General features: G+C 36.9%; 122 protein-coding genes, 3 tRNA genes and 15 pseudogenes (3 of these 140 only partly in view). 67 read left to right on the top strand and 73 right to left on the bottom strand.

Annotated features, from left to right (window positions below; all coding sequences use genetic code 11):
- The 4 genes from S3O_RS0107105 to S3O_RS0107090 all read left to right on the top strand — a co-directional run.
- On the top strand, positions 1-802 hold the final stretch of the coding sequence (locus S3O_RS0107105; RefSeq protein ID WP_328264371.1) for a cation:proton antiporter. 1,244 nt of this gene lie to the left of the window's left edge; only the last 802 of its 2,046 coding nucleotides appear in the window; its start codon lies beyond the left edge, outside the window; the stop codon is at positions 800-802.
- 75 nt (positions 803-877) lie between these two features.
- The gene (pcnB, locus tag S3O_RS0107100; protein WP_083827706.1) at positions 878-2,221 is read left to right on the top strand and encodes a polynucleotide adenylyltransferase PcnB; all 1,344 of its coding nucleotides are present in this window, start codon (positions 878-880) and stop codon (positions 2,219-2,221) included.
- The gene (gene pgi, locus S3O_RS0107095) at positions 2,205-3,797 is read left to right on the top strand and encodes a glucose-6-phosphate isomerase (protein ID WP_010598391.1); all 1,593 of its coding nucleotides are present in this window, start codon (positions 2,205-2,207) and stop codon (positions 3,795-3,797) included. The genes pcnB and pgi overlap by 17 nt, the downstream gene beginning before the upstream one ends.
- A gap of 167 nt (positions 3,798-3,964) precedes the next feature.
- Positions 3,965-4,900 (top strand): LOG family protein, encoded by a 936-nt coding sequence (locus S3O_RS0107090; protein ID WP_010598390.1) that lies wholly within the window; start codon positions 3,965-3,967, stop codon positions 4,898-4,900.
- Here S3O_RS0107090 and hemW read toward each other — a convergent pair.
- From hemW to S3O_RS0107020, 13 genes and pseudogenes are all read right to left on the bottom strand, one after another.
- A pseudogene (gene hemW / locus S3O_RS14260) lies at positions 4,883-5,996 on the bottom strand (radical SAM family heme chaperone HemW). The gene S3O_RS0107090 and the pseudogene hemW overlap by 18 nt on opposite strands.
- A 533-nt stretch (positions 5,997-6,529) precedes the next feature.
- A complete protein-coding gene (locus S3O_RS0107075; RefSeq protein WP_010598387.1) occupies positions 6,530-6,859 on the bottom strand; it encodes a hypothetical protein in 330 nt (109 codons plus the stop codon).
- Positions 6,860-7,312: 453 nt separating this feature from the next.
- Complete coding sequence (locus S3O_RS16590) at positions 7,313-7,675, bottom strand: protein kinase domain-containing protein (RefSeq protein ID WP_268869463.1); 363 nt, start codon at positions 7,673-7,675, stop codon at positions 7,313-7,315.
- 221 nt (positions 7,676-7,896) lie between these two features.
- Positions 7,897-8,151, bottom strand: a complete 255-nt coding sequence (locus S3O_RS0107060) for a hypothetical protein (RefSeq protein WP_010598385.1) — start codon at positions 8,149-8,151, stop codon at positions 7,897-7,899.
- Between the two features lie 663 nt (positions 8,152-8,814).
- Positions 8,815-9,153, bottom strand: a complete 339-nt coding sequence (locus S3O_RS0107055; RefSeq protein ID WP_010598384.1) for a hypothetical protein — start codon at positions 9,151-9,153, stop codon at positions 8,815-8,817.
- A 567-nt stretch (positions 9,154-9,720) separates the two neighbouring features.
- Entirely contained in the window at positions 9,721-9,855 is a 135-nt protein-coding gene (locus S3O_RS19740; RefSeq protein ID WP_268869446.1) for a hypothetical protein, read from the bottom strand.
- A 19-nt stretch (positions 9,856-9,874) separates the two neighbouring features.
- Complete coding sequence (locus S3O_RS14255; RefSeq protein WP_010598383.1) at positions 9,875-10,519, bottom strand: prepilin peptidase; 645 nt, start codon at positions 10,517-10,519, stop codon at positions 9,875-9,877.
- On the bottom strand, positions 10,520-10,795 hold the full coding sequence (locus S3O_RS0107045) for a type II secretion system F family protein (protein ID WP_192805911.1): 276 nt from the start codon (positions 10,793-10,795) through the stop codon (positions 10,520-10,522).
- Positions 10,796-10,806: 11 nt separating this feature from the next.
- Positions 10,807-11,514 (bottom strand): type II secretion system F family protein, encoded by a 708-nt coding sequence (locus S3O_RS0107040; RefSeq protein WP_268869462.1) that lies wholly within the window; start codon positions 11,512-11,514, stop codon positions 10,807-10,809.
- Between the two features lie 254 nt (positions 11,515-11,768).
- Complete coding sequence (locus S3O_RS19735; protein ID WP_268869461.1) at positions 11,769-12,479, bottom strand: GspE/PulE family protein; 711 nt, start codon at positions 12,477-12,479, stop codon at positions 11,769-11,771.
- A gap of 104 nt (positions 12,480-12,583) precedes the next feature.
- Positions 12,584-12,955, bottom strand: a complete 372-nt coding sequence (locus S3O_RS19730; protein WP_029463705.1) for an ATPase, T2SS/T4P/T4SS family — start codon at positions 12,953-12,955, stop codon at positions 12,584-12,586.
- Between the two features lie 14 nt (positions 12,956-12,969).
- On the bottom strand, positions 12,970-13,107 hold the full coding sequence (locus S3O_RS17390) for a hypothetical protein (RefSeq protein ID WP_010598377.1): 138 nt from the start codon (positions 13,105-13,107) through the stop codon (positions 12,970-12,972).
- A gap of 28 nt (positions 13,108-13,135) precedes the next feature.
- On the bottom strand, positions 13,136-13,420 hold the full coding sequence (locus tag S3O_RS0107020) for a hypothetical protein (protein ID WP_010598376.1): 285 nt from the start codon (positions 13,418-13,420) through the stop codon (positions 13,136-13,138).
- A 500-nt stretch (positions 13,421-13,920) separates the two neighbouring features.
- Here S3O_RS0107020 and S3O_RS15675 point away from each other — a divergent pair, with 500 nt between their 5' ends.
- Positions 13,921-14,607, top strand: coding sequence for a 4'-phosphopantetheinyl transferase family protein (locus tag S3O_RS15675; RefSeq protein ID WP_156792810.1), 687 nt, complete (start codon positions 13,921-13,923; stop codon positions 14,605-14,607).
- Positions 14,608-14,620: 13 nt separating this feature from the next.
- Here S3O_RS15675 and S3O_RS0107010 read toward each other — a convergent pair whose 3' ends face one another.
- Positions 14,621-15,286 carry a S24 family peptidase gene (locus S3O_RS0107010; protein WP_010598374.1) on the bottom strand — a complete coding sequence of 222 codons (666 nt, stop codon included), beginning with the start codon at positions 15,284-15,286 and terminating at the stop codon, positions 14,621-14,623.
- 131 nt (positions 15,287-15,417) lie between these two features.
- Positions 15,418-16,615: pseudogene (locus S3O_RS14245) on the bottom strand (6-phosphofructokinase).
- Between the two features lie 187 nt (positions 16,616-16,802).
- Between S3O_RS14245 and mpl the strand changes: the two are divergent.
- From mpl to ribH, 4 genes are read left to right on the top strand one after another with little or no spacing between them, the layout of a single operon-like run.
- A complete protein-coding gene (gene mpl / locus S3O_RS14240) occupies positions 16,803-18,167 on the top strand; it encodes a UDP-N-acetylmuramate:L-alanyl-gamma-D-glutamyl-meso-diaminopimelate ligase (protein ID WP_010598371.1) in 1,365 nt (454 codons plus the stop codon).
- Entirely contained in the window at positions 18,160-19,230 is a 1,071-nt protein-coding gene (gene ribD / locus S3O_RS15670; protein WP_010598370.1) for a bifunctional diaminohydroxyphosphoribosylaminopyrimidine deaminase/5-amino-6-(5-phosphoribosylamino)uracil reductase RibD, read from the top strand. The genes mpl and ribD overlap by 8 nt, the downstream gene beginning before the upstream one ends.
- 42 nt (positions 19,231-19,272) lie before the next feature.
- Positions 19,273-20,394: a 3,4-dihydroxy-2-butanone-4-phosphate synthase gene (gene ribB / locus S3O_RS0106990; RefSeq protein WP_010598369.1), complete on the top strand. Its 1,122-nt coding sequence runs from the start codon at positions 19,273-19,275 to the stop codon at positions 20,392-20,394.
- Between the two features lie 51 nt (positions 20,395-20,445).
- The gene (ribH, locus tag S3O_RS0106985; RefSeq protein ID WP_029463704.1) at positions 20,446-20,859 is read left to right on the top strand and encodes a 6,7-dimethyl-8-ribityllumazine synthase; all 414 of its coding nucleotides are present in this window, start codon (positions 20,446-20,448) and stop codon (positions 20,857-20,859) included.
- Positions 20,860-20,888: 29 nt separating this feature from the next.
- On the opposite strand, the gene S3O_RS18925 is transcribed toward ribH, so the two are convergent.
- The 7 genes from S3O_RS18925 to S3O_RS0106955 all read right to left on the bottom strand — a co-directional run bounded on the left by S3O_RS18925 (position 20,889) and on the right by S3O_RS0106955 (position 23,753).
- A complete protein-coding gene (locus tag S3O_RS18925; protein WP_235776213.1) occupies positions 20,889-21,188 on the bottom strand; it encodes a ferredoxin reductase domain-containing protein in 300 nt (99 codons plus the stop codon).
- Between the two features lie 14 nt (positions 21,189-21,202).
- On the bottom strand, positions 21,203-21,577 hold the full coding sequence (locus S3O_RS18920) for an FAD-binding oxidoreductase (protein WP_235776212.1): 375 nt from the start codon (positions 21,575-21,577) through the stop codon (positions 21,203-21,205).
- A gap of 206 nt (positions 21,578-21,783) precedes the next feature.
- Positions 21,784-22,107, bottom strand: a complete 324-nt coding sequence (locus S3O_RS0106975; RefSeq protein ID WP_010598367.1) for a hypothetical protein — start codon at positions 22,105-22,107, stop codon at positions 21,784-21,786.
- 99 nt (positions 22,108-22,206) lie between these two features.
- A complete protein-coding gene (locus tag S3O_RS0106970) occupies positions 22,207-22,467 on the bottom strand; it encodes a hypothetical protein (protein ID WP_156792808.1) in 261 nt (86 codons plus the stop codon).
- 41 nt (positions 22,468-22,508) lie between these two features.
- On the bottom strand, positions 22,509-22,694 hold the full coding sequence (locus S3O_RS0106965) for a hypothetical protein (RefSeq protein WP_010598365.1): 186 nt from the start codon (positions 22,692-22,694) through the stop codon (positions 22,509-22,511).
- A gap of 41 nt (positions 22,695-22,735) precedes the next feature.
- A complete protein-coding gene (locus S3O_RS0106960; RefSeq protein WP_192805909.1) occupies positions 22,736-23,593 on the bottom strand; it encodes an SGNH/GDSL hydrolase family protein in 858 nt (285 codons plus the stop codon).
- On the bottom strand, positions 23,556-23,753 hold the full coding sequence (locus S3O_RS0106955) for a hypothetical protein (RefSeq protein ID WP_029463702.1): 198 nt from the start codon (positions 23,751-23,753) through the stop codon (positions 23,556-23,558). Before S3O_RS0106955 ends, S3O_RS0106960 begins: the two co-directional genes overlap by 38 nt.
- Positions 23,754-24,680: 927 nt before the next feature.
- Between S3O_RS0106955 and S3O_RS0106950 the strand changes: the two genes are divergently transcribed.
- Positions 24,681-24,968, top strand: a complete 288-nt coding sequence (locus S3O_RS0106950) for a hypothetical protein (protein WP_029463701.1) — start codon at positions 24,681-24,683, stop codon at positions 24,966-24,968.
- Positions 24,969-25,824: 856 nt separating this feature from the next.
- On the opposite strand, the gene S3O_RS15665 is transcribed toward S3O_RS0106950, so the two are convergent.
- On the bottom strand, positions 25,825-27,258 hold the full coding sequence (locus S3O_RS15665; protein ID WP_010598362.1) for an ankyrin repeat domain-containing protein: 1,434 nt from the start codon (positions 27,256-27,258) through the stop codon (positions 25,825-25,827).
- 1,607 nt (positions 27,259-28,865) lie between these two features.
- On the opposite strand from S3O_RS15665, the pseudogene S3O_RS14230 reads away from it, so the two are divergent.
- Positions 28,866-29,725 (top strand): annotated as a pseudogene (locus S3O_RS14230) (bifunctional methionine sulfoxide reductase B/A protein).
- A 119-nt stretch (positions 29,726-29,844) separates the two neighbouring features.
- Here the strand turns inward: S3O_RS14230 and ribF are convergent.
- The 3 genes from ribF to S3O_RS0106915 all read right to left on the bottom strand — a co-directional run bounded on the left by ribF (position 29,845) and on the right by S3O_RS0106915 (position 33,334).
- The gene (gene ribF, locus S3O_RS18915) at positions 29,845-32,208 is read right to left on the bottom strand and encodes a bifunctional riboflavin kinase/FAD synthetase (protein ID WP_235776234.1); all 2,364 of its coding nucleotides are present in this window, start codon (positions 32,206-32,208) and stop codon (positions 29,845-29,847) included.
- A gap of 87 nt (positions 32,209-32,295) precedes the next feature.
- On the bottom strand, positions 32,296-32,721 hold the full coding sequence (ruvX, locus tag S3O_RS0106920; RefSeq protein WP_033227470.1) for a Holliday junction resolvase RuvX: 426 nt from the start codon (positions 32,719-32,721) through the stop codon (positions 32,296-32,298).
- Positions 32,714-33,334, bottom strand: a complete 621-nt coding sequence (locus S3O_RS0106915; protein WP_010598359.1) for a YqgE/AlgH family protein — start codon at positions 33,332-33,334, stop codon at positions 32,714-32,716. The genes ruvX and S3O_RS0106915 overlap by 8 nt, the downstream gene beginning before the upstream one ends.
- A gap of 190 nt (positions 33,335-33,524) precedes the next feature.
- Here S3O_RS0106915 and S3O_RS19725 point away from each other — a divergent pair, with 190 nt between their 5' ends.
- Both S3O_RS19725 and S3O_RS19720 read left to right on the top strand, forming a co-directional pair.
- The gene (locus S3O_RS19725; RefSeq protein WP_010598358.1) at positions 33,525-33,815 is read left to right on the top strand and encodes a 2-C-methyl-D-erythritol 2,4-cyclodiphosphate synthase; all 291 of its coding nucleotides are present in this window, start codon (positions 33,525-33,527) and stop codon (positions 33,813-33,815) included.
- The gene (locus S3O_RS19720; RefSeq protein WP_268869445.1) at positions 33,731-34,012 is read left to right on the top strand and encodes a 2-C-methyl-D-erythritol 2,4-cyclodiphosphate synthase; all 282 of its coding nucleotides are present in this window, start codon (positions 33,731-33,733) and stop codon (positions 34,010-34,012) included. The genes S3O_RS19725 and S3O_RS19720 overlap by 85 nt, the downstream gene beginning before the upstream one ends.
- A gap of 3 nt (positions 34,013-34,015) precedes the next feature.
- On the opposite strand, the gene S3O_RS0106905 is transcribed toward S3O_RS19720, so the two are convergent.
- Positions 34,016-34,102 (bottom strand) — tRNA-Leu (locus S3O_RS0106905).
- Positions 34,103-34,470: 368 nt separating this feature from the next.
- Here S3O_RS0106905 and S3O_RS19715 point away from each other — a divergent pair.
- From S3O_RS19715 to S3O_RS0106875, 8 genes and pseudogenes are all read left to right on the top strand, one after another.
- Positions 34,471-34,758, top strand: a pseudogene (locus S3O_RS19715) (MFS transporter); the annotation flags it as partial.
- 85 nt (positions 34,759-34,843) lie between these two features.
- The gene (locus tag S3O_RS15655; protein ID WP_083827699.1) at positions 34,844-35,701 is read left to right on the top strand and encodes an MFS transporter; all 858 of its coding nucleotides are present in this window, start codon (positions 34,844-34,846) and stop codon (positions 35,699-35,701) included.
- Between the two features lie 61 nt (positions 35,702-35,762).
- Positions 35,763-36,644 (top strand): MFS transporter, encoded by an 882-nt coding sequence (locus S3O_RS14210; RefSeq protein WP_010598356.1) that lies wholly within the window; start codon positions 35,763-35,765, stop codon positions 36,642-36,644.
- The gene (locus tag S3O_RS18910; RefSeq protein ID WP_235776211.1) at positions 36,598-37,032 is read left to right on the top strand and encodes an MFS transporter; all 435 of its coding nucleotides are present in this window, start codon (positions 36,598-36,600) and stop codon (positions 37,030-37,032) included. The genes S3O_RS14210 and S3O_RS18910 overlap by 47 nt, the downstream gene beginning before the upstream one ends.
- Positions 37,022-37,648 carry a 23S rRNA (uridine(2552)-2'-O)-methyltransferase RlmE gene (gene rlmE / locus S3O_RS0106890; protein ID WP_010598354.1) on the top strand — a complete coding sequence of 209 codons (627 nt, stop codon included), beginning with the start codon at positions 37,022-37,024 and terminating at the stop codon, positions 37,646-37,648. The genes S3O_RS18910 and rlmE overlap by 11 nt, the downstream gene beginning before the upstream one ends.
- Positions 37,649-37,736: 88 nt before the next feature.
- Positions 37,737-39,580: pseudogene (locus S3O_RS18905) on the top strand (ATP-dependent metallopeptidase FtsH/Yme1/Tma family protein).
- A 21-nt stretch (positions 39,581-39,601) separates the two neighbouring features.
- Positions 39,602-40,910: pseudogene (gene glmM, locus S3O_RS20120) on the top strand (phosphoglucosamine mutase).
- A 1,106-nt stretch (positions 40,911-42,016) separates the two neighbouring features.
- A complete protein-coding gene (locus S3O_RS0106875; protein WP_010598349.1) occupies positions 42,017-42,433 on the top strand; it encodes a hypothetical protein in 417 nt (138 codons plus the stop codon).
- Between the two features lie 18 nt (positions 42,434-42,451).
- Here S3O_RS0106875 and S3O_RS19710 read toward each other — a convergent pair whose 3' ends face one another.
- From S3O_RS19710 to S3O_RS0106845, 7 genes are all read right to left on the bottom strand, one after another.
- Complete coding sequence (locus S3O_RS19710) at positions 42,452-42,577, bottom strand: hypothetical protein (protein WP_268869444.1); 126 nt, start codon at positions 42,575-42,577, stop codon at positions 42,452-42,454.
- Between the two features lie 421 nt (positions 42,578-42,998).
- Entirely contained in the window at positions 42,999-43,589 is a 591-nt protein-coding gene (locus S3O_RS15650; RefSeq protein WP_235776233.1) for a ComEC/Rec2 family competence protein, read from the bottom strand.
- Positions 43,590-43,597: 8 nt separating this feature from the next.
- The gene (locus S3O_RS15645; RefSeq protein ID WP_156792807.1) at positions 43,598-43,924 is read right to left on the bottom strand and encodes a hypothetical protein; all 327 of its coding nucleotides are present in this window, start codon (positions 43,922-43,924) and stop codon (positions 43,598-43,600) included.
- 1 nt (position 43,925) lies between these two features.
- A complete protein-coding gene (locus S3O_RS15640; RefSeq protein ID WP_268869460.1) occupies positions 43,926-44,429 on the bottom strand; it encodes a ComEC/Rec2 family competence protein in 504 nt (167 codons plus the stop codon).
- Positions 44,419-44,673 (bottom strand): ComEC/Rec2 family competence protein, encoded by a 255-nt coding sequence (locus S3O_RS19705; RefSeq protein ID WP_010598345.1) that lies wholly within the window; start codon positions 44,671-44,673, stop codon positions 44,419-44,421. The genes S3O_RS15640 and S3O_RS19705 overlap by 11 nt, the downstream gene beginning before the upstream one ends.
- A gap of 20 nt (positions 44,674-44,693) precedes the next feature.
- Positions 44,694-45,302, bottom strand: a complete 609-nt coding sequence (locus tag S3O_RS15630; RefSeq protein ID WP_010598344.1) for a ComEC/Rec2 family competence protein — start codon at positions 45,300-45,302, stop codon at positions 44,694-44,696.
- A 116-nt stretch (positions 45,303-45,418) separates the two neighbouring features.
- The gene (locus S3O_RS0106845; protein WP_010598343.1) at positions 45,419-46,429 is read right to left on the bottom strand and encodes an inorganic phosphate transporter; all 1,011 of its coding nucleotides are present in this window, start codon (positions 46,427-46,429) and stop codon (positions 45,419-45,421) included.
- A 226-nt stretch (positions 46,430-46,655) separates the two neighbouring features.
- Here S3O_RS0106845 and S3O_RS14190 point away from each other — a divergent pair.
- Positions 46,656-47,458, top strand: a pseudogene (locus tag S3O_RS14190) (M20/M25/M40 family metallo-hydrolase).
- Positions 47,459-47,496: 38 nt separating this feature from the next.
- Positions 47,497-47,799 (top strand): M20/M25/M40 family metallo-hydrolase, encoded by a 303-nt coding sequence (locus S3O_RS18890; RefSeq protein WP_010598340.1) that lies wholly within the window; start codon positions 47,497-47,499, stop codon positions 47,797-47,799.
- 28 nt (positions 47,800-47,827) lie between these two features.
- Here the strand turns inward: S3O_RS18890 and S3O_RS0106835 are convergent, their stop codons facing one another.
- The 3 genes and pseudogenes from S3O_RS0106835 to gltA form a co-directional block, all read right to left on the bottom strand.
- Positions 47,828-48,505 (bottom strand): murein L,D-transpeptidase catalytic domain family protein, encoded by a 678-nt coding sequence (locus S3O_RS0106835; protein WP_010598339.1) that lies wholly within the window; start codon positions 48,503-48,505, stop codon positions 47,828-47,830.
- Between the two features lie 353 nt (positions 48,506-48,858).
- Positions 48,859-49,278 carry a hypothetical protein gene (locus S3O_RS0106830; protein WP_010598338.1) on the bottom strand — a complete coding sequence of 140 codons (420 nt, stop codon included), beginning with the start codon at positions 49,276-49,278 and terminating at the stop codon, positions 48,859-48,861.
- Between the two features lie 188 nt (positions 49,279-49,466).
- Positions 49,467-50,663: pseudogene (gene gltA / locus S3O_RS14185) on the bottom strand (citrate synthase).
- A gap of 233 nt (positions 50,664-50,896) precedes the next feature.
- Here gltA and S3O_RS14180 point away from each other — a divergent pair.
- From S3O_RS14180 to S3O_RS0106785, 9 genes are all read left to right on the top strand, one after another.
- Positions 50,897-51,457 (top strand): pseudouridine synthase, encoded by a 561-nt coding sequence (locus S3O_RS14180; RefSeq protein ID WP_010598334.1) that lies wholly within the window; start codon positions 50,897-50,899, stop codon positions 51,455-51,457.
- A gap of 34 nt (positions 51,458-51,491) precedes the next feature.
- Positions 51,492-51,740, top strand: a complete 249-nt coding sequence (locus tag S3O_RS19700; RefSeq protein WP_010598333.1) for a pseudouridine synthase — start codon at positions 51,492-51,494, stop codon at positions 51,738-51,740.
- 238 nt (positions 51,741-51,978) lie between these two features.
- Positions 51,979-53,490 (top strand): hypothetical protein, encoded by a 1,512-nt coding sequence (locus tag S3O_RS0106815; protein ID WP_010598332.1) that lies wholly within the window; start codon positions 51,979-51,981, stop codon positions 53,488-53,490.
- A gap of 131 nt (positions 53,491-53,621) precedes the next feature.
- On the top strand, positions 53,622-55,028 hold the full coding sequence (radA, locus tag S3O_RS0106810; protein ID WP_010598331.1) for a DNA repair protein RadA: 1,407 nt from the start codon (positions 53,622-53,624) through the stop codon (positions 55,026-55,028).
- Positions 55,029-55,343: 315 nt separating this feature from the next.
- On the top strand, positions 55,344-56,141 hold the full coding sequence (locus S3O_RS0106805; RefSeq protein ID WP_010598330.1) for an outer membrane protein: 798 nt from the start codon (positions 55,344-55,346) through the stop codon (positions 56,139-56,141).
- Positions 56,142-56,717: 576 nt separating this feature from the next.
- Entirely contained in the window at positions 56,718-56,906 is a 189-nt protein-coding gene (locus S3O_RS0106800) for a hypothetical protein (protein WP_156792805.1), read from the top strand.
- Positions 56,907-56,956: 50 nt separating this feature from the next.
- Positions 56,957-57,556: a hypothetical protein gene (locus S3O_RS0106795; protein WP_010598328.1), complete on the top strand. Its 600-nt coding sequence runs from the start codon at positions 56,957-56,959 to the stop codon at positions 57,554-57,556.
- A gap of 242 nt (positions 57,557-57,798) precedes the next feature.
- Positions 57,799-58,803: a beta propeller repeat protein gene (locus tag S3O_RS0106790; protein WP_010598327.1), complete on the top strand. Its 1,005-nt coding sequence runs from the start codon at positions 57,799-57,801 to the stop codon at positions 58,801-58,803.
- Between the two features lie 404 nt (positions 58,804-59,207).
- A tRNA-Ile gene (locus S3O_RS0106785) sits at positions 59,208-59,284 on the top strand.
- A gap of 2,122 nt (positions 59,285-61,406) precedes the next feature.
- On the opposite strand, the gene S3O_RS0106780 is transcribed toward S3O_RS0106785, so the two are convergent.
- Positions 61,407-62,825, bottom strand: a complete 1,419-nt coding sequence (locus S3O_RS0106780; protein ID WP_010598326.1) for a hypothetical protein — start codon at positions 62,823-62,825, stop codon at positions 61,407-61,409.
- Positions 62,826-63,286: 461 nt separating this feature from the next.
- On the opposite strand from S3O_RS0106780, the gene S3O_RS20480 reads away from it, so the two are divergent.
- The 5 genes and pseudogenes from S3O_RS20480 to lpxK all read left to right on the top strand — a co-directional run bounded on the left by S3O_RS20480 (position 63,287) and on the right by lpxK (position 66,657).
- Positions 63,287-63,427 (top strand): nicotinamide mononucleotide transporter, encoded by a 141-nt coding sequence (locus S3O_RS20480; protein ID WP_408005675.1) that lies wholly within the window; start codon positions 63,287-63,289, stop codon positions 63,425-63,427.
- A pseudogene (locus S3O_RS20475) lies at positions 63,394-63,735 on the top strand (nicotinamide mononucleotide transporter family protein). The gene S3O_RS20480 and the pseudogene S3O_RS20475 overlap by 34 nt, the downstream one beginning before the upstream one ends.
- Before the next feature lie 352 nt (positions 63,736-64,087).
- A complete protein-coding gene (locus tag S3O_RS11950) occupies positions 64,088-64,450 on the top strand; it encodes an MliC family protein (RefSeq protein ID WP_156792804.1) in 363 nt (120 codons plus the stop codon).
- Between the two features lie 256 nt (positions 64,451-64,706).
- Positions 64,707-65,543, top strand: coding sequence for a pyridoxal kinase (pdxY, locus tag S3O_RS11945; protein WP_010598323.1), 837 nt, complete (start codon positions 64,707-64,709; stop codon positions 65,541-65,543).
- A gap of 247 nt (positions 65,544-65,790) precedes the next feature.
- Positions 65,791-66,657 carry a tetraacyldisaccharide 4'-kinase gene (lpxK, locus tag S3O_RS0106760; protein WP_235776210.1) on the top strand — a complete coding sequence of 289 codons (867 nt, stop codon included), beginning with the start codon at positions 65,791-65,793 and terminating at the stop codon, positions 66,655-66,657.
- On the opposite strand, the gene S3O_RS11940 is transcribed toward lpxK, so the two are convergent.
- Both S3O_RS11940 and rpoD read right to left on the bottom strand, forming a co-directional pair.
- Entirely contained in the window at positions 66,642-67,664 is a 1,023-nt protein-coding gene (locus S3O_RS11940) for a bifunctional UDP-4-keto-pentose/UDP-xylose synthase (protein ID WP_010598321.1), read from the bottom strand. The two genes, lpxK and S3O_RS11940, sit on opposite strands and share 16 nt — an antisense overlap.
- 202 nt (positions 67,665-67,866) lie before the next feature.
- Positions 67,867-69,696 (bottom strand): annotated as a pseudogene (rpoD, locus tag S3O_RS14175) (RNA polymerase sigma factor RpoD); the annotation flags it as partial.
- Between the two features lie 186 nt (positions 69,697-69,882).
- On the opposite strand from rpoD, the gene folK reads away from it, so the two are divergent.
- Genes folK through ispH form a run of 4 tightly spaced genes read left to right on the top strand, consistent with a single transcriptional unit; the run spans position 69,883 to position 72,080 of the window.
- Positions 69,883-70,509, top strand: coding sequence for a 2-amino-4-hydroxy-6-hydroxymethyldihydropteridine diphosphokinase (folK, locus tag S3O_RS17785; protein ID WP_010598318.1), 627 nt, complete (start codon positions 69,883-69,885; stop codon positions 70,507-70,509).
- Positions 70,493-70,630 carry a hypothetical protein gene (locus tag S3O_RS17780; protein ID WP_192805907.1) on the top strand — a complete coding sequence of 46 codons (138 nt, stop codon included), beginning with the start codon at positions 70,493-70,495 and terminating at the stop codon, positions 70,628-70,630. Before folK ends, S3O_RS17780 begins: the two co-directional genes overlap by 17 nt.
- Positions 70,631-70,669: 39 nt before the next feature.
- Positions 70,670-71,062 carry a dihydropteroate synthase gene (locus S3O_RS16565; RefSeq protein WP_083827693.1) on the top strand — a complete coding sequence of 131 codons (393 nt, stop codon included), beginning with the start codon at positions 70,670-70,672 and terminating at the stop codon, positions 71,060-71,062.
- 43 nt (positions 71,063-71,105) lie between these two features.
- Positions 71,106-72,080, top strand: a complete 975-nt coding sequence (gene ispH / locus S3O_RS0106735; protein ID WP_010598316.1) for a 4-hydroxy-3-methylbut-2-enyl diphosphate reductase — start codon at positions 71,106-71,108, stop codon at positions 72,078-72,080.
- Between the two features lie 75 nt (positions 72,081-72,155).
- Here the strand turns inward: ispH and S3O_RS0106730 are convergent, their stop codons facing one another.
- A complete protein-coding gene (locus S3O_RS0106730) occupies positions 72,156-72,656 on the bottom strand; it encodes a hypothetical protein (protein WP_010598315.1) in 501 nt (166 codons plus the stop codon).
- A gap of 679 nt (positions 72,657-73,335) precedes the next feature.
- Between S3O_RS0106730 and S3O_RS0106725 the strand changes: the two genes are divergently transcribed.
- Entirely contained in the window at positions 73,336-74,082 is a 747-nt protein-coding gene (locus S3O_RS0106725; protein WP_010598314.1) for a hypothetical protein, read from the top strand.
- Positions 74,083-74,662: 580 nt separating this feature from the next.
- Positions 74,663-74,738, top strand: a tRNA-Thr gene (locus tag S3O_RS0106715).
- 35 nt (positions 74,739-74,773) lie between these two features.
- Here S3O_RS0106715 and S3O_RS0106710 read toward each other — a convergent pair.
- Together S3O_RS0106710 and S3O_RS17380 are read right to left on the bottom strand one after the other, a co-directional pair.
- Entirely contained in the window at positions 74,774-75,283 is a 510-nt protein-coding gene (locus S3O_RS0106710) for a terminase small subunit (protein WP_010598312.1), read from the bottom strand.
- 214 nt (positions 75,284-75,497) lie between these two features.
- On the bottom strand, positions 75,498-75,665 hold the full coding sequence (locus S3O_RS17380; RefSeq protein ID WP_010598311.1) for a hypothetical protein: 168 nt from the start codon (positions 75,663-75,665) through the stop codon (positions 75,498-75,500).
- A gap of 168 nt (positions 75,666-75,833) precedes the next feature.
- Here S3O_RS17380 and S3O_RS15625 point away from each other — a divergent pair, with 168 nt between their 5' ends.
- The gene (locus S3O_RS15625; RefSeq protein WP_010598310.1) at positions 75,834-76,325 is read left to right on the top strand and encodes a CC0125/CC1285 family lipoprotein; all 492 of its coding nucleotides are present in this window, start codon (positions 75,834-75,836) and stop codon (positions 76,323-76,325) included.
- Positions 76,326-76,611: 286 nt separating this feature from the next.
- Positions 76,612-77,591: pseudogene (locus S3O_RS20685) on the top strand (IS30 family transposase).
- Positions 77,592-77,701: 110 nt separating this feature from the next.
- On the opposite strand, the gene S3O_RS0106690 reads toward S3O_RS20685, so the two are convergent.
- Complete coding sequence (locus S3O_RS0106690; RefSeq protein ID WP_010598309.1) at positions 77,702-78,721, bottom strand: hypothetical protein; 1,020 nt, start codon at positions 78,719-78,721, stop codon at positions 77,702-77,704.
- Between the two features lie 296 nt (positions 78,722-79,017).
- Positions 79,018-79,186, bottom strand: a pseudogene (locus tag S3O_RS20470) (transposase); the annotation flags it as partial.
- A 185-nt stretch (positions 79,187-79,371) separates the two neighbouring features.
- Between S3O_RS20470 and S3O_RS14165 the strand changes: the two are divergent.
- Positions 79,372-79,647: an IS630 transposase-related protein gene (locus tag S3O_RS14165; protein ID WP_083827692.1), complete on the top strand. Its 276-nt coding sequence runs from the start codon at positions 79,372-79,374 to the stop codon at positions 79,645-79,647.
- A gap of 53 nt (positions 79,648-79,700) precedes the next feature.
- Positions 79,701-80,171 (top strand): IS630 family transposase, encoded by a 471-nt coding sequence (locus S3O_RS0106675; RefSeq protein WP_328264369.1) that lies wholly within the window; start codon positions 79,701-79,703, stop codon positions 80,169-80,171.
- On the opposite strand, the gene S3O_RS0106670 is transcribed toward S3O_RS0106675, so the two are convergent.
- The 6 genes and pseudogenes from S3O_RS0106670 to S3O_RS0106640 form a co-directional block, all read right to left on the bottom strand.
- Positions 80,168-80,416 (bottom strand): terminase small subunit, encoded by a 249-nt coding sequence (locus tag S3O_RS0106670; protein ID WP_235776209.1) that lies wholly within the window; start codon positions 80,414-80,416, stop codon positions 80,168-80,170. The two genes, S3O_RS0106675 and S3O_RS0106670, sit on opposite strands and share 4 nt — an antisense overlap.
- Positions 80,417-80,710: 294 nt before the next feature.
- Positions 80,711-81,163: a sensor histidine kinase gene (locus S3O_RS0106665; RefSeq protein WP_408005674.1), complete on the bottom strand. Its 453-nt coding sequence runs from the start codon at positions 81,161-81,163 to the stop codon at positions 80,711-80,713.
- 60 nt (positions 81,164-81,223) lie between these two features.
- A pseudogene (locus tag S3O_RS19685) lies at positions 81,224-81,373 on the bottom strand (histidine kinase dimerization/phospho-acceptor domain-containing protein); the annotation flags it as partial.
- A 338-nt stretch (positions 81,374-81,711) separates the two neighbouring features.
- A complete protein-coding gene (locus S3O_RS0106655) occupies positions 81,712-82,380 on the bottom strand; it encodes a hypothetical protein (RefSeq protein ID WP_156792802.1) in 669 nt (222 codons plus the stop codon).
- A 433-nt stretch (positions 82,381-82,813) separates the two neighbouring features.
- Positions 82,814-83,137 carry a response regulator gene (locus S3O_RS0106645; protein WP_010598300.1) on the bottom strand — a complete coding sequence of 108 codons (324 nt, stop codon included), beginning with the start codon at positions 83,135-83,137 and terminating at the stop codon, positions 82,814-82,816.
- Between the two features lie 153 nt (positions 83,138-83,290).
- A complete protein-coding gene (locus S3O_RS0106640) occupies positions 83,291-83,611 on the bottom strand; it encodes a helix-turn-helix transcriptional regulator (RefSeq protein WP_010598299.1) in 321 nt (106 codons plus the stop codon).
- A gap of 105 nt (positions 83,612-83,716) precedes the next feature.
- Between S3O_RS0106640 and S3O_RS0106630 the strand changes: the two genes are divergently transcribed.
- Positions 83,717-84,388 (top strand): hypothetical protein, encoded by a 672-nt coding sequence (locus S3O_RS0106630; RefSeq protein ID WP_192805905.1) that lies wholly within the window; start codon positions 83,717-83,719, stop codon positions 84,386-84,388.
- A 36-nt stretch (positions 84,389-84,424) separates the two neighbouring features.
- Here S3O_RS0106630 and S3O_RS0106625 read toward each other — a convergent pair whose 3' ends face one another.
- The 5 genes from S3O_RS0106625 to S3O_RS14160 all read right to left on the bottom strand — a co-directional run bounded on the left by S3O_RS0106625 (position 84,425) and on the right by S3O_RS14160 (position 87,971).
- Positions 84,425-85,267, bottom strand: a complete 843-nt coding sequence (locus tag S3O_RS0106625; RefSeq protein WP_010598297.1) for a hypothetical protein — start codon at positions 85,265-85,267, stop codon at positions 84,425-84,427.
- A gap of 100 nt (positions 85,268-85,367) precedes the next feature.
- Positions 85,368-86,321, bottom strand: a complete 954-nt coding sequence (locus S3O_RS0106620) for a hypothetical protein (RefSeq protein ID WP_156792801.1) — start codon at positions 86,319-86,321, stop codon at positions 85,368-85,370.
- Positions 86,308-86,592, bottom strand: coding sequence for a hypothetical protein (locus tag S3O_RS0106615; protein WP_010598295.1), 285 nt, complete (start codon positions 86,590-86,592; stop codon positions 86,308-86,310). Before S3O_RS0106615 ends, S3O_RS0106620 begins: the two co-directional genes overlap by 14 nt.
- 306 nt (positions 86,593-86,898) lie before the next feature.
- Positions 86,899-87,165 carry an ATP-binding protein gene (locus tag S3O_RS20465; protein ID WP_083827749.1) on the bottom strand — a complete coding sequence of 89 codons (267 nt, stop codon included), beginning with the start codon at positions 87,163-87,165 and terminating at the stop codon, positions 86,899-86,901.
- Positions 87,102-87,971 carry a sensor histidine kinase gene (locus tag S3O_RS14160; protein WP_010598294.1) on the bottom strand — a complete coding sequence of 290 codons (870 nt, stop codon included), beginning with the start codon at positions 87,969-87,971 and terminating at the stop codon, positions 87,102-87,104. Before S3O_RS14160 ends, S3O_RS20465 begins: the two co-directional genes overlap by 64 nt.
- Before the next feature lie 65 nt (positions 87,972-88,036).
- Between S3O_RS14160 and S3O_RS20460 the strand changes: the two genes are divergently transcribed.
- Entirely contained in the window at positions 88,037-88,168 is a 132-nt protein-coding gene (locus tag S3O_RS20460; RefSeq protein ID WP_083827690.1) for an Rpn family recombination-promoting nuclease/putative transposase, read from the top strand.
- A 1,199-nt stretch (positions 88,169-89,367) separates the two neighbouring features.
- Positions 89,368-89,544, top strand: coding sequence for a hypothetical protein (locus S3O_RS17375; protein WP_010598293.1), 177 nt, complete (start codon positions 89,368-89,370; stop codon positions 89,542-89,544).
- A 445-nt stretch (positions 89,545-89,989) separates the two neighbouring features.
- Here the strand turns inward: S3O_RS17375 and S3O_RS0106595 are convergent, their stop codons facing one another.
- Together S3O_RS0106595 and S3O_RS0106585 are read right to left on the bottom strand one after the other, a co-directional pair.
- The gene (locus S3O_RS0106595) at positions 89,990-90,796 is read right to left on the bottom strand and encodes an alpha/beta hydrolase (protein ID WP_083827689.1); all 807 of its coding nucleotides are present in this window, start codon (positions 90,794-90,796) and stop codon (positions 89,990-89,992) included.
- Positions 90,797-90,951: 155 nt separating this feature from the next.
- Positions 90,952-91,713, bottom strand: a complete 762-nt coding sequence (locus tag S3O_RS0106585) for a class I SAM-dependent methyltransferase (RefSeq protein ID WP_010598291.1) — start codon at positions 91,711-91,713, stop codon at positions 90,952-90,954.
- A gap of 94 nt (positions 91,714-91,807) precedes the next feature.
- Between S3O_RS0106585 and S3O_RS0106580 the strand changes: the two genes are divergently transcribed.
- From S3O_RS0106580 to S3O_RS0106525, 11 genes and pseudogenes are all read left to right on the top strand, one after another.
- Entirely contained in the window at positions 91,808-92,200 is a 393-nt protein-coding gene (locus S3O_RS0106580; protein WP_010598290.1) for a cytidine deaminase, read from the top strand.
- Positions 92,201-92,273: 73 nt separating this feature from the next.
- Entirely contained in the window at positions 92,274-93,539 is a 1,266-nt protein-coding gene (locus S3O_RS11910; protein ID WP_156792800.1) for a PAS domain-containing sensor histidine kinase, read from the top strand.
- A gap of 40 nt (positions 93,540-93,579) precedes the next feature.
- Positions 93,580-93,918: an Hpt domain-containing protein gene (locus S3O_RS0106570; protein WP_010598288.1), complete on the top strand. Its 339-nt coding sequence runs from the start codon at positions 93,580-93,582 to the stop codon at positions 93,916-93,918.
- A 969-nt stretch (positions 93,919-94,887) separates the two neighbouring features.
- Positions 94,888-95,157, top strand: coding sequence for a hypothetical protein (locus S3O_RS0106565; protein ID WP_033227407.1), 270 nt, complete (start codon positions 94,888-94,890; stop codon positions 95,155-95,157).
- 410 nt (positions 95,158-95,567) lie between these two features.
- Positions 95,568-96,308, top strand: a complete 741-nt coding sequence (locus S3O_RS0106560; protein ID WP_010598286.1) for a hypothetical protein — start codon at positions 95,568-95,570, stop codon at positions 96,306-96,308.
- Complete coding sequence (locus tag S3O_RS0106555) at positions 96,305-96,523, top strand: hypothetical protein (RefSeq protein WP_010598285.1); 219 nt, start codon at positions 96,305-96,307, stop codon at positions 96,521-96,523. Before S3O_RS0106560 ends, S3O_RS0106555 begins: the two co-directional genes overlap by 4 nt.
- 123 nt (positions 96,524-96,646) lie before the next feature.
- On the top strand, positions 96,647-97,483 hold the full coding sequence (locus tag S3O_RS0106550; protein WP_010598284.1) for an ankyrin repeat domain-containing protein: 837 nt from the start codon (positions 96,647-96,649) through the stop codon (positions 97,481-97,483).
- 39 nt (positions 97,484-97,522) lie between these two features.
- On the top strand, positions 97,523-97,837 hold the full coding sequence (locus tag S3O_RS0106545) for an ankyrin repeat domain-containing protein (protein ID WP_010598283.1): 315 nt from the start codon (positions 97,523-97,525) through the stop codon (positions 97,835-97,837).
- Positions 97,791-98,894, top strand: coding sequence for an ankyrin repeat domain-containing protein (locus tag S3O_RS15620; protein WP_083827687.1), 1,104 nt, complete (start codon positions 97,791-97,793; stop codon positions 98,892-98,894). The genes S3O_RS0106545 and S3O_RS15620 overlap by 47 nt, the downstream gene beginning before the upstream one ends.
- Positions 98,882-99,352 carry an ankyrin repeat domain-containing protein gene (locus tag S3O_RS15615; RefSeq protein ID WP_010598281.1) on the top strand — a complete coding sequence of 157 codons (471 nt, stop codon included), beginning with the start codon at positions 98,882-98,884 and terminating at the stop codon, positions 99,350-99,352. The genes S3O_RS15620 and S3O_RS15615 overlap by 13 nt, the downstream gene beginning before the upstream one ends.
- A 485-nt stretch (positions 99,353-99,837) precedes the next feature.
- Positions 99,838-100,053, top strand: a pseudogene (locus S3O_RS0106525) (transposase); the annotation flags it as partial.
- A 105-nt stretch (positions 100,054-100,158) separates the two neighbouring features.
- Here the strand turns inward: S3O_RS0106525 and S3O_RS0106520 are convergent.
- The 6 genes from S3O_RS0106520 to S3O_RS0106495 form a co-directional block, all read right to left on the bottom strand.
- Positions 100,159-100,359 carry a hypothetical protein gene (locus tag S3O_RS0106520; RefSeq protein ID WP_010598279.1) on the bottom strand — a complete coding sequence of 67 codons (201 nt, stop codon included), beginning with the start codon at positions 100,357-100,359 and terminating at the stop codon, positions 100,159-100,161.
- A gap of 74 nt (positions 100,360-100,433) precedes the next feature.
- Positions 100,434-100,658 (bottom strand): hypothetical protein, encoded by a 225-nt coding sequence (locus S3O_RS11900; RefSeq protein WP_010598278.1) that lies wholly within the window; start codon positions 100,656-100,658, stop codon positions 100,434-100,436.
- Positions 100,630-100,950, bottom strand: a complete 321-nt coding sequence (locus S3O_RS0106510; protein WP_010598277.1) for a BrnT family toxin — start codon at positions 100,948-100,950, stop codon at positions 100,630-100,632. The genes S3O_RS11900 and S3O_RS0106510 overlap by 29 nt, the downstream gene beginning before the upstream one ends.
- Before the next feature lie 481 nt (positions 100,951-101,431).
- Positions 101,432-103,441, bottom strand: coding sequence for an SDR family oxidoreductase (locus tag S3O_RS0106505; RefSeq protein ID WP_010598276.1), 2,010 nt, complete (start codon positions 103,439-103,441; stop codon positions 101,432-101,434).
- Positions 103,442-103,467: 26 nt separating this feature from the next.
- Positions 103,468-105,141, bottom strand: coding sequence for an AMP-binding protein (locus S3O_RS0106500; RefSeq protein ID WP_010598275.1), 1,674 nt, complete (start codon positions 105,139-105,141; stop codon positions 103,468-103,470).
- Between the two features lie 1,353 nt (positions 105,142-106,494).
- A complete protein-coding gene (locus tag S3O_RS0106495) occupies positions 106,495-106,704 on the bottom strand; it encodes a putative periplasmic lipoprotein (RefSeq protein WP_010598274.1) in 210 nt (69 codons plus the stop codon).
- Positions 106,705-107,092: 388 nt separating this feature from the next.
- On the opposite strand from S3O_RS0106495, the gene S3O_RS11895 reads away from it, so the two are divergent.
- Complete coding sequence (locus S3O_RS11895; protein WP_192805904.1) at positions 107,093-107,611, top strand: L-threonylcarbamoyladenylate synthase; 519 nt, start codon at positions 107,093-107,095, stop codon at positions 107,609-107,611.
- Entirely contained in the window at positions 107,602-107,979 is a 378-nt protein-coding gene (locus S3O_RS0106485; RefSeq protein ID WP_010598272.1) for a hypothetical protein, read from the top strand. The genes S3O_RS11895 and S3O_RS0106485 overlap by 10 nt, the downstream gene beginning before the upstream one ends.
- On the opposite strand, the gene S3O_RS15610 is transcribed toward S3O_RS0106485, so the two are convergent.
- The 8 genes from S3O_RS15610 to S3O_RS0106440 form a co-directional block, all read right to left on the bottom strand.
- A complete protein-coding gene (locus S3O_RS15610) occupies positions 107,961-108,425 on the bottom strand; it encodes a hypothetical protein (RefSeq protein ID WP_010598271.1) in 465 nt (154 codons plus the stop codon). The two genes, S3O_RS0106485 and S3O_RS15610, sit on opposite strands and share 19 nt — an antisense overlap.
- A gap of 239 nt (positions 108,426-108,664) precedes the next feature.
- Positions 108,665-109,096, bottom strand: coding sequence for a hypothetical protein (locus tag S3O_RS15605; protein ID WP_010598269.1), 432 nt, complete (start codon positions 109,094-109,096; stop codon positions 108,665-108,667).
- Between the two features lie 188 nt (positions 109,097-109,284).
- Entirely contained in the window at positions 109,285-109,656 is a 372-nt protein-coding gene (locus tag S3O_RS0106465) for a GtrA family protein (protein WP_033227406.1), read from the bottom strand.
- A 41-nt stretch (positions 109,657-109,697) separates the two neighbouring features.
- Positions 109,698-110,219 (bottom strand): MFS transporter, encoded by a 522-nt coding sequence (locus S3O_RS0106460; protein ID WP_192805903.1) that lies wholly within the window; start codon positions 110,217-110,219, stop codon positions 109,698-109,700.
- Between the two features lie 26 nt (positions 110,220-110,245).
- Complete coding sequence (locus S3O_RS0106455; RefSeq protein ID WP_033227404.1) at positions 110,246-110,896, bottom strand: MFS transporter; 651 nt, start codon at positions 110,894-110,896, stop codon at positions 110,246-110,248.
- Between the two features lie 2 nt (positions 110,897-110,898).
- Positions 110,899-111,675 carry an IucA/IucC family C-terminal-domain containing protein gene (locus S3O_RS0106450; protein ID WP_029463691.1) on the bottom strand — a complete coding sequence of 259 codons (777 nt, stop codon included), beginning with the start codon at positions 111,673-111,675 and terminating at the stop codon, positions 110,899-110,901.
- Positions 111,668-112,267, bottom strand: coding sequence for an IucA/IucC family protein (locus tag S3O_RS0106445; protein WP_235776230.1), 600 nt, complete (start codon positions 112,265-112,267; stop codon positions 111,668-111,670). Before S3O_RS0106445 ends, S3O_RS0106450 begins: the two co-directional genes overlap by 8 nt.
- The gene (locus S3O_RS0106440; protein ID WP_010598263.1) at positions 112,257-112,811 is read right to left on the bottom strand and encodes a hypothetical protein; all 555 of its coding nucleotides are present in this window, start codon (positions 112,809-112,811) and stop codon (positions 112,257-112,259) included. The genes S3O_RS0106445 and S3O_RS0106440 overlap by 11 nt, the downstream gene beginning before the upstream one ends.
- Positions 112,812-112,973: 162 nt before the next feature.
- On the opposite strand from S3O_RS0106440, the gene S3O_RS0106435 reads away from it, so the two are divergent.
- On the top strand, positions 112,974-113,429 hold the full coding sequence (locus S3O_RS0106435; RefSeq protein ID WP_010598262.1) for a YdcF family protein: 456 nt from the start codon (positions 112,974-112,976) through the stop codon (positions 113,427-113,429).
- Positions 113,430-113,543: 114 nt separating this feature from the next.
- A complete protein-coding gene (locus S3O_RS19680) occupies positions 113,544-113,678 on the top strand; it encodes a hypothetical protein (RefSeq protein ID WP_010598261.1) in 135 nt (44 codons plus the stop codon).
- Positions 113,679-113,698: 20 nt separating this feature from the next.
- On the opposite strand, the pseudogene S3O_RS14145 reads toward S3O_RS19680, so the two are convergent.
- Positions 113,699-114,471 (bottom strand): annotated as a pseudogene (locus S3O_RS14145) (type III pantothenate kinase).
- 190 nt (positions 114,472-114,661) lie between these two features.
- On the opposite strand from S3O_RS14145, the gene S3O_RS14140 reads away from it, so the two are divergent.
- Positions 114,662-115,343, top strand: partial view of a pyridoxal phosphate-dependent aminotransferase gene (locus tag S3O_RS14140; protein ID WP_192805902.1) — the 5' portion only. It continues 17 nt past the right edge of the window; the window shows 682 of its 699 coding nt (coding positions 1-682); the start codon lies at positions 114,662-114,664; its stop codon lies off the right edge, out of view.
- Positions 115,305-115,343, top strand: partial view of an aminotransferase class I/II-fold pyridoxal phosphate-dependent enzyme gene (locus tag S3O_RS19675; RefSeq protein WP_192805901.1) — the start only. It continues 288 nt past the right edge of the window; only the first 39 of its 327 coding nucleotides appear in the window; it begins with the start codon at positions 115,305-115,307; its stop codon lies off the right edge, out of view. Before S3O_RS14140 ends, S3O_RS19675 begins: the two co-directional genes overlap by 56 nt.

Genomic DNA, 115,343 nt, shown 5'->3' with positions numbered 1-115,343 from the left:
ACTGAGTTGTTTAACCGCACTCATTCTATGCTCCCCTTTTATTTGGGGGATGATTTTTGCTTACAAAATTTTCCCATCTCACTCTCTGCGCGCCGTCAAACCGATTATTGCACTCGGCTGGATTTTCACGTTTACTGTCATCACTACCCTCGCTCTCACCTATTTTCATACGTGGTCAAGCATTTTATTGCTGATGTTGATTGCCTTTGTCTTATTTACCCTCTTTAATAGACCCCTTTCCGCTTGTTATCTTTGGTTAGAAAAACAATTTTTAGCCAATATAAAACCCCCAAACTTACAGGAAAGCTCAAAAAACGAACTGATTGCCTGGGGTCTATGCCTAAAAGGGGCAGATATTCAAAACAATTATGACATTATTAATAAAACGCTCTCTGAACTTGCTTTTTACCCACGTTTCAAAATTCACGTCGTTGGTATTTATCGAGGAAATAAACTGATTCTCAATCCAAGTTCGCAAGAGAAAATTCAACTCTACGACAAACTTTTTATCTTAGGCAGCGAAGAACAAATGGACACGTTTGCTTTGTCTTTGCATATCAGTCTTTATCAAGAAGACTTAAAAATTCTCGACCATTTTATGTTAAAAACATTTTTATTAGATGCCTCTCATCCATTTGTAGGACGCCGTATTGACTATTCCCTACGAGCCAATCAAATAGAAGGGATGGTCCTCGGCCTTGAACGTAAAGGCCTACGTACCCTCCATCCTGTCGAGCAAACTCGTCTCAAAACGAATGATTTGCTCATATTGCTTTTAAAAAAGCCACTTTCGGTTTTATAGTCGTTAGGCCTCTGTTGGGGCTTACAATATGCTAGCATAGGCCCTCGTGATTAGTTAATCAACTATATTAAAAGAATGACTACCCTTATCAAGCAATTATTAAATCGTCTTTTCTCTAAAAAGAGGAAATGCGCGCCCGCGGCATTGACTCCGCGAGCTGCGCACAGTATTTCGCGTAAAAATATTAATAATAATGCGTTAAAAGTATTGTACCGTCTTCATGAGCACGGATATAGTGCTTACCTAGTCGGCGGCTGTCTGCGTGATTTATTACTACATAAAAAACCAAAAGATTTTGACATTGCCACCAATGCACGCCCAGAAACGGTAAAAAAAATTTTTCGGAATGCACTTTTGATTGGCCGGCGTTTTCGTATTGCCCATATTCGGTTTGGTCGAGAAATTATTGAAGTCACGACCTTCCGCGCCCATAGCGAAAAAAAGTCGTTTAAACATCGCATGGTCGCCGCTCATGGCATGTTACTTCGTGATAATGTCTATGGTACGATCGAAGAAGATGTTTGGCGACGTGATTTCACGATGAATGCAGTCTATTACAACATTGCCGACTTTTCTTTAGTCGACTATTGCGGCGGTCTTGCTGATATCGAAGCAAAAATAGTACGGATGATCGGTGATCCAGTCGCACGTTATCAAGAAGATCCCGTACGTTTGTTACGTGCAATCCGTTTTGCGGCAAAATTGAATTTTACAATCGATCCGGCCACAGCTGAGCCGATTCCACGTCTTGCTTCTTTATTACAGCATGTACCCGCGGCTCGTTTATTTGAAGAGGTGCTTAAACTCTTTCATCATGGTCAAGCCTTAAAAACCTATCAACTTTTACGCGATTATCAATTATTTGAGCAGTTATTTCCTCAAACCGCACACTGTCTCGATCAAGAAACGGCTGCTGATTTATTAGAAATGGCATGTCAAAATACTGACCAGCGCGTCAAAGCCGGAAAAACAGTCTCGCCTTCTTTCTTATTTGCAGTGCTCTTATGGCCCGCTGTCCAAAATAAAGTTCGACAGTCCTTAACACGACACACCCCCTTAGTGATTGCTTACCAACAAGCGATTAGCCATGTTTTAGCGGCACAACAAAAGAAAATCATGCTCCCACGACGCTATAGTAGTGGGGTACGAGAAATTTGGGAGTTGCAAAATCGTCTCATTCAGCGGCGCTCATTTATGATTCCGCAACTGATGCAACATCCTCGCTTTCGCGCGGCGTATGATTTTATTTTATTACGTGCGCAAATCCAGGAAATTCCTGCAGAAATTGGTGAGTGGTGGACACAGTTTTTGCTGTTAGACGAAACTCAACAAAAAAAATGGCTTGAATCAATCGCCGAACCACAAAGAAAAAAACATTATTTTCGGAAAAAGGCAAATCTTGATGAGCAAGCTGACTAAACAACGTGCTTGGAAGGCGTTGCAACAACACGCTATATTACTTGAAAAGCAACGTATCACTGACTTATTTGTTGATGATCCGGCTCGTTTCACACGCTATACGACAGAAGAAGCGGGCTTAACATTCGATTATTCTAAAAATCTTTTTCAAGCAGACACTTTATCCTTACTTTACAATTTAGCCGACAACGCTCAACTTCGTTCTGCGATTGATGGTTTATTTTCTGGAGAAAAATGCAATACCACGCAACAACTGCCTGCTTTGCACACCGTTTTACGTGATCCTCGCCGAAGTGGGCGGGTGGTGAATGGCCAAGATGTTTTAATGGCCGTGCACGCGGCGCTCGATCAAATGGAAGAGTTTGTAACCAACCTACAACAGCACCGTTGGCGTGGCGCAACCGGAAAACCAATTACCGATATTGTTAATTTAGGGATAGGAGGATCTGATTTAGGTCCGCAAATGGCTGTCCAAGCATTACAAGATTATCAGCAAACTTCATTTAAATTCCATTTTATTTCCAACAGCGATGCCGCAACGTTAAATAAACTTTGTCATACTTTACCGCCGGAAACTACTTTATTTATCATCGCATCAAAATCTTTTACGACCGTTGAAACCTTACTCAATGCCCAAGCGCTACTCAGTTGGATGCAAAAGACCCTTGATTATAAGCAAATTATGCAACATCATTTTGTCGCCGTCACAGCACACCCTGAAAAAGCACAGCAATTTGGAATAAAAAAAGAACATATTTTTCCGATTTGGGAATGGGTCGGTGGACGCTTTTCACTTTGCTCTTGTATTAGTCTTGCCCTGGCGCTAAGCATTGGTATGCAAAACTTTCGTGATTTTCTGGCTGGTGCACATACGATGGATCAGCATTTTTATACCCGCCCCTGGGCAACGAATATGCCGGTTTTACTCGCGCTGTTAGGCATCTGGCAACGAAACTTTCTACGCACCGAAGCGCATGTGGTCTTACCGTATGAAGGGGCCTTAAGTGATTTTCCCCGTTATCTTCAACAACTGGAAATGGAAAGTACAGGTAAATCTGTAACGTTAACCGGTCAGGCAGTTGATTACCCAACGTGTCCTTTGATTTTCGGAGACTCCGGACTCAATGGCCAACATGCCTTCTACCAACTTTTTCATCAAGGCACGGCCACGTTCTCAAGTGATTTTATTCTGGTTTTACGTCCTAAACAGACTGAATGGATTGACTTGCAAAAACACGCTGTAGCCAGTGCGCTGAGCCAAAGTAAAGCGTTTATGGAAGGTTTTGCCGCACAGGATCCCCATAAACGTTTAGTGGGCAATCATTCTAGTAGTACCTTGGTCTTAGAAGCATTAACTCCCTTTACCCTAGGCATGCTCATTACTTTGTATGAACATAAAGTTTTTACCCAAAGCGTGATTTGGCAAGTCAATCCCTTTGATCAATGGGGAATTTACTATGGGAAAGCGCTCGCTCAACAGATCACACCACAGCTGGAAGGCAAAGTAAGCGATGATGAATCCTTCGACTCTTCGACACAAGGGCTGATTAATTTATATCGATCGTACTCGTCATAACACGAACATTTTTTCTGTTCACCCCCATAAACTTTGCCAAAACCGACACTCAATTTAACGGTACTTCGATCAGCGTACTAGATAGCATTTAGTTTACACATTGGTAAATCAACGGTACCGTTCTATACTTCTAAGATCTAACTTTCTTATTTTGTAGGCCAAACTGCATGGATAAACATCCTAAACCGTTCTCTTCTGCAAAAACTGAAGTCAAACGGTATCGAAGCAAAAAAGTGGCTTGGCCGGCGTATGAACTGGCTTTTTTAGATCATGACTTTTTACTCCATAAATCACTGCGTTCGGTACGCTTACAGTTAGAACTGCTCAAGCCTGAACTTTCGCAACAAAAATTAAAAATTGAATCCACAATTGTGGTGTTTGGTAGTGCTCGCATTCTCGATCCACAGATTGCAAAACAGCAACTAAACGTAGCAAAAGAAAATCTAAAAAAGAATAAACTCAATTCCCACCATAAAAAAGCGTTAAAAACAGCGCAAACACAGCTCGAAAAATCCAAATATTACACACAGGCACAAAAATTTGCACAGATTGTTTCCAAGCGCTGTCAGAAACGAAGTAAAAGACATTTTGTCGTGGTCACAGGGGGCGGTCCAGGAATTATGGAAGCGGCGAATCGTGGTGCAGCGGAAGTTAAAGCAAAAAGTATTGGTTTAAACATTATTTTACCGCATGAACAGGCCCCTAATCCGCACATTTCACCGGAGCTTTGTTTTCAGTTTCACTATTTTGCGATTCGTAAAATGCATTTTCTCATTCGTGCGCGGGCGTTAGTTTGTTTTCCAGGCGGATACGGAACATTAGATGAACTCTTTGAAACATTAACTTTACTGCAAAACAAAAAAATCAAACCGATTCCTTTATTATTATTTGGTAAAAAATTTTGGTCGAAGTTAATTAATTTTGATTTTATGGTCAAAGAAGGCATGATATCCCAAGAAGATTTAAAACTATTTCATTACGTTGAATCGGCTGAGCAAGCTTGGAAAAGCATTGCCGACTTTTATGATTTACAGGAAGATTGTCAATCCACTCCTGATAAAAAATCATTACGCGGCACAGCGCGTTTAAGGAAGAAAAAGTAAAATCGCTTCATTACAAAAGTTTCTACCGTGAACGGTCAATTCAATAAACTGCGTGTTTTCTGTTTGAAAAAGGCCTAAACGCTTACCTTCTTCTAACGGTTTAGCGATCACCTGGCGAGCAAGGCCCGTACGTGCCTCAAATAGTGCCAAGGGAATTGGCTGGAAAAGCCGTAGCGCATTGAGCATAAACTCAAAAGCAAGTTCAGCCGTGGGAATGTATTTTTTCTTCGGCAATAAAACACGTTTCTTTCATTAAATACTGGTGCGGTTGTTTGCAATTCCAACTACGAACGATACGCTGCGTGGTTTCATCACTCAGCTTACTATGGGCCCCGGCGCCTATTCCAATATAATCACCAAACTCCCAATAATTACGATTATGCCGGCAAGCCGCATGAGGACGACTATATGCTGAAATCTCATAGTGCTCATAACCGGCCGCATTTAACCATTTTATCCCTTGTTCATGGAGCACGGCAATCTGATCGTCTGCAGGCAAAGGCGGTGGCTGACGAGCAAATTCGGTATTGGGTTCTAGCGTCAGCTGATACTGACGTAAGTCCGCCAACGCCGCTTCCACCGACTGATTAGGTAACCCATACATCAAATCAATATTAATCAATGGGAATCCTGCCGTCTGGGCTTGTTCAATTGCCTGATAGGCTTGATCACGGTCGTGAATACGCCCTAACCTTTTTAATTGTTCCTCTTCAAAGCTTTGTACACCAATGGAAAGGCGATTCACACCCGCATCGCGATACCCTTGGAAACGGAGATATTCAGTTGTTCCAGGATTGGCTTCCAGGGTAATTTCAATATTCTCGGTAAAAAAAAGCCTTTTTTTTAGTTCAGCTAGTAAATAAGCGATACTTTCTGCTGAAAATAAACTCGGCGTACCGCCGCCCATAAAAATGCTGTGTAACGGCCGATCGTGAACTTGAGGAAGCTTGTCCTCTAAATCGCGAAGTAACGCGTGGATATACTCTTTTTCTGGTAATTCACTGCGTAATGGGTGTGAATTAAAATCACAATAGGGGCACTTCCGAATACACCAAGGAAAGTGAATATAAAGCGAAAGCGGTGGCAAGGTTAACATTGAGCCCATAAAGGAAACCTAATTACAATAGTGGGCAGCTTATTCAATTTTTAAGCCAAGGTCTAGTCTTTTAACCTCCCTTCTCCCTCAGAACCACGTAATAAGGCCCATGCTGACTGAATAAGCTTTATTTATCGCTACTTTATAATATCTCTCTAGCAAAAAGACCTTGGCAACATTTAGCATCCATCAACCTTCTACCATACAAACAAAGAAGGTGATGTCTAACGGTTATCTTAACTTTAATAAACCAACACTTTACATCAAACTTAACATAAGTGAGCTAAACCGTTTAATTAAAACCGATACCTAATCGCTTTACGTTTATCTTTATTTTGTTCGCCCCTTTTTATTTGGGACGGATGATTATCAGAGTCTATTTTTTCTGGGGGCGCATAAGCAAAAAAACCATCTAATCGGGAGGGTCGCCGAGATTTCCTGTTCCTTAATAAGAAATTATCTCCCATCTTTAATGGCTAAATTTTCTCATTTAAGTGCCCAGGTTCAGTAAAATTAACCGCTTTATCACTTTTCTAAAGAATAGTCTTCTCTTCGGGAAAAGAAAACTTTTTTTCGGTTTTAGAGGGTTCTTTTAACTTGTTTAATATTCTATCTTGAAAAGAAAGAGTATCTGAATTTTCAGTTACCCTATTGAATAACTCTTTTTTTGGATCTTGTAAATGAACAGTAGGATCAGCCAAATAATTTTTTCTGATTAATAGACCCGCTTCCTTTTCCGTAAATTTTGAGGAAGAAAAAGGGTCCGTTAATTCTGATGGAAAAGATGAAGTAGCCTCATTCTGTTTTTGTAACAAAGAAGCCATCTGACTTTTTTCTTTTTCTTGTGCAATATTTTCCAGCATATTTTCAACAAAAAAATATTTTGTACAGTTTTTTCTGGGAAATAAACAGTCAATTCATTTAAAATCTCTTTCAGTTCACTTGCGCTGGGTCGTTGTGGAGCAGGTAAAAGCATCATAGAAGTAAGATGCTCAAAAATTTCGACTGAAGAAAAATCAGTAGAAAAATTATTCTCTTCCTTTGCTCATAACGCTTTAATAATGCTTTTACTGTTAAGCTTTTTCTGATAGATATCTGCCGATTCTAAATAGGTCATTGCTCGCTTTTCTCTAATTTCTCTACCCACTAAATTATCTGAAAAAAGAAGCGGGGTCAGCGAATTGATTATCTTGTATGTGTGGCTGGGTCACATAACCAGATGAATGGTATGTCCATGACGCCCCTTCTAAAAAAGAATCTACATTCGACAGAGAAGTTTCTCTTCTAACATAACCCTGTGCAGTGAGTGTATCCGTTTATAATGTACTTTCATTATTGGAAAAAGTTTGTATGGGATATTCTCCGGTTAATAAAGATTTCATCGTGACGCCTAAAGACCAAATATCATTTTTATCAGGATTAGGCAAAATTTTACCGGGATGATTTTCAGCGTCTTTTAATAATTCAGGAGAAAGGTAAGTAAGCATCCCTAACTGACTGATGAGTTGATGGGAAAAATGCGCGCATCCAAAATTAGCGAGCAAAAAATTCCCTTTTTTATCTAAAAGAATATTATCTGGCTTAATATCTCCATGAATAATTCCACAATGTGGAATACCTCTATCATCGTTAAAAATATTATTATGTAAAAAATTAAGGGTGTTGACGCTATTTTTCAGTTGATGAAAAAGATTAATTCGCTGCTTCGGGACAAAATTGTTGTAAATAATTTCGGCAGGATTCTAGATCCGTTTCTTTTTTACAAAATAGCAATTCATTTCCAAAAACTCTTTTCTCATCATAAATCGGCAAGCATAGAAAAGCCTTTATTTGATGATAATTTGGATGTTATGTTATAGCATGTTCTATCGTTTTTTCGTTTTGAAAGGAAGAATAAGAACTATCTCCAGTATATTTTTTTATAAAAAAGAGTAAACTGATTCTGACTTTTTGTTTTAACTCCCAAGAATGAACTAGACGCTTGTTGTCCAGATTGAGCAAAACCTATAATTTCTTTGCTATATTGGTTTGGATTTCTTAGCAATTCACAAATAGCTGGCGTCCCACCACCACTTCTATATTTTGAAGAATAAGATTTTTTAATATTAACTGATAATTTTGGCCTTAGCTCAACATTTACAAATGGTCGCAACATACTCCACCCCTATTGGCAAAACAAAAATGTATTTAATATATATTTTATCTTGGCAGGAGTTTATTAAGGAATGATTAAAGTAATTTAGGTTCTTTAGACTCGCTCTAAAATTAAACAAAACACTAAAATAACCCGCACCATAGAGGTGATTGGATTAGGAAAATATGAATTCGATCAGTAAATATAAAGATAACTGATTGTTTGCTTCGCTTATTACGTAAATACGTTTACTACAGTACTAGTAAGATAATAGAAAACTGATAGAGTACGATTGCTAATAATAAAAAAGAATTTAAATAAGAAAATGTTTATACAAAACGACAGGGTTCTTTATGTTTATTGTTACGTTCTCCCGCCTTTTTCTTTATACATTCTCATGATTATAAAAACTCTTTCGTATTTGAATAGTACAGAAACTAGACTTTCACGAAAAGTAAAAAGGGGTGAGAGGTCGTCGTTGCTGAATTGTATTTGCGCATCTTAAATTTTGTTTAACTAGTGAGCTACTTTGTCTACGGAAAACGCGAATCATTACGCCCAAAAATAAACTCGCTTCACGCAACACGCTTTCAGCCAAAACCACCCCTCCGTCACAGACGGATTCTTAGTGGAATATATACCACCGAACGCCATGATTTAACCACGCGATTCTCTCTATACTCGTCAACGATGCACAGGATAACCGGGTTGCTTCATCTTGTTCACGTTATCCTCTTCGCTGTTGGCGTCTTGTTCAACATTCCAATATTTAGAACCTTTATAAGGTTGATGAGGAGAACCTTTTGCCGGTGAAAACGTAGCTTCAAAAATGCTAGCTATTCGCTTTACTCGTTTACTGCTTAATGGATCTCTTTTTTTGATTACAGTCTTAGAAAACTCACTGTTATCGGATGTATTTGGACTTGTTGACGGATTATTTTCGAGCAAAACATGATAGTCAAAAGCTTGAGGGCGTGATGGGCTGCATGAAAAAAAATAGAACTTACTCAAGTCTTTTGCCAATTTTATCGTATTGGTTTCCTCCTTTGTTTTTTTCGTTTCTCCTGTATTTCGGTTAGTTCCTCATTTATTTTCCTTAGGTCATTGAATGCCGGCAATTCATCTTGGCAGATTGATAGATTATGTTTGGGCATGAAAAAACACCTTATCATTTATAAAATAGATTAAATAGAATCTTGTTTAATAACAAAACAAATGGAAGGCTATTTTAATGATTTTTTATTAAGACAATCTTATCTTTTAATACATTTATATATATAAATATAGCTCTTAATTAGAGATAACTTTAATATAAGTAAAATAAATTATTGAATCAGCACTCAATGACTCTTCCCTGACAGGAGCAAGTGAAAATCTTGGGTAGAAATAGCTACCATAAAAGAAATAGTTTATTCATTCCTAAGATGATACACATCGTTATCGTTATATATCGTATCCAAATGTTTATTATCTTCTTGACTCAATTGATACGCTTAAAATATAAAAATTAGAATTTTAACTCTGTTAAAAGACGATAAAGTTGATTTCATTCGATCCACTCAACAATCCTATCCTTTTTATCGATAACAATTAAAACGGTTTAAATAATAAAAAAATCCAACCTGCTAAAGCTAAAAAAGGCCCAAATGGAATCGCTGCCTTAAATTTTAGTTTATTTAGTAAAATTAATACGCTACTCACCAGCAAACCAGAAAAAGCCGCCATACACAAAATAGGCGCTAAGCTAGTCAATACCCAACCAGGCACCAAATACCGCAAATAATTTAAAATCGCCATAACCCATTCCTTCTTTGTGAGTTGCCCAGCGATACAACTTCGCAAGCAGCCATAAACTTAAATAAGCCACCAAGGCACCCAACACGGCAGAAGCGGTCGGCACAAATAGATTGAATGCGTTACAAGAAAGACCTAACCACAGTAAAGGAAAAATGATAATATCCGGTAACCAACCATATTCATAATCAATACCACTTAATACAATCAGCCCCCAAGTTAAAAACAAAGCCACCAGCATCGGGACGGGCCACTCAAACGTATACACGACGGCAAGGGAACTGATCAGAGTAAGCATTTCAATGAGAAAATAACGAATAGGGATTTTTTGTTGACAATACGTACAACGTGCTTTTAACAAAAAATAAGAAAATAGAGGAATTTTTTCAAAAAATCGCAGCGAATGTTGGCACAAAGGACAATGCGAATTCGGCCATAAAAGATAAAGATAACTGATTGTATTTGTCTCTTGATGGCTTAAATACGGTTGCTGAAGGGACTGCAAGATAAGCGGGAGACGATAGACCACAACCGCTAAAAAGCCACTGATCGCTAAGACTAAACAAATCGTCCCTGTCAACAAAATACTTTCCATCTATATGACATTCCCTAACTTAAAAATAGGTAAATACATCGCAATAATAATACTTGAGACAATTAACCCTAGAAAAATAATCAACAAAGGTTCAATGAGCCGAGACAAATTTTCTAAAAAAAAATCGATATTTTCTTCGTATAATTCTGCGATATTCTTAAAAATATCAGCGAGTTTACCGGATAGTTCTCCCAGCCTGATTAAATGAATGACTTCTTCAGGAATAATTCGCTGTGCTTGCAACGCGCCATAAAAATTTTCTCCATTTCTAATCAAATCACAGCTTGTCAAAATCGCTTTTTTAACAATGGACTTTGGACACATTCGGCACTGGCGGATAACGCATCGATTAAAGGCACTCCCGAAGCCAGTGCTAAGGCTAATAATCGAGAAAAACGCGCAATCAGGAGGGTTTGATAAATTTTTTTAAGACCAGAAAGATGAAGAAAAAGAAAATCGCTTTTTATCGTAAGCCAGTGTGTGCGCTTATTTAGAAAAAATAAACCTACCCCCCCTAAACTGAAACCGATACATAGTGTTAAAAAATAGCTTTGAACGAATTCAGAAATGTGAAGCACCACACGAGTTAAAATCGGTAATTGCGCGCCCACTTCGGTAAAAAGTTGCTGAAACTGTGGGACAACCCCGGTCACAAGTAATAAAAAAATAATTCCTGATACAAGTATCACTAACAGTGGATAAAGCATCGCGCCCATTAACTTTTTACGTAACTGTGCGGTTTTTTGGAGGTGTTGGGTAATCCGTAAAAAAATAACGTCAAGAACTGCTGTTTTTTCACCTAAGGCTATCAATTGTTGATGAAAGGGACTATAAAAATTAGGCAATTTATTTAATGCTTCAGTAAAGGAGTAGCCTCGTTCCAAATAAACCCTCAAATGATGAATTTGCTGTTTAAACTGGAGTGTAAAAGGCCCCTTTTCAAGTAAATGTAAACTCTCGATTAGAGGGAGTCCGGCTTTGAGTAAACGTGCCAGTTGCGTATTAAAATTGAGGATATCTTTTCTCTGCCAAGCGAGGTAAAAACAAGCTGTTGTTTTTTGCTAATTTTTTTAAGATAAATACCTTGGCAACGTAAACGATGCTGTATTTTCTGAGGATCGTTTTCAAACGTGTTTCCTTGATAAGATTGACCACCTTTGGAAAAGCCTTGCCAAGTATAAATCGTTATTTTTTAACTATCATGGTCCGATGATTGAAATAGGGTTAGTTTTTAATAATGCGCTTCATCTCAGATAAACTTATTCTTCCTTGCTTGAGTTTTTCTAAAGCAGAGAAATATAATGTTTTCATTCCTTGCGCGAGGGCATGGCGAGTAATTTCTTGAACGCTCACAAAGCTCAAAGATACCGGTACGTCCAGCGTATCCTCCAGTACATTTCTCACAGCCGTGTGCTTTAAAAATAGAGATGAGGCTTACCTCTTGCTCAGTCAGACCCAGCTCAAGTAAAATTGTTCGGGGCAAGGGGTCAATCACTTTACAATGAAGACACAAGCAGCGTGCTAAACGCTGGGCAATCACTAAATACACCGCCGACACAATATTGTAAGCTGGAATACCCATATTTGATAAACGAATTAAGCTTTCTACCGCATTATTCGTATGCAAGGTGGACAAAACTAAATGGCCGGTTTGTGCGGCTTTAATCCCTATTTCAGCGGTTTCCTGATCACGCATTTCGCCGACCATCAAAATATCGGGATCTTGTCTTAAAAAAGCGCGCAAAACCAGCGAAAAATCAAGACCGATCTGTGGATTCACATTCACTTGATTGATCCCCTCTAAATAAATTTCAACCGGATTCTCTACACAAGAAATATTGCGTGTATGATGATTTAAATAAGCCAGCGCGGTGTATAAAGTAATTGTTTTTCCACTTCCGGTGGGTCCGGTTACTAAAATCATGCCATGTGGCGAAGATAAAGCCTCTAAAAAAAAGATTTTTTTGTGTAGAATCCATTCCTAATTGGTCACACGTTAACAAATGCTGATGATTATCTAAAATTCGAATGACTACTTTTTCACCTTGCAGCATGGGACAGGTATTAAGGCGACAATCCACGCGTTGATTTTTTGAGACTCATCAATTGAAAACGACCGTCTTGTGGTAAACGTCGTTCAGCAATATCGAGTTGAGAAAGAATTTTTAAACGTGTAATCAGCCGCGGTGCAAATTGGCGTGCCAACTCCACAACTGGATAAAGAAAACCATCAATTCGAAAGCGAATGTTTACTTGTGACGCAAACGGTTCAAGATGAATATCAGACGCCTGCCGTTCAATCGCGTATTGTAACAAGCGTTGTACATATTCAATCACGACCATTTCATTTTCAATCTCCGCGACTAACGTACGATGCACTTGCATAAAAGCTTGATAAGCACCTTCAGGAGACGATGGATATTGACACAAACTCATCTGGTCTGACTCGGTCAACGCCCCGAAAGAGGACTGAGCCAGTTTAGCAAGATAATTTTTAATTTTTTCGGTTCAACTAAAATTTTTTCGATCACACATCCTGTATAAAAACGCAAACTATCGAGCGCCAGCTGATCGGTTGGATCGAACATCGCTACACCTAATTTTTGGTTTTTTTCCCTACAAGGGAAGGATTTGCCATCTTTGTAAGAAATCCAGATCAAACTTCTGAAGTAACGCCGGCACCGTTTCGATCGTGTCTAAGTCAATAAAAGATAAACACAATCTCTGTGCTAACTGTGACATTAAGTAAAGCGGATCGACACTCGTTTCTTGTAAAAGCGCACGAACCCATGAAATTTGCTGGCGCTTCGCTTCCAGTAACGATCGATGTAATTGCTCTTCCGTGATTTGCTTAGTTTGGAGTAAAGAATGACTTAACTGTTTAATAATTGTATTTTCCACTTCGCCTCTCTTTCCTTAGTGCTAGGTAAAAAATGATTCTAACGTAATTTTCCAAAAAATGCATTGACACATTAAATTTTTAATGTTTAAAATAATCTTGTTTCAGGAAATTATTACGAACACCTTACTGATGTACTCTTTATGGTAAGAAAAAAAAGCATAAGAATACATACTTATCTCATAAAGATTACCATGTATCGTATTTTCCGGAGTTTGCGTGTAAGTCGTGTTATTCTGCTTCTTGTTGGTGGTGAAAGCGGTCTGACGGTAACGACACCATAACCAAACAGTGGTTGATACGAATACATAAGTCAGTAAGGTTTTTTATTTTTTAGTCTTTTGGCTTATTTTCTCATTCCCTCTTCGCTCGCCTTGAGGCATGAATTGTTTTTCAATCCACCGCTAAATTACCACCTCCCCTTCTCTACACTTTGACTTCACTGATATTTTAAAGAATACTCTCCCTCTTGGTGAATAAACATAAAATCAATGCTGATAAGATGCTTAAACAAAATAACTTAGGTCAAACTATCCACATTCGGTATGCTGACTTAGAAACACATACTCATCATTTGACACGTTATTGGGCCTGGCTCTCGGCGTTAGAAAAAGAACGGGCTTTACGTTTAATTGAGCAACAACGCCCCTTGTTTATTGTCAGTCGTGGTTTATTACGTCAACAGCTTGCCGACTATCTGGGTCAGAAGCCTGAATCAATTGTTTTGACAAACACTGCAAGTGGCAAACCATTATTAGGCGGGACAAAAAAATCGTTATTAACCTTCAATCTTTCTCACTCTAAAAATAAAACAGCCTTTATTTTTGCATGGGAACGTCAAGTTGGTATTGATATTGAATATAAATCTCCCCGAAAATGGATTGAAAAAATAGCCGCGCGCTGTTTGTCACGTACAGATTATCAACAATTTACGATAAAAACAGGTCAGGAAAAATTAAACTTTTTTTTCGATTGCTGGGTTGCCCATGAGGCGGCAATTAAAGCGCGCGGTCAATCTTTACTCTCTCCTTCAGGATCGGAGTATTCTGTTCCCTCACTCAACGTAACTGAGTTAAATAAAAAATTCACTATTGTGCCGCTTACATTACATGCCGATTTTGCCGCCGCGGCCGCAATTGAAGCGTATGACCCCTCTGCGACCCCACTTCTCATTCGAGAAATGACTTAAATAAACACACTGTTTATTTAACAAACTCCATCATCATAAAACGAACGACAGTTCTATCGTCTGGCTGCATCTCAAGTAAAGGATAATGGAGGTTTAAGGCTTTTAAATAACGTTTATTCCCATCAAAAATAAGCTGTCTAAAAAGCAAACTGACACCCGAACCTTGCCGGACACGCGCAAAAATAAAATCGCCATTATGTGGCACACAATCGGTATCCAATACAATAATCGAGTTTTTTGAAAAACTGAGGCCCTGAGCCGCTTCCATACAATCATTTTCGACGCGAATTGCAAACGCATCGGGACTCAAACAAACATTTGTAATCACGTAATTGGCATAGGTTTTATTTATCATGGGTGTTAAGTTAATAAAACGCTCCTTAATCTCATGTGGACTCAGCAACGGGGCCTGATAGTAAAGCGGTGCCGCGCCATTAGAGCGATATAAACCCTCTTCTTCTTCACTTAAATGTTCGTGATCAAGCCACCCATGTGGTTTGTTAAACACCTGCTCAATATGGCTCGCGAGTCGATCGCCAATATTTTTAATTGGGCTATTGCCAATTAAGTGGCTAATTTGACTTTGCGAACGGTCTAACCGTTCGGATAAATCCGTAATCCCACCTACGGTACGAGCCAGGTTACGCAAATTTTTACGTCTAATATCTTTTACATTCATTCTAAAGCTTTAACCGAGTATTATTGTTATGACCGAGTAAGTAAAATTATACTCAGAATCTCCTTAAAGAAATGTCAAATAAAGTAATTATTTACTTATTATTTATTACCTTTTTAGGTAAATAATATTTTTTATCTAAATAGAGTTTTATCGAGTTTTTTACGTACCTTAACCCCTTTAAGCTGAACGTATCGTGGCAATCCACCATGATAGCTCGGATAACTTTCGCCTTGAATCAGGGGGAGAAGGTATTCTCGACAACGAGCCGTAATATGAAAGCCATCGGCACTTATAAAATGACGCGGTAATTTTTTTTCTTGATTGGCCACCGCGGATAAAGAAGCCTCACCAATTGTCCATTGATAACGCTTCGTCGGTTTACGTACAATGATCGGCATCACCCCGCTTTTACCACGAATCGCCCATTCAACGCTGTAAATAATCGGGTAATGCCCAATGGTATTTAAACCCGAGTTTCTCCTTAATTTTTTGTGCAATCACCGGGGCAGCACCGCCTAGTTGCTTATTTCCAAAGGCATCGATCCCGCCGGTTTCAGCCAAAAATTGCTGTTCGCTGTTACGAATTCCTTCTGCCAGCACAATCACACAATAGCCATAACGAGCCACTGTTTGTTCAACACGCGCCAAAAAAACGTCCTCTTGAAAAACAATTTCGGGAAATAAAATGATATGCGGAGGCTGGCCTTTCGTTTCCGTTGCTAAACCACTGGCGGCAGCAATCCACCCGGTATGCCGTCCCATCACTTCCATGATAAAAACCTTCGTTGAAGAAGCCGCCATCGAAGCGACATCTAACCCGGCTTCACGCGTTGAAATCGCAACATATTTTGCAACCGAACCAAAACCCGGTGAATTATCCGTAAAAGGCAAATCATTATCGATCGTTTTCGGTAAACCAATGCAAGTCAGCGGATATCCTTGTTTTTTACTAAATACTTCAAGTTTATGGGTGGTATCTTGCGAATCGCCGCCGCCATTATAAAAAAAATAACCGATGTTATGTGCTTTAAATACCTCAAGTAATCGTTGATACTCGGCCTGATTGTCTGCAACGCTTTTTAATTTGTAGCGACAAGAACCAAACGCACCTCCTGGACTAAAACGCAACTGAGCAATCGTTTTTGGGGTTTCTAAACTAGTATCAATTAACTCTTCATTTAATGCCCCCAAAATACCATGACAACCGGCATAGACTTTTGCGATATGCTGTTTATTCCGACGTGCCGTTTCAATGACACCACAAGCGGTTGCATTAATCACTGCGGTGACACCACCCGATTGGGCATAAAACGCGTTTTTATTTGACATGAATCTTCCTCAGATTGGCGAATAAGATAAAAATCGGTTATTTTATTGACGTAAATTTTAGAGCACAAAAAGAAACTGCCATTTATTTCGAAAAGTTTCAACCCTAAATTGCTATCAGTAAACCTTTTTATCAAATAAGATATTAATCATTTATTTTCTCGGACGAGTTTAGGATTCATTATGCAACATGTTCATATACTCGGGATTTGCGGCACCTTTATGGCGGGAATCGCGGCCCTTGCACAAGACTAAAGGGTTTCACGTTTCCGGCTCGGATCGCCAAAGTTATCCGCCGATGAGTGATTTCCTCGCAGCGCGAAACATTGCCTTTACCCAAGGCTATGACGATCTTTCTTTTCTCCATCCTCGTCCGGATCACGTCATTATTGGTAATGCATTAAAACGAGGGGATCCGTGTGTGGAAGCCGTTCTCAATGCAGGGATTCCCTATACTTCTGGGCCGGCTTGGTTAGCCTCTGAGATTTTACCGGGTCGTCGTGTCATTGCCATCGCCGGCACACACGGTAAAACAACGGTTACCAGTTTATTAAGCTGGATACTCGAAGCAGCAGGCTTAAATCCAGGTTTTCTGATTGGTGGGATTCCGGCAAATTTTGAACAATCGGCTCGTTTAGGCCAAGAATATTTTGTCGTCGAAGCGGATGAATACGACACGGCTTTTTTCGATAAACGCCCTAAATTTATGCATTACCGTCCTTATGGCCTCATTTTGACCAATCTTGAGTTCGATCATGCAGATATCTTTCCCGATTTGGTAGCGATTCAATTACAATTTTCTTATTTGCTGCGCACCGTTCCCAGCGCTGGATTTGTGATTGCCCCGCAAAACGAACCCAATTTAGACACGGTATTCGCCAAGGGCTGTTGGACACCCTGGACACGTATCGGCGCGGAGGCAGAGTGGTCTGCACAATGTGACCACGCAGATGGTCGTCAATTTCAAGTATTCTATCAAAATAAGTATCAAGGCACGGTTCACTGGCCACTATTAGGTGAACACAATGTGGCAAATGCATTATCGGCGTTGGCGGCCGCGCAGCATCTTGGACTCTCCTCTGAACAAGCAATCTCTGCGTTAAGTCGCTTTCAGGGCGTAAAACGTCGTCTTGAGCACTACATAACCATTCGAGACATTCATATTTATGATGATTTTGCGCACCATCCCACGGCGATTCGAACGACTTTAGCCGGTCTACGTCAACATATCGGTCCACAAAACAGGATCTTAGTTTTATTACAGTGTGGGACACATACCATGCGTAGTCACCAGCATCGTGCCACGCTCAGACCGGCTTTACAAATTGCTGACCACGTGTGGATTCTGAGTCCCCAATCGGATTGGGAGATTGACTTATGTTTAGAACAAACTTCTATTCCCATTCACATCGCTGACTCGATTGCCATGTTAACCAAACAGCTCGCCGAAACAGCGCAACCCGGCGATTATATTGTCATTATGAGCAATCAAAGCTTGGATGCGGTGCACAAAGCATTAGTTGATAATTTAAACGGGTGCCCATTGCGTGTCTAAACCATTCAGTCCAGATCAAGTCCTGCGCCGGGCACTCGCTTTAGCACGCGTCCACCGTGGTTTTTGCGCGCCGAATCCCTGTGTCGGGGCGGTGCTCGTTCAGAAGGGGCAACTCATTGCTGAAGGTGCGCACCAAGGGAGTGGCTCACCGCATGCTGAAGCCGTGGCGTTAGGGTCTTTAACCTTAGAACAAACTCAAGGGGCAACATTGTATATCACCTTGCAACCGTGCTGTCATACCAATAAAAAAACGCCTCCTTGCACACAGCTGATTATTGATAAAAAATTAGCTCAGGTGGTGTATGCCTTTCAAGATCCAAATCCCGCTGTCGGGACAACCGCCGATGCCATTTTACAACAAGCTGGTATTCCCTGTATTTATCACCCACTCCCTGAAATCCATGCATTCTACGCCAGCTACGCTTGGGTCACCGCTAAAATCGCTTTAAGCCTAGATGGAAAAATAACGCTCCGGCCAGGAGAGCGAACCCACTTAACCGGACCAGAAGCCGCACAATTTACCCATCAGCAACGCCAACAGGCAGACGCCTTATTCACTACCGCGCGCACGATTTTGGCCGATGATCCAAAGATGAATATTCGACTCGGCACTCTGGTGCAGAGTAAACCGCTTTATGTGTTAGATCGATTACTCACCGTTCCGTTGTCCGCACAAATTTTCCGTACTGCAAAACAGGTGACGCTTTTTCATCAAGCGGATCTCCCTGCAGCGAAAAAAACAACCTATTTACAAAAAGGGGTCCGCCTGATTCCAATTCCTGATGATGACACAGGATTAAAACTCCTCTGCGTTTTACAGCAAATTGGACGCGATGGGCACCACGATTTATGGGTTGAAAGTGGCGCACGCTGCTTTACTCAACTCGCTCAGGCGAATCTCCTCCAACGCGCATTAGTTTATGTCGCACCCCTTTGCTTAGGATCGACCGCCCAAACGGCCTTTGAACAACCACTTTTCGATCGAGCACAACTGTCGCGGCCTCCTGACGTGTTCGGCCACGATGTTTGCTTTACGTTTGATTGGCCGCTTCCATCCAAATAAGGGTATAATGAGCCGTCTCTATTCCCAGATAATGATAAAAACATGAGTCAAATTACGATACAACGTGCATTAGAGGATCTCCGTCAAGGGAAGATGATTATCTTATTCGACCATGAAAATCGTGAAAATGAAGGGGATTTAGTGCTTGCCGCAGAGAAAGTCACTCCAGAAGCGATTAATTTCATGGCTCAACATGCACGTGGCTTGATTTGCTTGGCGTTGACTGAACAAGACATTGCACGTCTACAGTTGCCAATGATGGTCGAATCCTCCACAAACCCCTTTAAAACGGCATTTACTGTCTCAATTGAAGCGGCACGTGGCGTTACCACCGGCATTTCTGCAGCCGACCGCGCCAAAACCATCCAAGTTGCCGTTGACCCAAATAGTACCGCCGAAGATCTCGTCAGACCAGGCCATATTTTCCCATTACGCGCCCGCAAAGGCGGGGTATTGCAAAGGATGGGGCAAACGGAAGGTGGCACCGATTTAGCCCGTTTAGCCGGATTAAGGCCCGCTGCGGTGATTTGTGAAATTATGAATCCAGATGGAACGATGGCGCGCTTTGCGGAACTACAACGCTTTGCAGAACAACATCAACTCTGTCTATTATCAATTCGTGATTTAATTAATTATCGTCTGAAACACGAATCACTTGTCGAGGAAGTGGCAGGCATTCCTTTGCCCACCGAAACGTACGGTGATTTAACGCTACAATTATTTCAAAGTTCGTTAGATCAACATCATCACTTAGCGATCAGCAACCCGATTCTGCGTGATCCGAATCAACCGCCTTTAGTTCGCCTGCATTCTGAATGCTTTACCGGCGATATTTTTGGTTCAGCACGCTGTGGTGGAATTGGTTTGGTCAATAAACTCAAAGCGTATGCTCTGCAAGATCAAGGACTCGATACGGTCGAAGCGAATCAACGTTTAGGTTTTGGGAGTGACGAACGAGATTATTGGATTGGCGCACAGATTCTTCGCAAATTAAATCTCCTAAACATCCGTCTGATGACGAATAACCCACAAAAAATAGCCGATTTAACGCAACAAGGCATTGTCGTTGCCGAACGAGTCCCACTTATCGCACAGCCAAATCCAACAAATTGTGCATATTTAAAAACCAAAAAAGAAAAGCTGGGACATTTACTCGATCAATAGGTCATTATGAACACTCTGTTAGAAATTAAAAGTCAAGCCATTGATTTTTCAATGCGCCAATCTCCTTGTCATTTAGCGATAGTAGTCAGTCGTTTTAACGAAGAAATTACCGAAGCCTTGTTACACTCTGCGCAAGCGCGCTTAACTGAACTGCAGTTTCCAAACGGCTGGCTCACCCTGGTACGTGTGCCGGGCGCAATTGAAATAGGAATCACGGCGCAACAACTTGCTTTAACAGGCAGGTATCATGCCCTAATTTGTTTAGGTGCTGTGATTCGTGGTGAAACCAGTCATTATGATTATGTTTGCCAACAAGTCAGCGATGCGTGTCAACAAATTGCTTTACAACAAAAAATTCCGGCCACTGAGAATGAAGAACAAGCGTTTGCTAGAATAAACAAGGGTGCCGAAGCAGTAAACGTTGCTTTAGAAATGATTTCGATTTTGTCACAAATTCGCGGCTAGAAAATAAAAATTAAGGGAAAAAACTTCCCTTAATTTGAAGAAATATATTTTTCGCGGCGAATGGCTTCTGAAGGAAAATGATGTTGGGCTATCAACAAAGTAAATACTTCATCGACCATATTTGGATTCCCGCACAAGTAAACAATATCTTGCTCAGGATTCGGTATTAACTCTGCAAACGCATTGCCCACATAACCACGATGCTCGTGTTTTGCTAAAAGATTCTCTAGCGGGACGCGGCTGTAATAGGCGCGAAATTCAAACCATGGGTGCTGAGCAGCAAACGCTAGAAACTCATCTCGATATAACAAATCATCGGCGACACGCACGCCGAGTAATAAGACTACCTTAAAATTTGGCGTTTTGACAAGCGTTCGGCCAATTCAGACAGCATACTTCGATAAGGCGTCACCCCGGTGCCGGTGGCCACAAAAATATATCGTTGTGGTTGTTCATCACGTAAAATTAAACGCCCAAAAGGCCCGGTCGCTTTAATCGACTCGCCTTTTTGCAAACCAAAAAGTAACTCACTGGCCGCACCTTGCGGAACATAAGACGCCGCAAACTCAATTTGGTCGCTGGGTTGATGTGTACTATTAGCAATACTATAGCTTCGCCGTAACACTTTTTGTGCGGTCGGAATATGCAAGGTGATAAATTGTCCAGGGATAAAAGCAAATGCCTCGCCTTCTTTCCGACGAAATCGAAAATGTTTCACTGCTGGGGCAATGTTATGACTCTCTTCGAAAGTCAATATAAATTCTTTTCTATTCATAATCGAGCTAGTCTAATCAGCTAAAAGGCTTTCGTCAAAAAATTTACGCTAGAAAATACAGGATTACACTAATTTTTGCTAAATTCTTCAACGATTACACTGATTTTATTACGCTTAAATCAATAGTTTTTCAGAGAAACCACTTTGTTTTAAAAACATCTGCCGATAGGATATTCATTGGTCCGATTATCGACAGATTTTTCCTTCTCCTGTGTGGGCTTCAGAGAATCGGGTAGTGACCAAAAAGAAGCGCTGCTAGAAGAGACGCGCGATCCGTTATCTTCCAGCTTTCGCTCTGCTAAAACCTGCACAGTAGTTATGGATGCACCTTCTTGCTGTTGCTGTTTTGATGGATTGATGTCCACTGTATCCAGTTTAGGCTCATTGGACAAATATTCGCCTGAAGAGACACTGGATGCGACAGAGGTGTTTTCTTCCAACGAACTTTGTTCGAGTTCTCGTGATTCAGGCAAGATCAAATGAAAATGCTCTATAAAAAAGTTTAGTACCAACTCAGCAATAACTTTATGAACGGATTCAGCAGGATGTAAATCATCCCAAAAATAACATGTTCAGTCGGATAATGTTTCTTTAGTAACTCTAAGGAGTCCAGTTAGAACAAGATCTTTTTTAAAATGTTTTTTATACTTTTCTATTGAATATACAATAATACTTGTCGCTAGATCATCATGCAGACCTTTTCCTGAAACCAGCGGAAATACTTTTAAATCACTTTTCGAGCTCAATTTTTTTTCAACCCATGCTTCTTGAAAAGGGGTAAGAATAAGGTTTATAACTGAATTATCCTCTGGAACAAATTGCCCTTCTTTCACTATTTGCAAATTGTAGCAATTCTTTTTCTTCGAATCAGGAATTAAAATAATTGCATTTTTTCCTGTGAGTGTTCGGCCAACTCTTCGTTTGTCAACGGTTCGGTGGCATACAAAATGGCACAACCAACCGTTAAGTTATATTTCTCAGGATAATTAAGAATATCTTTAAACTTTTCAGCAATGTTTAGGGTATGCACATTGGCGTTGAGACCCGCCTTAGCAATCACTTCTCCGAGTATATGACCCGCTTTAACTCGGCGATTCGGTTCTATATGAATCGGCTTTTTTCCTCGTTTGGAAGGAAAATTTGCTGTTCTTTTTTATTATTCAATACGTATTCTACAGATAACCGCTTCTCATCACGCTCTACATATTTCCCTTTTTCTATAAAATAAATTTGGCGTACTTTCCCTTCCCCAACAAAAACAATGGCTTCTTGATTGTTTTGATCTTGCACAACATCAAAATCTTTCTCTGATTTCAATGAGTAAATCGAACAATTTGAAAAATCAATATATTTATTTTTTTTAGCTAATTCTTTAATTTTTTCACTATAACTCTTACAAAGTGCTGCAATCTTCGCTTTATCCTCTGGTGACTTATTAGCAAATCTTGGGGTACAACTAATATCTGGCAACTCAAAAATAAGAAATTCGTGGGCATGATTATCTTTATGGAGCCATAATGATTGATATTCAGGTCGACTCACTTTATCAATGAGCAATTGATTACTTTTAATCAGTCGCTCAACACAGGCTTCATCCATGTTATTTAGTGTCACCAGATCATTTGCTCCACCCCAATTAATCACTAAGTCCTCAGGGGTGAATTTATTATTCTTTTTAAGGTAATCGACCTGATCCTGAATACTTCCAAGAAAAAAGCTCATAAAAAAAGATTTTATTCGCTTTAGAAAATCATGAAAACTTCTGTACTTGTTAAGCGTCGCACCGCCTTCCGCTTCGTTTTCAACTAAAGGTTTTTCGATAATTCGGCTAGGTCGGGGAATGTCTTCTTGGAGCTTCTTTAATTTTTCTTGGAAATAAACGGCCCAAACATTCGCATCCGTAAACTCTCCATAGTTTGATTTATGCAAAAACCAACGACAAGCAAGGAATGAAACCAAAAAATTTTTCTTTATACTTTCTTCCGGTATCACTTAAGCTATCACCGACGATTTTTATTGCCGTAATTCTCGGTGTTAGTTGTTTACTTTTCAGGTCGCTAGAATCGCTATCTAAAGGTAATTGCTCAGTTTCATGCTTTTTCTTATTATGGCTTGGCATAGCTTAAAACATTATTTCATTAAAATAATGTTTTAATTTATCCCAGAAGAATCATTAAGACAAGATAAAAATATACATTCCTAATTCTTTCGTTAACTTAAACTTAATCAGTCTATACAACAATTAGGATCGTTTTTTTCTGATTACGCAGTTAATAGAATGAGAGATAATAATTTGCTGTTCAGATGAAACCATAGCAATGGACCGTCTTTCAGACGGTTCCTATTTCATTGTGAATCGACTTTCAAATAAGTCGATTGAGCCATTTAATCGCACGGAGAAAGGGAATCGATAGTTTTTCTTATTTGGTAAAAATAGTCAAATAAAGTCTCAACCATACTTCATTTTTTATGCCATGAATGATTCGTGACTGAATATCTTTTATTCGTTTTTTTAAAAAATTAATCAATTTCAGGTAATATCTTAATTCTTATTTGCTAATAAGCGCTTGGGTCATCGACTTAATTAAGTACAAGTATGTACACAATTTTATTTATAGGCTTATTAATATAGAGAATTGAGTTTCTATATACCTCTTTCATGTAAGAGTGATATAATGATAGATTTTTTAGGAAGAAGCAGCATGTCTTTTCCTAAAAAATTGAAACTTCTATTGCTAAAAATCTATTCTTTGATTTATTAATCAGAAAATCATATTATTGACTCATCAAATGTTATATTTGATCAATACTATTTTTATTCTTTACCATTGAATGGTTATTCTTATCGAGTCACACTAACTTATGAAATAAATCTACTTTTAAATATTCACTTATCTTATAAATAAGATTTAGCTGTTTAAGTAAGTATTTAATATAAGAAATAAGTTAAAAAGTTAACATTATTTAATGTAAAAGGTTATACTTACTCAAGTTTATGTTACCATTCAACAAAATTTTACTTACTATAAAAATAAGGTGTGAGCATATGAAAAACGCAGAAAACGTATGTAAATTTGGATTCGTAAAAAGTCAAGTCAATGCACTAGAAGGAAAGGAATCAAATCAAATTGAAAACGATGCAGAAAAGGTATGCAAGCAGGGATTTGTAAAAAAACAACTCGATAAGATAGAAAGAGGGCAACAAAGTCAAAATGACTCTAATACATCAATGACAATAAATTTTTTGACTACAAGAGGAATATTTGAGAAAGAACAAACTAATCATCAATCTATTGAAGGAAGAATAACTGGTAAAACTATGTCTAAAGATTAGGAATTTTTTACATAGCAACCAATTTGCTTCAGGAGTCTCAGGGCATTCTTAATCATAAAAAAAGTAAACCAGAAAAGTTAATGGCTATACTTGATTACCGAAATCAATTTTTCAACTTATATTAATCTTAGTCACGTATTATTTTAGGAAGAAAAATACGTGGCACTTTATCTTTGAAATGTTGGAGAGTTGATTTATAAATATTTATATTCTGATGACATTATTAAGCAATACAAGAGGCTTGAATTTGATTACTTCTCTTACGATTTGAGACATTAACCACTTCAAATCGTTCTTCAATCTAGACAACTAAGATTAAAAACTTTAACTACCAAAAAAATGAGAGATTTTATGAAAATATTCATAAAATAAAATGAATACGCACTGAAATACACGTGAATAAGCCAATGATGTATACACCATTCCTCACAATTAATTCATAAAAATATATTGACAAACACACATAATTTTTAATTTTGTGTTATATTCTTCCATCTTTTTAAAATAGAAATATAATATTATATGCGTATAACTTTCGCGCTCATGCCTAGCCCAGTTAAAGTACTTTTCGAAGTAGACTACTGCTAATCAACGTATTAATTCGACTCAATAGAATGCTCAGCATAATTATTTCAGAAACATTATAATTTCCAGTATAAAAAATAACTTATTTTTTTCAAAAATTAAAAAAATATTGATTAATTTAACATATTAACTCTTTTTTATAATACGCTACTGAACAGACAATCTGCTTATTTTTTAATAAAAAATAAGCAGATTGTCTTTAATATTTGATTTTTTCGTGTTGAGAACGATGTTACTTACGATATATAACCCACTAAATTAGTGAGTTATACTAGGGGGAACTACTAACAGTTAGTATATTCTGATCAAAATTTTTGGAATTAGAAGGATTTACAGGTGGAAACAACGATGCACTTAATAAACTTTTAAGATCTCTGACCGGTAGATAATTGTAAAATAGTTCATGTTTTACATCAGAATTTAAAGCTATTCTTCCTGGATTTGATAATAAATTTAATTTATCTAATAAAGAAAAATAGTTAACTTTCTTTTCTATACTCGATTCCATTTGTTTAAAAAACTTAACAAAGAAAGAAGATATTCCATCAAAATGTTGGGCAGCAATGGCGGCTTGAGTAAGATCATTCAAAGTTTTCAATGTAAGTGATTCCATTAACTGAGCATTATTCTGATTGAAATGAAGTTCATTAAAAGAAATAGAAATACCTTTATTATAAAAATAATTATTAATTTGCTTGAAGTCGTTATCAACTTGATTCCAAAAACTCGATAATCGCTCATTAGATTGAACATTGGAGTTCTTTTCCTGACTTGGATTCCTCCATAAAGTGGCTATAATTAGTATCATCGATGTAACAATATGACCTTGTTTGACTGCTAAATCTAGAGCGGTGCTAGCACAATATTGACGCAAATTAATATCCGCTCCGTGCTTTAAAAGTAGCTCCACTATCTGAAAATCACCTTTTTTAGCTGCAAAATGTAGAGGTGTTTCACAATAATTATAAGTTATTGCATTGACATCCGCTCCGTGCTTTAAAAGTAGATCTACTATCTGAAAATCACCTTTTCTAGCTGCAAAATGTAGGGGTGTTTCACTATAATTATAAGTTATTGCATTAACATCCGCTCCGTGCTTTAAAAGTAGCTCCACTATCTCAAAATAACCTTTTTCCACTACAATATGCAGAAGTGTTTCATTAAAAACACCTATAGTTACATTAACATCAGCTCTGTATTTTAAAAGTAGCTCTACTGTATCACAGTAGCCGTTTTCCGAGGCTAAAAGCAAAGGGGTTGCCTCAGAACCTGAGAGTCCAGTTGCATTGACATCCACTCCATGCCTTAAAAGTAATTCTACAATATCGGTATAGCCTTTTTCAGAAACAAAATGTAGGAGAGATTGAAGATTCTGTATTTTAAGTAAATTGTCATCATCAGCCTCATACCTAAGAAGTAACGCGACTACGTCAGTGTAGTTTTTTTCAGAAGCAAAATATAGAGCTTTTACAAGATTATTTCTATCTACAATTGAAAAAACATTCGCTTTACTATTTAAAAGTAGTTCTATGATTTCAGCAAGAGTAAAACCTTTTTCAGTCGACTTTGGAAAAGATGTCGCTTTAAAATAATCTGTCAGATTAACTTTAAAGACATATTTCATAACAAATTTTAATAACTTATTATGATCTCCAGCAATAGCCCTATCTAAAACAATCTCTTTTAATTGACGAATAAGCTTCATAAATATTATTTCCTAATTTATTATTAGGACTAGTATACAAAATTTATAGTATTAAGTAATTTTTTGAAAAAAATATGCTACCATACTATCCGTGTTTTTTGATGGCATATATTTTTTAAACAAACTGACAGATCAAAATTAATTAACTTTTATTTATTAAGTTAGAGATGCTTAACGGAAGCGACGTATCAATTATTTTATACTAAAAACAGGCAGCATACCAAAATAAGAACTCATTCGATAGAGCCATAAGTTTCTTGGAGCCAAGTTGAATATATCCGTTTCTGGTTTATTAGTAACTAACTAAAGTGACTCAAACAGACACTGAATATTTCGCTGAGGAACATCAATCCAGTGTTATGTTTAAATTCGTTAAAATTTTAAAAACTGTTCATAATGAATCTTCTACTATTTTAAAATAATGATCTTCTGATCAATATCTAAGCGCAACAATGAGATCTTTTTTAGAAGAAAACTACACAGGTTATCGCATTCTATTTTAAACGTTCACTACCCATCCAAATAAAAGCGTATATCTAGATTTAACGCAAACTACTGTTCGCTAAATCCATATAATTTCTACCTATAATAGAAAAAAAATAGATAGCAGAGCACCCTCCCACTTTTAATAATATTCACAATCTCTATTGCTTATTCTGAACTAAGCTTGTTAATCATAAAAGTACGTCAATTGACATCTTGGTCAATTCATATCAGATAAAGTCCGGCCTGTTAATCGATCTCTAATACTTAATCAAAGGATAAGTAAATTTTTTTAAATCTTTTCTATAGTATTCAATGTTCGTTCAAAGTGTGTTTCAGCGAATAAGTTTTTTTATAAACCTTGTGCTATCAGTTTAACTTCATTGTGTAACCCCACCCTTTCATTCCTAGATAAAAAACAATACACTTCTAAAAATAAGTCATAAGGCAGCCAAATAAACATAAAAAGCACTTAATAAAAATGAATTGCTAGAAAAATAATGATAAAAAAACTCTACCATGTAAATGAAGAGTATAAAAATGAACACACTCACCCATTGATAGAACCTGAGGAGCCTTCCAATCTCTATCAAATATACAGTAATTTTACTGATAAAAAACAGGCTTATTACAAGAATAAAATCTAATACAGAAATCATGCCATACATGATAGCGTAATTTAAATACTTCTTGCAGTTGCAAAATATTTTTAGAACTTTTAACAACCTATGTTTATGGCCTAACAAACTATCAAAATTATTGATAAATAACCGTTTAGAGCTAACCAGTTTCGAAAACAAACAAAAAACCAGGAGTTAACACTTATTTTAGATAAAAATCTAACAAATAAAATTAGTGAACAAATAATCTGTTTTAATGAATTTAGATCTGAATGATAGATAAGATTTAATTAAATTAATATTCTATTAATAATGATGATTTGATTAAGATTAAGTTTTTATCTATTTTTCAATTTCTAGTTAACTACCGTCAATTTCTAGTTAACTACCGTTGTATGCGAATGGTTTTATTTTCACCTATGATCGTAATGCCGCTTGCTCCAAAAAGCCATTGTATATAAGATTGTAAGCGATTAGTTAATGAGAAAATCGGAAGTTTCACTCATGAAAAAGCTTACTCATGAAGAAAAAACAGTTATTTTATATAAAGGAACCGAGCGCCCGTTTACTGGAAAATATGTTACTCACCACGCCTCAGGCTATTATGTTTGTAAACAATGTGGTGCAACCTTGTATCCGTCTACAGCTAAATTTAATGCCGATTGTGGATGGCCGAGTTTCGATGACGCCATCCCCTGCGCAGTCAAACAACAACTCGATCCAGATGGTCAACGGATTGAAATCCTATGTGCACATTGCCATGGCCATCTCGGCCATCTTTTTAAAGGAGAAGGGTTGACCTCTAAGAATGTACGATACTGTGTCAATTCAATTGCCCTCGATTTTATTTCCAAAGATGCGGCACTTAACCCACTGGTGGTACCGACGGAAATTGCTATTTTCGCAGGTGGCTGTTTTTGGGGCGTAGAATATCTGATGCAACAGCAACCGGGAGTACTTTCTGCAACATCCGGTTATATGGGAGGCATCGTACCCAATCCTACTTACTCGATTGTGTGTCATCAAAAAACAGGGCATGCTGAAGTGGTACAAGTCATTTTTGATCCCAAAAAAACTACTTATAAAACGCTCGCAAAGTATTTTTTGAAATTCATGATCCTACCCAAAGTAATGGGCAAGGTCCTGATCTGGGCGAACAATATCGTTCAGTGATTTTTTATACTCAACCAGAACAAAAAAAAATCGCTGCACAACTGATTGAGCATTTAAAAGCAAACGGGTTCGCTGTGGTAACACAAATCAAACCAGCGACCACTTTTTGGCCGGCTGAAGAATACCATCAAGATTATTATGAAAAAAAAGGCGGCTTACCGTATTGCCATACGTATACAAAACGTTTTTAGAAGCCGGGGTACTTCCTTGCCGTTGAATGGATAGCCACCCTAGCCTTTTTATATATCAATAGTGCGCTGAATCCTCTTTCCTTCATTTTGTGCTGATAAACCAGAAAAGATACCAAACTTTATTGAACAGCAATCAACCGCTTCTTCGCGGATTCACTGTCTTGTTGAATCTGTTGGCGTAACGCTTCAAGCGAGTCGAAGCGTTTTTCATCACGAATCTTGTCAACAAATTCAACTTCAATTCTTTTTCCATAAAGATCATCATTAAAATCGAATAAATGAACCTCTAGTAACATTTTATTACCGGATACCGTCGGTCGCGATCCACAATTGGCGACACCCAAATAGGACGCACCTAACCCATGAATACGGACGGCAAACACACCAGATAACGGAACTACTTGCCGCTTAAGCGCCAAGTTTGCGGTCGGGAAACCAAGCAACCGACCGCGCTGATCACCACGAATGACCCGGCCACTGAATTGAAAAGGGCGCGTCAGTAATTGTGTCGCCAAATTGAAATTGCCTTGCCGAAGCGCCTCGCGAACCCATGAACTACCAATCCGTTTTCCAGCAAAATAAGTAGTGGGCGTCGCTTCTAAAATAAAATGATAACGCTGTGCCCAGTTTTGTAACTGCGTATAATCCCCTTGACGTCCTTTACCAAATCGAAAATCATCGCCAACAATCAAACAAGTAATCCCTAAGCGTTTAACGAGAATATCGACGACAAACTCTTCAGCACTGAGCGCAACGATTTTTCTAAAAGGTAAACACAATACCCGGTCTACCCCGAGTTGACGAAAAATAGCGATCTTTTCACACAAGCGCATTAATCGAGCCGGTGCCTTTTCTTTAAGAAAAAATTCTTGGGGATGCGGTTCAAAAAGAATAATACAAGTCGGTAATTTTTGTTGTGCACCCTGTTGTTGTAAACGATGAATCACCGCCAAATGTCCCTGGTGAACACCATCAAAATTACCAATCGTTGCGACACAGGGTTGATGGGCTAAAGTGAGATGAGCTAATCCGCGAATCAATTCTGTCATGGAATCGCCCTGAGATCGGCCCATCGTAATCCACTGATCCACAAGCAAGTTAAATATAAAACCAATCCACCACTCCCTAATAGAAAAAGATGTAAAAACCGCTCGAGTCCATTCCAAGCAAACCAAATCGGTGTGGCCGCCGTCGCCCAAAATAAAAAGACACTCAACACGCCATTTGCTAAACATAAACGCGCGGTAAAGGCACGCCATCCGGCTTGCCATTGAAAAATAACGCCGTATTCGTAAGCCTCTGAGCAGTAAAATCACATTGATCCAAGCCGATAATGAACTCGCTAAGGCAAGCCCCGCATGCTTGAGTGTGCCAATCAACAAAAGACTGAATAATAGATTCGCGCCTAATGCCAACACACCAATTTGCACAGGCGTGCGAAGATTGTGCTGCGCATAGAATGCCGCGGCCAAAACTTTAATAAACATAAACGCTTGTAATCCAAGCGCATAGGCCATCACACTTTGTTGCGTCATGAGGACATCATGAACCCCAAATTTTCCATAATGCAGTAAAGTGATAATGATTGGCTGTGCTAATAACACTAAACACAATGAGGCGGGCAGCCCCACCAATAAGTTACAACGTAATCCCCAATTCAACGTACTGGAAAAACCTTCGGTACTTTGCATCGCGTGTTGGCGAGAAAGATGCGGTAAAATTACGGTACTTAACGCCACCCCAAACACACCCAAAGGGAAATAAGCCAATCTATCGGAATAATACAGCCAGGTGACACTTCCAGCCACCAAAAAAGAAGCCAGCACTGTGTTCAGTAACAATCCAATTTGGACCACTGAAGCACCAAACAAGGCCGGTAACATCCGTTTTAATACGGCACGTACACCGGAATTACGCCAGTCAAAACGAAGCCATTGTAAAAAGCCCATCCGCTTTAAAAAAGGCAATTGAAAACCTAATTGTAAAAAACCGGCAATGAATACACCAACCGCTTGAGCGGTCACCGGAACAACAAAATAGCGTGTTAACCATAACGCACTGACGATCAAACAAATATTTAATAACGCGGGCGTAAATGCAGGCACCCAAAATTGGCCATAATTATTGAGTGTCGCGCCAACAAACGCAGTTAATGAAATCAACATCAAATACGGAAAAGTCCATTTCAGTAAGGTATTCGCTAATTCAAAACGATAGGGATCCAGACCGGGAGCAAATACTGTAATCAACCCTTGACTTCCCAAAACACCGATAAGCGTAATAAGCAATAAAATTAAACCCAACACCCCACTCATATTCGCAATAAAACATTTCACTTCGTCCGATGTTTTTGTTTGTTTATACATCGCCAGTGTCGGTACAAATGCACTTGAAAAAGAGCCTTCAGCAAATAAACTGCGCATAAAGTTAGGAATTTTAAATGCAATTAAAAACGCATCGACGGCGGCGGTGGCGCCAAAAATTTTTGCGGTGATAATATCGCGGACAAACCCTAAATTCGTGAAATCAAGGTCATTGATGCCACAGTGGATGTCGATTTAAATAAGGCGTTACTCATTTGTTGTATTCTCTAACCACGTTTCAACAATCAACTGCGCCGCCACACTATCTACCGCTTTTTTTTGTAACGCGCGAATCCCCCCGACTGAAAAAAGACGGGCGCGCGCTTCCACTGTGGTGAGACGTTCATCGACAGCAAAAACAGGTAATTTAAAGCGCTCGGTTAATGCGTCTAAAAATTGGCGTGCCAATTGTGTAATGGGTTGCTCTGTACCATCCATATTGAGTGGCATACCGACCACTAATACCGCAGGACGCCACTCTCGAATTAACTTGGCAATTTCTTCCCAAGGAATCTCCTCTTTGATGACCAACTGCGAGAGTGGGTGTGCCATCACTGGCTCGGTACTACCCACCGCAATACCAATGTATTTAACACCGAAATCAAAACCTAAAACTGTTTTACTTTTACGCACAACCACCACGATAAGCCAGTTTATGAATATCCACGCCCAAACTCTGCATCGCAGTTTGCCAGCGTTCATGTAACGGGACATCAAATAAAATAGAAGGCGTTGCCGGAACGGTCAACCAAGTATTCTCAATAATTTCTTTTTCAATTTGACCCGGAACCCAACTGGCATAACCTAACGAAAAAATAAATTTTTCAGGCCCTTCTTGTCGAGCGATTGCTTGTAAAATATCATTAGAGGCGGTAATACAAACCTCATTACTCAAGTTAAAACTCGATTGCCATTTTGTCCCGGGTCGATGAAGCACAAATCCACGCTCAGGATGAACAGGTCCACCACAAAGAACCGGATAATCGTCATACAACTCATTAATATCCGTCATGCCTTCAATAAATATTTTGAGTATTTCAGAAAGATTTGCGCGCAAAGATTGCAGGGGTTGATTGACAACAATCCCGACCGCGCCCCGATCACTATGCTCACAAATATACACAACAGAACGATTAAAATATGTATCCGTAATACCGGGCATTGCAATCAAAAAATGATTGGTTAAAAAATCATTTGTCGGTCCCATCATCCTTTCTCGTTGAAGTAATTGTTTATTATTTATCATAGCATTCCCTATTTTCTCATCCTAGCCTGACCCCCCCAGAAAAGTTAACTTTATTTTTAAATGAATTAAACTTTTCTAATCTATAAAAACAGATAAAGATAGTCATTTAGGGATAATCCTCTCTTTACACAGCCTAGATCAAGGAAGTTATGTGATAATAAACACCACAGGTTTAAAAAAGAAGATACGCATGCAAAATTCATTTCGGGTCGGCCATGGATTCGACGTCCATGCCTTTACACAAGGCGCATACATTACCGGTGTTCGTATCCCTTACCACCAAGGGGTACGTGCACATTCAGATGGCGATGTCGTCATCCACGCGTTGGTGGATGCGTTGTTGGGCGCCAGTGCCTTAGGCGATATCGGGTCACACTTCCCGGATACTGACCCGCAATGGAAAAATTGTGCCAGCCGCATTTTTCTCGGAAAAAAACAAAGATCCGCGTACAGGAGACGGGCTATGTTATACAAAATGTAGATATTACTATATTAGCGGAAGCCCCTAAGCTCACACCCCACTATCCAGCCATGCGCAATATGCTGACTGAAATACTGTGTTTATCGGAAACTCAAGTCAGTATCAAAGCGACCACCACAGAACAACTTGGGTTTATTGGCCGCCAAGAAGGTATCGCTGCCACAGCGGTTGTACTGATCACAAAAGTTATGTCTTAAAGTTGGTGCCGAGAGTGGGACTCGAACCCACACGATGTCACCATCACCGGATTTTGAGTCCGGCGCGTCTACCAATTCCACCATCCCGGCAAGAGCTGCGCGCACAGTATAACAAACTCTTGTCTAGATAACAGAGGTAACTTTTTTACAGCTTCACCCACCATTGCCCAAAAAGATAATTGCATAGATCCGCATTCAGCTGGCTTGCAATCGATCGACGATTGCCTTATTGTCTTAGTTACGCTTTGAAAAATAATCTATAACTTACAGCACACTGATCTAGTTATAGTGAATTTATGTCTTTATTAGAGAACATTCTCCTCTAAAATGACTTTCAAAACATGATAAAAAAGGTAAAAAATGTATAATAATGATGCAGTTTTAGTTGAAAAACCTTCTTATACTTTGAGCAAAAAAAACAACTGTTTCTTGCGACCTTGATTTGTGCCTTAGGCGCAATGTTTTACATGTATGAGTTCATTTTACAAGTCTCGACGGCGGTGATGACGAATGAATTAATGAGTGACTTGCATCTCAATGCCGCAGAATTAGGTGCGATGACTGCTTTTTATTATTATGCTTACACACCGATGCAGTTACCCGCAGGCTTACTCTATGATCGTTTTGGGCCGCGTCTTTTACTGACGTTAGCGGTGTCTGTTTGTGCCTTGGGTGCGTTTCTCTTTGCGGCGACCAGCAATGTTTGGATGGCCTCAACGGGCCGTTTTTTGATGGGAATTGGCTCAGCGTTTTCGTTCATTGGCGCGTTACTTTTAGTCTCTCGTTGGTTTCCACCGCATTATTTTGCGTTACTCTGGGCTCGTTCAATTAATGAGCTCTTTAGGCGCCATTGCCGGCCAAGTCTCTTTAGCCTCCGCGATTCATCATTGGGGATGGCGACCCACACTCCATGGGCTTGCCTGGATGGGCACCTTACTCGGTCTGCTCATGTGGTTGATTGTTCGAAATAGCCCTACAACGATTTCACCAAATCTAAATACACCTCCTGCATCAAATCTCAATGAACTCCAACGTCTAAAAAAAGTCTGTAAAAATAAACAAACCTGGTTGATTGCACTTTACTCCTTTACCGTATGGGGGCCGATTACTGCTTTTGCGGCGCTATGGGGCATTCCGTTCCTCATGGTTAAATATGGCATCACGTTGGAAAGTGCCTCTAAAGCCAGTGCGATGATTTGGTTGGGGATTGGCTTAGGTAGCCCGTTTTTGGGCTGGTTGTCCGATAAAGTTCGTGCTCGGAACCTCCCGTTAAGTTCATCCGCCTTTTTAGGTATTGTCAGCCTACTTCTTGTGATTTATGCTCCACATTTATCCCTTGTCTCGCTCTATATTTTATTGTTTCTGTTTGGTTTATCGGCTTCTGGTCAAGCATTATCCTTTGGTGTGGTCAAAGATCATAATTCAACAACCACCGTCGGCACCGCTATTGGCTTTAATAATATGGCTGTGGTCGCTGGGGGTGCTTTATTTCAACCTTTAATCGGTATTTTGCTTTACTACTATTGGAACGGCGCTTTGCAAGCAGGCAAACCTTTCTATAGTGCCCTTGACTATCAAAAATCGTTTATCCTTCTGCCTATCTGTTTTATTTTGGCTTTTATTGTCAGCCAGTTTTTACTTCAAGAAACACATTGCCAACCGATCTCGGCTGAAGATCGACCGTCTTAATTGATTTAACTTTTTACATTTAGCCATTCCGATCACTTTTACGACTTACAATAAATAGATTATGACACAACCCCTTGCGACACAAAAACCGACCCTTCTTGCCGTTATATGTATTCTGGCTTCTTGCTTCTACATGTATGAGTTTATTTTACAAATTTCACCTGGCGTCATTACGCGCGAATTGACTCAAGACTTAGAGCTCGATGCAATTAGCTTAGGGACGATGGTCGCTTTTTATTATTACGCCTATACCCCGATGCAACTTCCCGCTGGTTTTTTATTTGATCGCTTTGGACCACGCCGCTTATTAACGGTTGCCGTATTGGCTTGTGCAACGGGAGCCCTGTTATTTGCCACCACAAACAATGTCATTACGGCTTCGATGGGCCGTTTTTTGATGGGTGGCGGATCGGCATTTTCTTTTATCGGGACATTGGTTTTGGTCTCACGTTGGTTTCCTGCGCGTTACTTTGCTTTTTTAACCGGCCTTGTTGAGCTCATGAGTTGTGTAGGGGCCATTATCGGCGAAAGACCCTTAACGGTCGCCGTGGCTCAGTGGGGATGGCGTCATACGATTTTAGGTCTTTCCGTGATTGGACTGATTCTTGCGCTGTTGATTTGGTTAATTGTACGAGATAGTCCTGAAGTCGTTTCAACGGGAAAACGCTTTCAATCGACCTCTCAAAAAACATTTAGACAAAATTTTAAACAAGTTGCACGAAATCCACAAACCTGGTTTGTCGCTTTGTATTCCTTTATGGTTTGGTCACCCATTACCGCTTTTGCCACATTATGGGGCGTTCCATTCCTCGTAGCGGCTTACGGGTTGAGCACTAAAGCGGCTGCAACAGCCAGTATGATGATTTGGGTGGCTATTGGTTTGGGTTGTCCACTCCTTGGGGTGGTGGTCGGACAAGGTCAACCGGCGTCGAACGCCGCTTAAATTTGCGGCCATGCTCGGAATCATTGGTTTAGTTCCATTACTTTACATTCCACATCTACCTTTGATACTGGTTTATGTATGCCTATTTTTATTTGGTTTAGCGGCATCCGGCCAGTCTCTTGCATTTGGAGTCGTTAAAGATAATAATCACAGCAGTGTCGCGGGTACAGCGATTGGAATTAATAATATGGCCACCGTTGCCGGTGGAACGATGTTTTTACCTGCGATTGGTTTTTTAATTCATTTTTACTGGCAAGGCGTATACAGCGCCAGTGATTTTCGTAAAGCATTGGTGATATTACCGCTTTGTTATGTCATTGCATTTATCATCGGTTGCTTCTTTATTAAAGAAACCTACTGTCAACAAACCCACAAAGATGTCTCGTAGTAAAAGTAGTGCGCGGTGGCTAAAACAGCACTTTAATGATCCATTTGTTAAACGAGCCCAACAAGAAGGGTTACGCTCGCGATCGGCTTATAAATTGTTGGAGTTGCAAGAAAAATATAAATTAATCAAACCCGGGATGACCGTTGTTGATTTAGGTGCGGCGCCTGGGGGCTGGTCACAAGTGGTGACCCGTTTTGTAGGGAAGTTAGGAAAAGTCTATGCACTCGATATTTTAGCCATGCCGGGACTACCCGATGTTGATTTTTTACAAGGTGATTTCCGAGAAGAATCGGTTTTGCACGCCTTGCTTGCTCGCATTCCAGAACAAAAAGCCGATCTAATTCTTTCGGATATGGCACCTAATTTAAGCGGGAATCGCAGTATTGATCAACCTCGTGCAATGTATTTAGCTGAGCTTGTATTGGATTTTGGGCAGCGCGTCTTAAAACCGAAAGGCGTTCTACTGATTAAAGCCTTTCAAGGCGCAGGATTTGAAGCCTATTTACAGTTATTACGACAAAACTTTCAAAGTGTCTCGATTCGTAAGCCAACAGCTTCACGTCAAGGCTCTGCCGAGGTCTATTTAATTGCGCGCGGCTATCGTCCTCCTTTTTAAGATCAAGGCATAAAGAATCGAATCATTGCCAATTTAGTATATAATGCTATTTTTCTATAAAACCATGAGGTAGTGTAGTTTGAACGACATGTTAAAAAATCTTTTTCTCTGGTTGATCATAGCCGTCATCCTGATATCGGTGTTTAATAACCTCGAGCCTCGTCGGGCCAGTGGCGAACGCTTAACTTACTCCGAGTTTTTACATAATGTTCAACAAGGGAATGTTCAATCGGTCACGATTCAGAGTAATCAGGTGATCAAGGGTCAATTACAAAGTGAAAAATCTTTTACAAGCTACATGCCGATTCCTGACCAATATTTACTCCCTGAACTGTTGAAGAAAGGAGTCAATGTAAAAGGTGAGCCTCCGCAACAAGAAAGTTTCTTAATGCGTATTTTCATCAATTGGTTCCCGATGCTCCTCTTAATTGGTGTTTGGATCTTTTTCATGCGCCAAATGGGCGGCGCTGGTGGAAAAGGTGCCCTATCTTTTGGTCGTAGCCGTGCTCGATTATTAGGTGAAGATCAAGTCAAAGTCACTTTTGCAGACGTGGCCGGGGCAGAAGAAGCCAAAGAAGAAGTCAGTGAACTGGTCGATTTCTTAAAAGATCCCGCTAAATTCCAAAAGCTGGGTGGCAAAATTCCACGTGGCGTATTATTAATGGGACCTCCGGGAACGGGTAAAACGTTATTAGCGCGTGCCGTCGCTGGGGAAGCAAAAGTTCCCTTTTTTACTATCTCAGGTTCTGATTTTGTCGAAATGTTTGTCGGTGTTGGGGCCTCTCGTGTTCGAGATATGTTTGAGCAAGCCAAAAAACAAGCACCTTGCATTATTTTCATTGATGAAATTGACGCTGTCGGTCGACATCGTGGTGCCGGTTTAGGTGGCGGTCACGATGAACGTGAACAAACGTTAAACCAATTATTAGTTGAGATGGATGGTTTTGAAGGCAACGAAGGCGTCATTGTCATGGCGGCGACGAATCGTCCGGATGTGTTGGATCCAGCGCTATTACGGCCAGGTCGTTTTGATCGGCAAGTGATTGTGGGCTTGCCGGATATTCGAGGTCGTGAACAAATTGCCGATCTTGCCAATTTGGTTAATGAAGCCGCGTTGTTTGCTGCACGAGAAAATAAAGCGACCGTAGACATGAGTGACTTAGAAAAAGCCAAAGATAAAGTCATGATGGGTACTGAAAGACGATCGATGGTAATGAGCGAAAAAGAAAAAAATTAACGGCTTATCACGAAGCCGGTCACGCAATAGTGGGTCGTTTAGTTCCTGAACATGATCCGGTTTATAAAGTCACTATTATTCCTCGTGGTCGAGCGTTGGGCGTGACGATGTTTCTCCCAGAAGAAGATCGCTATAGCTATACAAAACAACGTTTAGAAAGCCAAATTGCCAGTTTATTTGGTGGGCGTATTGCCGAAAACTTAATTTTTGGTCCTGAGCAAGTCACCACTGGCGCTTCAAATGATATCCAACGTGCAACCGAAATCGCACGAAATATGATTACCAAGTGGGGATTATCTGAACGCTTAGGTCCTTTGTCTTACAGCCAAGAAAATGATGAAGTCTTTTTAGGTCATCAAATTGGTAAAGGAAATAAATTTTCTGACGATACCGCTCATTTAATTGATGAAGAAAGTCGCTCCATTATTGAACGTAATTATCAACTGGCGGAGACGCTTCTGCGTGAAAATATCAATAAGTTACATTTAATGGCGGATGCACTCATCAAGTATGAAACAATCGACTCCCAGCAAATTGACGATATCATGAGTGGAAAACCACCTCGTACGCCTCCAGGTTGGACACAACACCATAGTGGATCCGATTCAGACAATAAAGAAAATTCAATTTCTTCGTCAACAACGCATACAGATGAAACATCGCACGGTGACGAAGGTTCAACCACGACAAGCTAAATTTTATTAGGCGTTTTGCTCATGTCTGAAACTCGACGCTATTTTGGAACGGATGGTATCCGTGGCCGAGTGGGTACGCATCCGATTACCCCGGAATTTGTTTTAAAACTGGGATGGGCAGTCGGACGTATTTTACAAAAAAGGAAACAGCCTTTTTTGATTGGTAAAGATACCCGCATCTCCGGATATATGCTCGAGTCTGCGCTGGAAGCGGGATTATCTGCTTCGGGAAGTGACTGCTATCTTTTAGGCCCGATGCCAACGCCTGCGATCGCTTATTTAACATCGGCTTTGCAAGCCAGCGGAAGATAATGGAATTAAGTTTTTTAGTGCTCAAGGAACAAAATTAGCCGATAATCTTGAATATGCGATAGAACAACAACTTAATGAACCGCTCATTACAGTTGGGTCTGCGCAGTTAGGAAAGGCGCATCGTGTAGAAGAAGCGAAAGCACGCTACCTTGCTTTTTGTCGGTCGACGTTTCCGAAAAATAAGACGCTGGAAGGATTGCATATTGTTTTAGATTGTGCCCATGGGGCCACGTATCAAATCGCACCGCAACTCTTCTCTGAACTCGGGGCAACGCTTACCCTATTAGGGGTCCAACCGAATGGCACTAATATTAATCTCGATTGTGGTTCGACACATTTAAGCCTCCTCCAAAAAACGGTCGTAGCGAAAAAGGCCCATTTGGGCATTGCGTTTGATGGAGATGGTGACCGCGTTCTAATGGTTGACCATCTTGGAGAGATGGTCGATGGGGATGAGTTAGTATTCTTACTCGCGCAAGCGGGTGTCGAGAACGGTGACGTCCGCGGTGGTGTAGTAGGAACATTAATGAGTAATTTAGGTCTTGAGCAGGCCATAAAACAACTCGGTTTAGACTTTATTCGAACTGCCGTAGGCGATCGATATGTCAATGAGTGCCTACACAGTACAGGTTGGCAGCTGGGTGGTGAAGCTTCTGGGCACATCATCCTTCGTGACAAACTCACAACGGGTGATGGAATTGTGATTGCTTTGCAAATACTCGCGATATTGAGTACAACCCACCAAACACTCCATCAAGCAAAAAAAGACATGCGTAAGTTTCCACAAACGTTAATCAATGTGGCCATGTCTAATCCAACCGCTGTTTTTGAAACGGCGCTTGTACAAAATGCCATTCAATCGATAGAAAAAACATTGGGCAATCAAGGTCGACTCGTGGTACGTCCCTCCGGTACTGAACCAGTTGTTCGTGTCATGGTGGAAGCACGCGATGAAGAAACTACTCAAAAACTCGCAAACTCTTTAGCTTGTGTGCTGCGTAACGTCAATTCAGCCTAATTTTTTAAAAAAATTTAAAAAACAATCAATATTTAATTTAGAAATAAATATTTATTCTTAAAAAATACTGCTATTTTTATAATTAACTACTATAATTTTAATCATTAATAAAAATAATGATAAGATTTTTATACCTAGTTTAAAAAAGAGTATGATAAGTATATTTTTCTATCTTCAAGTTCTAAGAAGAAAAGTATCTCTATTTCTAGACCTATACTTTCCTCAGAACTTTCTGAAGATCAACAAAAACATATGAAGAAAAATATCACTTTATTAAAAACTTGCAATCAAGCAATAGTTAAAGAATTAAGTAAAGATACTGATAATTCAATTTTATTTGAAGACCTTACTAGATGAATAACAAGACTTATAAATAACCTATGAAGAAAACAGAACAGTCTATCATTTTAGAGAGCAGCGTACTTTAATAAAAAATCGTTATCCACTACACATGTCAGAGTGATCAAAAAGTCTCGAAAAAAACATGCTATATCATTCATCATACACTTTATAAAATATGAAGACTCGATATAAAATTAAATCAATTTTTTTAATTTATATGATAATTAAAAAAATAGCTACGAAAAATTATATATAATAATAGAAATAAGCGCGTCACTATTCTCACAAAAAATTTGGTGCATAATCTCTAAGAATAGAGTTGCATAAAGGTGGTTAGAAAGTAAACTCTGCCACGCGTACTTGCCATATCCTCGTCTTCCACTACAATTTACGGCGTGATACTTTCCTTATCAACGCATACATATCGCCTGCTCTTCGATTTCGAATTGATTTCGCTATACGCTTCTTTTGTCTCATTAAACGAATTAAGTGTTAGCTCAGCCTTCAATACATCTTAATTACAAGCATTTGAAATTGCTGTTACTTACTTCACTTTTTGCTTACGACATCTACTAAGTTATTAATCTTATATACACTGCCCTAATATAATATCTACTAAAGATAGATATTATATTCAGAAACTGATAGAATTTTAATTCTTTACTTGCAATAAAAATAGTGGTAAAAAATCAAGAAGAATATCAAAGAAACCTATAGAAAATAGCATTAAATATCTTTTCCATAGACATAGTCGAAAAAAAATTTTGATTTCTTCACCTATTCAGAAGAAAGATAATACAAACTCTATTTCTTACTCTCAAAGTCCTATAGCTAATCTGAGTAAGCGCCAAAAATTAATTCTTAGTGAAAATTTTATTACATTGCTCGAAGACATCACCTCTGTTATTGATAAAAAAGGCTTTCAAGTTCAATCTTTGGTACACAAACTAAATAGTAAAGATGGACTATTTAGAACCCTAACTACGCGGCTCCAACTAGCAGAAAAAGCAAATGATCCTGTTTTGAAGCGAATTGCTTCATATCTTTCTAATGATTTTTTAAGATTAAATCAAGAAGATACTATAAAAATTGTTAATTTAGGTGACCAAAGATTTTATCAAGATAAATTAGGCAGCTTAACAAGCAAAAACATTAAAAGAAAAATTATTCGAAGCGCTTAATGAGTTAAAAAATCTCGTTCAGAATAATTTATCCCCCTCCGAAACACCGATTAATTCCCAAACACGACAACCTAAAATGGGGGCTTCGGCAATAAAACAAGCAAACGTTATCCCTCTTGCCTTTTTAATAAACCAGCTCAACAAAAAAACCACCGCAAATGGGAATTTCGATACATGATCGATATAATAAAGAACAAGAAAGTATCAATCTTCCGTCTATTGATGCAAACTAAAAAAGTATATTGATTCACCAACAAAATAAGAGCTTAAAAATCTAGATTCATTTGTCTCTGCACAACGTTCGAAGTCTTCTATTAATGAGTCTAGACAAAAATCTGATTTATCTCTTGCTCACCAAAGTTCAAATCCGAACCTTTCTCCAACCCACCACTCTGCACAAGGGGAGTATCTCATCTCTCTTAACTTACTCAGTATGGGTTCTCCTAGGAGAAAGAAGATTGATTCCAAAGGGGTCACATAAACAATGTTATATTTAATGTGTGACCTCTATTCAGATATAATTTTTTTTGGAGGTATTTTTTCTAAGTCAACATGTAGATTTCCTTCAATTCACTTGCCAAAACGCTCGATACCGTTGCCGATAAGTTTCAATCGCTGGCTTTTTTTGAGCGCTCAGTTTTAGAGTTATCGCACCGTCAACCGCTGTGTCATAACACTTTACTGATCGTTGTCGATAACGTTCAACAACTTGTGGGTGGGGATGATGGTAACGATTATGATAACCTGTCGAAAAGAGTGCTATTTTTGGTTTTATTAAATCAAGAAAGGCTTCGCTAGAAGAAGTTTTACTCCCGTGATGGGGAACCACTAAGATATCTGCTACCAATTGTTTCGGCAATGTCCGCACTAACGTCTGCTCAGCACCGTATTCAATATCCCCGGTTAATAAAATACGATGTCCTTGACTCGTTATTTTCAACACACATGAACTTTCATTTCCCCAATAAGCGGCATGGGAGGGAGGATGTAACATTTGAAAATCAACCCCATCCCAGTGCCAATGCATTCCTTGCTGACAAAACTTTGCACCTTGAAGAAATTTATTTGGAACACTGGTCAATATCTTATTTACTTTGGCGTAGGCAAGCAGACTTTTTGCACCGCCACTGTGATCATCATCACCATGACTAACGATTAACGTATCTACTTCGTTAATTTTTTTTGTTGTAAAAAGGGAAGCAATACGGCACGTCCCGTGTCTATCCCACGACTCGGCCCGGTATCATAAATCAATTGATGATGCGCCGTTTGAATGACTGTCGCCAATCCTTGTCCAACGTCCAAAATATGGAGCCAAATTTCACCCGATTGGGGTCCTTTAGGTTGCCAATAAAAAAGTGGTAATAGCAAAAAAAAACTGAAAAAACGTCCCGGTACACCTGAAGGTGCGCACAATAAAATTAAACTAAGAAGACTGACGATTAAAATAAAAGGACTCGCTATCACCGTATGATATTGTAAGGCAGACAAACTATTTAAATAATCTAAAAACTGACCAAAGTAAAGCCAATATTTTTTCAGCACACAGTAATAATGTTTTACCTGTCGATGCATGCAATAAAGTTAAAAAGCTACCGATTAAACTTATCGGTAAAATGATAAAACCGACGACCGGAATGGCGAGCAAATTTGCAGGGAAACTGACCCAGGAAACTTGCTGAAAAAATAACAATGAAAATGGCAATAAACCAAGACCCACATTCATTTGGATACGAACAGATGCTCGCCAATCTGTTCGTAGACGTAATCGACCCAAAACACCGTAGAGAATCAATACCACCGCACCAAATGATAGCCAAAAACTGGCAGATAACACAGAAAAAGGGGCAAGGAGCAGTATAATGCCTAATGCGCTGTAAAGCGCATGTCCATAACTGAGATGGCGACGTAAGAGTTTAGCTAGAAGTCCTATCCACAACATACAAAGTGCACGTTGTACGGGTAAAGCCCAACCAGACAAAGCACTATAAAAAATAGCGAACAGACCACTGAGCGCCGCGGCAATTTGGCCATTTGGTAGCAGCCGATGGCATCCAGCGCCAACTGGTCTGGATCAGCCAATAAACCATGCCCGCCATAAACGCTAAATGTAACCCAGAGATTGCAAAAAGATGGTTAGTTCCTGTACCACGCATGACTTGCCATTGTTCAGAAGTAATTTGATAACGAATTCCGGTAGTCAGCGCAGTGATTAAACCAATAAAAGAAGAACCCTGCAAACTCGTTTGGACATTCCTAGTTAACCGGGCACGAGCGGGTCAATCAACGAATAAGGCGCTTGGGCTAAGCGTGTTCCCTTCAGAACATAACCTACCGCCTGAATGTTCTTCTGAAATAAATCTGCCTCGCGATCGAAACTACCAGGTGTCCAAAAACCACGTCCTGACTTTAAAAGAACTAAGAATTGATAATGCTCTCCTTTTTTCAAATTAGGCAAAGCTTGTTTTCGAGAATGAAAAGATTGCCAGCTTAGCCGAACACGTAACGGTAGTTTTAAATTCGTTACGTTTTGTACGTGATCAATCAAGAAAGTAAACTGAACTTTAGAATCGCGATATTCAGGAAATGTCTCTACTTGGCCGATCACGTGTAGCGTTTGATTTTCTAACGCGGCTGGTAAACGATGACTTAATTGATATTGTGCAACACACAATGCCCAACTTGCACCAAAACTGGCGGCAAGTAAAAAAGCAGGGATTATTCCAATGATGCTTGATTTATAATAAAGAGTGCACAGAATAATCAAGCTACCACTAAAAAGCAGGCAAGTTATCGACACAGGAGGCAGTACAGCACAGCGAGTGATGGCCATCACTCCAAAAAGAAAACCCAGCGTCCATCGGGCCATAGATTGATTATTATTTTATATGCGATGCAATACAGTACCCAAAATAGGTTATTCTGTAAAAAGCAAAGCGCACAAATCAGATCAATTGACTTATGCGCTTTGCTAACACTATCAATTTAGAGAGGTATATTTTGAAAATAATGAATAAGCCACATCACTGCCGCGGCGACTAACGCGGCAGCAGGAATCGTTAAAAACCAAGCCCAAACAATACGACGAACAATTTGCCACTGCGTACCCAACCATTTGTTCGTCGTGCCTGCGCCTAAAATTGCCCCGGTTACGGTATGCGTTGTCGAAACCGGAATCCCCATGTCCGTTGCTGCAAATAAAGTCAGCGCAGCGCCCGTGGCGGCGCAACTGCCGCTCACGAGTGTCAAGCGCGTTAATTTAGTCCCCATGGTGTTAATAATACGCCATCCCCCCATCAAGGTACCCAGTCCCATCACAAAGTTACACGAAATGACGACCCAAAATGGAACATAAAATTGTCCATTTAATAAACCCGTTGAAAATAAGAGTATTGCTATAATTCCCATCGTTTTTTGAGCATCATTCCCACCATGGCCTAGACTTAATAACGCTCCTGCCAAAAGCTGAACACGCTTCGCCCAACGCTCGGTTTTTTCAGAATGAACCCCTTTTAAAAAACGGTTTGATGCATTAATCAACATCCAACTCATCAGTAAACCAAGCAGTGGTGACAAAACAATCGCAATTAATACCGGTAACAAACCGTGCCAATTGAGAATGCCCCCCCCCCCAGCCACTAAAGCGGCACCGACGAGTCCACCTATCAGACCATGAGAGGAACTAGAAGGTAAACCAAAGTACCACGTCAAAAGATTCCAGGTGATAGCGCCCATCAATGCTGCAAAAATTAAATACGGGGTCACTATATGGGGCTCAATTAAGCCCGAGCCAATCGTCGTTGCAACATTCAAGTGAAAGAATAAAAAAGCAATAAAATTAAAAAAAGCCGCCCAAAGTACAGCGGTAAACGGTTTTAATACTTTCGTTGCAATTAAAATTGCGACCGAATTGGCTGCATCGTGAAACCCATTAATGAAATCAAATGTAAACGCTAAAAAAATAACAAAAAAGATGAATGCGTAGGTGCTAGTCATAGGAAGCGCTTCCATCCCCTAAGTGGTGGTTGAATACACAACGTGCACCACGTTGGCACGCCAAACCAAACAACATAAAGTGTTTCTATTTTTCTGAGTTTAGTGGCTTTTTTAAAGTCATTCATTTATTTTGTACCTGACTAGGGGAGCTGATATTGTTCATACTTTGAATCGTTCAGACTTTCTACTTTAAAACATAATTATCCCACAAAGAGAACTCAGCGCTATGTTATCCTTAACTCCACTGCTAGAGCAACTGATTGCTTGTCCTTCTGTCACGCCAGTCGATGCAGGCTGTCAAAGACTCCTTACGGATCAACTGACTCGTTTAGGTTTCGAAATTGAACACTTCCCTTTTGGTAATGTCAATAATTTTTGGGCAAAGCGAGGAAAAACCGCGCCTTTGTTTATTTTTGCAGGGCATACCGACGTCGTCCCCCCCGGCCCACTCGATCAATGGAACTCGCCGCCTTTTGTTGCTACAGAAAAAGAAGGCTTGCTTTACGGCCGTGGCAGCGCGGATATGAAAGTTCTGGATCGTTAGCCTGGTTAATTACGAGCGATGAAGAAGGTCCGGGTATCGATGGAACAGCTAAAGTGATTGAAGCACTCAAGGCCCGTGGCGAAAAAATCGACTATTGCTTGGTTGGAGAACCGACCTCCACTCGTGTCTTGGGCGATACGTTAAAAGTCGGTCGTCGTGGTTCACTGTCAGGCCACCTTCAGATTTATGGACGACAAAGTCATATTGCTTATACCCTAAAAGATGAAAATCCAATTCACGCCACCATGAAAATATTTGCTGAAGCACTCGATACGGATTGGGACAACAATCAACACGTGGCGAATTTTCAATCGACTAGCTTTCAACTTTCTAATCAGCACGCTGGAACAGGCGCCACCAATGTCGTACCCGGTCATTCAGAAACACGATTCAATTTTCGATATTCTCCTGTTACTACGGCAGAAAGCATTCAAGCTCAATTTGAACATCTGATTCGAAAACAAACCCTAAAAAACATGGCTTAGAATATGAATTAACTTGGCAGCATGGTGGTAAACCGTTTATGAGTGTTGCAGGAAAACTACGCCAGAATACGGCATTGGCTATTGAAGAAATCGTGGGTATTACACCTCAGTTTTCAACGTCAGGCGGCGTATCGGATGCGCGTTTTATCGCCGCAACTGGAGCGGAAGTGATTGAGTTAGGGCCAATTAATCAAAGTATTCATCAAATTAATGAGCACGTTTCTCTAAAAGATTTAGAGACCCTTACCCATCTTTACGCCACTCTTTTAAAAAAAGATATTGATATAACCAGCGACTACGATCCAGTAATTATCAATAAGCAAAAAAAAAAGCCGCTTTAAAAAAGCGGCTTTTTAATCATGGAGTAGCTTATGCAAGAAATTGCGAATGCGCTAACCATGACGGATCGGGATAATAAGCGACAACCAACGTGCCTCTAGAAATTGTCTGAATTAAAGGTCCTGACACCTTTGGACTGACCGCAAAACAACCCCAACTTCGACCTAAACGTCCGTGCTGAGCGGCATATTGCGCAGTCGCATAGTTTGCGCTATGGAACACGATATCACGAGCTTGTGCTTTATCATTAAAACCTTTGTCTAAGCCTTTGATACGCAAAGAATAACCATGTTTCCCACTGTACGTATTTTCAGTTAAATACACACCTAAACTTGAAGTCAAACTTCCCGATTGATCCGAAAAAACTCGGGCGTAGTTATCACCACTATTCTGACCATGTGCAACATAGGTATTTAAAATCACGGTATCCTTTTTTAGGTCCAAAACCCATAATCGTTTCGCCGTTGAAGGTTGAGTGTAATCAACGATGGTTAAAATCCCTTTTTGATCCAAACCCTTTTGGCGTGCTTTATTATAAGCTTCCAAGCCAACCTGAAGCGCTTTTGGGCTCAATCCAGGTGTTTTACCTCGGAATTGATCCAGCGTATTTTGTAGTCCTATATTATTACTTGGACTCGCATTGACGGCTGCTGTAAAAACGCTTCCTAATAAAAAACCTAAAACCGTTAGTTTATTTTTCAAAATCATTTTTCCTCCCCTTCTCTTCATTTGAATGAAGCAAAGATGAGTCGATTATAACAAAAAATGACTTGAAAAAAGGCTGATTTCTTAAGATAAGCCTACACAAAGGCTTACATGCTAAGCATAAAATCTATAAATGTAAGTTTTTTTACTACAAAATTGATATGAGCCTGACAATTAAATTATAAAAATTGAGGGGGAAAAAGATAACACAATACCTGTTTGCATAAAACAGCTAACATACACCTATCTACGCTGCACAATAAATACAATAAACTTATTTCTACACACAAACGACCTATAAGGGCTTCCAAACCGACTTTTCTTATAGGTCGTTATTGCTCATCCAATAAAAAAATTTATTTCATTGCTTTTCGAGGACGACCACGACGGTGAGCTGTAATGCTTGCTTTTTTCGCCATACTCAAATTGAACGATGAAACTGGCTTTGAGATACGAGCCTTACTCATTAACATACGCTGGGAAGCTTTAGAAAGCTTTTTAGCGACTTTTGCTTTCGCCGCAGCCAGTGCCTTGTAATGAGCATCCATTTTTTTACGCTCAATTTTGACAATTTTTTCCAGAGCTTTTTGATAACCTTCTTGGCTCGCTATTTTCAATCTGGTTCGAAAATCTGATTTCAGAAGCGCGATTTTTGAGCGTAATGATTTTTGTATCAGTCGTGCATTTTCAGACGCTTTACTGCGCTGTTGTTTTTTTGCATCACTGAGGGGCGGACGACCGCGTTTCTTTTTTGTTTGCATTGTATTTTCTATCATAATTCTAAATTTCCTTTTGTTGAAGAGAAGTGAAACCTATCTAAATTCCACCTATAATAATGGTGACGTCCTTATTTGTTTTAAAGTGAAAATAAAAAATATTTTTACTTCTTTGTTCATTATATATTAATTAAATAAAGTTCTTCAACTTTTCTCTGCTAAAATCACGTAAATAAAAGAATAAAAAATTATCTTTGCTCTAAATCTAGATAATTTCGCTTTGTTTTGCCGATATATAATTGACGAGGTCGTGAAATCCGGCGTTTTGGATCAGCAATCATTTCTTCCCAATGTGAAACCCAACCTACCGTACGCGCTAATGCAAAAATAACAGTAAACATGTTGGTTGGAATCCCGATCGCACTTAATGTAATTCCGGAATAAAAATCAACGTTCGGATACAATTTTTTCTCAATAAAATAAGGGTCTTCTAATGCAATTTTTTCAAGCGCCAACGCAATTTTAAAAATCGGAGCATCTTTTTGACCGGTTTCTTCTAACACAGCGTGACAAGTTTCTTTCATTACTTTCGCTCTGGGATCTGACCAAAGCCCATTAAACGAAATGGATCTTGAGGATTTTTCGCTTTTTCAATATATGATTTAATTTGAGAAACATCACCAATTTGATGCAACATATTCAAACACGCTTCATTGGCACCGCCATGCGCCGGCCCCCACAACGCAGCAATCCCCGCAGAAATACATGCATACGGATTCGCACCCGTCGATCCGGCCAAACGAACGGTTGAAGTCGATGCATTTTGTTCGTGATCGGCATGCAAAATAAAAATTTTATCTAATGCGCGCGCAAGCACTTTATTCGGGCTCTTTTCTTCAGTCGGCACGCCAAATAGCATATGTAAGAAATTCTCAGCATAACTGAGTTCATTGCGTGGGTACATAAAAGGCAAGCCGATTGAATAGCGATAACACATCGCCGCTAACGTTGGCATTTTGGCAATTAAACGCATTGCCGCCAAATGACGGTGTTCGGCATGATTGATATCGAGTGATTCATGATAAAAAGCGGATAAAGCTCCCACAACCCCGACCATAATCGCCATCGGATGCGCATCACGCCGAAATCCATTAAAAAAGTGGCGTAATTGCTCATGAACCAAGGTGTGGCTATTAATCTGTTTACTAAATCCCTCTTTTTCACTCTGCGTGGGCAATTCACCTTGCAACAGTAAAATAACCACGGTAAAGCAATTGGCCCTTTTCCCCGTCAATAAAGGTAATTTTAGAAACGCAAGCTGCCGTTGATAAAAATCCCGGGTCAAACGAATAAATACCCTGTTTTGTGAGCTGAGTGACATCCACTACGTCCGGGCCCAAAGTAGCCTTATGAATCGGTAAGGAAACAGAAGCCGCATTTGGCATAGACAAAACCGCGGCAGTGGGACACTCGTTTTCAAGTGTCGGCGTTGTAGTACTGGGTCATAATAGCCTCTAAGTTATAAATGGATACGCGTTAGCTACACTAACCCAAGCCAAAGAATTATTTTTTAAAGGCTGGATTATACAGTAGAGCTAGCAGGTTGGGTTGTTTTTCTAAACAATCCATCGAAATTTTCTAGATGGGCTGCTTATTTTTGTGGTAGATTAGCGGCATTGTGCAAACTATTCAATACTTAACTGTCTTCGCTGAGCAAGCGGGACAACGTCTAGACAATTATTTAGTCTCGCGGTTAAAAGGCTTACCAAAAAGTCGTCTTTATCGAATCATTCGCAAAGGCGAACTACGCGTTAATAAAAAACGGGTCAAGGTCGATTATCGCCTCCAGGAAAATGACATTATTCGTATTCCACCCCTGCGCCTTGCGGCGCCTCCTGAAAAACCAGTTTTGCATAAACGTTTCGCGGAAAATTTAAAAGCGTCCATTCTGTTTGAAAATAAAGATTTTTTAGTCTTAGATAAGCCCAGCGGTATCGCTGTCCACGGTGGGAGTGGTGTGCAATTAGGCGTTATCGAAGCTTTACGTACTTTGTACCCCCAACAAAAATATTTAGAATTAGCACATCGTCTTGATCGAGAAACCTCTGGCTGTTTATTAATTGCAAAAAAAAGCAGTATTTTAAAAGAGCTCCATCATCTTTTACGCGAAGGCCAAATGACAAAAATATATACGACCTTAGTTTGCGGGCATTGGCCTAAACTTAAAAAAAAGATTTAAAAATCAATTAAAATCTGGGGAACGTTTAGTATTCGTGAATCCACGCGGTAAAGCGAGCCTAACTGAATTTCGACCTATCCAATATTTCTCAAAAGTCACGCTCATTGAAGCGCTGCCGGTTTCCGGCCGCACACACCAAATACGGGTTCATGCTCAATATGCTGGACATCCGATTATCGGAGACGATAAGTATGGTGACAAAACGATGAATAAAGCCATACAACACTTAGGTTGCGCGCGATTATTTTTACATGCCAGCCGTTTACATTTTCCAAATCGCTAGTAGATTGTCTCACTCAGCTCGATCATCTCTCTTAAAACATTTAAATTTTTACTTGTTTTTTATTTTATAATTTTCAGTACGCATCTTAATAAAAACAAGTAAAATATTATTTATTTTAAATAGTAAAATTAATTTACACTATTTATTTAAAAAAATAATAATTGCTATTTCGAGTTATTTTTTATATTATTTATATATAATAATCTTGTCATAATAAACCAAGAACAGGGAGTTCTCAATGAAAGAAATAAATCTTATTCCGAGTGAAGCCGCTTCAATTATTCGTACCTGCACTCAAGCCTTCTTCGATGATCATGAAATTCCACTTAATATAATGGCATCCCAAAATAATGATGAAAAAACGACTTGCCGTGATGCAGTTAGCGAATTATCCACTCGCTTGCAAGAAGAACTGTGTAGCAATCCATTAGTGCTAGTGAAGGAAAAAAATCCTTTTACTTTAGGGAAAACCATGTTTAATCCAGCCATCGAACAAATGGGCTGTGATGTAGCCAGTGCTCTATTAACCCAACCTTTTACACTTATACAAAAAGAAGCCTGTAATCTAACTCAAACAACTTCCACGCCAAATAAAATAGTTTCTGTTATCGAGTTTATTGGTCAACGATGTCAAGTAACTGTGTCTATGACAACAAGACAAAAAATTGTGGCTTGTTATCCTACCTATAATGTCTCCGCCACGGAGGAAACGATTCAGCAAGATTTAAATGAAACCACTGAACAGTGTCAACAGGTCATGCAAGCGCTTCCCTATAGCGAAAAATTAAAATTATGTGACGCCATTGATTCGGCACTCGTTAAAGAAATCCCACAAGAAAAAATCTTGCAACTCATCGATTTTTCAAAAAAAAATAATCCGGTTTCTTCATCTACGACCACACAAACACCCGAAGAAAAACAAACACAGCAGAAAAAAATCATCATTTCTGTGGATAAAATATTTATAGGAGAACGCATCATTGAACGAACAGCTTGTGAAAATCTACAACGAGCCGAGTTTCCTCTAGAGAAAAATAAACCGCTTTTTATCCAAATTGAAAGAGCTTGTTTTCCTCCCTATGCCTTTCCATTGAGCACAAAAAGACCGCAAATTGCGGTAGATGATTCCTATTTCGAACAATGTCAATCCTTTGTGCGATCACTGCCAACAAAAGATAAGCAATATCTCTGTGCAGCAGATCTCAGAACCACTTTTGCACAATATTGTCGTTCCCCTTTCTTTACAAAAACAAGTTATGACATTCTTGTAGGCTGTCAAGATACAATACAACCCGCAGAAGAAAATTTAGCGCCAGTACTGCAAGAAATTGCTGCAGCAAATAGCCGTAGAGGGCTTATTGGGGACGATTCAAGCCAACACGAACGTATCAGTCGAAATCCGATTTTATCGGCTTTTGCATTAAAAGAAGATCATTCTATAAACCAAATTTTACCGGCTTTTGTATTAAAAGAAGATCATTCTATAAACCAATTGTCTGGGCGGCACGCGCTACCCGCCCTAAATAACCCAGAGAACGGAGCTCCGAACAGTTCAGTCACCCACACGGCCATACCCGCTACTTTAACGGTGATAGGGTCTGTCGGCTTACTTGCAGCAGGGGTGGCTACTTACTTCTTTAAATCTTCGTTCGGTCGGGCAAAAAGTGACGTGCAAAATGATCCGCAAAATGATCCGCTCTATACACAAGAAACTTCCAGTTCACCCGATGTGTACACCCCCAAAGTATAAGTAACTCGGTTTATCGTGTTCACTAAGAGGCAATTTAATCGGGTTGCCTTTTAGTTTTGAATTGTGACAGTATCTATTGTCTAATACGAAAAACGCTCCATCATCACAATTCATTCTCAAGGTACAATCACATGTCTAAAGCAAAGCGCGTTTATGTTTGTCAATCTTGTGGAGGCCAATTTTTGCAATGGTCCGGGCAATGTGGTGGCTGTCAAGTGTGGAATACGTTAATCGAAGAGTCCAGGCATGCTCCCCAAGTTCAAGGTGCTTCAGCAAGACTAAGTGGTTATGCCGCCGCCGCAAATCATTCTACTGTCACGTCGCTTTCAGCCATTTCATTTAATGAAATTACTCGCTTTTCTTCAACCGTAACCGAGTTAGATCGTGTTTTAGGTGGTGGGATTGTCCCAGGCTCTGTCATTCTCATGGGCGGAGATCCCGGGATTGGGAAATCGACTCTTTTATTACAAAGCTTGTGTCAATTGAGTGAACAACACGCTGTCCTTTATATTACCGGTGAAGAATCATTACAACAAATTGCTTTGCGTGCCAAACGTCTTGGCCTAAAACCAGATAAGCTGCGCTTACTTGCCGAAACATGTGTTGAAAATATTCTCGCCCATACTTTACAAGAAAAACCACACGTTTTAGTGATCGACTCCATTCAAACGGTTTGCACTGAAACGCTTCAGTCTGCACCCGGTGCAGTCGCACAAGTGCGAGAAAGTGCCATGCAACTTACGCGGCTTGCCAAGCAAGCAGGAATTGCCATTTTTTTAGTTGGCCATGTAACAAAAGATGGTACGCTCGCAGGTCCACGGGTTTTAGAACATATGGTCGATACCGTTTTATATTTTGAAGGTGATACAGATAGTCGCCATCGCTTAATTCGTTCCGTCAAAAATCGTTTTGGGGCAGTTAATGAACTCGGTGTATTTGTAATGACGGAAAAAGGGTTACGTGAAGTAGCAAATCCTTCCGCAATGTTGTTGTCGCGCTCTGAAACCAATGTCCCAGGAAGTTTAATCACTGCTATTTGGCAAGGAAGCCGCCCTTTATTAGTCGAAGTTCAAGCCTTAGTCGCAAACAGCCACTTAGGTACTCCCCGACGAGTGGCGGTAGGTTTAGAAAATAATCGTTTAGCGATGTTATTGGCGGTGTTACAACGTCATGCTGGAATTATTACTTACGATCAAGATATCTTTATTAATATTGTCGGCGGCATTCGCTTATTAGAAACCAGCGGCGATTTACCGACACTCCTTGCTATTTTGTCCAGCTTGCAGAATCAGCCTATTCGCTATGATTGCCTTGCCTTTGGCGAGGTAGGCTTATCTGGAGAAATTCGCCCCGTCCCTCATGGTCAAGAACGTCTTCGTGATGCCACAAAACATGGTTTTAACCATGCGATTATTGCCAAAGCCAATGTAGGGAAACAAATTCCTACCCAAATGAATATATTTGCCGTTTCTCATCTCTCTGAAGCATTAGAAACGATTAAAATGTTGAATTCTCAGAAAAACATAACTGTCACATAAAATACAGAATAATAAAATAAAGCATGATACTACTTTTTATAAATTAAATTTCCATTTTTTTAATCGATTACAATTATTTTTAGAATGTATTTTAATAAAAAATTAATGAAATAGAACACGTTGTCGACCATCTAAATACGCTATTTTTTAATTATTAAAAATAATAATATACTTTTTATATATTTAATAGAGGTTAATTTATAGATAAAATTGAATAATTACTCTTTATTTTCTACTCTTTTAAATTATTCATACAACAAATTAGGGAAGCAATCAAAAGTTAAAAGCTGAGTAACTTAAACAAAGGAAGTTTATATGCAAAATAAAGCTAATATCTTTTTTTTATCTAATATTCTTTTATTAGTTTCGATTTCTGATGTAGCACTGGCCAGTCATACAACTTATATAAGAAATCCTTTACTTGACAGTCGTTTATATAAAATTTATTCAACTGGATATTTTGATTTCAGCCTAGGTCATGTATTCAGCCAAAAAATAGAAGACAGTTACTTATATCAAAAAGGTTTTTTCCCTGATTTTTATTTTGCGAATCATATCAAAAAGACAACTCTTTTCTCCTTATCTGGAGGTTATCTTTGGAAAAGACCCAGTGTTTGGTTTCCTTATACTAGTATAGGATTGGAATACAGTAGTACAGCACAACGTACATTAACGGGACTCATTGCAGACTATAGTGATCTAAAAGAAATTAATCACTGTTATCAATACAAAATAAGAGAACAAAATCTTCGATTAGTTACTCAAATCAATACTTATTACTGGCATGGCTGGATGCCTTTTATTCAATTAGGCGTCGGCACAGCATGGACAAAATATAATGAATATCACGAAATTGTTTTACTTCATCTTCCCTCCCATCATCTTGATCCACAATTTCCACAAAAAACAATATCTAGCTTTGCTTATCATGCCAGCTTCGGAATAAACTATATTATCAATAAAAACTTATGGATGGGGTTGAGTTACCGCTTTGATGATTTTGGCAAAGGACAAACCGGCGAGACAAGGCCGGATAATTATTTAAAAGGTCATTTGACAAATTATCTTCAAGCACACAGTGTACTTTTTTCGCTCCGTTATTTATTTAATTAAAATAAGCTATTAGAAAAAATAATAAAGAGTATTATCATGAAATTTATAGAAGTTCATCAATCCAGAAAGCTACGTTATTCTTTTTATGAGGCAGACTCTAATTCAAAAAATTATCAAACTTCCTTTAAAAAAGGCAATCAATATATTTGGACCTACAAATTAGTCAGCTACTTTCCAAGGTGAAAATCTAAATTTTAATGATAATAAAACTGAGATTTTTATTAAAAAGAGCTCTCCTATTCAAATAGAAACGATATTTAATATTATATTTTCACCGCAAAATGATACAAATTCAGTTTATATTAATCTATTTATAATAAAATCTTTTAGAGAACCTGAAATTATATTCATTAGGGAGGAATTCTTAACTAAGCCAGACATAAAAAAATAAAAATTGATGGTTATTTAGAAATAAATAATTCAAATATTGTTAAGGTTGGCGAACAAAAAAATATTGTTTTCTTGTTCAAAAACCAGAGTCAACAACATGTAACTGGAGTTAATATTACAATAAAATAAATGAGTTAAACTATAATGCTCCAATTATTTATCATTAAAAAATCAAGGATTGATATCATGAATAATAAAAATAACGAAGAAAATATAATTCTTTTTCAACAACATGCTTTTGAAAATAAGCAAAGTGAATATCAAGTTGACGAAGAAAAAAGTATAAATATTCATGCAGATATTTTAAACAAGTTAAGCGAAGCAAAAATCGTTGGTGTTTTCAAACCTACTTCCCCCTGGGGGAAAAAGTATTAACAGCACTTTTTAGCTATAATGAAGGGAAAAAAGTACCTATTGAGGTCAAAATGACTGTGATTCAAGTCCAACTCACCGCTGAAATTACTCAGGGACTACCTATTAAAGTCGTTAAAAACTCTGAGCATCCTATCGAGTTCTTAATCAAAAATACTCACTTAGCGGATGCAATAATCACAGATTTTAATCATGGATCATTACTCGAAGACAGTATTATCATCAGTGAAGAAGCTATTGATGGCAGCTCCCAACCGATCACGTATAGCTTTGCAGAATTTCAGGAAAAATTAGCCACAGGGGTAAAACTCGATCCACATAAACAATATCGAGTCAATGCTATTTATAAGGTTATTGATGAAAATCATAAAAATGATATTTTATTTAAATATAAAGAGTCTGCTACATTAGAAAATGAATTAGACCGTGAGGGGGTTCGTCCTCAAGTATTAAAAAATATCACCATCGAAAAAAACGCTACAGTCACGGTGATCGGCAAAGTCAATGTTCAAAATTTAAAGTTCAAAATCGGTGAAGAAGAAAAAATCGAATTCATCTTTACAAATACGAGCACTGAATTTCCAGCAACAGGTGCTAATATTACAATTATACAAAAAACAGAAGGCCAAGCCGCGGTGGTAAAAAAAAATTAAAATTAAATAACCTTGAGCCAAATACAAATTATATAGAATCTTTCTATATCAAGATTGAGCAAAGCGATATCATTAAAAACCTATCTTTTGAGGCGCAGTTTACGTATTGCGAAGGCAAACCGATTATCCCAAAACTACGCCTCATCATAGGTTATTTACCCAAATCAGGCAGCGCACTCCTCGCTATTACCAAACAAGGTGGGCTCGGTATTATCGAGACACCGAATCAAAAACCAGAAGTGTTGAATAAAGGTCTTCACTTACGTTTTTCAAACTGGACAAGTATTACTTGGAGCCCCACTTTAAAAAATTATCTCCTTGTAGGTCATCCTATGTATATTGGCCAAAGTCAAAATGGAATTTTATGGGAATATCAGCATAATCCTACACAAAAACCGTTAATGAAAATACGTTGGAATAGTGTATTAGGTCATTATATTGCTGTAGGAAAACAAGGTGCGATTGCTATTAGTCATGATGGAAAAGATTGGAATGCGTATGAAATAGAGGAAAAACCTAATCTAAACCACATCCTTTGGTGTGTGAAAAAAAAACATTACGTTCTCATTGGAGAAGAAGGTTATATTGCGCTAAGCCTCGATGGAATTCACTGGGAAAAACAGTCGTGTCCAATTTCTGGTAATTTATTTGATATTGCAACCAGCGTACCTTGGGATGAAAAACTGCTATACGTTGTTATTTCGCGTGAAGATTATATTATTGAAAGTGAAGATGGACTTACCTGGACGGTTGCTGTCAAACCACAACAATTTCTACCAAGGGGCGCACGATCAGTTCTTTATAATCATAGCTATGGGCTAACTCTAAATAGAACAGGCTCTGCTTATTTGAAATTTTTTACAGTGACGGCAAATAGCGGAACTGCACCAGGTTATCTACATCGATGGTACCGTTATTATAATACGAAACCTGCGCCCTACACTTCGACTTGGGTGTACAATCAAATTTATATTAAATCTCCAAGTGCAACTAATTTATTTTCAGGAGTCAATGAATTTCATTGGTTTGAAGAAATTAAGCTATATGTCGGTGTAGCTGAGGTTCCTTGGATTTTTTACAATGATGGCATAAGCAGCAGTACCTTGTTGCATAATAAAACTAACATCAATTCTGATGAAATCAAACACGCGTTTCAACCTGGATTTTGTAGCATCACAATCGGGAACATTCCTGAGTATAAAAGTGATGAAGAAACGCTTTATCTTGATTTGGCGAAGTATCGATAAATTAGCTAGAAGCAATAATTCTCTCGGTTAGGGTCATAGTCAATCAATTTAACAGATTGATTACGATCCATCGAGAGTACTGAAAAAAGCTTTCTACTCTCTTTTTTTTGCTACTTATGTAATAAAATGATGTCTAAACCCACTTTTAGCGTTAAAGATTATGAGAATTAAATACACAAACAAAAAACTAAGAAATAACACGATAATTTGCTTATAATCTTCTATCGCTTAGCTTTTCTGTAGAGAAGATTGGAGTACTGACTGTAAATAAGCGCATCGATTGATTTTTTAATGTTTATTAAGTCGAGAGTGCCTAAATCGCATCACTCAACTTTGACTCTCTTTTTCTTATAAAGTAAAATTGCCAAGAGGGGGGAGATTGAGTACAATTTACCCCGCTGTAGGGGCCCATAGCTCAGTTGGTTAGAGCAGAGGACTCATAATCCTTTGGTCCTAGGTTCAAGTCCTAGTGGGCCCACCAAAAAATTACCTTAGAAGCAAACACTTATATCAATTTTAAATTTGTCTCTTCTTTTCCCGAGCTGCCTTACGGGATTTTTGCGTGATGTTCTTGAATTGGATTCATTCTAAGTAACGTTATCCATATTCTTTGTTCCAGGCGCATGCCATTCAATCTTGAATGTAATTAATTTTATTCAGCCTTTGAATCATAAGTAGTCTTCCTTATATTGTACTACCCATTCCCACTTTAAGCAGTAAATTGCATCATCACGACGGCCTGTATTAAGTAAACAATTACCGCTTTTCTAAAATGAGCCGATCATTTAGTCAATAACCTTCGTTATTGATCGCCAATGCAACAGAAACTGTTTCTTTTTCTTATTTTCTAACAGTAACTTAATTTTAAGTGCTGTAGAATAAAGTTTATTTTGTACAGACAAACGAAATAAAGGAGAAGATATAGCGATAAGATACCTTGATAATTAAAATCAAAAAATTATCTATTTTTTAATTATAATTATTCAAATTTTATTTTTTAAGGCTCAGGTGCTGTCTTTCTATATTATTATTGAATAACCTATTTATAGGTTTTTAATAGACAAAATAACGAGTGAATATTGTAATTTTATATCAAATCATTAGATTAAATATTAATTTATATTTCATAAAAAAATTAAAAAATTTGTTCTTTTATCAATGATCCTTAGAAAAGGATATTTCTTCTTAAATAAGCAGGACATAGGAAAAATAATGACCACTTACTCATCCTTGAGTTCATTTAGCGACGTACTTTTGATTACTGTATTTTACTTAATTTAGACTAAATAAACAATCAATTATCCTGATAATTTATAAAAAATTAGCGGCTCATTTAATCGACAAGTTATTTAATAACTATTTTCTAAGTGAACAACCTTTCTCAAAATTGTTTCCTAAAAAAAGCATTTAGTTATCCACATGAGTGGGACTCCTCAAAAAATCCCAACGATTGTGGGTAACCTAATTCCTTTTATGTTTTCAATCACCTGTCTATTTACGTTCTCTTTTTAAATTTTTATCGAGCTAAAGAATACTTACAGTACACTAAATCTAAGATAGCCCATCTAGTATAGGCGTGATTGCTTACGATTACTTATAATAAATTGATTTATAAAAGTGAATTCTTAGAGTTACGATGCTCAAAATCTACAACAAAACGAGTCTGCAGTGTTCCGACTTATGTTTAACAATAAATTTTTAGTCAAAACATACCGACTCACACACACGAACACAAAACTTAGGACAAACTCACATTGTAAATTGCATTCATTGATATCCCGGTTAAATTAGAAATTTCCTTTATATCTTCATACAGATTTTCTGGTAGTTTTACATTTACCGTCCTAAATGACATCAAATTTGTCTTTTTCATGTTACGAGTTACTTTCTTTATCATTTTATAAAGTTATTTCTAATACGATTAATTATTTAAAATATAGTTTTTGCATCAAAGTTACATAATGCTACTATATAATTAATATAATAAAAAGTATTACGAATACCCTATTTTTACTTTTTAATAAGAATAATAATAGTTTTATTAAAATATTTTACACAAATATAGAGTTTATGCTAATAATAAAATATTATCTTATATTGTATATTATCTTTCATTTAAAAAAATAATTTTTCAACGCCTTACTTTTATATTTTTTTCTGATATTTTTTTAAAAAATCCATATAAAAAATAGACTATAATGTTTTAAATTTACAAAAACACTATCAATACCGATTTTTAAATAACTTCTCTAGAATAGCTATTATTTTTAATTTTTAATATATTTCAGATGGCTTATTCAAGAGACAGTCTAAATAAAGATACCTAACTCTTCTATCTTTTATTAATATAAGCGCTTAGGTCTTTAATTAATTTTTCTAATTGAGAATATTAGTTGATTTATATAATGAAAAAAACCTATCTGAAAAACCAAAAACTCCTTTTCTTTGTTCAGAATTCTATCCCCTTCTTCGATGCGATCTTACAATTTTCCTCTCTAATCTATTTCAAATATTGCAAAAGCTTATCTTCATATAATCGAAGTTTTCCTCTTTTTTTATCTTTATTCTTATTTTCTGAGAAAACTGATTAATTAGAAAAACATTTAAAATATGCGCGATCTTTTAGCTCCAAATTTATTTAATTCATCTTCGGCTTGAGCAACTGGTGACATACTTCTCTTTTTCTCATTAAAGAGACTAAAGCTTATTCCATTTGAGATACTATTTAATTTTTGTCTATATTGGTCCTGCTTTTTATATAAAATATATTCTAGGCCATTAATCAGATTTACTATATTAGCAATAAACAAATCATTCTCTTCAAATCCTAATTGAATGAATAAGGATTTAACATTTAGAAGCGATTCATATAATTCGATTCTCTTTTTTTCTCTAGGATCATTTAGATAGTTATTAATAGATATTTCTAATATATGTGAAATATCTAATATTTTATTTAAATGATCGCCTGTAACTATCAGTTCTATTATTATAAGATCATTATTAAATAACCTATAATAATTACTAACAAAAAAAGATTCTTTTAAATTTTCTAATAAAATATTTTTCTCAATATCAATCTTCCAATACTTTTTGATCTCTTTAACTAGGAAATATTTTCCAATCGTCTTAAAAGACTTTAAATAATCTATATAACCTATAATATCATTCTGAGCTTTTTCACTGTTCTTATACGAAATAAAGCTTGGAATATTTTCTACAATATTACGTAATTTATTTCTACGTTTAATGATAAAGCGAGCTAAATTCTCTGCTTCACTAGATTCTAAAAAGTAACTTTTAGTAAAATAGTCAATCAGTTCGTCAGGTAATAAACAAATCAATAATATCGTCTTGTTGCGTTCCCCTTCAAAGAAACAAGAATATTGCTTAGATAATAAAAATAATTTTGAATCTTCATAACGATAAGAAGATTTTGATTGCAGATCATATCGAACTAAACTTAACCAATTAAAAGGTTTATAATTAACAATTGCAGGGAGTGCTTGAATATCTTCTTGATTAAAATCAATAGATTGTTCTGAAATAAATGATTCATGAGATTCTTTCTCAGTGGGGAAGCACCATCCTCCATCAATTTTTATAGCTTGATTATTTTCATTTACACCGACATTGCCTGATTTAAAATCAACTTCACCTAAAACTAATGAGATAACTTGAACAGAAAGCAATCCATTAATAATAAAGTAGCTTTCAGGTTCATTAACATTAAAAAAGTGAGGATTAAAATTAGGAATTTCTTTTGAAAGAATATAATAGTTACCATTTTTCTCTGTCCAGCGAGTTTTAGGTGAAAAAGGATAAACTAAACGAAAAAACTCCTGAGCAATAGTTTCTTGCTTTGCTTCAAGATGATTTTTATCTAAATTTTTACAGATCCATCTGCTTTGATTTTTTATTTTTTTAACTAAATAAGTTGTATGAATCGCTTGCCCTTTAGATGTTCTATCATCTGATTCACTTTGATCAACTCTCACAAAGTTATCTATATTTTTAAACATTTTTTATAATTGATGGGGTAATTTTTAATACTATATTTACTTAAAATTAAGGAAATATTAAATATTTATATATATTTAATATTTTATATTCTTCAATCGAAATGATTGAAAAAAGAGTAATCTATTTTTATCAATACAGGCTAAATAGATAATAATGTCTTTTTTTATTATCTATAATTCTCGTTATAAGAAATAAAACTATCTAGATGATAATTGAATAAAAATGAGAAATAATTATAAATCAAACCTACCTAAACAGAGGCTGATGCTGAATTTTCTGCCGGCGTCATCACGATACGAAAATAAACTCTTCAATGAGATAGTATTTAAAGATTATTTTTCAGTATAATAACTATTCAAAATACGCTATTTATCACTTAACGAAACTCAAGATGATCCTTCGCTCTTTAGAAATATTTGCCTTAATAACAAAAAGTAGCCTATGGAACTAGCTTTTTGGGATTATAACAGTCGGCTTATATATGATTATCTTTTTTGATGCTAAATTATATGCGGATGCTTGCTTGCAAATTATATTTATAATTTTCCAATTTTATGGAATTTATCAGTGGCTATATGGTGGAAAAAAAGAAATCCTTTAAAGATTCAGTTAGCAGATTGCTCTAATTATCAGATACTTTCTATTGCTTTTTCACTTATATTTATAACGATTAGTTATATTTTAAAAAACTATACTGACTCAACAACTGTTTATGCTGACACCTGGATAACCTCCGTCAGCTTACTTGCTCAATGGATGATAAGCATAAAATATTTACAAAATTGGCTTTTATGAATACTTGTTGATTTATGCTCTATCATTTTATACTTATATAAATCTCTATATTTAACTTCTTTACTTTATTTTATATTTCTTTTGCTGTGTATAAAAGGTTATAAAAACTGGTAATCTCAACGATTAATCGACAAATTACAATCAAATTTCAGTCTTATTTAGAAAATAAACTAAATTTTCATTATTGTAAACAGGTTCATTTATAATTATTGATTAGCTGATGATAAAAAATACTCTATTTTAAACAATAATTACTTAGCTAAAATAAATAAAAACTAGGTTAAAAAGTATTTTATGGGTAACTGCCCTGAAAAAATGAAATTGTTTCATCGCTTACATAAGTAAACGAATTTCCAGAATATATGCTTTTTATAAATAGAATTTTTTAATTGATTAAGTGATAAAAAATTCGCATAAATCTATTCTTTCAGGTAAATTAGGCTATTTTCAAATTAAGAGCTTGCTTATGAAAAAAAAATCCTTCTTTATATTATTACTCACTATAATAATAATTATGATCAGTATATTCCAATCCTTGTTAACAAAGGATGATAAACTGACTCTTCCTGGCAAAGAAAAAATAGAAAAAAAATTGGTTTACTATCAATGTAATAACGGTAAACAACTTACAGTAAACTATCTTCATAAAGAAGATAATATTTTAGCTATTATCTCTATCGAAAAAAATAAAACACTTATTTTTTCAGAAACAGTCTCTGCAAGTGGTTCAGCCTACCGTGCTAAACAATATCTCTGGCATGAGAAAAGTCGGCAAGGATTATTAGAAAACGTGCTAACAAAAGAAATAATACATTGCTATGAAAAGTAAATTTCTTACTTCTTCTTTCTTTTAGGGTGATCACTTTTTAATATTAAATTGATCGTGATAACGTTTAATATGCTTAAAATTACTCCATATTTACTTGAAAAAATTTAAATAATAAAGACCTATTCTGTTACTAAAGAATTTTTATAAAATCTCACAACCAAAATTTATAGATATTTTTCTCCATTCACTTTCAACAGAATAATCTTTCTTAATTGAACTGATTGAGGCGAGCGACATTGTCGCTTACAATAATGCAATGAATATTTTGTCTATCCAATCGCATGTGAGTTATGGTTATGTCGGAAATAAAGCGGCTACGTTTCCACTCCAATCATTAGGTTTTGATGTCTGGCCGATTCATACCGTACAATTTTCAAACCATGCTGAACACATTAAAGCGGTGGTCAGTGGTTTAACTACTCTGGGTGTAGGACAACAATGTGCAGGTATTTTATCGGGTTACCTTGGCGATAAATCAATCGGTCAAGTGATTGTTGAAACAGTACAACGCTTTAAGCAACTCAACCCAAACTTAGTCTATTTATGTGATCCCGTCATGGGTCACCCCGGCGGAAAAAACTGTTTTGTTAAAGAAGATATTCCCCTCTTTTTTCGAGAAACTATTTTGTCCATCGCAGACATGATTACTCCCAATCACTTTGAAGCAGAGATATTATGGGGGAAAAAAATTCACTCGCTGACTGATTTGCAAGCGGCTTGTGCTTTTTTTCATGCCCAAGGTGTTTCAATCATTGCGATAACACGCTTACAATTACCTGAAATAAATGCAACACATCCTGATCAAAGTTTTTCATTCTTATCTTTGACAAAACCACCTCATTATCTGGGCTCACTCCCTAATCTCCAGTCAGAAACTGAATTCAATGGTTCTGGTGATCTATTTTCAGCATTACTCTTAGGACATTTTTTACTCAGTCGCGATCCCGTGAGTGCCTTTAAACAAGCAACGAATACAACATATCAAATACTTGATATTTCTTTGCAAACCAAACAACGTGAATTAAAAATCATCGGTTACCCCTATTGTGATTCGGCCCCGAACTTGATTAAACTAACACCGATTTTATCGTAGGGAAGTTTTCTATGCCTGAGTATCATTTTTTATTTATGGATCGCTTACTCAATTACCTTCGGTATTCTGTTGATTAATTTGCTTATTCCGTCTTTACGCTATTATAAACTGCTCAAAAATAAAAAGCGTTTTCTTTGTTCTAAAAAATCATGTTAATATTCTGGGAAAAAAAGATACTCGCTTATCTTTTATGGCCATTTTCTTGGTTATATCGTCTTTTGTTTTTTTACGAAAACAATTATATCGCTTGAAAATCAAAAAAATTCATTATTTCCCCGTCCCTGTCATCATTGTTGGTAATCTAACCGTAGGTGGCTCAGGGAAAACGCCGCTTGTTATTGAAATAGCTCGCTTTTTAAAAACACAAGGCTTAAAGCCAGGTATCGTCACGCGTGGTTATGGTGGAAAAGCGAAACATTACCCTTTGCAAGTCGACGAATATAGCCGGCCTTGCGAGGTGGGTGATGAAGCGTTACTAATTAATCGCGCTGTCGATTGTCCTGTCTTTGTTGACCCACAGCGTGTTCGTGCGGTCAAAAAGCTGTTGGCTAAAAAAAATTGTGATGTCATTATCAGCGACGATGGATTACAACACTTTGCACTGGGTCGAAATCTGGAAATTGCAGTCATTGATGGTGACCGTCGTTTTGGCAATGGATTTTGTTTGCCCGCCGGTCCATTACGTGAACCCGTTTCACGCTTAAAAAGTATTGATTTAAAAGTAACAAAGGGGCATACACAGGATGATGAATTTACCATGCAACTTATCCCTGATTATTTTTATCAATTAACTGCCCCCCAAAATAAGCAAAAAGCGCCCTATTTTTATCGCAAATCACTGCATGCTGTAGCCGGAATTGGTCATCCAGAACAATTTTTTAAAACACTGCGTGCGCTCGGTTTATCTTTTCAAGCTCATGCATTCCCAGATCATCACTTTTTTAAACAAAAAGAACTCGCATTCGGTGAAGAAGTCATCATTATTATGACTGAAAAAGACGCCGTTAAATGCCAAGGATGGGTCGATCCCCGGCTCTGGTGCCTGAAAACCAAGACAAAAGTAGATGATCGTTTTTTTTCAGCATTACTAACGAAACTCTATCCAGCTAAATGATAGGCAACGATTTTCTGTAAACTGGTTTGAATGTCTATTTTAGGCGTCCAACCCAAGTAACGTTGTGCATTTTTGATAGAGGGCACGCGATAAGCGACATCTTGGTACCCTGCCCCATAATACTGTTCACCCGCAATAGTTTCGAATTGGGTATTCTGAGCAATCGCCGCATAATTTGGATAACGTTTAATTTCTTCAAGAAGATAACGAGCAAGCTGTTCGATGGAGCAATCATTCTGTGGATTCCCGATATTGAAAATACGTTGCTCCGCACAACCTTCTTTATTTTCAAGAATCTTAAGTAAAGCAGAAGTACCGTCTTCAATATCAATAAAACTACGCCGCTGCTGACCACCCTCAACCAGTTGAATCGACTCACCACGTAAAATATTCCCCATAAATTGGCTAATCACGCGTGAGCTACCTGGTTTAGGGTTATGTGGATCATCGAGCTGCGCACCGATCCAATTAAAGGGTCGAAAAAGTGTATAATTGAGCCGACTTTGCAAACCATAAGCATGAATCACACGGTCCAACATCTGCTTACTACAAGAATAAATCCAACGTGGTTTATTAATAGGTCCCAGGATCAATGGACTGGTTTCCTCATCAAAGACCGGGTCGGTACACATCCCATACACCTCAGAGGTAGAGGGAAAGACAACTCGCTTGTGGTGTTCCACGCAAAGACGAATGATACGCAGGTTCGCCTCAAAGTCTAACTCAAAAATAGCGAGCGGATTATTCACATACGTAGCAGGTGTTGCAATGGCAATTAAAGGTAAAATGACATCACAGTTTTGAACTTGCTGTGCTATCCAATGCGACGATTGATTGATATCTCCTTGCTTGAATTCCAAACGTGGATCATCCAATTTATCTTTAATTCGATGATCGTGTAAATCAAAACCGACGATCTGCCAATCGGGTTGCCTCGCTAAAATTTGCGTGAGTAAGTGGCTCCCGATAAAACCATTAATACCCAAAATAAATATTCGTAAACTCATCGTTCTACCCTTGTCTACCCATTTTAGGGATTTGTTGATTGATTGTATCGAGATGAAGGTGGTTACAAAACAAAACAAACGCTTCTTTCAGAAAAAGAAACGTAATCTTGTAAAACCTCTATAAAACAGATTTTTAAGCATAACCATTCGAAACTCAAAAACAAGTGATCGTTTTTTCGAGTGATTACGCGACCATTCTCCGCTATTCTTGTGGTAAGAAACTACGCAAAGGTTCTGCACGTGTCGGATGACGCAATTTACGTAACGCCTTCGCTTCAATTTGACGAATCCGCTCACGCGTCACATCAAATTGCTTACCGACTTCTTCCAAAGTGTGATCGGTATTCATATCAATCCCAAAGCGCATACGCAAAACTTTTGCCTCACGCGGTGTCAACGTAGCTAAAATTTCGTTAACATTTTAACCTTCGATCGTTGCCGCATCAATCGGAGAAAGAACCGTCGTGTCTTCAATAAAATCACCTAAATGTGAATCACCATCCTCATCACCAATCGGTGTTTCCATGGAAATCGGCTCTTTCGCAATTTTAAGAATTTTACGAATTTTATCTTCCGGCAAGCCCATTTTTTTGCTTAATTCCTCTGGGGAAGGCTCTTTTCCACTGGCTTGCAACATTTGCCGGGCAATTCGATTCAGTTTATTAATCGTCTCAATCATATGTACGGGAATACGAATTGTACGTGCCTGATCGGCAATCGAACGAGTAATCGCCTGACGAATCCACCAGGTGGCATAAGTTGAAAACTTATATCCACGACGATATTCAAATTTGTCGACGGCTTTCATTAAGCCGATGTTGCCTTCTTGAATCAAATCCAGAAACTGTAAGCCACGATTTGTATATTTTTTAGCAATTGAAATCACAAGACGTAGATTCGCTTCAACCATTTCTTTTTTCGCGCGTCGCGCTTTCGCTTCACCCGCCGACATTTGGCGGTTAATTTCTTTAATTTCTGCAATCGACATCCCCTGCGCAGCTTCTATTTCACGCAGTCGGTTTTGCGCGGCAACAATCGCCGGCTGAACCGCTTTTAATGCTTCAACATAATTACTTTTGGTTGTTAAATGTTTTTTCAGCCATTTTTCACTGGTTTCATTCTTCGGAAAAGATTCGATAAAAGCTTGTCGCGGCATTTTGGCATTATTCACGCAAAAACGCATAATTGCTCGTTCTTGAGTACGAATTTCCTCTAAAAGAACACGCATCTTACGGATTAACTTATCAAGCTGCCGAGGAATTAATTTAAACTGGGTAAACGCTTCCGAAACCAAGGCCGATTGCTTTAATGTCTTTTTATGTTGACGGCCATATTTCTCCTGCAATGCGAGATAGTCTTGATAAAGCACTTCAAGTTCGCTAAAACGCGCTTGTGCCAACTCCGGGTCAGGTCCCCCATCGAGTTCCTCACTAAAGGCATCTTCGTCACCCGAACCATCTTTTGCTTTAAGATCATCCCCCTCCTCATCGACATCTTGATCCTCTTTCAGAGCGACCGAATCTTCTTGATTTTCGCGATTAACTTCTTCGCCTAGAGTATCTTCCTCATCAACCTTTTTGAGTGCTTCATCACTCAACGTAGTATTTGCAGCTAAAGGTAATTCGTTAATATCAAAGAAACCACTAATAATTTCATTCAAGCGTAATTTCTGTTTTTTGTAACTCGCATATTTTTTCAATACGTCCGCAACTGCGCCGGGAAACTGCGCAAGTGCCGTTAGAATCGCCTGTACGCCCTCTTCGATACGCTTAGCTAGCTTGATTTCACCCTCACGGGTTAACAGTTCAACCGTCCCCATTTCTCGCATATACATGCGCACCGGGTCAGTGGTTCGCCCAAGTTCGCTATTAATCGTACCCAATGTCGCGCCACTTTCCGAACCAGCATCTTCATCAGAAGCATTGCTCGAACTATTGCTTGAAAGCAACGTTTCCATATCCGGTGGCACTTCATACACAGGGATACCTAACTCGTTGATTTTCAAAACGATTTCATCGAGTTGGAGTTGATCTTGCTCAGATTCGGAAACCGTGAGCGACGAGATCCCGTAACCGGGCTTGTTGTTCTTCGAAATCCATAATTGTGCTTGACCTCTTAGGGAAAATAATGCTTTTATTATGCCTACTCTATTATACCTTTAAAGATAAACCTATAAACCTTTCCTTGAAAAAAGGCAAGCAATTATCCCTAAAAAGATATGATTATACTCGGACTCGGTAGCAATTTGGGCGACAGTTTAAAGAATTTACGCCTTGCCGTACAGCTATTAAAAAAAACAGGAGCAATTGATTCGATTCGGGTTTCGCCACTGTATACTTCTTCGGCATTACTACCAACCAATGCGCCGACTGATTGGAACAGGCCGTATCTTAATATTGCTTTGGCCTGTGAATCAAGTCTCTCTCCGATGGCACTACTCACGATTGTCAAAAAAATCGAACACCAAATAGGGAGAAGTGAATCGACCCGTTGGGCCCCACGCTTAATTGATATCGATATCTTAGCGTGGCATGATGAAATCATCAATGAGCCTACCCTACAAATCCCTCATCCAGAATTACAAAATCGACCTTTTGCTTTATGGCCGTTACTCGATTTATGGCCTACCTGGTCATTTCCTCATCGTAACCTCCAAGAAATAGTGATGCATTGGGGTTCGCGCTTTGAAGGCACAGCGCCTTTGGCAACACGACGTTTACCTCATCCTGTTTGTCGGTATTTTGAATGTCACTCCAGATTCGTTCTCCGATGGGGGCTACTATACAACGGTTCCCGATGCATTACGTCAAGCAGAACGCTTACTGGCGTTGCCCATACTCAGTGAACTAAACACACTTAAGAAAACAGCCCCTTTCCCTTGGGTATTAAGCGTGGATACCCGCCATTATCAAGTCGCCGAACAAGCACTCGCTTACTCAGTCGATTGGATTAATGAGTTTTTCTGACCCAAAAATGCGTGCGGTGTCCCCGCAAACAAACAGTGCATACTCCCTGACACATGTAATCTCTGGGAAACTTTACTTAGTTGGACTAAACAACGCTTTGCTGAGTTAATCGCTTTAAATATTGATCCACAACGATTCATTTTTGACATAGGGATTGGCTTTGGAAAAACAGCTCACCAAGCCTACCAATTATTAGACGATATAACGGCTTTCCGTACATTAAACTGTCCTCTTTTGATAGGACATTCTAGAAAATCTTACTTACACCCAGCGTTGATATCACCCAACGTTGATAAAGATTTTGCAACCGCTCTGTTGTCTTATCATCTGGCCCGCCAACACGTCGATTATCTACGTGTCCACAATGTTGCACTCAATGCCCAAGCGGTGGCATTGGCCACACAACAACGAACACTTTGCCTGCAATTTTAGTGCGCGGCAATACACGCATCTCTATTGAAAAGAGGTTATTTTTATGCGGATTATTTTAGCCAATCCCCGCGGCTTCTGTGCTGGAGTCGATCGTGCCATCCAAATTGTTGAACGGGCTTTGGCTTGGTTTGGTACACCCCTTTATGTTCGTCATGAAGTCGTTCACAACAAAACCGTAGTAGAAAATCTTCGTCAAAAAGGTGTTATTTTTATCGAAGATCTCCAAGAAGTACCTTGCGGCGCTACGCTGATTTTTAGTGCACACGGAGTCTCCCAAACCGTTCGTGCATTGGCACAACAACGTCAACTCCGGGTGTTTGATGCCACGTGCCCACTGGTCACCAAGGTCCACATGGAAGTCGCTCGCTACAGCCGTCTTGGACAAGAATGTATCTTGATAGGACATCGTTGTCATCCTGAAGTAGAGGGCACCCTGGGGCACTATGATAACCCAAAGGGTGGTATTTATTTGATTGAAACAAGAGAAGATGTTGACCATTTAACTGTTAAACATCCACAACAATTAGGTTATGTGACCCAAACAACGTTATCCGTTAATGATACACAGGCTATCATTAACGCTCTTCAACAACGTTTCCCCTCGATTGTGGCACCAAAGAAAGAAGACATCTGCTATGCCACCCAAAATCGACAACAAGCCGTCAAAGAACTGGCTATGCAATGTGATCTGGTTTTGGTATTGGGCTCTCAAAATAGTTCAAATTCAAATCGATTAAAGGAAGTAGTGGATCGTCTCGGTAAAAAAGCGTATTTAATTGACTCTTTTCAAGATATTCAGCCTCAATGGCTCACCCCGAATACAGTGATTGGGATTACTGCAGGCGCTTCCGCACCAGAAGTGCTTGTCCAAGCACTTGTAAACTATTTACAGTCCTTAACGGATACTCCATGTGAACTCTTTGAGTTATCGGGTACTTCCGAAGACATTACTTTTTCTCTACCGCGTGAACTCAAAGATAACAGGCATCCTCAAGCAACTACTATAGATACGGTTTAATTTTATAGTAAAAAAATGATTTTTCGCTGAGACTTAAGTAAAAGAATACACCACCAAGATACTCATCACCGTTAATCATATGATAAAAGATCGCGGCTGACGGGTCCGTCGTGGGGACTCAGAAAAATTCTCATCATTCGCTGAACCAATCTGGCTGCTACTTTTATTGCTTGGTTTAAAAAATTCTGTGCATACACTCGATTTTAACTGACCTACACTTTTCTCTAAAATCGTCTCTTTATCAGTCAGATTATCGACTATAAACTTATAATGGTTAATTCTTGCTCTCAATAGTTCTCCATTAAAAATACTTCTTTGTATAGCAGAAAAGTTGATTAATGCTAAGTGTAACTTTTCAAAGAAAGTCGGTTTTCTTAATAAAATGGATTCATCTACCCAATCTTTAAATCGATTCAAATTCTCTATAAATTTTGTCGTGCTTTCTAAGAGAATTTGAGATGATTGGCTTCTGTCTTTAGTCTCTGTGTTCAAAGAAGACTTTGCTTTATCTAAAGATAAGTTAATTTGATCTACAAGAAAAAAATGACTGCTTTCAAAAAAGTAAGAAACTTTCATCAAGTATTTCAATTTGTTCTTCAAGCATGCGTACTTCATCTTTATTGATCACATACTTACTTTAAGGATCATCTATCTCTTTTTTAAAAAGATTAAGGTGATTTTTAAGTGCAAAATAAAAACTAGAATAATTCGAAATAGCCACAGATAAATACTACGTATATTGGCTAATTAAAAAATAAGCATTTACATCGCCTGGAATAGTTACCTCCTTGTTTACTCATCGCTCAATTTAGAAAATAAACTTGATTTTAACCTAAACGATTTAATAATATGGTAAATAGGAGTATATCGACTATAGGATTAAAGAACAACAAAAATTTAAATAAAAAACTTTAAATTCTAGGTAATTATTTGGAATTAAAACGATATATTTCTGAATTGATTACTAAATAAAATAGCATAAAGAATGCTATAAACGTAAACGATTCTTGGTAAGAATAATAAAAAGATCGGTAGTAATAATATTTTTTATTTATAATAAAAAACAGAAATTAAAATAAAAAATAAACGGTACAAAATTATTTTAATTTTTTAATTTTTATTAAAAAATTAAGGTGTTATTTTTATGAACGTTATATTTTTTAAGTTATTTTATGCCGATTGACTACCTATTATATTTTCTACAATCTGAAAGAAAATTACTTATTGATGCAATTAAAAATGCGACACATATTTCTTGGCCAACCCTGTCATAAACACACCAAAAATCAGCAGTTATTTTTATTCAGGAATTAAAAAACATGATTTCTATGAATCTCTTAATTTACTTGAGCGTCTTATTCTATTGAAAATCATTATAAATAATATTTTTTGTCATGATGTGCTCGAATATGCAATCGATCGCCTGCCAAATATCGAGTTCGAAGAAGAAGAAAATATTCTTAAACGTCGAATCGATATTCTAAAAATATTTAACTTATTAGACGATATTGAAGCAGAGATTATTGATTTTTCTCAACTAGAATCAAATTTTTATGAAATAGAAGTTTTTATTACAACACATCTTGAAGAAATGGCTGAATTAAAAAAAATAATCAATTCAAATATAATTTCTTTTAACCACATTAAATGGTTTTTTAATTCGGAGTTATTTGATTTAATTCTTGACGTAGTCGAAGAAGCTTCGTTCTTACCTTCTATATACAAGTTTATGCTCGGTGAAAAATTAATCACTCAACAAGCTGAGCCAAATGAACACATTGAATTATTGCTTATAAAAAAATCAAAGGAAAAACAAGCTTTTAACTATGAATCCTTTCGTCAAATTCTTTATTCAAAAACGAATATTCCTAAACCTATTTCTAAACGTTTTTCAATCTCACCAGACGGAACACTGCTTCATCATAAACGTAAAAAAATTCCCTCGCCTTTAATAACAGAATCGACTGCTCCTCCTGAGAGAAAAAAATTACGATTTAATTAAACAGTTTTTTAATGAAATAAATTAGATTTGATTTTTTAGAGACAAACCTAGAACTTCTCTTTAGATTATTTGCTGCAACGTTATTAATCTCAGCTTCTGTCTTCGGGGACATATTAAGATCATTTTGTAACTCTAATATGCGTGCTAACAAGGATAAACAAACTGAATCATGAGTTATTGTTTTAAACAACTCAGGTATGTATTCCCTTATTGCCTTCAGATATGCATTGATGCTCAATTGCCAACTATCAAGACTGGATTGCCAAGGATTAGTAATGTTTTTAAAGGCTCAATAATTGTAGGCATGTTTATTGTTATCGATTATTATTATATTAATTTAGATCACAAGTAGATTAATAAAGTATTAGGTAGGATTAGCTATTTTTATTTTATATAAAACAGATAAAAAATGTTGTTAAAAAATGAATAGCTGGGTATTAGTTTGAGTTACCGAGTTACTATTCGTACTCTGAACTTTTTGATAAATTACTGAGAGAATGGGTATATTCAATATCAAAAGGTTGAAAGAAAAATTGCTAATCAAGCTCAAAGTGGCTAGAATATGACACGTTTTTACAAAGCCGAAATAGCTCAGTTGGTAGAGCAACTGATTTGTAATCAGTAGGTCCCGGGTTCGAATCCTGGTTTCGGCACCAGTAAAATCAACGACTTACCTCTAATCAACGCCAAATTAACTTTTACCATGTCGAATATGTGTCGAAGTTTGGAAGAAAAAAGGTGGGTATCTGGTATATTTTCTAGCCAACTCTTTAGCTTTATCGAATTGAATATCATCCATGGTCATATTGAGATTCACTTTCTTATCGGGCGCATAATAACCTTTTATTTTATTGATTTCAGAAATAGCTCGAATAGAACATGGTAACGCGTTGTAGTTAATTGCACCATCGTCAGAAATGCCTGCTCTAACCGTGCTCACTAACTTTTCCATCACCCAATCGATAGTAATTAGAGCTGCATTGGTAGAATTTTCTTGAATGGATTTTAGGTAGACCTGACCTTCTGGCTTTTTTAAAAGTCGGCTAGCAATCCATGAAGCACTTGTTGAACAATATCCTGCTGCTATGGCCGCTTGCTTAGCGTCCATCTTGCCTGTCTCATGCATTTGCTCGATTAATCGGTTATAGAAGGCAAACTGACGCTGGGTAAGTCCATTGGATAAACGGGTTTCGTTAGCCATTTCAATAGTCCATTGTTAACTGTATATAATATGTACAATTATATACTATTAAATATCAATTTATTAATAATGCTATTTAATATATTAATTAATCAATTAATTTGATTAAAACCCATTTAAAGGGGTAAATAACCAAGATAGACTAGCCCATATAAACAGTATAATCAGCGTTTATACTTCCACAGGCCGTAACCGTCTCGCATTTAGCACACACTCATCCCTTTAAAGGTATTTCTACTTGGAAGGTTGAGCCATTGCCTAAACTACTTATTAAACTGATTTTTCCATCAAGCTCTTCTACATATTTTTCTTGTAAGGTATAGTCCCATTCCACTCCCTGTAAACACAGGGCTTTCACAAGAAATATACATAGGCTTTTCACAAAAAATTCTCCTTAGTTTTTTATAAATTTCTTATTGTAATTTTACCATCACTGTAGTAGAAAACTTCCAAATTGAGAAAGAAATGTCTCTAAAACTGCCCAAAGATTGACTGGCTTACCTGAAAAGCATTATATTTCCTACATCTATAAAAATAATAAAGGGACAGTATGCCTAAAAGAAATATTTTATTTATCTTATCTCTATTAATATTAACCCTTACAGGGTGTGCAACTGCCTATCAGCCTTATAGTTTAGGTAGCGGTTACAGAGATATAGCACTTTCTGAAAATACCTATAAAGTTTCTTTTCGAGGAAACGCATTTACTTCTAACGAGCTTGTTCAGAACTATTTACTCAGAAGATGCGCCGAATTAACTGTGCAAAAAGGATATAAGTACTTTGTCATAGTTAATGAAAACACCGAAGTATCTCATGAAACCATCACAACACCGACTACCGTACAAACTAATTCCATGGGTACATTTATGGGTAACGGTAGTGTATTTTCAAATAGTTATTCCACTATCAATCATGGCCAAACTGCAACTTTGAATAAATATAAAGATATAGTTGTTATTAAATTATTAAAAAATAATAAAAATGATATTAATGCTTTAAATGCAGATATTGTACTCAGCAATTTTAAACATACAAACTAAGCTTTAAATGGAAATTATCATGAGTAATCGTACATAATGGATTAAAATTGCATTAAAATTTAAATAAATCGTATCTTTAACTTTTATTTTTTAGGGTTAGAAAAAATAGCCCGTTACATCTGTTACAGCGTTACATTTTATATAACCTATTGATTTTATTAGTATTTTTCAATATTTGTTTGTAGAAAGCGTGAATTCACCAAGTTAGTGCAACTTTAGTACAAAAAATAGACAATAAAAAGATAATAAATTATTGTTTATGTAAGAATAATAATAAGGTTGCCGAATGGGTTATAAACAACTTGATTTCAAAAAGAGATGCCAAATATATGGCTTATGAAAAGCTGGATATAACCAAACGGAAATTGCCAAAGAAGTAGGTGTCCATAAATCAACGATTAGCCGAGAATTTAAGCGTAACACACAGCTTATGCGTACCCAATGGGGTTGTTGGCAGTATAAATCACATTATGCTCAAACTTATGCTGATGAAAGACATAAAAATAAACTAAAATATATTAAGCTAACCAAAACAGTTGAAAAGTTTATTGATGAAAAGCTTCAACTTGAATGGAGTCCTGAACAAATTAGCGGTTACGGGAAACGACATAATTTATTTTTAATAAGTCATGAATGCATTTACCAATACATACTGAAAAACAAACAGAAGGGTGGTCATTTATATAAACACTTACGCCATCAAAGTAAAAAATACAGAAAACGGTATGGTAGCCCTAAAAGACAAGGTCCTATTAAGAATCGCCGTTTTATTGATATGCGGCGCCTGTCATAGTCGATGCAAAACGACGGTTAGGGGACTGGGAAATTGATACGATTATAGGTAAGAATCACAAACAGGCAATTGTCACGTTGGTTGAGCGGATAAGTAAAAAAACTATTTTGAGTAAAGTAAACTCTAAAAAAGCAGATTTAGTTTCTTCGTCGATTATTTCTTCTTTAAAACCCTTATCTAGCCAAGTTTTTACAATTACTGGGGATAATGGAAGCGAATTTGCCTACCATGAAAAAATTAGTCAGGAATTAGAAGCTGATTTTTATTTTGCCCATCCTTATTCTTCGTGGGAACGCGGACTTAATGAAAATACTAACGGGCTAATCAGGCAATATTTGAAAAAGGGATGTGACTTTAGTCCCGTCACGGATAATGACCTTAAATTTATTATGGACAGGCTGAATAACCCACCTGGAAAATCACTAGATTTTGCTACACCAAAAGAGGTATTTTATGAAAACTCATACCAGTAGATAGTCAAAACAGGCGTTGCACTTATGAGTTGCATCCGCCTGCGATACTCTCGCATGACGCATTAAGAAAAAATCCGTTCTCATGGCGACGACGTATCCGTAAGGTTAACCTATGATACTGAATGAGTTAACCCGGGTGAATTAACGCCGTTCTCGACCTGCCTAGCTTCACTAATAAGTCCCCTGGTACGAGACGGTGAATTAGATGGTGGCTTGAACATCATCGCATGTTGGTTATATTCTTGGCCACTACTGCGGTCTGATGAATTAGATGGTGGCTTGAAGAACATCATTGAATTAGTAGCGCCCTCTAAACGCTTAAAAATATCTTGCGCTTCTTTATTTTTTAACGGGCTATTTAATTTTATTAACTCATTAGCTATAAACATAATAGCAGTAATTAACAAAATCAAAACTACCACCGATGCAAGAGCAGGCAATCCTGTAAGAGCAGGAGCGATTAAGACACCGCTTGAAAATAGACACTTTGCTGTAAAGCTTAAGATGAGAAGCGTCACGAACATACCAAAACCTAGTAAAAAAAGAACATGTTCTTGATGGGTTTTATATTTTTCGTATTTAGGAGCAAGTTTAGCAATCTCAAGTAGCTCACTACGAATCGTTTCATAATCTGAATCACTACAATGCCTGTCTACCAACGCCTGCGCAGCATTTAGAATAATTCTATGGTTTTTGAATTCGTCATAAGGTATTTTACTAATTGTGGACAGTGGCATCCTATTATCAGGCGACATTCCAATCGCGTTTGATAACTTGCTCCGCCATTCTATTTTTTGTAAAAAATCTAGACTTTCATAAGGTAAAGGGTTGTCATTTTTAGCAATTGAAACCTTAATAGTCCCATTCTGCTGATTTATAACGTTAAACATTCGAAATTTTTTGGGTCGCTCCTGATAATACCGGTTACCAGCATTATAATCCTCAACAGCTTCATATATTTCGTTTGAGGCGGAACTATGTAATATAAAGATTTGATCGAGACGATTCTTATTCTTATTATAAAAGATGGACATATAGTGGCTCCTATTATTTTTTGATAAAAACTCAAACACGCCCTGTTCGTCGCCTCCAGCAACCCATCCATGTGAAACAATACCCTTCAATTTCACATAAATTTAAAATATAAGCTTTTTTTTATTAAGTCAAATACTTATTGTCCCTTAACGATTACGTATGCCATCCCCTTAACTGCAATTAGTTTACTTGCTCGAATTTACATTTCTCAAAATACGTCAAGTTAACTTCTTGCCGCATTTCGATTAGAATTTACCCAAATAATTTAAAGTATAAAAAGCATATAGGACTTACGCATTGACAGGGTAAAGGAGTTGTGTAGAAGAAGTAATAAAATTTCGAATCGTACTCAGATATAAATTTCTCTTGAGCTCATACCAATGAAAAATAGATTCATTGAACCGCATCAATTCAAGTTTCACGAACGCTTTTAATGCACAGAATATGTGGTTTTTTATAGGATTTTCATTGCGCACTTGAAAACGTTCGATATTGCAGAGTTGTTTGATGGCTCGATGAAACTGTTCGATGCGCCAATGTGCACGGCGAAGCTTTTCAAAATCGATTTTTGTTAGCCTTTCAAGATTATTTAATTCAGCCGTGCTTAGGATGTATAGCATTATCCACTAACTAGTAGACAAATAATTTGTTAAAATTAACTAATTTTAAGAAGAAGAAAAAAGATGCCGTATAGCGTAGATTTAAGAGAGCGGGCAGTAGCAGCAGTACACAAAGGGATGAAAAAATAAAGGTATGTAAAATTTTTAATATAGTGAGACAAACACTGTATAGCTGGCTTTCCCTAGAAAAGAGTCAAGGGCATTTAAAGCCAAAAACAGGATTTCAAAAAGGCCATAGTCATGCAATAAAAAATTTAGATGAATTTCGTAATTTTGTTAGGCTTCATGCCGATTATACGCAGGAAGAGATGGCAAAAAATTATAATATAGGTCCATCAACGATAGGAAGAGCGATGAAAAAGATAGGCTATTTTAGAAAAAAAAGAGTGCCACTTACGTAGAAAGAAGTGAAGAAAAACGAGCGGCCTATTTAGCTGAAATAAATTAGCTTAGTATTGAACAGATAGTTTTTGTTGATGAATCGGGAATGAATGACAACGATTTTTATCCCTACGCCTATAGTACTGTAGGCGAAAGATATTATGAAGCACATCCCGGGCATTATAAAAAGAGAATTAGCATGATAGGTGGGTTGTACAATCAAAATTTTATGGTGCCCTTCATGTTTCAAGGTCACTGTAATACAGCTGTGTTTGAAGTTGAGAAAATTTTGATACCTCAATTAACGAAAGGCAGGATTATTGTCATTGATAATGCCTCTTTTCATAAATCAGCTAAAATTAAAAATTTAATGCGAGCAGCTGGAATTAAGCTTATTTACTTGCCTCCTTATTCTCCTGACTTAAATCCCATAGAACATTATTGGCATAAAATTAAAAATTCAATTAGAAAATTAATGCGTAATTCTAAGTTGTTATTAGAAAATGCTATGGAGCAGATACTTAAAAAAATGTCTAGTTGTTAGTGGGTAGCGCTATAGTTAATTGAACCATCGTCAGAAATACCAGCGCTAAGCGTACGCACCAACTTTTCTATCACCCAATCTATGGTAATTAAAGCAGAATAAGTAGAATTTTGTTGAAGGGATTTGAGGTAAACCTGACCTTCTGTTTTTTTTAAAAGTCGGCTAGCAATCCGTGAAGCACTTGTTGAGCAATATCCTGCTGCTATAGCCGCTTGCTTAGCGTCCATCTTACCTGTCTCATTCATTTGCTCGATTAATAGGTTATAGAAGGTAAACTGATGCAGGGTAAGTCCATTGATAGACGGGTTTCGTTAGCCATTTCAATAGTCCATTGTTGACTGTTAACTGTACAGAAGGTGTACAATTATACACCATTAAATATCCATTCATTAAAAAAATATTTAATATGTAAATGAACCAATTAATTAAATTGTATAACTATTTAGAGGGCAAATAATCAAGACTGATTGGCCTATATAAACAGCATAGTCAGAATTTATACTTCCAGGCCATAACCGTCTCTCGCGTTTAGCACACAGTCATCCTCTTAAAGGTACTTCTACTTGGAAGGTTGAGCCGTTGCCTAGACTACTCGTTAGGCTGATTTTTCCATTTAACTTTTCTACGAGCTGTTTAACGAGATATAAACCCATACCAACCCCTGTAAATTCTGAGCTTTTGTAAGAAGGCTTAATCTTCTCGTATTGTTCAAATATTCGCTCGTGATTGCTTTTATCAATCCCTATACCCGTATCAGATACTTCTATCTTTAACTTACTTGTAGTTCGCTCAACGGATAAAATAACCTTACCCTTAGGAGTAAACTTAACCGCATTAGATAGAAGATTGGCCAAAATTTGTTTCAATCGGATGTTGTCACTAACAATTTCTCCTATATTTTTATCTACTTGCAGTTCAAATTCTAAACCATTTATAGATATGCTAGGTTTTATAAGTTCTTTCATTTCTTGAGCAAATTCGTATAAATCTATCTTATCTTTTTTGATATCATCGATGTTATTCTTTTCAAGCGCAATGATGACTGAATCTAATATTTCTAGTAATTGATTACCTGATTGATAAATCATCGTCCCATTATCTTTTACTTCTTCGGGTGTTTTTAATCCATACCTTGCTTGGCATTGAGCAAGGCCTACAATTGCAGAGAAAGGCGTTCTTATATCATGGGCCATATTCATGACAAATACGCTCTTTGCTTGTCTGCTTGTTTGATTTTAGTGATATTAAGAGATATCCCAATAATATATTCAACGCTTCCATCTGATTTTACAATAGGATATCGACAGGTAACAAAATAATTTCCATTATATTCTTCTTCAACTATTTCTTCCGCTTTTTTATCTACTATTCTTTTTATTCCTTCAGAAGCAATTTTTCCGTAAAATATTTATATTTTTGTATTGATTTAGCAATCTATGATTTGCCCATATAATTGAGCCATCATATTCAGTAATAAAAATATTGATAGGAAGTATGTTGTTTTTACTTAAAAAATCAATTGTTTTGGCTATATCATTTTCTACAAGCTTAATCTTCTTTGCCTGCATGATTCTTCCTTATTATTTAATTTACTTAACAATTTATCGAAATCTTCAATAAATGTTCTTATTTTAGAAAAGCTTGCGTTTTTTAAAAAATTTTTTGTTTTATTGCTAACCTCTAACCTTGTTTTTCGTTTACTTATTTCTTTTTTAGAGAAAAAATCTATGTTTAATGAATTATTACCTTCAAAAGGAAGAGATGATTTTTGCACTATAGGTTTAAGATTATATTCCTTAAATTCAATACATATTTCTTCAGATTTGGCCATCTTTTTATAGCTATGTTCAAAACATAGGTTCACTTTTCCAGGATAAATCAAATAATCCGCCAAACGATTCAAGCTCACTAATACTGCACATTCGTCTAATACATAATTAATCGCTGCTTCTTGACAAGCACTTAATGTTATATCAGGCATATTTTGCTTTAACTTCGCATATAGTTTTTCAGCATAATACCCTCCACTGTGTTGAAGAACTTTACTTCTAAAATCATTATCCTTAAAGCTGTAGTCATTCTTCACCTGTACAAGGAATGTCTCAAACTCTTCTTTATTTTCTAGTAATTTATCCCAAGTTATAATCTGATAATCAAACTTAAGACAGTTAAGAATCTCTTGGTTAGCCGCCATCCATGCATTATCCATATCATTAGCTAGCTTTACTGCCTGATCCCTAGTCAATTTTTTATCTAGCCAATATAATGTAGATGCAGTCCTCCAGAAACAACGATAATCAATTTATGAACCCGTCCAAGTTCATATTGTTCATTAAGAGCTAAAAGAAATGCCTTAAAATTATCCCCCGACTGTTTTTCGCTGTTCATGCTTATGACAGTTAACACACAAACTGAATTTTTACTGGGATGGTTAAAACTGCTTTTAAAATTTGCTTTTATTGGCATATCATTTTTATTCTTTATAGAAAAGGACACCATATATAATATAAATCACAATGTAATAAAACCTATGCTGCTTCATAGCGTACACTCAAAATCAAGTTCTTTCTTCATAAGATATTTTTCAATCGCCTTTTTGAGCATCTCTATATAAGTAGGTTTTATTAAAACCTGCTGAGCACCTAACTCTTTGCATTTTTCTTCTTTTTTGAGTTGGCATGTCCAGTACAAACTATTAAAGGCGTTAACTGATTAAATTCAGATTTTCTGGTTTCTTCAATGACCAATTCACCTGAATCATCCGGCAAACCTAAATCTGTTACAATTAACGTATAAGACTTATTTTGTATAAATTGAATTGCTGTTTTAGCGTCTCTTGCTATTTCAACCTGATATTCTAAAAGATATAAAAAACGACAAAGTGCCTTTACTTGAATAGCACAATCTTCCACTAATAAGATTTCCTTTACTATTTTTTTATCTCTTATCTCATTTTGTTGTTCCACTTTTTATATCCCTTTAAGAACTTTAAAGCGGTAAATTATAGAGAAAAAATGGCACAATAAAATATAGGAATTTCCCTATAGGACTTTTACTGTAGTTTTTAGAAAAAATCAGATATATCTGATAGTTTATGAAAATTAAAAATTGACAACGTATTATTTCCTATCCCGAGAGTGTTTTTTGTTTTTATCGATAATATTATTTATTCCAATGTTTTCTTCCAATAAATAAATCCATCCTTCTTTTATAGCTCGACTTACTATTTCGAGTTGTGACCTACACTGTAATTTCTGCTTCAATTGTTTTATGATGCAATCTATTCTTTTCCTGGAAAGGCTTAATATAGATGCCATTTTTATGGCTGAAAAACCATGAAGAATACATTTAAGTACTTGTACTTCACGTTTTATAATATATTTCTCACCCCAAAAAGAACCTAAATAAAATTTCTGTTCATCCTCACTCAGCCTGCCCATTTTTTTCGAATATCCGTATCGATATCGTCAATAATAATATTTGTTGACATAATTGCTACTAAACCTCCATTATCTTTACGTAATCCTGTTTTACTAACCAACACTTTGTGCATTCCCGATAAGCTCATCGATGAAAACAGAAAAGCGGGTATGCCCGAATTTCTCATTCAGCAAGAATATTACTCAGTCATTACGGTACAACATGAAAGGCTATATTTTTCTAAAGAAGTTCAAAATTTAGACGAAACTAAGAAAATTATTCCTGAGCTCATTTTGCCCAATGTCCCGGTCTATGCCTTCTATAATTTAGGAGTAAATGATTCAACAGCTGTGGTCTTAGCACAATTTGATCATCTGAATAATCCGGTCATTATTCATTTTATCGAAGCTAATAATCACCCGATACAATATTACGTCAATGAAGCGCATCGCCTTTGTACTCGACACAATCTTCGTTTACACAGTCATTTTTTACCGCATAATAGTAAAAGCCGAGATAAGGCCACTGCAAAAAGCACCCAAGACATTCTACAAGAACTAGGGGAGGAGGCTTATTGCGTACTTAAGCCTCAGCGTAAGATTGATGCCATTAATTTGATGCTTAGAATACTTTATAGAACCAAGTTCAATAAAGAAAACACGGAAAGATTTATTGATTGCCTTTCCAACTATTCTAAAGTTTTTGATGAAAAAAATAACATCTACAAAGACTCACCTCTACATGATTGGACATCTCATGCAGTCGATGCTTTTCAAACCCTTACCTTAGTATTATAGCTAATAAAAGTATTTAACAGTCTGATTACAAATACTTTATTTATTTATTTTTGGAAGTACGTCCGTTGAATCTGCTAACTGCATTAGGTGCGAAATTACTAACTGCAAATTATCTGAAGGTAACTTTCTTAATAATGAGCGTCCTAGGCTAAACTGGAGGCCAGGTGCATAAGGCTTACCAACGCCCTCAGTAAATTCTTGAATCATTTTAATACTGTCAAGATTACAGGCAGCTGACTTCAAATAAGATTTTTGAGGTTCAAAGAAAACCGCTTTCTCTCGCTTATCAAAAGAATCTGCTTTTATCTGATACAAGATTTTTGCCGCTTTTGCGGCGCTATAGCTTATAACTACATTTAAATAATGTGCAAATATATTGTCAGGGGATTTTTTGATTTTTTCTTCAATATTAATCTTTATTTTTTCTATTTTAGAAAAAATAATATTTAATTCTTTTATTTTTTCATTAGAAAAATGATCTTTTTCAAATGCTTTTTGTATGCTAACTAAGTTATTATATGCAGCGATGGCCAGGCATTCTGTAATAAACAAGTTATTACTTGTATCCCCTAAACTTTCTGCTTTATAGGCAATAAAAGTATCCAGTGTTGTTAAATGTTGTGTTTCTATTCTAACCTGACAAGATAAAGTATAGAACTGTAATAGATCGGAAGCATAATGAATAAAATTAAAAAAATTGCTAGACTGATACATCCATTGTAAAATTGAATCAAAACAGTCCTTCTCCGCAAGGAAATTGGCCTCGTTACCTCCTGCTATTAATTCACTTTTAATCAGTTGGCTTCCCAAATGTAAACATAAATCCTTAATTTCTTTTTTTATTTTTGGATCTGCATTTATTTTTCGCATTTCCGGCATAGGATAGTTCTCTATCCTAAGCTTTATCAATAACTTTATTAATTCTCGATAATTCGATAAATTAACTTTGTTGGTAGAAAAAAACATATTATTTTTTAATTTATTTAGATCTTATGCTGGGTTTAATTGTATGATCATCTAGCACATCATTATACTCCTTTAGAGTATTTTTCACAAAACTTATTCGACCTACTCTTTTAAATAAGCTAAACTTTTGTTTAGGCTGAGCAGTTTCAACAGCCGCAATAGCTGTCAACGACTGGAGCATTTCTCTTTGTTTTACGCTTTGATGTGGTTGTGTTGAAATTACTCTACTATTTGTAATAGTTTCGGCAACTCTATTTAATGCTATTACTTCTTCCAAACACACATATATTGGACTAAGTTTCTCTTTGAGAGCTGGATACTTACCGCCATTATCAAACATAAATTTAGTAATGGCATGTAATCTTTGCACTCTTTCCAATTCCTCTCTACCTATATCTTTTTTTAACCAACCTGCATTTTCCATAAAAATAAATCGGTTCCTGATATAGTCAATATATTCACTACGATTTCTTCCGTCAGAAATATAGAATTCTTTTATATCTTTAATGATCTGGCCATTACCAGTTAGATCGATTTTTTTACCTTCAATCGGCCTATTAGTTTCCGCATCAAAGTATTCAACAAAGCGTCTATTTATCAAATCAGAACTATTATCATAAACTTGTATTAGGTATGTTTTTAATTCTAGTGATGATTTATTTAACACTGCACTAATTTTATCGACTAAAAAATCCTTAAAGAGTGTTTGATTATTATAACTATCCATAAATTGCCACTGTTTTTTTCCATATTTATCTTGATGGAGCACAACAGTCATCCAATGACCATAAGCACCATTACAGTACCCAATCGCAAAGGCATGGCAAAACTCACCCTCTGTTCGCGCTAGTTTGGCAAGGCTAGAAGCTATAAACAAATCTTCTTCAAGACATGATAAGCCACACTCATAATATTCACCTATATTTGCAATACTAATATTTTGTGTACCATCTCTATCTAAAGCCAAATACATCTATTTCAGCAATTTCACTACCTTCTGTCATGATCACACCATGGCTGTCTCTTTTTGCTATGATTTTCTTTACAGAATTATAGATGTCGTATACTAAATCTTTATTGTTTGCCAAGCTAATAAATTGCTCTTTGGTAATACTACCTCGTGCTACCAACAAAGCTAGAATCACGTTTTTAAAGGTGTTTATTCCACATCCATCTCGACCTAAAACTCCACCACTTGATTTTTGATTAAAAACCTGTATTTGCTCTATGTTTTCCATAAGATTACCATATATATAAATAAAATATATTAATCTATATAACATATACATATTAAATAAATATTAAGTGACGCAATGGCGCGCGCCCTCCTTATCTATACAGGAGACACGTGTAACTTATTGAAAAAATAATGTTTTATTCGTAGTCGCAAAAGTTTAGGGTTTAATTTAAGGAAACCTTAATAAAAAGGCTGGCTACCTTCTATAAATTTTCAAGTAGATTATTGTATTTATGAAAAATTTCAGCCATCCCTAGCTCGAAATTAATTCATAAGTAGCACTGATGATTCCACCACTTTAGCCTACTCATGCTAGATGTTTTAACCTATTAAAGGTAAAGGTCTTTTTTTTCAAAAGGTTAAACTTTCGCTTATATTTTTGCTTTGAACTCACAATCAATGGATTTTGAAACGGAATATAACATCCGATGGTTGACCCTTTTCCTTCTGCACTTTCTACAAAAATTTCACCACTTAGATTATCTACAAATTGTTTTACAATACTTAATCCTAGCCCCGCTCCTTTATATATTCCCTTATAAGAAGGGGATAAACGATTAAATGCAAAGAATATCTCTTCTTGCTTATCAGCAGGTAACCAATCCCTGTATCACTTACAGAAATTTCTATAATGCTTTTTTCTAAATCTTTCTTTTTGATATTAACTTGTAATTCTAATTTTCCTCTTTCAGTAAATTTTATAGCATTCGTGACTAACTCTAATGCGATACGGTGTACTTGTATCGGGTCACTGATGAAATAAGGATAAGTAAGAATATTTTTATCGTAAATTAAATCTAATTCTATACCTTTAGTCATAGCGACTAATTTTCTTATATCGATAACGGATACCATTTCTTCCATTAAATTAAGTTTTCTTTTCTGAAATATGCCAGAAGCAGTATCAGCCACTTTTATAGCTTCAAGCAATTTATTATGATACTCCAAGAACTCTTCAGTCGATAAAACCAAGTCTTGTGTATATTCCTTTATTTTATTAATATCGTTTGTCGAATGAACAACATGAGAAAATCCTACTATTCCCGAAAAAGGTGTACGAATATCATGGCGCGCATTTTCTAATAAAGCTTGCTTAGCTAACTCTGCTTTCTTCTCATCCGTAATATCAATGGAAACACCTAGAACAGTACTTTGATCATTGCTAAAAAATGGTTTCCTATTCGTTAAATAGATGTCATCATCTATCCCTATTTCTTCCTCTTTATATTTAAGACCTGTTTCAATTACTTTTTTACAATTATTCCAGTTTTCTTCTCCCCATTTAGAAAGGTGTTTTCCTATAAAAGTTTCTTCTGTTGCTTTTAAGGTTTTTATTACTCTAGTATTTCCCCATATAACATACCCATTTTTATCTGACACAAAAATGTTGATGGGTAATTGTTCATAAATGAAATTCTCTAATCACAAACAAGGAATAATAAAAAGTGACTATCAAAATTCATGATCCCCATGACCGCTTATTTCGTAATTTTCTAGCCGATATTAATAAAGCAAAAGACTTCTTAGAAACTTATTTACCAGCAAATATAAAAAAACAATGCGATTTTTTCAGATGAAAACCTGTGAAAAATACATTTAATTACTTACACTTCACGTTTAGTAATATATTTCTCACCTCAACAAAAACCCAAATAAAATTTTTGCTCACCGTCGCTCAATTTACCTGTTTTTTTCTAATATTTACTTCAATATCATAAATAATAATATTAGTCGACACAATCACTATTAGTTCACCATTATCCTTACGTAACCGAGTTTTACTTACTAAATTCCAGATGAATCCCGTATCATTTCCATGGTATTGATTTTTACTTTTTCATTGAAAATAATTTCATTATTTGCTTTAGTGAAAGATTCTTTAGAATCTCTCCGTATCATTTGATAATTATTTTTCGCTTTAATTTTTTAGGGGAGTCAAGCCCTGTCTCTTCAGCCATTGATTTAACTATATCCAAATATAATTATAATTGAGTTTTTTAAACAAAGAATAGTTATTTTTATTCAAAATCTTATTAATATATAATATTTTTATTTCGCCTAGGATTATAAATTTTATTTATCTAATATATTTTTAATCCCCTACTTATATCGAGATTTCTTTTCAAAATAATGAATCTGATAAAACCATCGAAGCACGAATAAAAACATGTGAAATTAAATGAATAGTATGTTTAATCACTTGAGGACTGGGGTGATCATTGCTTATATAGCTAAGATGATATCCTGCTAATAGCTCAAATTTCTTTATCGTTTATTAATTTCAACAAGTGATCACTGTTATTTGTTCTCTTTATAGCCATAATTCTTTGTGTTGATAAAAAAACAAGGAATATGCCTAAGAACTTACGCTAAACCACCCCCAAAATTTTGGGGATAACTATCTAGAACTTTTATATAAAATTATATTTAGTTATCAATTGTACAAGATAGTGAAGCTAAATCTATGGTATAAATCAGCTATACTATCCTCCCAAATTTTAGGGGTAATATTCATCGAAATTTCTTATATCAGATTATATTTAACTCCTAACATGACAGCAGAAAGTAAGTTTACGGCGTTGAGTTTTCTCATTACTGAATTGCGATACTCTAATGCAGTATTAAATTTTATATTTAAAATGGCAGCGCTATTGATAGTTTCTTAACATATTTAGTAAAGGAAGATAAAGAAAAGATTCTAAAGGAACGAAATGAGATTCCGCAGAAATTTCTAACACGTATTAAGGGTAAAAACGCACACGGATAAGTTAAACGTATGGTAAAACGATTTGCTTTAGTAGCTGCGGCAGGTGAATTGGCGATAAAATGGGATATTGTAGACAGGGAAGTAGGCACTTGTATTGAGATCGCGTTTATCTGCTTTGAATCGTGGATGAATGATCATCGGGAAGGTGGTATGAGCTCTTCTGACGAAGAAAAAAAGGAAGAATAACCTTTTGTAAAAAGGTAAAATTAAAAAATACAGTAAAATCAATAAGTTATATTGATGTTACAAGCCATTTTTGCCAGTTCTGAAAAATATAGAGAATATACCGAAAATGAAATACCAACCAGGCTAAATCGACAATCCCAAAGGCAAATCGAAGGGAGCGTTAAACAAAAGAACACGATGGTTACAATTACTCGAATCTCATGCGGATGAACTAGAAGAACAAGCGATTGAACTAGCCAAATCAGGCAATGTTAATACCTTGCATTTTTGCTTGGAGTGATTAATACCTAAAGCCCGTTAACCTAACGTTACCTAAGGAACTGGATAAGTCAGGCGCTTTATTGGAAGCAGGTAGCGCTATTTTAAGGGATGTAGCTAAACAGGAAATAACCCCTCCCTGACCAGGCTAAATCACTAATGAGTGTTTTGACAGCCTATCGAGATACTAGCTTAATGGAAAAATTAAGCCAGGTGTTTTTTCTTGCTTTTCACTTACTCGTTTTTGAGTTATTGATTTTGGTATAGAAAATAAATTAAAGCTCATAACTAATTGAGTTGCCATTGTTTCTATAACCCGAATATTATGCCAAAAAAAAGAATGTTTTTCTCTTTTAAATATAGACGTATGCGTCCATACACCAGCTTTTACTAATTTATTTCTATAACCCTCACTATCACTTCTAAAACGATCAAATTCTCCAAATAAAAAGTAAGTAGGTGGTAATTTATTCAAATCATTTGACCAATAAGGAGATACTGTGGGATCTTCAGGGTTGCAAGCATCTTGTAAATAGAGTGTTATAAACCATTGTGCTAGTGATGAAGGAAAACTATCTTTGTTTTCAAAATGTGAATATTTTTTTAGGCTACGTGATAAATCTGTTAGAGGTGAAATTAATAGTTGTAGAGATATTGGAAGTTTATCTTTTTTTGCTTGAATAGCGGCTAAAGCAGCAAAATTTCCACCGGAGCTATATCCAGAAATAGCTATTTTTTCAGGATCAATTTTTAATTGTTCTGAATTTTTAATAATAAATTTAATGCTAGCATAGATGTCATTAAATCCAATTGGGCATGGATATTCTGGTGCCAATCGATGGTCAAGATCAATAACTTGACAACCAGATTTGTTGGCTAGATGGCTACAAGTTATATAAGCATAATACCGTGCTTCTGCGTTATAACCTGTGCCTCGAATATGTAATACTGTAGGATAGATCCTATTAGTCGCTAAGCGAGAAGGTCTGTAAATAAAAGCTGCAAGTCTATTGTTATTTTCTAATGAAAAAAAAGTAGCGAAACCGTTACATTTCTAGCCGCGGTTCTTTTTTCTTTTTGTTGTAAACTTAAAATAAACTTACGATGTTCGCTAATAGTGTAGTTCAAAGGCATTAAAATTTCTTATGTTTATTTTTTTATGTTTGCAGTTATTATATAATAATCAAGTAATCCTTTTTCATTAGCAATTTTCCAATTCATATCCCAAATACTAGGATCATTTTGCTTTACCCAAGTGTCATCTATTTTTATATTTTTAAATGAATATTTTTCTAATAAATTCAAAACTTCAGGTAATGCAGCTATTTCTCCATCACTACTATCTGATAGGAGCGCAGGCCTTGGTATGAGAGTGAGTAATTCTTCAAAACAGCTTTTATTTTTAGCAAAAAATGTAGAAATAACAAGTTTACCGCTAGGTGATAAAACTCTGTAGCATTCAGGAATAGCATGCTGAGCATTAAAGTGCTGAAGTGCTTCTATAGTATAAATTTTATTGATACTTGAATCTGGCATTGGAATAGATTCAGCGGCGCCTTGTAAAAACTGTAATTTTCCTAATTCAACTAAAGAGGAATGCTTTTTTTGTGAATGTTCTATATGAGCCGCTAAATAGTCTAAACCTGTTATAGACTTTATAGAATGAGACGAAGATAGTAGAGCACATCCCCCACCGTGGCCAGAACCTATTTCTAAAATTTTATCTTGATCATCTAATGATAATCGTTGAAAAACTTGACGATAAAGATTTTTATTTGCCTCAATGACATCGTATTCAGATATCACAGTGGGCACATTTTTCCAGTAACCGAAGTTAATAAAGTCACCTTTAAATAAGGTAGCTAGATCATTTCCAGAATAAAGTTCTATAAGGTTTTTTGGGTTAGACATATTAAAATTAAATATTACTATTACTATTACTATTAATATTAATATTAATACAAGAATGTTTAAATAGCGACTCCTATTTTTAAAAAGGCTTGAAATGAAAAAATATATACATGAAATGATTTTACTGGCTAAAGAAGCCGCTGTTAATGCTTATGTACCTTTGTGTAAATTTAATGTCGGCGCATGCATCAGAACAGTCGAAGGTAAATTATTTAATTGTTGTAATTGGGAAAATGCGGCTACACCGCTTAGTCAATGTGCTGAAACTTCGGCACTGAGTGCCATGCTAACTTATCAAAATATATCAGATATTATTTTAGTAACCCCTAAGCTAGTTTGTATGCCTTGCGGTGCCTGTAGACAGCGTTTAATCCAGTTCTCTAACTCGGAAACCAACTTTTACTCTTATAATATGGACAATGAGCAATTAAAAGCTATAAAGTTGGATAAACTTTTGCCCGATAAATTTACTTGGAAACTTTCTTAATATAGACTCCTAATATAAATATACTAGATATAGATTCATAAGATAAATATACTAGGTATTTTTTTATAAGGGAGTGAGTAAAAAAATAATGCGAAACCTCAATAAATCAGAGTTACTCAATATTATTGAAACCCAAGAACTGGAAATAAAAAAACTTAAAAATAAATATAAAGAAGAAATTTATACATTAAATTTTATTTTAAAGAATTTACCAGGAAGTGTTTATTGGAAAAATAAAGAAGGCATTTACTTAGGACAAAATAGTTATGCAAAAAAACTTATGCATACACTTGGATTTAGTGAGGTTGTTCTTGGAAAAACAGATTATGATCTATTCCCTAAATTAGTAGCAGATAACTTTAGAGAAACAGATTTAGCTGTGTTATCGGGAAAAATTTTAACGACGGAGGAAACAGTTACTTTGCCTAATGGCAAAAAAAGAATTTTTTTATCTTCAAAAATTCCATTACCAGATAGCTCTAAAAATATAGTGGGTGTTTTGGGTATATCTATCGATATTACGACTAGAAAACATGCTGAAGATGCCCTAAAACTAGCTAAAGAAAAAGCTGAGTTAGCGAATCAAGCTAAGACAGAATTTTTGAAGAACATGCGTCACGATATCCGCACACCCTTATCGGGGATTGTAGGTTGTGCTCATTTGATTCAAACACAAGCCAATAATCCAAAAAAAGTAACGGGATATGCAACAGCTCTTGTGGACTCAAGCAATGCTTTGTTGGAATTTCTGAATAAAATTTTAGAAAGCATACAGGTGGCCACTGGGGAAATTCCACTCTTAAAGAAAAAGTTCTCCTTATATAAAATACTAGACCAGGTCGTACGCTTAAACAAACCGCAGGCAGATGTAAAAAATCTGAATTTACATTTTGATTATGATGAAAATGTCCCTCCGTATTTGCTGGGCGATCCTATCCGTATACAACGTATTACTCTGGAATTGGTGACGAATGCATTAAAATATACAGGTAAAGGCGAAATTAAAGTCAGTACACATTTAATAGAGAATAAAAAACGTGAAGTAATCATTGAATTGTGTGTCAGTGATACCGGCATGGGCATTCCTAAAGATAAGCATCATGAGATTTATACGCGTTTTACCCGCTTAACGCCCTCCTATCAAGGTATTTATCCGGGAACAGGCCTCGGTCTTTCAGTGGTTAAACAATTTATGGATGAATTAGGCGGTGAGATTCAGCTAAATAGCCAACCCAATCAAGGTTCAACTTTTAGGTGTTTCATTCCTTTGCAAGAAGAAAGCCTCAGAAATACTCTTTGTATTTGTTTCTCATTCTCTAGCTTCCACTTCGGTTTCTAAAGAAAACTATGATGAAGCTTCCAATGATAATATCCAATCATTGCCTCTTTTAAATAAAGAGAAGGCGATAAAGTTACTGGGTAGTGAAGAAACACTTCATGAGTTGTTGGAGTTGCTCGTCAGTAGCTTAACAAAAGAAATAGCAGAGCTAAAACAGTACCATCAGAACAAGGATTGGCAGGGTATAGGGGCGTTGGCTCATAAATGGAAAGGGGGAGCGAGTTATTGTGGCGCAAGTCGCTTAGAGCAAGTTTGTAAAGAAATACAAACGGTACTGCGAGCGAAATCGCCTGAAAAGGCCGAAATACTTTATCAAACCTTACTTCAAGTTGTAGAAGAAACTAACGAAGCAGCCAGAAAGATTATAGGGTCAAATTAAATATGTGGAATAGTACATATAAAAACTCCCTTTTATAATTTAACCTCTTTCCCCGCGATTAAATCATCTGCAATTTGATTAAGCTCTGTATGACTATGAGCAAATTCTGGACCCAGTTTCTAAGTATTTTAATTTTGTCAACCCACAAAGGGGTGCACCCTTGCTGTTTGAGTCTATAAAATGGCATTTATTGAGCGTCACTCTTTCGTTTTCACGAAATTGAAAGTGACTATAAAAAATGCCCTTTACTCTATATACAATATATACATTAATGATTAAAGAGCTTTGAGCTCAATCACTATTTCTTGTATCTAGATCCGTTAAAAGGTGAAACCAATACAAAATAAAGTAGTTTAGAAATAAGGTATTGGTCATAAAATAATTAATTTATCTTTTAGATAATAAACTATCTTCGTAACCAAATGAATTTAAAAAATAAAATGTTTATGGTCCTGATAATTGAAAAGATCGTCTTAGGATAGATTTAATATTAAAGAGGTCCTTAATTTTTTTCCACAGTAGAAACCGTTGATGATTCAAAGAATGCTATTTTAGCCCAAAGAGAAGGTTTTTGTCGTTTTTCTCTATGATCCTCCTTCCTTACCCTTTGCTCTTGCTTTCTCATCGCTTCAGATTGAGCTCATTCAATACGTTCCTTGTTGATACCCAAAATAGCAAAAAAGGAGGAGGTTCATTGCCTAACAGCGGCTTTCGCCTTAAAAGCTTTTCTATAATTAGGATGAAATTTATCAAAATAGCCAGGCAATACTTTTGTCCATACTTTCTCTAAAACCTGAAGAATGGCAAAACATAAATACCGAACCACTAAAAGAGCAGGGATTTTCTATAACCCAACTCAAACAACTTCATGCTTTAAACATTATCTCAGCAGAAATAGTCTAGGAATCAATAAACCATTTTGCATTTGGATTAAAAAATAACCCTAAATTCAAAAGTTATAGGGACCCATTGAATGTGCTTATGGGCATTTTAAGGAAAGGGGGGGGGTGGTATGAAAAAGATTATAAATCTCCAAAAGAATTAACAATGGAAAAAATCATTGAACGTAAGCGAGCAGAGCGAGAAAGAATAAAACAACTTGAAGAGAAACTTTTTTTGACCGCATTGGAAGAGTGGAAGGAAACTAAGAATGAAGCAGAGTTGGATAGATTAATACCAGCTGGAAATATCCCTCTAAGATCTTTAAAAATTAGTATTTACTTCAAAGAGATAATATAGACAACGGTTAAAAAAGATTATATTATCTAAATATGATTTTATTTTTATTCTATTAATAAATAGAACTTCGAAAAAATATTTGTATTAATGTTTAAGTAATGACATATAGTTGTGATAATTCAAATAAGATGCAACACTAATTGAAAAAAGTAAGATTATCCACTTCGATGTTAAATGAAATAAACAATTAAAACTTAAAGAGGTAGAATTACGTACTTAATAAGCAAAAAGTTATGTTTATTAAATCTTGATCAATAACTAAAAAAGGTATTGTTACCCTGCACAATTATGTGCTCAAGAGATGCACGTATGTGTAAAAATGCCGTAATAAATACTAAAAGTATAGGATATGGATATTTATTATAAAATAAACTCATTGTTTATGCTTTTATAAAAAATAAGGAAATAATGTGAGAAATAGTCAAGATAAAAATAAGGAAAACACTTATGACAATGAATCCCAAACCATAGAATTTTTTAATTCTGATTATAGAAATAAAAACTCTAAAATCCTTGATCATAAAAAAAATTATGAAAATGAATCTAAAAAACAACAATGTAAAAACTTTCAAATTTTTTCATCCTCTTTAGAGACTAAAGCGAATATTGCTGCCCTGATCAGCGACGCTTCTGGATCATACCAATTTTTTGGTATTCCTGTTGGTTCTTTTGGAGCAAGTTTTTTTTCAGGGGTTTCTTCTACAGCATATGTTAGTAAACTAGCTATAGATATCAGTTATATTGAAAATGAATGTGACGATATTCCATTTGACGAATTAAAAGAAATCTTAGATGATCGATTAACACAAGTAAATGAAAATTTGTATGGAAACTATATTGCTATTAGTAAGAATTTATTTGCAATCCGTGAAAATTATCATTCAATTAAACGAATTGAAGATAAGATAGATAAAAATATTATTGCGATACAAAACGGGTTCGACCAATTAACGAATGAATTTAGTAAAACAAAAGATGAAATAAAAAAAAGGTTTGAAGAAATTAAAGCGTTGACAAGAAAGTCAAAAATAGAAGAAGTTAGTTCAAATTTAATTACGTTTGTTGAGTACTTTTTTTTGAAAAACATGCTCTGCAATATTTTTCTGAAGCTGAACTCTCTGCAAAAATTCAAGAAGAAAATGGAATCTTGACACACTTGAAAAAATCGGTCACCCCTGACTCAACCACAAGCTTACCAATCCTTTTAAATAAAATTATTAATCAAAGATTTGCATTTCCAAAAAATGCGCAAGATAAAACAGCATTTATTGCACTTTACTTATTATGCTTAGGAACGGAAACGTATATTTCGATTTTACATTTTTTGTTAGATCGATACGGTTATCTTGCGAATAATCATTACTAAAAAAACGAACTAGATAAATATAACTGGTACTTCTTTTTATCTTTAAGTACATTAAAAGATTTTACAAATTCTTTAAATGGAGTTCACGGGAGAGATGGCTTAATTGATCAAGTCCTAAATACATTGAATAACATAAAAGAGTTAAATTTTATAAAAAATGAAAAGCCTCATATTATTGAATTTATTTCAAAAAAAATGGATAGCTTAAATCAGATAAAACTATATCTTATATCAATAAATAACGTTTTTAACACTCAAAAAAACGAACAAATAAGATATAAATTTAACCATTCTCAAATAGCTACTCCTTTACTTAAGTGGGAAAATGGAAAAAAAGTAAGTTATGCCATCCAATTTATAATTAAAGACAAAGGGATTTTTTTCCAAGTTGGCGATTGGTCTATACCTTATACAATATATGGTAAAGCGTGCCCAATGCTTGATATCGGAATTGCTCCACAAGGAATAACTCGGTTTATTTTTAGAAAATTCGATTTAGATAAACCCGAATTGGTCGGTATTGTTAAAGATAGTAAGCAAATTGAATTTCGAGATATTCATAGAGATTTTTATAATGCAGCCTTAGAGCCCAATAAGGATATTGCTTTATTGAATATAAATAGGTTAATCCATTTTGGTGCGAATGTGACTGTTCCCTTTGAGAAGGGCCAACAAGCTATTCATGCTGCAACAAAAGTAGGAAATATTGAGGTAGTACTTGCTTTATTACGCACGGGTGCGGATATTAATGCTCAAGATGATAGGGGTTACACGCCATTACATATTGCCGCTGAATTAGCATATGAAGGCTTTATCGAAGAATTAATTAATGTGGGTGCTCACATTAATGTAACTTCTCACTTAAATTGGACGGCATTGCATGTAGCTTCAGAAAAAGGCTATGTCAATACAATTAAAAATTTATTAAAAGTAAGGGATAGAACAATGCCAGGGCCATAGCTTTGCTGATGCATATGAAGGCTTTATCGAAGAATATATGTGGGTGCTCACATTAATGTAACTTCTCACTTAAATTGGACGGCATTGCATGTAGCTTCAGAAAAAGGCTATGTCAATACAATTAAAAATTTATTAAAAGTTGAAGGGATAGAAGTCAATGCCAGGGCCATAGGCGGTTTTACTCCGCTGCACATGATCGTTTCTTCGAATCAAAATGATGCGATTGCTTTGTTAGCTTCTGATGAAAGAGTTGATATCAATGCTCAATCGCAAGAAAAACTTGCGCCATTACATTTAGCTGTTTTAGGTGGATACGAACAGGCGGTGTCAATATTACTCAATAAACCTAAATAAAGTTAATTTAGAAAGGTTACAAGGTAATTTGACGGCACTTCATCTCGCTGCGATCACAGGGAATCAAAGGATTGTAAGACGGCTTTTAGAACATTATCAGATTGATATAAATGCCCGTTCAGAGGAGGGTTGGCCCCCCCTACATTTAGCTATTTTACTTAAAAAAGAAGGGGTTATTTCAGAATTACTCAGTGCGAAGGCGATCAATGTGAATGCAGGTGGATCAAATGAGTTAACGCCCTTACATCTTGCTGCGGCTACAGGGCAAAAGCCACTTTTATTTGTCTTAGTAAACCACGGTGCTAGATTAGAACCACGTAATATATATGATGACACACCGCTTCATATTGCGGCTAAAATAGGTTATCTAGAAATTGTACGTTTTCTTTTTGAACAAGGTGCGAATATTTATGCTAAAAATAAAAAAAATCAGCTTCCTATAGACGAAGCAGCACATATGGGGCATCTCGACATAGTTAAATATCTGATTGGGAAAGACGGCAATTTTAAAAAGGATACGCTCTATTGGGCGGCTTATGGAGGTCAATTAACGGTCCTAGACTATCTAATAGAAGAAAAAAAAGTCAGTTTTGTTGGAACGGATAGTCATAGTGAAATACTTTTGATTGTCGCAGCACAGAACGGTCATTTCGCGATAGTAGAAAAGTTGCTCGCGCATGGAGCACAAGTTGATATTGAAGATAATTTTGGTAGAACGCCTCTGTATTGGGCCGCTCAAAACGGTCATTTAGAGGTAGTAGAAAAGTTGCTCGTACATGGGGCACAGGTTGATGTAAAAGATAATCATGGCAGTACCCCGCTGCACATCGCAACTTATAACGGTCATTTAGAGATAGTAGAAAAACTAATTGAGAAAGACGTTCAGGTGAATAATAGAAATAAGTATGGCGAAATGTCTTTACACCTGGCGGCTCATAAAGGTTATTTAATGATAGTGGAAAAATTGATTGAAAGTGGTGCAGAGATTGATGCTAAAGATCATTTTGATAGGACATCTCTATACATAGCGGCTCAGAAAGGCCAGTGGAAAAGTTAATTGAGGAAGGCGCTGGTGATAAGCATAAAAGAACCCCTCTCAACTTGGCAGCTGAGAACGGTCATCTAGCTGTCGTAGAAGCACTAATCGAGAATGGTGCACAGGTTAATGTTCAAGATATTTTTGGTAGAACACCTTTGCATTGGGCAGCTGAAAATGGTCATGTGGGCGTAGTAGAAAAACTGATCGAGAACGGCGCAAATGTTGACAGTAAAGATATTTCCAGCGATAAAACACCTCTGCACTGGGCTGCTCAGAATGGTCATTTGGCAGTAATAGAAAAACTGATTGCGCATGGAGCGCAGGTTGATATTGAGGATAAATATGGTAGAACAGCTTTGGACTTAGCAGAAGATAATAGTCAATTAGAAATAGTTAATCATTTTTCTCAACTTTCCGTAAAAAAAGAAACCCATCCACTGAAACCAATGCAGTACCTCAATCTGACTATAAGATAGAAAAGAACCGTTTTAGACGTAGTGTAATCACAGAGGAAAATTTTTCTTTAAATTCAGATCAACAAAAAATCTCTTTTAACCAAACCTTATTTGGTAAAGAAAAACAGGTATCACCAAAAATATTCAGTGAGTATAACTTTAGTTTTCATCACAATTTTTTATTTTTTAAATGGATATTAGGTTTTTTAAATCGAAGAGGTCCTCTTCAAAGAATAAACCAGATAGATAAATTTAAAGATCCAGAAGTTCAATTCAAACGTTCATCGGAAAATATTAAAAAGTCAATAATAATGGCTGCTGATATTTATCATGATGAATCCCTAAAAAATACAATTATTAATGATGTGCCCAGCCAGGAAGAATCATTAGCTGAACACTCAAAAGTATTTTAGGTTTTAGCTTTAGCCTGTAAATAAAATTGTGTAAGTGCTTATTATTAACTAAGCTAGCGAAGAAAAAAGCTAGTGCTATTTGAGGAATAAGCAATGAAACAACAAGAAATAACCCTAGACCCAAAGTTAATCAATGAACTGGCTAAATCAATAAAGAGTGAAAAAGATACATCCACCCTTAGCAGGCAGCTATTAAAACTCACGGTAGAACGTGCGATGGATGCTGAGCTAGATGAGTATCTTGGCTATGAAAAGCACGCACTAGAAGGAAAGAATACAGGAAATAGCCGTAATCGTTATTCGCCGAAATGTACGGTGCGGAAGTATCCCATAGCTAAGTACCGCATAAGGACATGAAGGCCGTGGTAGCCGATCTTAAGGTTATTTATCGTGCTATTTCTGTTGAAAACGGATTCAATTTTTGTCAGATAAATTTATTTTGTTTTTATGTTTTTCTAGGAAATTTTCTATAATATCTCTTACTAACTCTGCCATTGATACTCGTTGTTGAACAGCCAATAGTTTAAGTTGGTGTCTTTTTTCTTTTGTAATTCTTATCCCTAATATTGTTTTTTCATCCTTAGAGTCGGGTTTGAATGTTCTCTTTCTTGGCATTAAAAACCTTTATTTAGGATGTATATGACCTGCCGCTAACTGATGTAACACGCTAGCAATATAAGCATGAGGCTTTAAACCACGTTCCGCAGCCATTTTTCTAATGATATGCATATCAACTGTTTGAACTCTAACACTAATTTTTTCTTTCTCGCTAAAGTAATTTTTGCTGCTTTTTTAGCTATATTAATTTCTTTTTTTAAATCTTTTGTACTTTTCCATTCCCCACAATCGAATGAATCAGAAATTTCTTTTTCCTCATCATCCAAATCAAAAACAGGTTGTCGTTTTATAGCCATCTTTATTACCTCTTTGATAAATTATTTTTTTAGTTGCTTTTCTACTTGGAAAAATTGTTTTAAGGAAAATTTTGTTTTTTTCCTTAACAAATGGAACTAAATAAATATAAGAATCTATTTCCATAACATACATTTCTTGTTTAGGATATTTTTTAGTATTAGGGTGACTAACCACATCAATTGGTCCTATATTTTCCAATATAGATATAATTTCCTCAAAACTAACTTCTCTTTTTTTGATCAATAAAGAATTTTTTTCAGGATCAAAACAATAAATAACTTTATTTTTCAAAATCGTTCCTATTTCAGATCAACAAAAATACCCTATTATAAACCATATGGAGACTTTTGGAGACATTTATTTGATTGGAGTAGCATTAGCATACCCTTCCTTTCCTTATGGAAAATCTGTTTAAATACCATTGAGCGTTTATTAAGGATATTACAGGCTTATCTGACCAAGATTTAATTAATCTAGAAAATTAATATGCGCGTCTCTTTATGCCAGATGCTGCTAATAGCCGGATAGTTTTTATCCCACTTTAATAAATAAATTTCCTGGTCACAACATCCTATATTAACAGCAAATATAGCCACCTATTCTTAGATGAATAGCTAGCGAGTCGCTATTCTAAAAACTATTCTCTGAACGATTGAACTTAATATGCTGTTGATACGTTTCAAACACTAACATGAACGATTGCATAACAATTCATCAGAGAAAGTCCACAGAATATCTTTTATTATATAAGCATCTCTGTGTGCAAGATACTTTAATTTACTGTTTCGAGCCTATAGCCCTCATTTTTCTGATCTCGTTGTCTAGTTAAGCTTTCAGACACGGGGTTATTAAAAAACCCTACATAAACATTATTTTGTGTATCCCTTAAACGATTCGCTGCACTCGAAGGTCTTTCTGCCATGTGTGTAGAAAGCAAGCCTTGCAACCACGGTACTATTCCTTTCATTTGGCTCACTTCGTGAGATCCACTCCGTTTGTTGTTAATACCTAACAACATCGTAAGCAACGGATGGAATCGAGTTGGATTCGTATGAGCTATCCTTTTTAACTCACGATCCCACATAGCGACAGATACGGGCCTCATGTTCATGCCATTTTCTCGCGCTTGTTCGGCCAATTTGTTAAACATACGAGACAGAGAAAGCCCAGGAACGCCTTGATAAGGATACTCAATTGAAAACGGATTACTCCCTGCGTTTGCCATTAAGTTTTTTGCATTTTGCGTAATCAACGCTGAACACTGATTGACTGGCATTGACCTAACCAACGCTTTCGAATCAAATTGAGGAATCATGCGTGTACGAATACACGCATCCACCAAACGATTCAACCAGTCATCCTCATTTCCATAACCTGTTTCTGTATTCCAAGTCAGTAACGGTGCGCGAACAATACTCAGCGGTAGCCCTGATTCTCTTAATATCTGCTCTCCCATCAACTTTGTCGCCGCATACGCATTTAAATTCTGCTTGATTGCCGATTCGTCTGCAAACATACCAAAGCAACCTTTTGCAGGGGTCTTACGCACGTTGTCTTGACGACACACTTCGTCACAATGTACCGAGTTTGTTGATACATAGACGACGGGAGTCAGTTGTTGATCCGCACGATATTGGCTTGTCTCAAACGCAAGCTGAGCGATACGAAGCGTTCCGTTTACATTAGTCTCAGTTAATGTGTCTAAACCGTCTTCTAATCTCCAAGTCTTAATCATCGCCGCGGCATGAATAATTGAGTCGATGGCTGGATTACCATGACGATCATGGATCAATGTTTCATACTTACTATCTTGAAGACCAAATTTATCTTTATTCAAATCACCATCAATAATTTTGATTTTTTGTAAGTACGCCTGGTTCAGTGATTCATGTCCAGTCAGTGTGATACGTCGCGCACGAGCAGCCGCGTCTTCCTGTGCTGAACCACGAACTAAACAAATCACTTCCGATACCTCGGGATCGCTCAGAAGATCTCTTATAACGTGCGCACCTAAAAATCCAGCACCACCCGTGACGAACACACGTCTTTTATTTATTGGGGTTATATTCTGCAGTTTAGAGCACTTTGTTTTAGGCGAATCTGAATCAGCCAGCGTTTTTAGCGGTAAAAGACGATCCATGCTATTTTTTTCGATTTTAGCTAGCCTCCCTAATAAAGGCGTGGTGACTTCTTCCTTTTCTCTACCTAAAGATCGCTCCGGATTCTCATTCCATAGTACGTGAGCAAAACTTAACATAGAGTGTTTCATCAAAATAGGTGTTGCAAAATATTTATTTTGCGACGCTTTAATATTGATACAACCCTGATGATAAAGCGCATCAAGTAGTTCAGGCAACATAGCGCCCATTCTTGTAAACTCAATGGAATCAAATCCTAAATGTATAAGCGGAGACGCGAGCATGCGCTCATCACCGGAATCGATTTCTGGTTTTAATTTATTCAATAGCCAGCTAGCCAGCTCTACCGGAGTTTTAGGGTAATCTTTAGAGGATGTTGCACTCATAGTGGTAGAGCTTGACTGTTTTGTTACTACACACTCCAGTCGGGCCTGAAGCCTATGCCGAATCACTTTCAAGCTTCTATTCAAAATTCCATTTTCTAATGACCATCCCCCATCATTCATATCATCAATAATGACTTTCAAGGGTATTTCACTCTCTGCAATACCCTTGAGCTGGCAAGCCGATTTTACTTTTGCAAGCAGCTCTTGCTCCAGATGAATACGATACTTTTCTTCAATGGGTTTCTCAAACCGAAACATGACTATCGTTGCAGAACGTGATGCATTCAGTGTGACAAAACGTCACGTGGAGACAATCCAGACTCAAGTTCTATTGATTGAGGAGAGATTACATTTTCAATTCGCTCTGGAGAAATAAATTTTCCATTATCTAATTTTTGCAAAGAAGAAACTCGATCAATGATCACATAGCGACCATTGGGCTGTAATTCTGCTATGTCTCCTGTTAAGAGGAATCCATCTTTCGTATAACGTTGCTCAATGGTACGACGCTGCGCTTCATCACAAATCCAGTTGCTTTCTGGCATCGTACCCGAAGATTTAACCGCAATTTCCCCGCGAGGATAAGGATGATCCGCGGTGGAATACCCCATATCTGGTAATGACACTAACTTAATCTCTTTACCTCGCGTAGGATACCCATTAGAAAGTATTCCTCTTGACTCCGTTTGCCCATAACTTTCACGAATTTCACAGGGAAGTTTTTTTAAAAAAGTTAAAAGCTCTGTACTCACCGCAGCACCGCCTACAGTAAGTGTTTTAACCCTTCCTCCTAAAAGATACTCATATACGTAATAAATCGCATTGATATCTGCTTGCATATCGATATCTAGCGGAGTATTAATCGCTTTTGACTTGAACCTTTTTTCTTTCTGCTTTTTGCTCTTTATTGGCCAGTGTTTACGTACGAAAGAAATTAACTGAGCGTCCGTCTTAGTTTTTATCACTTCCGGCTTATTTACACGCCTACTCAATCTCTCTTTTTCCTTCCCTAAAAAATCAAGATACAGAGTGTAGAGCTCTCTTGCCTGAATAGGCACAAATACAGCTGAATCAGGGCGAACCATACGATTAATTTCAAATAAATGGGATCCCGGGGGGATAAAAGAAATTTTCCCTCCACTAAGAAAAGCTCCCCAAACAGAATGCTTACCGGTTGACCATGACGGTTCGTGGACAGAAATCTTTGAATATGGACTATAATTAGGTTTGCTTTTATTCCAATTTTCATGTGAATAAACCAATCCTTTGGGTTTACCGCCCGAGGTACCACTGGTAAAAATAACCACTGCCGGATTATTCTCATCAAAAGGTTTAGAAACGAGTTCTTCTTGAATAGGCGCTGCCTTTAAATCAACTGGTGGTGAAGAAAAATAATCGATCACGATTGGTTCCAACTCAACCTGATCGGTTAAACTGGAATATAAGGACGAATCAACCGGGTTCTCACTCATAAGAACGATTTTTTTAATCCTATCCGGCCATTTAAGCTGACTCTCTATAAGCTTATTAAGAACCATCGGGTCGAGAATAACCATCGACACCTGAGACATATCCCATGCATCAAAGATATCCTGAGCTGACCATCCTGAATAAGAACCCACTGCACCACGCTGAAATACTACAATACTAAATTCCGCCGTATACCAAAATGCATGATCGTGTAATGACACACCAATTCGATCCCCCGTTTGAGAGGAACGTTCCAATATTCTACCCAAATACATTACCCATGCGTGTACTTGCGAATAAGTTACAATTTTTCTGCCTAAAGACGGATAGCGGACCAACTCCGCTTTAATTGCATGTTCTAAATTCTCATCACGCGCTGGACTCAACTCATCAGAATACGTTTTTGGATAAGAGGAAGAAAAAAATTCGAATAAAGGTTGTTCTTTATGCTTAATAAATGTGTAACGGACTCTATCTGCAAGGGGCATAGCATCTCCAAATACGTAGGTTTTATTCGTATCAAACCAATGGTAGGCTGTGATACGTCTTGCATCCGATACGCACTAACCTCTTTGGAGTTCATGCATTCACTTAAGATTTCTTTGTAGTGCTTTAACCTCCTTATCTAAAATATAGATAATTAGTATATAAACTAATTATTAAGATAATATTAATAAGCAGAGGCTATATTGATGAGAAATTTCGGTTATTTTGATTCGGAAATTAATTTCACATGACGCGACTAAAAGTAGGCTGCAATTCATCCTGCGTGCTTACCTCGCTCCTACACGCGATGAGATAAGGAGAGCATTAGTAATATGTAGTCGAAAAGCCTACGATAGGTATCGGTTGCTGGGCGAAGCAGGCAATGCATTACGCCGTAAAGTCAGAGTGGGAATGAAGTGCTTCGATTTTTAAATTTTACCCTTAATTCCCTTGCGGGCCTGTGTTGTTTAAGTTCATCCTAAGTAACGTTGAGTGTGACCCTTCAAGGTATATCTTTGATGCGCTGCTTGAATTAAATTAGTTAATTCACCGTCGAATAGGTATCGAAGTTTGGAGGAGAAAATAGAGGCACACAATAGTTTGCACAAAGAAATAGATTAATTTAGATATCAATAGTCTCTAGTGTTTTTTAGAACCCACTCCTTTTCTCTTGAATATTATCTCCTATTGTCATATTGCGATTAACGTTCTTATCTGATGTGTAACCCCCTTTACAGAGATAACTCGAATAGAACATGAGCAGAGATAACGCTTAACTGTATTCATTACGAAGGTTCTTTAGAACAAGTGGCAACATCCTTAAAATTGAAAGGAAGCCGAAGAGAAACCATTACAAGATCAAACAAAGAACAGGGAAGATAATCCTTAATATTTAAAATAGATCGTGGAAACGGGCATTAGGGGGAAGTAAAATTAATCGTTTTGTACGGTGTTATGGGAACGATTGATTCTCTATCCCTTTTTTGGGCAAGCTTTCCCAAAAGTTGGCAATACTAATTTGCATGAACAACAAGACGGCCCACTAGATTTATTATAAATTTTCCAGAAGTGAGTATAACTGCACTGATTATCAGACAATAAATTTGCTACAGTGGATTTTTTTTGACTGTTGAATTAGAAAAGGATCTCTTTTTTATATTCACATTAAGGAAAAGAATGGACTACGACTCAAGCAGAAAACGAAGATGTCCGCTAAAATTTTTTAGCGCGCCTAAAAAATTTAACATTTAAATGATATGTAATTATCTACAAGTAGACACGATTTCTTAATTAATATTATCTACTCGTAGTCTTATATATTTTGCTCTCTAACCTGGTCAACCATTCTTTTACGCTTACTCTTTGGCTCGCATCACATCAGCCACAGCAGACAACGGCGCTAATTGCGTTTCAACATATTTTCGTTGGTTATAACCAGCAATCACTTGGTTACGTTGTTGCGAACTCAATTGATCCCACTGGTCTTGAGGGATACCAAAAACAAGCGGAGGACCACATGCTACTAAGAGAAAAGGAACAATTAAGAAGAAAAATAATTTTTTCATAGCGCTCGGCTGATTCTTTAAAAAAATAGAGTAGATTCTCTATACTATCAGATAATAGTATTATTAAGTTAACCCAATTAAAAAAATTTGTTATTTTTTTATTACGCAAACATAGTGAGATAGTATCGTCTTTAATAAAAAAATCAAGTCTTTAAATTTACCTTATTTCACTCGGTCAATTCGCTTGTTCGTCTAGCCCTTATTTGGTAACAAATCAAACCTACCTATCAATTCATCCACCTCGTCTAACGAGTATTCTTAAAACCTTTTAAGAAGCCCCCTACCTTTCTAAATCATTAACACCACGGGTTAAATCTTTGTGCCGACATTTCCGTAAAACACGGAGCAGGTGCTTGCCCCCCTGTTTTTTTTATGGTATAGCCATAAAATGAAGCAGAATGACAATAAATCCACCCTCCTTTCGGTCGCCACATTAAATGATGCGGTTTCTCGGCTACGCCGTGGTGAACTACTGGCCTTTCCCACCGAAACCGTTTATGCCTTAGCCGGTGACGCACGAAATAAAGCCGCTATCGAGAAAATTTACCAACTCAAACAGCGTCCTTTACAACAACCGCTTAGTGTTTTATTACCTCATCCGGCCAATCTAGAAAACTGGGTGGAAGCGGCTCCAACGCTTGCAGAGCCATTAATCCGTCATTTTTGGCCAGGTCCCTTAACCCTGATCTTTCACAAGCATTCCTCTGTTCTGCCTACCTTAACCGGAGGAAGTCTTAAAGTGGGACTGCGTGTCCCCGATCAGCCGCTTGCTCAACAATTATTACAGGCTTTTGGCAATGGCCTCGCCGCGCCGTCTGCCAATCGTTCAACACAACTGAGCCCGACACAAGCTCTTCACGTTCGTAACGAATTTGGGAATGAATTATCCCATCAATATTGCGTCTAGGTGCTATTTCACAAACCGCATTACAACAGGTACTTGGAATGACGGTTCACTTAGCAGATACCGCTTCTTCCAAAAAAAAGGCTCGGCTAAGCTGCGTTCCAAGTCTGCAACTCAAACAACAGATTGAGCAATGGCTTAGCCAATCACAACCGATCGTCGTTATCGCCCGTTGTGCACCGATTTGTACGCATTCCTCTTTACACTGGATCACCATGCCCCAGCAAGCTGAACCTTATGCGCAGTGCTTTTACGATAAACTACATACAGCTAACGTGATCACTGGCGCAAAGATTTTAATCGAAGAGGTCCCCTATACTGAAGAATGGTCTGGTCTTCGTGCAATGTTAAATCAATGGAAAACGGATTGAAAAATTACGCATATGATGAAGATTTTTTTAAATAACTCATGAACGTAATAACGATTAATAACAATAAAGCAGCGATTCCATTGTGCATAATGGCAACCCATTGTGGTAAAAAACCAAACAATATTCGCGACTCCCAATAGTATTTGCAGAGTCAACATACTTAAAAATAATCCTGCCAAACAATGCAATACGAACGCGCCGGCGATCGCGCGTAAATCTTCTTGCGTTAAATAACGTAAACTATTACTATTTACTTCCGCGATGCCCCCCACCTGACCGGCACCTCCTAAAAGTTTTCCTTGTTTAAACACCGCGACAATATCGTCAAGCGAAGCCGCTTTCAAACCCGTGGCTGAGATATTCGGAGCGTAATAACCATCAATAAAGCCACCTGTCAGATAATACTTCTCTTTTCTGCACCCAATAAATTCAGCGGCGTGTGACACATGCCACAGTGCCCTAACCCTTGTACTAAATAAGCACCGCACTGCCAGAGTTTGATTTATTCAGAAGCTTCTTTTAATTTTTGAGGATGAAAAAAAAGAAGTCGCCAGCGGAGCTGTAAAAATCGCCAATTAAAAGGCCAAAACATTTCATTGGGTCGATTTATCTTATGTACCGGTGGCAAACTGCAAAAGATACGCTTTAATTGCGAGCAAATCGTCTTGCTTGATTTTATTAAAGTTCACAAACGGAAACACAGGGAAATAATAAGAACCATCCGGGGCAATACCCTGCTGCATCGCACGAATAAAGTCGTGATCAGACCATGTTCTAATCCCTGTTTCCTTATCGGCTGTAATATTCGAAGAATAGAGACTTCCAAAGGGAGTATAAAACTCAAGTCCGCCAGAAAACGCGGGGCCATGATGTTTCGTATCGGTGTGACAGGCAATACAATTACCGGCACGCGTTTAACATATTCACCGCGTATAATTTGCTGATTTTGTCTATTATCTTGCGTAGAACGTGGCGCTGGATAAATAATATTTTTATCATTTACGCTTTTAGATTTTTCCGGAGTTTGAGCCGCCGCTAATGAAATCAGTAAATAATAAAGTGCAGCGGTAAAAGAATAGACCGCAATGCGCTGTATTTCCTTGTGTAAGCCACCCATCCTCTTGAGACTCCATTAACATTCTTTAGTGCAACAAAATCGATCTAAAAAAGATAACGTTATCATGCCATATTATTATTTTTCTTTTAAGTCTTTTCTTTGTTCGATAAAGAAGCGAAAAAACTTTTGGTTATAAAATCAATAAGTTAAACCTTATCTAATTTTTTTACTCAGTAAGTGCACGGCTGTTATTTAAACGTCCAATATCGATGTAAAGTAAAATTCCAAACAAGAATAAAAGAGGAGCTGATTAGTTGACTCATCACATAATTAACATGATGCAATAAAAAATGCATCAGCAATATATTCAAAATTAAACCAAAACAAGAATTGATTGAAAATCGCAACAAGGCTTGACGATGCGGGACCTGGCTTTTGAAAGCAAAATAATGATTGAGTGAATAATTTAGCACCGCACCCACTAAGTAACCAAAAGTAGACGCCCAAACAGGGTTAAGCGCAAAACATTCAACCAATCCAATCAATATTGAAAACTGTAGCCCAGCTGAAAGCGCGCCGACGATAAAAAAACGAGTAAATTGCTGTACAAGTCTACGCATCATGCCATCCAAAAATAAAAAGAATTACGTTCCCGTTCAATTTAAGAGTAAGACCGAATTGGGTGGGTTCGCTGGAAAAATCCTGTTAAACTAGCAAGCAAAAAATAAAAACAACCGATGACCATAAAACTTGAAAAGAAATTACCCATACTCTGGATGAGTGTACCGGCCACAATACCAAGCAAATTACCCAATTTCAATGCGGTATTGCCTAAGCCCAGCGATCGAGAGTGAGATTGTCTTGCCGTTTCTTTGAGTAACAAGCTAAACAGGGTAATCAAAATTAAACCTAAACTCACTCCCCAAAATGCTCCAAAAATAAATAGGGCACTGGATTGCGTGGTTAGAGCCAAGCCCCATTGAGTGAATCCTGCAATCAACAAGGCAAACATCAGCCATTTTCTTAAATCAGAAAAGACATAATGGTGTCTATCAATTTTTTTTCCAAACAATACGCTGGTTAAAGACATCGTCAAAGCAATCGCTGCATAAGTGTAACCTAAAATTAAATTGCTGGCTCGTAACTGCTTTACGACATACAACGCAAAAAAGGGAGCAGACATCCAGCGCGCCATTTGTGTTCCACAAATTAAAAAAGTAACAACCTTTGTCGCGTATCCTGTTGTAATCGTGGCTTTTGCAATACATCCTTCTCGATGCTTTTTTGCAAAGGTAAATGTTCTGTTAGAAACTGTGCTAACACGCAGGTAATCAAGAAACAGAGGGCGCCGGCAACTAAAAAAATCATCGTATAATCGAGATAATGCATAACAAAACCACCGATGATTGGACCGACAATACTGCCGAGAGCCGTGGCGGCTTGCAAATGACTCATAATCTGGGCATGTGTATTGGTCGGTGTGGTCGCTAACGCCCAGGCTTGCGCAACGACGCTAAATCCGGCCAACGCACCTTGTAACAATCGTATCCCTAAAGCAGAAACGGGATCGTGTAAAAAAAATAAAGCGCCTTGAGTCGCGGCCAACGTGATACTGGCACGTAAAATCATTTTTTTATACCCAAAACGTTGGCCTATTTTCGTCCAAAATAATGTCGTACAAACGGTAGTGAGTAAAGGCGCGATGTAAATAGCGCCACTCCAATATTGAAGGACTCGAGCACTAACGTGTTGCTGAGCCGATAAAATGAGTGGCCAATACGGTGTACTCATATCCAGCGCTAAAATAATTATAAACTGCGAAAAAACAAGCAAGCAGGCTTGCTGTGATCCACAAAGCATTTTCAAGAAGCGCATAAAGATGCAAAAGGATTCGCAATAGAATTAAAAAGAATTCCTTCAGGAATATTTTTATTTAAACGCATCCGCAATAACGCCTTTAGAGGCCAATATGACACTAAATATGACACTAAAATAGCGTTATATTCAGCCTTCCAAAGTGACTCATCGAATTGATTTTTTAAGCACATTAACGTTTGTAAAGTCACTTTTTTAATAATTTGCCAAAAGGCATCCTCGGCACAGCCAAAATGATCGGTGATTAACAAAATTATCTCCCCTAAATGCAGTTGATAAACACTGTACAAGAGGTTATTACGCACCAATGCACGATCAGATTTAATTTGTGGTGAATTCTCAGCAATATCTAGATCAAAGCCACGTGAGTTTAAGGTTTGTGGATGAATGCATATTCCTTCTAAATCTCGAGCAATAAAGCGTGTGAGCTTCCCTTTTTGAAAAACAGCAAATGTGTTTTGTTGATGACCTTCTAAGGCAACCCCATAAAGCAAATAAAGATTCAGATATCCACCTAACACGAGGTCAACATAGTGATGAAAATAACTCAATGCCTCTTGGTAAGTGGTATAGCCCGCTAACTGCATCAGTTCAATGAAAAGATTGTTTTTTCGATCAATACCCTGCTCGAAAAAAGAAGCGGTAACCACCGCTACTTGTCCTGGCTGTAAAGAAATCGCAATATTTTCTCGAAAAATAGCTGAAAAATTCTGCGATTTATTCTCCTGAAATGCCGGCAAATGTAAACCATATAATTCAGGCAAAACACTTAAACGTCCTGAAAAACAATTTTTCTTTTTCAAGAATTGCCTGTAAAGTAAGACTTATTTTAGGAACATTAAGCGTTGAAACAGCAGAGAGTGTTCTAAAAGCGCTCGTTGCCTGAACCGCAACCAGCAATTTGATATACGCTGGATTATTTTCGTTTTTTGGAAGGAGCGTTCTAAATGAAAGTGTCGGACTAGAAGTCACTTTCACATCCTCGAGGAAGACAATCGTTTTTGCCTTAATGTATCGTGAAAGCAGATTAGGTTCAATAAAAGTAAAATAATAAACTTGCCAAGGATGAACAGGAAAAGGGACATACTCTTCTATTTTAAGCTTTTTTTTTGTTAATGATTCTTGCCAAGCTAACCAAGCACAGGGATAAGAAGAAGCAAACCAATGATTAAAATCAACCCCTCCTTTCATTGATTCAATATGTGTATATCTTTTTTTGACGGCGACAATATAAATATCAATATCGGATTGAAATTCAGCAGAATAGTGCAGTACATCTTCAATGGTAAATCCAAGTTTCGTTTTTGCACAAGGATGATACGGATGACCATTAAAAACAGATTGTTCAAACTGCAGGGTATAATGAGCAATATTTTTTAGGTGGATTTAAAAATTGATGGCTAGGAGAATAAGCATTTACTGTTTTATTTAAGGAAATATCATATTTACGCCATAAAGCAAAGATTGAATTTTGTAAATGACTTGCAAATTCAGCATGAAAATTTTGCCATTCTTGTACTTTTATTATGCCTTTTAATTCGATCTTAATAATATCGAACAACTGTAAAGGATTAGTAATAATCTGCTGAGCTTCATTATGGTTATGTACTAAATAAAGGTGCTCAAAATGAATAACACGTAACAATGTCGCTAACTTTGCATTTTGTAAAAAAAGTATTGCGCCAAAACGTAGAAGGAAAAAGAATAAATCGCCTTCATCATAATAATAAGACAGGAGCTTTTCTCGCAAAATCGCAATTAATAACTTTCGTATTGCAATTTTATTCACTTCAATCAAGCAATCATTAATCGATAAACGTTTATTTTGTAGGCTAATACAGTTATTAATTATTTGTTTATTTTTTGCAAATCGCCTGTCTCTACTAATTCTAACATTCACGCTTCCTTTTGTTAGCTTTTTAAGATTTAAAATAATTCAGATATTATTCATGGTTTTACTTTTGAGTCAAGAATTGCTAAATTTAATTACCCATTCCAAGAATGACTGAAATATTGATCAACCGCTTACAACTAATTTAGATAAAAATTTAAACGATCGTTTATGACCGCTCCACTCTTACTTTTATTGGCTATGTTAAGTTTTGCGTTTCTTTTTTTTAAAAGAAGAAAGTGGGCTATTTTTACCGGGTTATTAGCATTTTCTTTTTTTATTTTTGTAGGCTGTGGATTTGCTCCTAACCTATTGTTCAATTATTTACAAAAAACACCCGAAGTCAAAAATATTGACTGGAAAAAAGAAAATACACTGATCGTATTTGGGGCGGGGATCAGTCAAGATGCACGCACTCAAACTACAAGACCTGGAATTCTTGCCTTTTCGCGTTTGACGATGACCACGGTATTGTATCGCGCCTGTAAAAAAAACAAGCATGAATGTCATGTTCTACTCAGTGGCGGCGACCCATTCCATAAAGGACAAACCGAAGCCGCGGTTTATCGAAAACAACTTATCGCTCTTGGGGTCAAGTCAAGAGGATATTCAATTAGAAACCAATAGTTCCTGTTACAGACAACTGGGCCAAATCAAAAACAAGTATTTATCAGCTCAGGATTCGCCTTAAAACGTGCGCTTTCTTATCTTGCCTATTTTAATATATATCCGCAACCGGTTGTGGCCGACTTCATTACTATCCGTATTTCAGCCTGGCCCTCTGCTTATAATCTAGTGATGACGGATCTCGCGTTGCATGAACTCATTGGACTATGGCGATTTAAAATCTATAATCTATTTGGATGGAATAAATAAGTTAATTCCATCCAAATAGATTAACGATTTAATTTAAATGCAGCTCGTAAACCTAATAAGACCAGATCAGGAATCAGTGTGTCGAAAATCGCTTTTCCATCATACAATTGAGCAAACCCTCCGGTACCAATAATCTTTACGGATTTACCCGAAAACACTTCTTGTTTTAAACCACTAATAATTTCTTTGAGCGCGCCTAAGTGGCTATAATAAAGACCACTTTGAATACTTTCGCGAGTATTTTGTCCAACATAGCCCACCGGCACTTCAATATTTACCGCCATCAACTTGGCCGTATTATTTTTTAACGCCTCCATACAAAGTCGCATACCGGGTAAAATTGGCCCGCCAATGTAATCACTTTTTTCAGTCATCGCACAAAACGTCGTCGCTGTTCCCATATCGACAATAATCAGTGATCTGTTGGGGAAAAGGCTCGCTGCACCGATAGCATTCGCAATCCGATCTGCGCCGATTTCATTTGGATTCTTACAAGAAATATTCAGTCCGGTTTTAATCTCTGGCTGTAAGAAAAAATAGGATGCTTGATTAAAATATTGGGTAAAACAATGTCTGAGTGTGTAATCATAATGTGGAACGACTGAAGAAAGTGCAATCGCTTCCACAGTTTCTTGATCCAGGTGATGAAACTTGAGAATATTCACTAAAAAGATTCCCAGCTGATCCGCCGTTCCTAACAAAGCGGTTGCATAGCGAAAACGTAAAATCAGTTTTTCGTCTGAAAACACGCCCCCAAAAGATGGGTATTGCCCACGTCAATACATAACAACATAAAAAACCTTTATAGAAGGACTCTTTTTCGTCATAATACCATGATCACGCCACTACATCGGTAAAAATGAACTGCTTCTCCTAAAAATGAGCGCTGTTAGTTTAACTTCGTCTAAAATAGATCAGAAAATAACGTATTATAAATAAAAAGCGGCTATCACCATAATTATATGTCTGAATTAAGGTTGGACTTGAATGAAAATCCACTCGGCCCGAGTCCAGCGGCTCTCGAAGCTGCCCGTCGTGCCATCGCTTTTTGTCATCGTTATCCCGATCAACAAGAACAAGCTTTAAAACGATGTTTAGCCCACCACCTAAATGTCTCTCCTGAACATATTACTTTAGGTAACGGATCGGATGATTTACTCACTCAGATTGTTTCTATTTATCTACAGAAAAAAAACTCTGCTCTTTTAGCGCAGCATAGCTTTCTTGGTTTACAAAAAATTCTAGAAAACGCCCCGGGTCAACTCAAAAGAGTCACGCTATCGTTTGCAAACATGGCGATTGAACCCTTCCTCGCAGCGATTGATGCAACCACTCGTCTGCTTTTTATCGTTAATCCCAATAATCCAACCGGTCACTATTTTAATACCCAACAACTGGAATCGTTATTACAACAAGTTCCACCGACCGTATTAGTTATTATCGATGAAGCCTATGCGGAATACGCCACGGCTGCTGACTACCCGCATACTTTTTGCTGGATGAATCGTTATCCGAATTTAATCGTCAGCCGCACATTTTCTAAATTTTATGGTTTGGCTGGATTACGTTTAGGCTACACAATTAGCCAACCCGCTATCGCACATCGTTTACAACAAAATCGTTTACTTGAACTCAATTGCCTTGAGCGCGGCCCAAGCCGCATTA

Origin of the sequence: Rickettsiella massiliensis 20B (assembly GCF_000257395.1) — a bacterium.
GTDB lineage: Bacteria > Pseudomonadota > Gammaproteobacteria > Diplorickettsiales > Diplorickettsiaceae > Diplorickettsia > Diplorickettsia massiliensis.
The sequence above is the reverse complement of the archived record's forward strand: the minus strand, read 5'-3'. Positions and strand labels throughout refer to the sequence as shown.

Excerpts from the sequence above, each read along its gene's own strand:
- pcnB (WP_083827706.1), top strand. The coding sequence starts at position 878 with ATGACTACCCTTATCAAGCAATTATTAAATCGTCTTTTCTCTAAAAAG.
- pgi (WP_010598391.1), top strand. The coding sequence starts at position 2,205 with ATGAGCAAGCTGACTAAACAACGTGCTTGGAAGGCGTTGCAACAACAC.
- S3O_RS0107090 (WP_010598390.1), top strand. The coding sequence starts at position 3,965 with ATGGATAAACATCCTAAACCGTTCTCTTCTGCAAAAACTGAAGTCAAA.
- S3O_RS0107075 (WP_010598387.1), bottom strand. The coding sequence starts at position 6,859 with ATGCTGGAAAATATTGCACAAGAAAAAGAAAAAAGTCAGATGGCTTCT.
- S3O_RS0107060 (WP_010598385.1), bottom strand. The coding sequence starts at position 8,151 with ATGTTGCGACCATTTGTAAATGTTGAGCTAAGGCCAAAATTATCAGTT.
- S3O_RS19740 (WP_268869446.1), bottom strand. The coding sequence starts at position 9,855 with ATGGCGGCTTTTTCTGGTTTGCTGGTGAGTAGCGTATTAATTTTACTA.
- S3O_RS14255 (WP_010598383.1), bottom strand. The coding sequence starts at position 10,519 with ATGGAAAGTATTTTGTTGACAGGGACGATTTGTTTAGTCTTAGCGATC.
- S3O_RS19730 (WP_029463705.1), bottom strand. The coding sequence starts at position 12,955 with ATGAGTTTGTGTCAATATCCATCGTCTCCTGAAGGTGCTTATCAAGCT.
- S3O_RS17390 (WP_010598377.1), bottom strand. The coding sequence starts at position 13,107 with ATGTTCGATCCAACCGATCAGCTGGCGCTCGATAGTTTGCGTTTTTAT.
- S3O_RS15675 (WP_156792810.1), top strand. The coding sequence starts at position 13,921 with ATGCTTAAACAAAATAACTTAGGTCAAACTATCCACATTCGGTATGCT.
- S3O_RS0107010 (WP_010598374.1), bottom strand. The coding sequence starts at position 15,286 with ATGAATGTAAAAGATATTAGACGTAAAAATTTGCGTAACCTGGCTCGT.
- mpl (WP_010598371.1), top strand. The coding sequence starts at position 16,803 with ATGTTCATATACTCGGGATTTGCGGCACCTTTATGGCGGGAATCGCGG.
- ribB (WP_010598369.1), top strand. The coding sequence starts at position 19,273 with ATGAGTCAAATTACGATACAACGTGCATTAGAGGATCTCCGTCAAGGG.
- ribH (WP_029463704.1), top strand. The coding sequence starts at position 20,446 with ATGCGCCAATCTCCTTGTCATTTAGCGATAGTAGTCAGTCGTTTTAAC.
- S3O_RS0106955 (WP_029463702.1), bottom strand. The coding sequence starts at position 23,753 with ATGCCAAGCCATAATAAGAAAAAGCATGAAACTGAGCAATTACCTTTA.
- S3O_RS0106950 (WP_029463701.1), top strand. The coding sequence starts at position 24,681 with ATGAAAAACGCAGAAAACGTATGTAAATTTGGATTCGTAAAAAGTCAA.
- S3O_RS15665 (WP_010598362.1), bottom strand. The coding sequence starts at position 27,258 with ATGAAGCTTATTCGTCAATTAAAAGAGATTGTTTTAGATAGGGCTATT.
- S3O_RS0106915 (WP_010598359.1), bottom strand. The coding sequence starts at position 33,334 with ATGATAAATAATAAACAATTACTTCAACGAGAAAGGATGATGGGACCG.
- S3O_RS19725 (WP_010598358.1), top strand. The coding sequence starts at position 33,525 with ATGCAAAATTCATTTCGGGTCGGCCATGGATTCGACGTCCATGCCTTT.
- S3O_RS19720 (WP_268869445.1), top strand. The coding sequence starts at position 33,731 with ATGGAAAAATTGTGCCAGCCGCATTTTTCTCGGAAAAAAACAAAGATC.
- S3O_RS15655 (WP_083827699.1), top strand. The coding sequence starts at position 34,844 with ATGAGCTCTTTAGGCGCCATTGCCGGCCAAGTCTCTTTAGCCTCCGCG.
- S3O_RS14210 (WP_010598356.1), top strand. The coding sequence starts at position 35,763 with ATGACACAACCCCTTGCGACACAAAAACCGACCCTTCTTGCCGTTATA.
- rlmE (WP_010598354.1), top strand. The coding sequence starts at position 37,022 with ATGTCTCGTAGTAAAAGTAGTGCGCGGTGGCTAAAACAGCACTTTAAT.
- S3O_RS15630 (WP_010598344.1), bottom strand. The coding sequence starts at position 45,302 with ATGGCCCGATGGACGCTGGGTTTTCTTTTTGGAGTGATGGCCATCACT.
- S3O_RS0106845 (WP_010598343.1), bottom strand. The coding sequence starts at position 46,429 with ATGACTAGCACCTACGCATTCATCTTTTTTGTTATTTTTTTAGCGTTT.
- S3O_RS18890 (WP_010598340.1), top strand. The coding sequence starts at position 47,497 with ATGAGTGTTGCAGGAAAACTACGCCAGAATACGGCATTGGCTATTGAA.
- S3O_RS0106835 (WP_010598339.1), bottom strand. The coding sequence starts at position 48,505 with ATGATTTTGAAAAATAAACTAACGGTTTTAGGTTTTTTATTAGGAAGC.
- S3O_RS0106830 (WP_010598338.1), bottom strand. The coding sequence starts at position 49,278 with ATGATAGAAAATACAATGCAAACAAAAAAGAAACGCGGTCGTCCGCCC.
- S3O_RS0106815 (WP_010598332.1), top strand. The coding sequence starts at position 51,979 with ATGAAAGAAATAAATCTTATTCCGAGTGAAGCCGCTTCAATTATTCGT.
- radA (WP_010598331.1), top strand. The coding sequence starts at position 53,622 with ATGTCTAAAGCAAAGCGCGTTTATGTTTGTCAATCTTGTGGAGGCCAA.
- S3O_RS0106805 (WP_010598330.1), top strand. The coding sequence starts at position 55,344 with ATGCAAAATAAAGCTAATATCTTTTTTTTATCTAATATTCTTTTATTA.
- S3O_RS0106800 (WP_156792805.1), top strand. The coding sequence starts at position 56,718 with ATGAATAATAAAAATAACGAAGAAAATATAATTCTTTTTCAACAACAT.
- S3O_RS0106795 (WP_010598328.1), top strand. The coding sequence starts at position 56,957 with ATGACTGTGATTCAAGTCCAACTCACCGCTGAAATTACTCAGGGACTA.
- S3O_RS0106780 (WP_010598326.1), bottom strand. The coding sequence starts at position 62,825 with ATGTTTAAAAATATAGATAACTTTGTGAGAGTTGATCAAAGTGAATCA.
- S3O_RS11950 (WP_156792804.1), top strand. The coding sequence starts at position 64,088 with ATGAAAAAAAAATCCTTCTTTATATTATTACTCACTATAATAATAATT.
- pdxY (WP_010598323.1), top strand. The coding sequence starts at position 64,707 with ATGAATATTTTGTCTATCCAATCGCATGTGAGTTATGGTTATGTCGGA.
- S3O_RS11940 (WP_010598321.1), bottom strand. The coding sequence starts at position 67,664 with ATGAGTTTACGAATATTTATTTTGGGTATTAATGGTTTTATCGGGAGC.
- folK (WP_010598318.1), top strand. The coding sequence starts at position 69,883 with ATGATTATACTCGGACTCGGTAGCAATTTGGGCGACAGTTTAAAGAAT.
- ispH (WP_010598316.1), top strand. The coding sequence starts at position 71,106 with ATGCGGATTATTTTAGCCAATCCCCGCGGCTTCTGTGCTGGAGTCGAT.
- S3O_RS0106730 (WP_010598315.1), bottom strand. The coding sequence starts at position 72,656 with ATGAAAGTTTCTTACTTTTTTGAAAGCAGTCATTTTTTTCTTGTAGAT.
- S3O_RS0106710 (WP_010598312.1), bottom strand. The coding sequence starts at position 75,283 with ATGGCTAACGAAACCCGTTTATCCAATGGACTTACCCAGCGTCAGTTT.
- S3O_RS15625 (WP_010598310.1), top strand. The coding sequence starts at position 75,834 with ATGCCTAAAAGAAATATTTTATTTATCTTATCTCTATTAATATTAACC.
- S3O_RS0106670 (WP_235776209.1), bottom strand. The coding sequence starts at position 80,416 with ATGAATGAGACAGGTAAGATGGACGCTAAGCAAGCGGCTATAGCAGCA.
- S3O_RS0106655 (WP_156792802.1), bottom strand. The coding sequence starts at position 82,380 with ATGGATAATGCATGGATGGCGGCTAACCAAGAGATTCTTAACTGTCTT.
- S3O_RS0106640 (WP_010598299.1), bottom strand. The coding sequence starts at position 83,611 with ATGGGCAGGCTGAGTGAGGATGAACAGAAATTTTATTTAGGTTCTTTT.
- S3O_RS0106625 (WP_010598297.1), bottom strand. The coding sequence starts at position 85,267 with ATGCCGGAAATGCGAAAAATAAATGCAGATCCAAAAATAAAAAAAGAA.
- S3O_RS0106615 (WP_010598295.1), bottom strand. The coding sequence starts at position 86,592 with ATGGAAAACATAGAGCAAATACAGGTTTTTAATCAAAAATCAAGTGGT.
- S3O_RS17375 (WP_010598293.1), top strand. The coding sequence starts at position 89,368 with ATGGTAAAACGATTTGCTTTAGTAGCTGCGGCAGGTGAATTGGCGATA.
- S3O_RS0106585 (WP_010598291.1), bottom strand. The coding sequence starts at position 91,713 with ATGTCTAACCCAAAAAACCTTATAGAACTTTATTCTGGAAATGATCTA.
- S3O_RS0106580 (WP_010598290.1), top strand. The coding sequence starts at position 91,808 with ATGAAAAAATATATACATGAAATGATTTTACTGGCTAAAGAAGCCGCT.
- S3O_RS0106520 (WP_010598279.1), bottom strand. The coding sequence starts at position 100,359 with ATGCCAAGAAAGAGAACATTCAAACCCGACTCTAAGGATGAAAAAACA.
- S3O_RS11900 (WP_010598278.1), bottom strand. The coding sequence starts at position 100,658 with ATGGCTATAAAACGACAACCTGTTTTTGATTTGGATGATGAGGAAAAA.
- S3O_RS0106505 (WP_010598276.1), bottom strand. The coding sequence starts at position 103,441 with ATGTTTCGGTTTGAGAAACCCATTGAAGAAAAGTATCGTATTCATCTG.
- S3O_RS0106500 (WP_010598275.1), bottom strand. The coding sequence starts at position 105,141 with ATGCCCCTTGCAGATAGAGTCCGTTACACATTTATTAAGCATAAAGAA.
- S3O_RS0106495 (WP_010598274.1), bottom strand. The coding sequence starts at position 106,704 with ATGAAAAAATTATTTTTCTTCTTAATTGTTCCTTTTCTCTTAGTAGCA.
- S3O_RS11895 (WP_192805904.1), top strand. The coding sequence starts at position 107,093 with ATGAAGCAGAATGACAATAAATCCACCCTCCTTTCGGTCGCCACATTA.
- S3O_RS15605 (WP_010598269.1), bottom strand. The coding sequence starts at position 109,096 with ATGGGTGGCTTACACAAGGAAATACAGCGCATTGCGGTCTATTCTTTT.
- S3O_RS0106465 (WP_033227406.1), bottom strand. The coding sequence starts at position 109,656 with ATGCGTAGACTTGTACAGCAATTTACTCGTTTTTTTATCGTCGGCGCG.
- S3O_RS0106460 (WP_192805903.1), bottom strand. The coding sequence starts at position 110,219 with ATGTCTGCTCCCTTTTTTGCGTTGTATGTCGTAAAGCAGTTACGAGCC.
- S3O_RS0106455 (WP_033227404.1), bottom strand. The coding sequence starts at position 110,896 with ATGCTTTGTGGATCACAGCAAGCCTGCTTGCTTGTTTTTTCGCAGTTT.
- S3O_RS0106435 (WP_010598262.1), top strand. The coding sequence starts at position 112,974 with ATGACCGCTCCACTCTTACTTTTATTGGCTATGTTAAGTTTTGCGTTT.